This window comes from Pseudomonas sp. Pseusp15, from assembly GCF_059492165.1.
Map to the genome: position 1 here is coordinate 5046563 of NZ_CP168523.1, position 114464 is coordinate 5161026.

105 protein-coding genes and 1 tRNA gene (1 of these 106 cut by a window edge) are annotated in these 114464 nt (G+C 59.9%); 46 read left to right on the forward strand and 60 right to left on the reverse strand.

The window, feature by feature from the left end:
* Window positions 1-45: 45 nt before the first annotated feature.
* From ACEN8R_RS22780 to ACEN8R_RS22795, 4 genes are all read right to left on the reverse strand, one after another.
* Window positions 46-258, reverse strand: a complete 213-nt coding sequence (locus ACEN8R_RS22780; RefSeq protein WP_018929289.1) for a hypothetical protein — start codon at window positions 256-258, stop codon at window positions 46-48.
* Between the two features lie 246 nt (window positions 259-504).
* A complete protein-coding gene (gene aguA, locus ACEN8R_RS22785) occupies window positions 505-1611 on the reverse strand; it encodes an agmatine deiminase (protein ID WP_064615866.1) in 1107 nt (368 codons plus the stop codon).
* A gap of 4 nt (window positions 1612-1615) precedes the next feature.
* Entirely contained in the window at window positions 1616-2494 is an 879-nt protein-coding gene (gene aguB, locus ACEN8R_RS22790) for an N-carbamoylputrescine amidase (protein ID WP_019581765.1), read from the reverse strand.
* Window positions 2495-2702: 208 nt separating this feature from the next.
* Window positions 2703-5615, reverse strand: a complete 2913-nt coding sequence (locus tag ACEN8R_RS22795) for an aminotransferase (protein ID WP_018929292.1) — start codon at window positions 5613-5615, stop codon at window positions 2703-2705.
* 180 nt (window positions 5616-5795) lie between these two features.
* Between ACEN8R_RS22795 and rfbC the strand changes: the two genes are divergently transcribed.
* The 4 genes from rfbC to ACEN8R_RS22815 all read left to right on the forward strand — a co-directional run bounded on the left by rfbC (window position 5796) and on the right by ACEN8R_RS22815 (window position 10199).
* Entirely contained in the window at window positions 5796-6341 is a 546-nt protein-coding gene (gene rfbC, locus ACEN8R_RS22800) for a dTDP-4-dehydrorhamnose 3,5-epimerase (RefSeq protein ID WP_018929293.1), read from the forward strand.
* 162 nt (window positions 6342-6503) lie between these two features.
* Entirely contained in the window at window positions 6504-8312 is a 1809-nt protein-coding gene (locus tag ACEN8R_RS22805; protein WP_018929294.1) for a sensor histidine kinase, read from the forward strand.
* Window positions 8309-9703 (forward strand): sigma-54-dependent transcriptional regulator, encoded by a 1395-nt coding sequence (locus tag ACEN8R_RS22810; protein ID WP_064615860.1) that lies wholly within the window; start codon window positions 8309-8311, stop codon window positions 9701-9703. The genes ACEN8R_RS22805 and ACEN8R_RS22810 overlap by 4 nt, the downstream gene beginning before the upstream one ends.
* A gap of 40 nt (window positions 9704-9743) precedes the next feature.
* Entirely contained in the window at window positions 9744-10199 is a 456-nt protein-coding gene (locus tag ACEN8R_RS22815) for a thioesterase domain-containing protein (RefSeq protein ID WP_018929296.1), read from the forward strand.
* Window positions 10200-10308: 109 nt separating this feature from the next.
* On the opposite strand, the gene cysQ is transcribed toward ACEN8R_RS22815, so the two are convergent.
* Both cysQ and nudE read right to left on the reverse strand, forming a co-directional pair.
* On the reverse strand, window positions 10309-11142 hold the full coding sequence (cysQ, locus tag ACEN8R_RS22820) for a 3'(2'),5'-bisphosphate nucleotidase CysQ (RefSeq protein ID WP_477759507.1): 834 nt from the start codon (window positions 11140-11142) through the stop codon (window positions 10309-10311).
* The gene (gene nudE / locus ACEN8R_RS22825) at window positions 11139-11705 is read right to left on the reverse strand and encodes an ADP compounds hydrolase NudE (protein WP_018929298.1); all 567 of its coding nucleotides are present in this window, start codon (window positions 11703-11705) and stop codon (window positions 11139-11141) included. The genes cysQ and nudE overlap by 4 nt, the downstream gene beginning before the upstream one ends.
* Window positions 11706-11795: 90 nt before the next feature.
* Here nudE and yrfG point away from each other — a divergent pair, with 90 nt between their 5' ends.
* Window positions 11796-12458 (forward strand): GMP/IMP nucleotidase, encoded by a 663-nt coding sequence (yrfG, locus tag ACEN8R_RS22830; RefSeq protein WP_495624372.1) that lies wholly within the window; start codon window positions 11796-11798, stop codon window positions 12456-12458.
* Between the two features lie 167 nt (window positions 12459-12625).
* Here the strand turns inward: yrfG and lysM are convergent, their stop codons facing one another.
* Entirely contained in the window at window positions 12626-13066 is a 441-nt protein-coding gene (lysM, locus tag ACEN8R_RS22835; protein WP_018929300.1) for a peptidoglycan-binding protein LysM, read from the reverse strand.
* A gap of 137 nt (window positions 13067-13203) precedes the next feature.
* On the opposite strand from lysM, the gene ACEN8R_RS22840 reads away from it, so the two are divergent.
* From ACEN8R_RS22840 to ACEN8R_RS22855, 4 genes are all read left to right on the forward strand, one after another.
* Complete coding sequence (locus tag ACEN8R_RS22840; protein WP_018929301.1) at window positions 13204-14091, forward strand: LysR family transcriptional regulator; 888 nt, start codon at window positions 13204-13206, stop codon at window positions 14089-14091.
* 94 nt (window positions 14092-14185) lie between these two features.
* Window positions 14186-15025, forward strand: a complete 840-nt coding sequence (fdhD, locus tag ACEN8R_RS22845; RefSeq protein ID WP_018929302.1) for a formate dehydrogenase accessory sulfurtransferase FdhD — start codon at window positions 14186-14188, stop codon at window positions 15023-15025.
* Window positions 15022-17370 carry an FdhF/YdeP family oxidoreductase gene (locus ACEN8R_RS22850; protein WP_018929303.1) on the forward strand — a complete coding sequence of 783 codons (2349 nt, stop codon included), beginning with the start codon at window positions 15022-15024 and terminating at the stop codon, window positions 17368-17370. The genes fdhD and ACEN8R_RS22850 overlap by 4 nt, the downstream gene beginning before the upstream one ends.
* 249 nt (window positions 17371-17619) lie before the next feature.
* Window positions 17620-18114 carry a glycine zipper domain-containing protein gene (locus ACEN8R_RS22855; protein ID WP_018929304.1) on the forward strand — a complete coding sequence of 165 codons (495 nt, stop codon included), beginning with the start codon at window positions 17620-17622 and terminating at the stop codon, window positions 18112-18114.
* A 68-nt stretch (window positions 18115-18182) separates the two neighbouring features.
* Here the strand turns inward: ACEN8R_RS22855 and ACEN8R_RS22860 are convergent, their stop codons facing one another.
* The 4 genes from ACEN8R_RS22860 to ACEN8R_RS22875 all read right to left on the reverse strand — a co-directional run bounded on the left by ACEN8R_RS22860 (window position 18183) and on the right by ACEN8R_RS22875 (window position 22896).
* Complete coding sequence (locus ACEN8R_RS22860) at window positions 18183-18614, reverse strand: acyl-CoA thioesterase (RefSeq protein WP_018929305.1); 432 nt, start codon at window positions 18612-18614, stop codon at window positions 18183-18185.
* A gap of 74 nt (window positions 18615-18688) precedes the next feature.
* Window positions 18689-19915 (reverse strand): 3-hydroxyacyl-CoA dehydrogenase, encoded by a 1227-nt coding sequence (locus ACEN8R_RS22865; RefSeq protein WP_018929306.1) that lies wholly within the window; start codon window positions 19913-19915, stop codon window positions 18689-18691.
* Between the two features lie 128 nt (window positions 19916-20043).
* Window positions 20044-21972: a RecQ family ATP-dependent DNA helicase gene (locus ACEN8R_RS22870; RefSeq protein WP_018929307.1), complete on the reverse strand. Its 1929-nt coding sequence runs from the start codon at window positions 21970-21972 to the stop codon at window positions 20044-20046.
* A 420-nt stretch (window positions 21973-22392) separates the two neighbouring features.
* On the reverse strand, window positions 22393-22896 hold the full coding sequence (locus tag ACEN8R_RS22875; protein ID WP_018929309.1) for a hypothetical protein: 504 nt from the start codon (window positions 22894-22896) through the stop codon (window positions 22393-22395).
* Window positions 22897-23206: 310 nt separating this feature from the next.
* Here ACEN8R_RS22875 and ACEN8R_RS22880 point away from each other — a divergent pair, with 310 nt between their 5' ends.
* From ACEN8R_RS22880 to ACEN8R_RS22895, 4 genes are all read left to right on the forward strand, one after another.
* Window positions 23207-23500: a hypothetical protein gene (locus tag ACEN8R_RS22880; protein WP_018929310.1), complete on the forward strand. Its 294-nt coding sequence runs from the start codon at window positions 23207-23209 to the stop codon at window positions 23498-23500.
* Between the two features lie 66 nt (window positions 23501-23566).
* A complete protein-coding gene (locus ACEN8R_RS22885) occupies window positions 23567-23710 on the forward strand; it encodes an antitoxin PaaA2 family protein (RefSeq protein WP_167331197.1) in 144 nt (47 codons plus the stop codon).
* Between the two features lie 334 nt (window positions 23711-24044).
* Entirely contained in the window at window positions 24045-24344 is a 300-nt protein-coding gene (locus ACEN8R_RS22890) for a hypothetical protein (protein ID WP_018929312.1), read from the forward strand.
* Between the two features lie 160 nt (window positions 24345-24504).
* Entirely contained in the window at window positions 24505-24867 is a 363-nt protein-coding gene (locus ACEN8R_RS22895) for a DUF1493 family protein (protein ID WP_018929313.1), read from the forward strand.
* 138 nt (window positions 24868-25005) lie between these two features.
* On the opposite strand, the gene ACEN8R_RS22900 is transcribed toward ACEN8R_RS22895, so the two are convergent.
* The 3 genes from ACEN8R_RS22900 to ACEN8R_RS22910 all read right to left on the reverse strand — a co-directional run bounded on the left by ACEN8R_RS22900 (window position 25006) and on the right by ACEN8R_RS22910 (window position 28278).
* Entirely contained in the window at window positions 25006-26547 is a 1542-nt protein-coding gene (locus ACEN8R_RS22900) for a phosphoenolpyruvate carboxykinase (RefSeq protein WP_018929314.1), read from the reverse strand.
* Window positions 26548-26726: 179 nt separating this feature from the next.
* A complete protein-coding gene (gene hslO, locus ACEN8R_RS22905; RefSeq protein WP_018929315.1) occupies window positions 26727-27629 on the reverse strand; it encodes an Hsp33 family molecular chaperone HslO in 903 nt (300 codons plus the stop codon).
* 241 nt (window positions 27630-27870) lie between these two features.
* The gene (locus ACEN8R_RS22910; protein WP_018929316.1) at window positions 27871-28278 is read right to left on the reverse strand and encodes an RNA-binding S4 domain-containing protein; all 408 of its coding nucleotides are present in this window, start codon (window positions 28276-28278) and stop codon (window positions 27871-27873) included.
* Window positions 28279-28492: 214 nt separating this feature from the next.
* On the opposite strand from ACEN8R_RS22910, the gene rimB reads away from it, so the two are divergent.
* A complete protein-coding gene (rimB, locus tag ACEN8R_RS22915; protein ID WP_018929317.1) occupies window positions 28493-28972 on the forward strand; it encodes a retropepsin-like aspartic endopeptidase RimB in 480 nt (159 codons plus the stop codon).
* Window positions 28969-29874, forward strand: coding sequence for a 30S ribosomal protein S6--L-glutamate ligase (rimK, locus tag ACEN8R_RS22920; protein WP_018929318.1), 906 nt, complete (start codon window positions 28969-28971; stop codon window positions 29872-29874). Before rimB ends, rimK begins: the two co-directional genes overlap by 4 nt.
* A gap of 181 nt (window positions 29875-30055) precedes the next feature.
* On the opposite strand, the gene ACEN8R_RS22925 is transcribed toward rimK, so the two are convergent.
* Together ACEN8R_RS22925 and ompR are read right to left on the reverse strand one after the other, a co-directional pair.
* Entirely contained in the window at window positions 30056-31369 is a 1314-nt protein-coding gene (locus ACEN8R_RS22925) for an ATP-binding protein (RefSeq protein WP_007939543.1), read from the reverse strand.
* A gap of 115 nt (window positions 31370-31484) precedes the next feature.
* Entirely contained in the window at window positions 31485-32225 is a 741-nt protein-coding gene (gene ompR / locus ACEN8R_RS22930; RefSeq protein WP_007939544.1) for an osmolarity response regulator transcription factor OmpR, read from the reverse strand.
* 362 nt (window positions 32226-32587) lie between these two features.
* On the opposite strand from ompR, the gene ACEN8R_RS22935 reads away from it, so the two are divergent.
* The 7 genes from ACEN8R_RS22935 to tauD all read left to right on the forward strand — a co-directional run bounded on the left by ACEN8R_RS22935 (window position 32588) and on the right by tauD (window position 40904).
* Entirely contained in the window at window positions 32588-34912 is a 2325-nt protein-coding gene (locus tag ACEN8R_RS22935) for a Tex family protein (RefSeq protein ID WP_018929319.1), read from the forward strand.
* Window positions 34912-35295, forward strand: coding sequence for a PaaI family thioesterase (locus tag ACEN8R_RS22940; RefSeq protein ID WP_018929320.1), 384 nt, complete (start codon window positions 34912-34914; stop codon window positions 35293-35295). The genes ACEN8R_RS22935 and ACEN8R_RS22940 overlap by 1 nt, the downstream gene beginning before the upstream one ends.
* A gap of 214 nt (window positions 35296-35509) precedes the next feature.
* Window positions 35510-37093 (forward strand): glutamate--cysteine ligase, encoded by a 1584-nt coding sequence (gene gshA / locus ACEN8R_RS22945; protein ID WP_018929321.1) that lies wholly within the window; start codon window positions 35510-35512, stop codon window positions 37091-37093.
* 295 nt (window positions 37094-37388) lie between these two features.
* Window positions 37389-38366: a taurine ABC transporter substrate-binding protein gene (tauA, locus tag ACEN8R_RS22950; RefSeq protein ID WP_018929322.1), complete on the forward strand. Its 978-nt coding sequence runs from the start codon at window positions 37389-37391 to the stop codon at window positions 38364-38366.
* 16 nt (window positions 38367-38382) lie between these two features.
* A complete protein-coding gene (gene tauB / locus ACEN8R_RS22955) occupies window positions 38383-39177 on the forward strand; it encodes a taurine ABC transporter ATP-binding subunit (RefSeq protein WP_018929323.1) in 795 nt (264 codons plus the stop codon).
* The gene (gene tauC, locus ACEN8R_RS22960) at window positions 39174-40022 is read left to right on the forward strand and encodes a taurine ABC transporter permease TauC (RefSeq protein WP_018929324.1); all 849 of its coding nucleotides are present in this window, start codon (window positions 39174-39176) and stop codon (window positions 40020-40022) included. The genes tauB and tauC overlap by 4 nt, the downstream gene beginning before the upstream one ends.
* Window positions 40023-40061: 39 nt before the next feature.
* Window positions 40062-40904, forward strand: a complete 843-nt coding sequence (gene tauD, locus ACEN8R_RS22965; protein ID WP_018929325.1) for a taurine dioxygenase — start codon at window positions 40062-40064, stop codon at window positions 40902-40904.
* 53 nt (window positions 40905-40957) lie between these two features.
* Here tauD and mgrA read toward each other — a convergent pair whose 3' ends face one another.
* From mgrA to ACEN8R_RS22985, 4 genes are all read right to left on the reverse strand, one after another.
* Window positions 40958-41995 carry an L-glyceraldehyde 3-phosphate reductase gene (gene mgrA, locus ACEN8R_RS22970; RefSeq protein ID WP_018929326.1) on the reverse strand — a complete coding sequence of 346 codons (1038 nt, stop codon included), beginning with the start codon at window positions 41993-41995 and terminating at the stop codon, window positions 40958-40960.
* Between the two features lie 166 nt (window positions 41996-42161).
* On the reverse strand, window positions 42162-42626 hold the full coding sequence (locus tag ACEN8R_RS22975) for a type II toxin-antitoxin system HicB family antitoxin (RefSeq protein ID WP_008005174.1): 465 nt from the start codon (window positions 42624-42626) through the stop codon (window positions 42162-42164).
* A complete protein-coding gene (locus tag ACEN8R_RS22980) occupies window positions 42623-42805 on the reverse strand; it encodes a type II toxin-antitoxin system HicA family toxin (protein ID WP_018929327.1) in 183 nt (60 codons plus the stop codon). The genes ACEN8R_RS22975 and ACEN8R_RS22980 overlap by 4 nt, the downstream gene beginning before the upstream one ends.
* Window positions 42806-42933: 128 nt before the next feature.
* The gene (locus tag ACEN8R_RS22985; protein ID WP_018929328.1) at window positions 42934-43824 is read right to left on the reverse strand and encodes a LysR family transcriptional regulator; all 891 of its coding nucleotides are present in this window, start codon (window positions 43822-43824) and stop codon (window positions 42934-42936) included.
* Window positions 43825-43949: 125 nt separating this feature from the next.
* On the opposite strand from ACEN8R_RS22985, the gene ACEN8R_RS22990 reads away from it, so the two are divergent.
* Window positions 43950-44690 (forward strand): SDR family oxidoreductase, encoded by a 741-nt coding sequence (locus tag ACEN8R_RS22990; protein WP_495624373.1) that lies wholly within the window; start codon window positions 43950-43952, stop codon window positions 44688-44690.
* A 56-nt stretch (window positions 44691-44746) separates the two neighbouring features.
* Window positions 44747-45007, forward strand: coding sequence for a hypothetical protein (locus ACEN8R_RS22995; RefSeq protein ID WP_018929330.1), 261 nt, complete (start codon window positions 44747-44749; stop codon window positions 45005-45007).
* A gap of 14 nt (window positions 45008-45021) precedes the next feature.
* Here the strand turns inward: ACEN8R_RS22995 and betT are convergent, their stop codons facing one another.
* Window positions 45022-46977, reverse strand: coding sequence for a choline transporter BetT (betT, locus tag ACEN8R_RS23000; RefSeq protein WP_018929331.1), 1956 nt, complete (start codon window positions 46975-46977; stop codon window positions 45022-45024).
* A 427-nt stretch (window positions 46978-47404) separates the two neighbouring features.
* Window positions 47405-48331, reverse strand: a complete 927-nt coding sequence (epsC, locus tag ACEN8R_RS23005) for a serine O-acetyltransferase EpsC (protein ID WP_018929332.1) — start codon at window positions 48329-48331, stop codon at window positions 47405-47407.
* 190 nt (window positions 48332-48521) lie between these two features.
* On the opposite strand from epsC, the gene ACEN8R_RS23010 reads away from it, so the two are divergent.
* The 12 genes from ACEN8R_RS23010 to ACEN8R_RS23065 all read left to right on the forward strand — a co-directional run bounded on the left by ACEN8R_RS23010 (window position 48522) and on the right by ACEN8R_RS23065 (window position 60977).
* A complete protein-coding gene (locus ACEN8R_RS23010; protein ID WP_018929333.1) occupies window positions 48522-49514 on the forward strand; it encodes a D-cysteine desulfhydrase in 993 nt (330 codons plus the stop codon).
* Window positions 49515-49853: 339 nt separating this feature from the next.
* Complete coding sequence (gene tcyJ, locus ACEN8R_RS23015; protein WP_019581730.1) at window positions 49854-50648, forward strand: cystine ABC transporter substrate-binding protein; 795 nt, start codon at window positions 49854-49856, stop codon at window positions 50646-50648.
* Window positions 50648-51313 carry a cystine ABC transporter permease gene (gene tcyL, locus ACEN8R_RS23020; RefSeq protein WP_007939566.1) on the forward strand — a complete coding sequence of 222 codons (666 nt, stop codon included), beginning with the start codon at window positions 50648-50650 and terminating at the stop codon, window positions 51311-51313. Before tcyJ ends, tcyL begins: the two co-directional genes overlap by 1 nt.
* A gap of 4 nt (window positions 51314-51317) precedes the next feature.
* Entirely contained in the window at window positions 51318-52067 is a 750-nt protein-coding gene (gene tcyN, locus ACEN8R_RS23025) for an L-cystine ABC transporter ATP-binding protein TcyN (protein ID WP_007939567.1), read from the forward strand.
* Window positions 52068-52572: 505 nt separating this feature from the next.
* Window positions 52573-53337: a hypothetical protein gene (locus tag ACEN8R_RS23030; protein WP_018929336.1), complete on the forward strand. Its 765-nt coding sequence runs from the start codon at window positions 52573-52575 to the stop codon at window positions 53335-53337.
* Window positions 53338-53730: 393 nt separating this feature from the next.
* Window positions 53731-54972, forward strand: a complete 1242-nt coding sequence (locus tag ACEN8R_RS23035; protein WP_018929337.1) for an SfnB family sulfur acquisition oxidoreductase — start codon at window positions 53731-53733, stop codon at window positions 54970-54972.
* Window positions 54973-54995: 23 nt separating this feature from the next.
* On the forward strand, window positions 54996-56189 hold the full coding sequence (locus ACEN8R_RS23040; RefSeq protein ID WP_018929338.1) for an SfnB family sulfur acquisition oxidoreductase: 1194 nt from the start codon (window positions 54996-54998) through the stop codon (window positions 56187-56189).
* Window positions 56189-57541, forward strand: coding sequence for an LLM class flavin-dependent oxidoreductase (locus tag ACEN8R_RS23045; protein ID WP_018929339.1), 1353 nt, complete (start codon window positions 56189-56191; stop codon window positions 57539-57541). The genes ACEN8R_RS23040 and ACEN8R_RS23045 overlap by 1 nt, the downstream gene beginning before the upstream one ends.
* Before the next feature lie 174 nt (window positions 57542-57715).
* Window positions 57716-58525 (forward strand): MetQ/NlpA family ABC transporter substrate-binding protein, encoded by an 810-nt coding sequence (locus ACEN8R_RS23050; protein WP_258612946.1) that lies wholly within the window; start codon window positions 57716-57718, stop codon window positions 58523-58525.
* A 2-nt stretch (window positions 58526-58527) separates the two neighbouring features.
* Window positions 58528-59649: a methionine ABC transporter ATP-binding protein gene (locus ACEN8R_RS23055; RefSeq protein ID WP_495624374.1), complete on the forward strand. Its 1122-nt coding sequence runs from the start codon at window positions 58528-58530 to the stop codon at window positions 59647-59649.
* On the forward strand, window positions 59639-60283 hold the full coding sequence (locus tag ACEN8R_RS23060; RefSeq protein ID WP_018929342.1) for a methionine ABC transporter permease: 645 nt from the start codon (window positions 59639-59641) through the stop codon (window positions 60281-60283). The genes ACEN8R_RS23055 and ACEN8R_RS23060 overlap by 11 nt, the downstream gene beginning before the upstream one ends.
* 64 nt (window positions 60284-60347) lie before the next feature.
* Window positions 60348-60977, forward strand: a complete 630-nt coding sequence (locus ACEN8R_RS23065; RefSeq protein WP_018929343.1) for a class I SAM-dependent methyltransferase — start codon at window positions 60348-60350, stop codon at window positions 60975-60977.
* Window positions 60978-60980: 3 nt separating this feature from the next.
* Here ACEN8R_RS23065 and ACEN8R_RS23070 read toward each other — a convergent pair whose 3' ends face one another.
* Genes ACEN8R_RS23070 through ACEN8R_RS23080 form a run of 3 tightly spaced genes read right to left on the reverse strand, consistent with a single transcriptional unit; the run spans window position 60981 to window position 66198 of the window.
* On the reverse strand, window positions 60981-64034 hold the full coding sequence (locus ACEN8R_RS23070; RefSeq protein WP_495624375.1) for an efflux RND transporter permease subunit: 3054 nt from the start codon (window positions 64032-64034) through the stop codon (window positions 60981-60983).
* The gene (locus tag ACEN8R_RS23075) at window positions 64031-65098 is read right to left on the reverse strand and encodes an efflux RND transporter periplasmic adaptor subunit (RefSeq protein ID WP_064615807.1); all 1068 of its coding nucleotides are present in this window, start codon (window positions 65096-65098) and stop codon (window positions 64031-64033) included. Before ACEN8R_RS23075 ends, ACEN8R_RS23070 begins: the two co-directional genes overlap by 4 nt.
* Window positions 65095-66198, reverse strand: a complete 1104-nt coding sequence (locus ACEN8R_RS23080; protein ID WP_026286661.1) for an efflux RND transporter periplasmic adaptor subunit — start codon at window positions 66196-66198, stop codon at window positions 65095-65097. Before ACEN8R_RS23080 ends, ACEN8R_RS23075 begins: the two co-directional genes overlap by 4 nt.
* Before the next feature lie 302 nt (window positions 66199-66500).
* On the opposite strand from ACEN8R_RS23080, the gene ACEN8R_RS23085 reads away from it, so the two are divergent.
* Entirely contained in the window at window positions 66501-67661 is a 1161-nt protein-coding gene (locus tag ACEN8R_RS23085) for an AAA family ATPase (RefSeq protein WP_018929347.1), read from the forward strand.
* Window positions 67662-67740: 79 nt separating this feature from the next.
* Here the strand turns inward: ACEN8R_RS23085 and ACEN8R_RS23090 are convergent, their stop codons facing one another.
* From ACEN8R_RS23090 to ACEN8R_RS23125, 8 genes are all read right to left on the reverse strand, one after another.
* The gene (locus ACEN8R_RS23090; RefSeq protein ID WP_086944175.1) at window positions 67741-68622 is read right to left on the reverse strand and encodes a transporter substrate-binding domain-containing protein; all 882 of its coding nucleotides are present in this window, start codon (window positions 68620-68622) and stop codon (window positions 67741-67743) included.
* Window positions 68619-69401, reverse strand: a complete 783-nt coding sequence (locus ACEN8R_RS23095) for an amino acid ABC transporter ATP-binding protein (RefSeq protein WP_018929349.1) — start codon at window positions 69399-69401, stop codon at window positions 68619-68621. Before ACEN8R_RS23095 ends, ACEN8R_RS23090 begins: the two co-directional genes overlap by 4 nt.
* Window positions 69398-70057 (reverse strand): amino acid ABC transporter permease, encoded by a 660-nt coding sequence (locus ACEN8R_RS23100; RefSeq protein WP_018929350.1) that lies wholly within the window; start codon window positions 70055-70057, stop codon window positions 69398-69400. The genes ACEN8R_RS23095 and ACEN8R_RS23100 overlap by 4 nt, the downstream gene beginning before the upstream one ends.
* Window positions 70038-70703 carry an amino acid ABC transporter permease gene (locus ACEN8R_RS23105; protein WP_018929351.1) on the reverse strand — a complete coding sequence of 222 codons (666 nt, stop codon included), beginning with the start codon at window positions 70701-70703 and terminating at the stop codon, window positions 70038-70040. Before ACEN8R_RS23105 ends, ACEN8R_RS23100 begins: the two co-directional genes overlap by 20 nt.
* 643 nt (window positions 70704-71346) lie before the next feature.
* The gene (locus ACEN8R_RS23110) at window positions 71347-72129 is read right to left on the reverse strand and encodes a MetQ/NlpA family ABC transporter substrate-binding protein (RefSeq protein WP_007941045.1); all 783 of its coding nucleotides are present in this window, start codon (window positions 72127-72129) and stop codon (window positions 71347-71349) included.
* A 261-nt stretch (window positions 72130-72390) separates the two neighbouring features.
* A complete protein-coding gene (locus tag ACEN8R_RS23115) occupies window positions 72391-73323 on the reverse strand; it encodes a sigma 54-interacting transcriptional regulator (RefSeq protein WP_086944178.1) in 933 nt (310 codons plus the stop codon).
* Between the two features lie 55 nt (window positions 73324-73378).
* Entirely contained in the window at window positions 73379-73960 is a 582-nt protein-coding gene (locus ACEN8R_RS23120; RefSeq protein WP_018929354.1) for an alpha/beta hydrolase, read from the reverse strand.
* A gap of 378 nt (window positions 73961-74338) precedes the next feature.
* A complete protein-coding gene (locus ACEN8R_RS23125; RefSeq protein WP_018929355.1) occupies window positions 74339-75412 on the reverse strand; it encodes a fatty acid desaturase in 1074 nt (357 codons plus the stop codon).
* Between the two features lie 100 nt (window positions 75413-75512).
* On the opposite strand from ACEN8R_RS23125, the gene ACEN8R_RS23130 reads away from it, so the two are divergent.
* Window positions 75513-76517, forward strand: a complete 1005-nt coding sequence (locus ACEN8R_RS23130) for an AraC family transcriptional regulator (protein ID WP_018929356.1) — start codon at window positions 75513-75515, stop codon at window positions 76515-76517.
* 71 nt (window positions 76518-76588) lie between these two features.
* Here the strand turns inward: ACEN8R_RS23130 and ACEN8R_RS23135 are convergent, their stop codons facing one another.
* The 3 genes from ACEN8R_RS23135 to ACEN8R_RS23145 all read right to left on the reverse strand — a co-directional run bounded on the left by ACEN8R_RS23135 (window position 76589) and on the right by ACEN8R_RS23145 (window position 78225).
* Window positions 76589-76954 (reverse strand): response regulator, encoded by a 366-nt coding sequence (locus ACEN8R_RS23135; protein WP_018929357.1) that lies wholly within the window; start codon window positions 76952-76954, stop codon window positions 76589-76591.
* Window positions 76955-77138: 184 nt separating this feature from the next.
* On the reverse strand, window positions 77139-77468 hold the full coding sequence (locus tag ACEN8R_RS23140) for a hypothetical protein (protein WP_018929358.1): 330 nt from the start codon (window positions 77466-77468) through the stop codon (window positions 77139-77141).
* A 70-nt stretch (window positions 77469-77538) separates the two neighbouring features.
* Entirely contained in the window at window positions 77539-78225 is a 687-nt protein-coding gene (locus ACEN8R_RS23145; protein ID WP_018929359.1) for a Crp/Fnr family transcriptional regulator, read from the reverse strand.
* Window positions 78226-78309: 84 nt separating this feature from the next.
* Between ACEN8R_RS23145 and ACEN8R_RS23150 the strand changes: the two genes are divergently transcribed.
* Complete coding sequence (locus ACEN8R_RS23150) at window positions 78310-78828, forward strand: Mpo1 family 2-hydroxy fatty acid dioxygenase (protein WP_258612940.1); 519 nt, start codon at window positions 78310-78312, stop codon at window positions 78826-78828.
* Between the two features lie 116 nt (window positions 78829-78944).
* Here ACEN8R_RS23150 and ACEN8R_RS23155 read toward each other — a convergent pair whose 3' ends face one another.
* From ACEN8R_RS23155 to dibA, 6 genes are all read right to left on the reverse strand, one after another.
* Window positions 78945-79934, reverse strand: a complete 990-nt coding sequence (locus ACEN8R_RS23155) for a sulfate/molybdate ABC transporter ATP-binding protein (RefSeq protein ID WP_018929361.1) — start codon at window positions 79932-79934, stop codon at window positions 78945-78947.
* Window positions 79935-79937: 3 nt separating this feature from the next.
* A complete protein-coding gene (gene cysW, locus ACEN8R_RS23160; RefSeq protein ID WP_007941037.1) occupies window positions 79938-80807 on the reverse strand; it encodes a sulfate ABC transporter permease subunit CysW in 870 nt (289 codons plus the stop codon).
* A gap of 13 nt (window positions 80808-80820) precedes the next feature.
* Entirely contained in the window at window positions 80821-81639 is an 819-nt protein-coding gene (gene cysT, locus ACEN8R_RS23165) for a sulfate ABC transporter permease subunit CysT (protein ID WP_018929362.1), read from the reverse strand.
* A 71-nt stretch (window positions 81640-81710) separates the two neighbouring features.
* Window positions 81711-82724 (reverse strand): sulfate ABC transporter substrate-binding protein, encoded by a 1014-nt coding sequence (locus ACEN8R_RS23170; protein ID WP_018929363.1) that lies wholly within the window; start codon window positions 82722-82724, stop codon window positions 81711-81713.
* 131 nt (window positions 82725-82855) lie between these two features.
* Window positions 82856-83038, reverse strand: a complete 183-nt coding sequence (oscA, locus tag ACEN8R_RS23175) for a sulfur starvation response protein OscA (RefSeq protein WP_018929364.1) — start codon at window positions 83036-83038, stop codon at window positions 82856-82858.
* 311 nt (window positions 83039-83349) lie between these two features.
* Window positions 83350-85269 carry a phosphodiesterase DibA gene (gene dibA / locus ACEN8R_RS23180; RefSeq protein ID WP_018929365.1) on the reverse strand — a complete coding sequence of 640 codons (1920 nt, stop codon included), beginning with the start codon at window positions 85267-85269 and terminating at the stop codon, window positions 83350-83352.
* Between the two features lie 148 nt (window positions 85270-85417).
* Between dibA and desA the strand changes: the two genes are divergently transcribed.
* Window positions 85418-86602 (forward strand): delta-9 fatty acid desaturase DesA, encoded by a 1185-nt coding sequence (gene desA, locus ACEN8R_RS23185; protein WP_018929366.1) that lies wholly within the window; start codon window positions 85418-85420, stop codon window positions 86600-86602.
* Window positions 86603-86851: 249 nt separating this feature from the next.
* The gene (locus tag ACEN8R_RS23190; protein ID WP_495624376.1) at window positions 86852-87841 is read left to right on the forward strand and encodes a GGDEF domain-containing protein; all 990 of its coding nucleotides are present in this window, start codon (window positions 86852-86854) and stop codon (window positions 87839-87841) included.
* A gap of 48 nt (window positions 87842-87889) precedes the next feature.
* Here the strand turns inward: ACEN8R_RS23190 and ACEN8R_RS23195 are convergent, their stop codons facing one another.
* From ACEN8R_RS23195 to gabD, 3 genes are all read right to left on the reverse strand, one after another.
* Complete coding sequence (locus ACEN8R_RS23195) at window positions 87890-89104, reverse strand: response regulator (protein ID WP_018929368.1); 1215 nt, start codon at window positions 89102-89104, stop codon at window positions 87890-87892.
* Window positions 89105-89240: 136 nt separating this feature from the next.
* Window positions 89241-90518, reverse strand: coding sequence for a 4-aminobutyrate--2-oxoglutarate transaminase (gene gabT / locus ACEN8R_RS23200; protein ID WP_018929369.1), 1278 nt, complete (start codon window positions 90516-90518; stop codon window positions 89241-89243).
* A gap of 197 nt (window positions 90519-90715) precedes the next feature.
* The gene (gene gabD, locus ACEN8R_RS23205) at window positions 90716-92158 is read right to left on the reverse strand and encodes an NADP-dependent succinate-semialdehyde dehydrogenase (RefSeq protein WP_018929370.1); all 1443 of its coding nucleotides are present in this window, start codon (window positions 92156-92158) and stop codon (window positions 90716-90718) included.
* A gap of 349 nt (window positions 92159-92507) precedes the next feature.
* Here gabD and ACEN8R_RS23210 point away from each other — a divergent pair.
* A tRNA-Arg gene (locus ACEN8R_RS23210) sits at window positions 92508-92584 on the forward strand.
* A 79-nt stretch (window positions 92585-92663) separates the two neighbouring features.
* On the opposite strand, the gene ACEN8R_RS23215 is transcribed toward ACEN8R_RS23210, so the two are convergent.
* The 5 genes from ACEN8R_RS23215 to ACEN8R_RS23235 form a co-directional block, all read right to left on the reverse strand.
* Window positions 92664-92933, reverse strand: a complete 270-nt coding sequence (locus tag ACEN8R_RS23215; RefSeq protein WP_018929371.1) for a hypothetical protein — start codon at window positions 92931-92933, stop codon at window positions 92664-92666.
* A gap of 20 nt (window positions 92934-92953) precedes the next feature.
* The gene (locus tag ACEN8R_RS23220; RefSeq protein ID WP_018929372.1) at window positions 92954-93574 is read right to left on the reverse strand and encodes a hypothetical protein; all 621 of its coding nucleotides are present in this window, start codon (window positions 93572-93574) and stop codon (window positions 92954-92956) included.
* On the reverse strand, window positions 93571-94152 hold the full coding sequence (locus ACEN8R_RS23225; protein ID WP_018929373.1) for an RNA polymerase sigma factor: 582 nt from the start codon (window positions 94150-94152) through the stop codon (window positions 93571-93573). Before ACEN8R_RS23225 ends, ACEN8R_RS23220 begins: the two co-directional genes overlap by 4 nt.
* An 8-nt stretch (window positions 94153-94160) precedes the next feature.
* Window positions 94161-95894: a vWA domain-containing protein gene (locus tag ACEN8R_RS23230; RefSeq protein ID WP_495624377.1), complete on the reverse strand. Its 1734-nt coding sequence runs from the start codon at window positions 95892-95894 to the stop codon at window positions 94161-94163.
* An 87-nt stretch (window positions 95895-95981) separates the two neighbouring features.
* Window positions 95982-96542 carry a YbhB/YbcL family Raf kinase inhibitor-like protein gene (locus ACEN8R_RS23235; protein WP_495624378.1) on the reverse strand — a complete coding sequence of 187 codons (561 nt, stop codon included), beginning with the start codon at window positions 96540-96542 and terminating at the stop codon, window positions 95982-95984.
* Between the two features lie 140 nt (window positions 96543-96682).
* Between ACEN8R_RS23235 and ACEN8R_RS23240 the strand changes: the two genes are divergently transcribed.
* Complete coding sequence (locus tag ACEN8R_RS23240) at window positions 96683-98212, forward strand: FAD-dependent oxidoreductase (RefSeq protein ID WP_086944188.1); 1530 nt, start codon at window positions 96683-96685, stop codon at window positions 98210-98212.
* A 155-nt stretch (window positions 98213-98367) separates the two neighbouring features.
* Here ACEN8R_RS23240 and pgaD read toward each other — a convergent pair whose 3' ends face one another.
* The 5 genes from pgaD to ACEN8R_RS23265 all read right to left on the reverse strand — a co-directional run bounded on the left by pgaD (window position 98368) and on the right by ACEN8R_RS23265 (window position 106501).
* A complete protein-coding gene (gene pgaD, locus ACEN8R_RS23245) occupies window positions 98368-98895 on the reverse strand; it encodes a poly-beta-1,6-N-acetyl-D-glucosamine biosynthesis protein PgaD (RefSeq protein ID WP_495624379.1) in 528 nt (175 codons plus the stop codon).
* On the reverse strand, window positions 98892-100247 hold the full coding sequence (pgaC, locus tag ACEN8R_RS23250; protein ID WP_018929378.1) for a poly-beta-1,6-N-acetyl-D-glucosamine synthase: 1356 nt from the start codon (window positions 100245-100247) through the stop codon (window positions 98892-98894). Before pgaC ends, pgaD begins: the two co-directional genes overlap by 4 nt.
* Before the next feature lies 1 nt (window position 100248).
* On the reverse strand, window positions 100249-102246 hold the full coding sequence (gene pgaB / locus ACEN8R_RS23255; protein ID WP_111453998.1) for a poly-beta-1,6-N-acetyl-D-glucosamine N-deacetylase PgaB: 1998 nt from the start codon (window positions 102244-102246) through the stop codon (window positions 100249-100251).
* A gap of 12 nt (window positions 102247-102258) precedes the next feature.
* Entirely contained in the window at window positions 102259-104739 is a 2481-nt protein-coding gene (gene pgaA, locus ACEN8R_RS23260; protein ID WP_495624380.1) for a poly-beta-1,6 N-acetyl-D-glucosamine export porin PgaA, read from the reverse strand.
* 250 nt (window positions 104740-104989) lie between these two features.
* Window positions 104990-106501 carry a YdgA family protein gene (locus ACEN8R_RS23265; protein ID WP_086944190.1) on the reverse strand — a complete coding sequence of 504 codons (1512 nt, stop codon included), beginning with the start codon at window positions 106499-106501 and terminating at the stop codon, window positions 104990-104992.
* 332 nt (window positions 106502-106833) lie between these two features.
* Here ACEN8R_RS23265 and ACEN8R_RS23270 point away from each other — a divergent pair, with 332 nt between their 5' ends.
* The 3 genes from ACEN8R_RS23270 to ACEN8R_RS23280 are packed head-to-tail and all read left to right on the forward strand — an operon-like array spanning window position 106834 to window position 109427.
* Window positions 106834-107853, forward strand: a complete 1020-nt coding sequence (locus ACEN8R_RS23270; RefSeq protein WP_495624381.1) for an AAA family ATPase — start codon at window positions 106834-106836, stop codon at window positions 107851-107853.
* Between the two features lie 3 nt (window positions 107854-107856).
* Entirely contained in the window at window positions 107857-108894 is a 1038-nt protein-coding gene (locus ACEN8R_RS23275) for a hypothetical protein (protein WP_495624382.1), read from the forward strand.
* Window positions 108891-109427 (forward strand): GNAT family N-acetyltransferase, encoded by a 537-nt coding sequence (locus ACEN8R_RS23280; RefSeq protein ID WP_495624383.1) that lies wholly within the window; start codon window positions 108891-108893, stop codon window positions 109425-109427. Before ACEN8R_RS23275 ends, ACEN8R_RS23280 begins: the two co-directional genes overlap by 4 nt.
* Before the next feature lie 34 nt (window positions 109428-109461).
* Here ACEN8R_RS23280 and ACEN8R_RS23285 read toward each other — a convergent pair whose 3' ends face one another.
* From ACEN8R_RS23285 to ACEN8R_RS23305, 5 genes are all read right to left on the reverse strand, one after another.
* Window positions 109462-110097, reverse strand: coding sequence for a hypothetical protein (locus ACEN8R_RS23285; protein ID WP_007941005.1), 636 nt, complete (start codon window positions 110095-110097; stop codon window positions 109462-109464).
* A gap of 81 nt (window positions 110098-110178) precedes the next feature.
* Complete coding sequence (locus tag ACEN8R_RS23290; RefSeq protein WP_064615764.1) at window positions 110179-111627, reverse strand: efflux transporter outer membrane subunit; 1449 nt, start codon at window positions 111625-111627, stop codon at window positions 110179-110181.
* On the reverse strand, window positions 111624-112511 hold the full coding sequence (locus ACEN8R_RS23295) for an efflux RND transporter periplasmic adaptor subunit (protein ID WP_064615762.1): 888 nt from the start codon (window positions 112509-112511) through the stop codon (window positions 111624-111626). The genes ACEN8R_RS23290 and ACEN8R_RS23295 overlap by 4 nt, the downstream gene beginning before the upstream one ends.
* Window positions 112508-112717, reverse strand: coding sequence for a DUF1656 domain-containing protein (locus ACEN8R_RS23300; protein ID WP_018929385.1), 210 nt, complete (start codon window positions 112715-112717; stop codon window positions 112508-112510). Before ACEN8R_RS23300 ends, ACEN8R_RS23295 begins: the two co-directional genes overlap by 4 nt.
* Window positions 112714-114464 carry the 3' portion of an FUSC family protein gene (locus ACEN8R_RS23305; RefSeq protein WP_026286663.1) on the reverse strand. Its footprint extends 322 nt past the window's final position, so only the last 1751 of its 2073 coding nucleotides appear in the window; its start codon lies beyond the right edge, outside the window; the stop codon is at window positions 112714-112716. Before ACEN8R_RS23305 ends, ACEN8R_RS23300 begins: the two co-directional genes overlap by 4 nt.

A 114464-nucleotide genomic window follows, 5' to 3' on the forward strand; every position in this document is an offset into this window, starting at 1 on the left:
CGCCGCCTTCCCGGCAGCGCTTTTATCCATCCGTTGTTTTTCTTCTTATCCTTCCATCACATCCCACAATGCTTCCAGTTCCGCCTCGCTGAATAAACCAGCGGGATAGCGCTCGATCATCATCCGGCGCGGATCAGGTTCTCTGATCTGACGCGTTCCATTGGACTTCAACCACTGTGCCAGGACTTGAAGCGATTCGCTGTTAACTGCCAGGGGATGCAGTGCCCGCTCGCCCACTACGTTCATTTCGGCGTTCATCTCAGCGCTCTCTCCTGGTTTGTGAGCGGCTAACTTATCCAAGGTTTATGACAGAACATCGAAGTTCTCTCCCTCCCCGTGTTGCGCCATCGAAGATACAAGAGCTATGCCAATGTTTTCGAAGTGTCGATAAGTAGATACAAAAAAGCCCGAAGTCCTGATGGGCTGCGGGCTTTCTGCGAGATAAGGAGGCCAAAATCGTTGCTCAATCGATTTTTCAATCAACTCAAGCTGTTACGTCCTCACTCACTCCTTGTGTGGAGCGGGCTGTTGTTGGGTAAGGCAATGGATGTTACCGCCCCCAAGTAACAGTTCGCGACCAGGCACCATGACCACTTCGTGTTGCGGAAACACGCTCTGCAAAATCTCTTTGGCCGGCCCGTCCAGTGGGTCATCGAAGCTTGGCGCGATGATGCCACCGTTGACGATCAGGAAGTTCACATAAGAGCCGGCCAGGCGCACGGTCGGATTGCGCTCCTGAGTGCCGTCCACCGGGTCCACACCGGCGCACTCTTCTTCGGTCGCATACAGCGGCCCCGGAATCGGCATTTTGTGCACCGTGAACGAGCGCCCCTTGGCATCGGTGCTGTTTTGCAGCACGTTCATGGCCGCCTGGCAGCGCGGGTAGTTCGGGTCCTGCGGGTCGTCGGTCCAGGCCAGCAGCACTTCACCCGGACGCACATAGCAGCAGAAGTTATCCACATGGCCGTCGGTTTCGTCGTTGAACAAGCCGTCCGGCAGCCAGATGATCTTATCCACAGCCAGGTTTGCGCTGAGCACCGCTTCGATTTGCTCACGGCTCATGTGCGGATTGCGATTGCGGTTGAGCAGGCACTCTTCGGTGGTGATCAGGGTGCCTTCGCCATCGACATGAATCGAGCCGCCTTCGAGCACAAAACCCTCGGTGCGGTAGCGCGGGCTGCGCTCGATTTCGAGGATCTTGCCCGCCACCTGCGAGTCACGGTTCCACGGCGAATACAAACCGCCGTCGAAACCGCCCCAGGCATTAAAGTCCCAATCCACGCCACGGACTTCGCCGCTGTCATTGATGACGAACGTCGGGCCGGTATCCCGGACCCAGGCGTCATCGCTGGACATCTCCACCACACGAATATTCGGCACGTCGAGACGGGCGCGGGCATTTTCGTACTGGCCAGCGGAGACCGCCACGGTCACCGGTTCGAAACGCGCGATGGCCTTGGCCACTGCAACGTGCGCGGCTTGCGCCGGTTTGCCACCCAGGCGCCAGTTGTCCGGGCGCTCGGGCCAGACCATCCAGGTCTGGGTTTGGGGTGCCCACTCGGCAGGCATGTAAAAGCCGTCGGCGCGAGGGGTGCTGTTCAACGTGGTCATGGCTTCAGGACTCCAGGGAACCGTCGAGGGTTTTAATCGCGCCGTACAGGTTCGGACGACGGTCGCGGAACGAACCCCAGGCGCTGCGAATGTGCTCCAGCTCATCGAGGTCGAAGCTGTGAACCAGAATGCCTTCTTCGGTTTTGTTCAGCTCTTGGACCTTCTCGCCAAACTGGTTGGCGATGAACGACGAGCCGTAGAAGGTAATGTCGTAGCCGTCCTGCTCTTCATTGCCGATGCGGTTGCTGGCGATCAGCGGCATCAGGTTGGCACCGGCATGGCCCTGTTGCACGCGCTGCCAGTGGTCGCGGGACGAAATGGTCTTGTCGTGAGGCTCGCTGCCGATGGCAGTCGGGTAGAACAGGATTTCCGCGCCTTGCAGCGCCATGCTGCGGGCGCACTCAGGGAACCACTGATCCCAGCAGATGCCTACGCCGATTTTCGCGTAACGGGTGTTCCACACTTTGAAACCGGTATCGCCCGGGTTGAAGTAGTACTTTTCGTGGTAGCCAGGGCCATCCGGGATGTGGCTTTTACGATAAATCCCGAGGTTGCTGCCGTCGGCATCGATGATCGCGATGCTGTTGAAACGCGCGCGACCGGCCAATTCGTAGAAGCTGATCGGCAGCACCACTTGCAGTTCCTTGGCGACTTTCTGGAAGTGCTTGATGGCAACGTTGTCTTCTACCGTCGTGGCCAGTTGCAGGTAGTCCGGGTTCGGCTTCTGGCAGAAGTACGGAGCCTCGAACAGTTCCTGGATCAGGATGATTTGCGCACCTTTGGCCGCTGCCTCACGGACCAGCTTCTCAGCGGTCTCGATGTTGGCTTCAAGGTCCCAGGAACAAGCCATCTGGGTGGCGGCGACGGTAACGATACGACTCATGAATCATCTCCTGGGCAAGTGCTTGAGGGTCAGTGTGGCATCGACCGATGACAGAACGGGAATCACCGGGCGTGGTTCGTCCACACCGTGGGCAGTGGCGACTTTATAGCCGATAAAAATCGGCTTTAAAAGCAATAAATATCCACCACCTCTAAATAAACTCAAAAATTCCCGATAACAATCGACATTTGCAACCTCTACGAGCTGCCTACAAACCTTCGCCCAGCACCTTCGACAGCATGTCCACAAAGAAGTCCACACTCTGCCGCGACGTGACCATCGGCGGTTTGATCTTGAGGATGTTCAGGTAATCACCCGTCGGCTGCATGAAAATCCCCAACTCACGAAGGCGATCGCACAACGCCGTGGTTTCTTCGGTCGCCGGTTCAAGGGTTTCGCGATTGCGGACCAACTCCACGCCCAGATAAAAGCCGGAACCGTGCACCGCTCCCACCAACGGATGCCGGTCGATCAGGGCTTCAAGACGTTCCTTGAAGTACCCGCCCACGACCTGGGCGTTTTCCCAGAGTTTTTCTTCTTCCATCACATCCAGCACCGCCATGCCGATCCGGCAACTGACCGGGCTGCCGCCAGCGGACGAGAAGAAATAACCCTCGGCCTCCAGCGCTTCGGCAATCTCCCGACGGGTAATGACGGCACCCAACGGCTGGCCGTTACCCATGCCTTTGGCCATGGTGATGATGTCGGGCACCACGCCCTGCTCTTCGAAACCCCAGAAAAATTTACCCATGCGGCCGTAACCGACCTGCACCTCATCGGCGATGCACACCCCACCCTGAGCACGGACCAGCGCATAGACCTGCTTCAAATAGCCCGGCGGTAGCGAGATGCCGCCGGCATTGCCATACACCGGCTCGCAGATGAAACCGGCGAGTTGGCGTTTCTGCCCGGCGATTTTCGCCAGGTTGTGTTCGACGCTGCGCACGTAGTCCGGCGCGCTGTCCGGGCCACGGAATTCGCCGCGATAGGTGTTCGGTGCGGTCACCGGGTGCACCCAATCGGGACGGCTGCTCAAGGCCTTGGGGTTGTCGGCAATCGAGGTCGAGACCGCATCCGCCGCCACCGACCAGCCGTGATACGCCTCCAGCACACTGAGCATGTCGCGGCCGCCGCTGTAGGCCCAGGCCAGGCGAATCGCCAGGTCATTGGCCTCGGTGCCGCTGTTGACCAGGAACACGCGATCCATGTTGTCCGGTGCCAACTTCAACAAGCGCTCGGAAAACTCGGCAATCGCTGCGTAGTGAAAACGCGAGTTGGTGTTGAGCAACGACCATTGACGGCCGGCGACGGCGGCCATGCGCGGATGACCATGACCCAATACCGCGACATTGTTGAGCATGTCGAGGTAGGAGCGGCCCTGCATGTCGATCAGGTGATTGCGCCAGCCCCGCTCGATGCGCGGCGGGTCGACGTAATAATGCTTCTGGGATCGGGCAAAACTGGCGTCGCGGCGGGCCAGCAAGGTTTGCGGGTCGAGTTCTTCTTCTGCATCGCAGGCCAGCCCCAGCAACGCCGCCGGTGACGGGCACAACGCTTGCCAGGCGGCAGCGCGCGAAGGTGTGCAAAACAACGGTGCGTCGAGCTGAGCACTGCGGCACAACTGTACGATCAACGCTCCGCTGACAGAGCCCAGCACCTGGCCTTTGACCAATGCTGCGCCCGCGTGCAACGACGGTGTCACACCCCACAGCCGTAAACTCAGTTGTGGACCATCCAGTTGCAGCACACCCACTGCCGGCTGGTGAACCGTTCCGGCAAACGGCGATTCGACCGCCGTGCCATGGGGCACTCGCAACTCGACATGCAGAGGGCAAGTGGCCGGTTCAGTGGCGCTGTCCGGTTGGGTGCGAGACAGACGATATTGCCCATAACGACTGGCCGCCAGACCATGAGCCGCAGCAGCTTCGTTCAACAGACGCTGGTCGATCCCCTCTTGCTCCCAGTTACCCGCTTCGAAATGCGGGCTGAGCACGCCCAGATCGATCAACGCAAACTCACGCCCCACCAGACTCGGCAACAAGGGCGCAAAGCTTTCGCTGCCGATGCTCGGCAGGCCTTGACCAACCGCAGCAAGAATCGCCGCCTCCATCAACGCCAGCGGCACCGATGTGGCCACGCGGAAAATTTCCCACTCATGGGTCAGGTTGTCGCGACTGTACTCATTGCCCGGATCAATGGTGACCTGCTGTTCGCCACTCAGCACCAACACCGCCGAACGCGCAACGATCAGCGGCCAGAGCGCCAGCAGTTCTTCATGTTGCAGCGGATTGATCGCGTGATAGGCCCGAACCGCCGGCAAGATGTAGAACGGATCGCCATCGGCATGGTGCAGCAGCGCGGCACAGGTCACCGACAGATCGGTGATCCGCCAGGTTCGGACCAGGTCGCCGAAATCGATGACCCCCTGCAACTGCCATTGGCGCTGCGCATCTCGCTGCCAGACCACGTTGTCGTCGGTGATGTCCATGTGAATCGCCTGCACCGGCAACTTGTCCACCAAGGGCTGCAAATGGCGCTCGGCCTGCTCGGCTGCTTCAGCAATCAGCTTGCGTTGCTGATCATCCTTGATCACCGGCAGCAAATGCGCGATCAACGCGTTGGCGTGGCGGGCGTCCCATTGGAGGGTGCGCTCAAGGCCAGGATGGTCGAAACCGGCCAGCGCCACGTCCATCTCGCCGCAGAGCCGCCCGAAACCGGCGACCACGGCCTGGTTCAGATGGTCGAGGTGCGTCAGGGACTGGCCGTCGATGTAATCGAGCAGACGTACATGCACCGCTTGACCGCCGACCTCCAGGGAGAGCAGGTCTGTACCATTTTTGGCCGGGATCACTCGTGGCACCTGCACGCCGGGATGTTCGGCCAAGTGCTTGAGCCCTGCGTGCTGGGCTTGCAGTTCCAGCACCGAGTAATCGCCACGGCAGATTTTCAGGACGAAACGCCCCTGCTCGCTGTCGACGCGGTAGTTGAGATCCTGCTGGCTTCCAAGAGCCTGCAACCGTCCGCTCAGCCCGTAATGTTCTTCCAGCAACTCAAGCGCTTGCGCCGCGGACACTTGCGGGCTGGGCAGACTGGCGCGGTGAATCAACGTGGCGAGCGGCATACAACGACCCCTGAAATTTTATTAGGCGCTTATATCGCCACTGCCGAGTGCGATACGCAACCCCCCTTCCCTGATTGGCCCGAATCAATGCGTGAGCAACTCTCTTCACCGTCCCACTCGCGGCTGCCGGCACTTTGCGTAAGAATGTCGCCCATGAACGCCTATTGCTGGAGAAACACCATGAACGTAGTCATCACCGACCTGCCCGGTGTTCTGATCATCGAGCCCAAGGTATTTGGTGATGAGCGCGGCTTCTTCTATGAAAGCTTCAACGCCAAGGCTTTCGAAGAAGCAACCGGCCTGAACACCCGATTCGTGCAGGACAACCATTCCCGCTCGCAAAAAGGCGTACTGCGCGGCTTGCACTACCAGCTGGAAAACACTCAGGGCAAACTGGTCCGCGTCACCGCCGGTGAAGTGCTGGACGTGGCCGTGGACATTCGCCGCAGCTCGCCGCATTTCGGCAAATGGGTCGCGGTGCGCCTGTCCGCCGACAACCATCGCCAGCTCTGGGTACCAGAAGGTTTTGCCCATGGTTTCGTGGTGCTGAGCGATTTCGCTGAATTCCTCTACAAAACCACCGACTACTACACCCCGTCGGCTGAACGCAGCATTCGCTGGGACGACCCGGACTTGGGCATCGACTGGCAGCTGGACGAGGCACCGCAGCTGTCCGCCAAGGATCAGGCCGCCGCGTTCTTCAAGGACGCTGAAGTCTTCTCCTGAATTGCCGTCTGAATTTTCAGCGCCAGCATGCACTTGATCCAGGGTGCGCAGACTGCGCCCGCAAGCCTAGGGTCTGTTGAGGTTTGGTAGCGAACCGCGTTGCTACCAAACGTCAACAGACCCTAGGCATAATGCGTCTGTCCCCACAGGCGCTTGATGCTCATGACACCGACCCTCCCCCGCAGACCCCGCTGGCGCAGCCTGGCACTGCTTGCGTTGTGCCTGGCACCCTTGCTGTGGCCGCTGGAGCATCTGGCCGAGCGTTATTACCGCAGCGAGCTGGCCGGGCAGAACCGTCAGACCCTCGACCTCTACGTCGCCAACCTGTTGGGTACCCTGCACCGCTATGAAGTGCTGCCGCAGATTCTCGGCGACCTGCCCGCCCTGCGTGCGACGTTGGGCGCCCCCGACGAGGGCGTGATTCAAGGCAATGCCAATCGTCTGTTGAAACACATCAGTGCCCAGACCGGCGCCGAAGTCATGTACCTGATGGACACCACCGGCAAGACACTGGCGGCCTCCAACTGGGACAAACACGACAGCTTCGTCGGCCGCAATTTCTCTTTCCGTCCATATTTCAGCGAAGCCATGGCCGGGCGCCTGGGGCGCTTCTTTGGCCTGGGCACCACCTCGGCCAAGCGCGGTTACTTCTTCGCTGCGGCGGTACACGATCGTGAAAAAATCATCGGCGTGTTGGTGGTCAAGGTTGACCTCGATCACACCGAAAGCCTCTGGGGCAAAACCCCGGAACAACTGCTGGTCACCGACCACAACGGTGTGGTCATCCTCACATCGCGGCCAGAATGGCGTTTCCGCTCGACCCGTCCATTGAGTGATGAGGAGAACAAGGCCGTCGCCGCGATTCAACCCTATCCGACCCGCGATCCAAAGCCGTTGAGTCTCGACCCCAATGCCTGGCTGACCCAAACCCGGCAGATCGAAGAAACCGGCTGGAGTGTCAGTATCCTTGCTCCACGCACCCTGATCGACCGCCCCGTGCGCACAGTCGTGGCCATCGGCGGCGCAACGCTGCTGGTATTGATGCTGCTGCTTGGCCTGATGATGCAACGCCGACGCCATTACCTGGAGCGGATCGCCTTCGAAGCCAAGACCCGCCAGGAACTCGAAGGCCGGGTCGCCGAACGGACCAGCGACCTTGAGGGCCTCAACCGTCGACTGAAACAGGAAGTGCTGGAGCGCGAACACGCCCAGCAAGAACTGGTACGCGCTCAGGATGATCTGGTACAGGCCGGCAAGCTCTCGGCGCTGGGAACAATGTCGGCGAGTATCAGCCATGAACTCAACCAACCGCTGGCGGCCATCCGCAGCTACGCGGAAAACGCTGAAGTGCTGCTCGATCATCAGCGCACCGAGGATGCTCGCGGCAACCTCAAGCTGATCAGCGAGCTGACCGGGCGCATGGCGTCGATCATCGCCCACCTGCGCGCCTTCGCCCGACGTGATCGCCATGCCCCGGAAAGCGTGGCCCTGCAACCGGCGCTGGACGACGCACTGGCGTTACTGGCCAAGCGTCGGCGCAGCATGGAAGTCGAGCTGATCCGCGACCTGCCGGCCGCCACCCTGTGGGTCGAGGCTGGAGAAACCCGTCTGCGCCAGGTACTCGGCAATCTGCTGGCCAATGCGCTCGATGCCCTGACGGAAAAAGGCCCGCCGCGTAAACTCTGGTTGAGTGCCCAATCCACCGCCGACGGCGTCACTCTGTACATTCGCGACAACGGCCCCGGGTTCTGCCTGGAAGCGCTGGGTCGTGCCGGCGAGCCCTTCTACACCACCAAGACCCGCACTCAGGGACTTGGGCTGGGGCTGGCGATCTGCGACACCCTGATGCGCGCCTTCGGTGGTGAACTGTCGTTCTCCAACCATAAGGAAGGCGGCGCCCTGATTACCCTGAAGCTGCGCGCAGGCGCGCCGGGTGTGAGCCTGCAACCGTCCGAGGACCGAAGTGCATGACCATCGACAACCGCATCCAGGTCGTGTTGATCGACGACGATCCCCACCTGCGCCAGGCCCTGAGCCAGACCCTGGACCTGGCCGGCCTGAAGATCCTGCCGCTTGCTGAAGCCAAGGGCCTGGCCGGGCAACTGGAACGCGACTGGCCAGGCGTGGTGGTCAGTGACATCCGCATGCCGGGCATGGACGGCCTCGAACTGCTGACCGAACTCCACGCCCAGGATCCGGAGCTGCCCGTGCTGCTGATCACCGGCCACGGCGATGTCCCCCTGGCGGTGCAAGCCATGCGCGCCGGGGCTTATGACTTTCTGGAAAAACCGTTCGCCAGCGACGCCCTGCTCGACAGCGTACGTCGCGCCCTGGCCCTGCGCCGTCTGGTACTGGACAACCGCAGCCTGCGGCTGGCCCTGAGCGATCGCAACGAACTGAGCGCCCGACTGGTCGGGCAATCGGCGCCGATGCTGCGCCTGCGCGAGCAGATCGGGGCACTGGCGGCGACCAAGGCTGACGTGCTGATTCTCGGTGAAACCGGTGCAGGCAAAGAAGTGGTGGCCCGCGCGCTGCACGACTTGTCGAGTCGGCGTAACGGCCCGTTCGTGGCAATCAACGCCGGGGCCCTGGCCGAGTCGGTGGTGGAAAGCGAGCTGTTCGGTCACGAACCCGGCGCGTTTACCGGCGCGCAAAAGCGCCGCATCGGCAAGTTCGAATTCGCCAACGGCGGCACGTTGTTCCTCGATGAAATCGAAAGCATGAGCCTGGACGTGCAGGTGAAATTGCTGCGCTTGCTGCAAGAGCGGGTCGTCGAACGCCTGGGCGGCAATCAGTTGATCCCGCTGGACATCCGCATCATCGCCGCGACCAAGGAAGACCTGCGGCAATCCGCCGATCAGGGGCGCTTCCGTGCCGACTTGTATTACCGCCTGAACGTTGCGCCGTTGCGCATTCCGCCGCTGCGCGAACGGGGCGAAGATGCGCTGGTGCTGTTCCAGCATTTCGCTGACGAAGCCAGCGCCCGCCACGGCTTGCCGCCCCACGAACTGCAACCGGGGCAACGGGCGCTGCTGCTGCGTCACAGCTGGCCAGGTAACGTGCGGGAACTGCAGAACGCCGCCGAGCGCTTTGCCCTGGGCCTGGAGCTGGCACTGGACAGCAGCGCACCGGATGGCGGTGTCGGCACCACGGTTGAAGTGGTCAGCGGCGGCTTGAGCGAGCAAGTCGAGAACTTCGAGAAGAGCCTGATTGCCGCCGAACTGGCGCGCTCGCACAGCTCCGTGCGCAGCCTCGCCGAAGCGCTCGGCATTCCGCGCAAAACCCTGCACGACAAGCTGCGCAAGCATGGCCTGAACTTCGCCGATGGCGGCACCAGCAGCCATACCGACGACCTCGATTGAGCTACCGTAAAATCATCCCTATCAAACAAAAGGCCCGCGAATGAACCGCGACAGTCGTCACCTGGAATCGATCCTCTATCGCGACATCCCCCTCACGCGGGACATGGGCCTCAAAGTGCTCGACTGGCATGACCAACAACTGCGCCTGCATCTGCCGCTGGAGCCCAACGTCAATCACAAGAGCACCATGTTCGGTGGCAGCCTGTATTGCGGCGCGGTGCTGGCCGGCTGGGGCTGGCTGCATTTGCGTTTACGTGAAGAAGGTATCGAAGACGGGCACATCGTGATTCAGGAAGGGCAGATCAACTACCCGCTGCCGGTCACCATGGACGCGACGGCGATCTGTCAGGCACCGAACCCGGCAGTGTGGAGGAAGTTCCTGGCGATGTATCGACGCTATGGGCGGGCGCGGTTGACGCTGCATTCGCGGATCGTGAATGCCGGGAGTGATGAGGATGCGGTGAGGTTTACCGGGCAATACGTCCTTCACCGGTAAAGCAAACGATCTTAAAAGATCGCAGCCTCGTTGCACTCGACAGCTCCTACAGAGAAGCGCGCCCCCTGTAGGAGCTGTCGAGTGAAACGAGGCTGCGATCTCTTGATCTTTACGCCCGAGCGAGCGCCAATAGTTTCTCCCGCCAAGCCGCTTTAGCCGGCAGCGCCAGGAAGAACTCATTCAGCAACGATTCCCGCGCCGGATAACAGAACGGCGCACCGCTCAAATCCAGCACCTCACCGCCGGCGCCTTCCAGCACACCTTGAGCCGCGGCCGTGTCCCACTGCGAAGTCGGCGCCAATCGCGGATAACAATCCGCCGCCCCTTCCGCCAGCAGGCAAAACTTCAGTGAGCTGCCGATATTCGCCAGTTGCAGCTCGCCCAGACTGTCACTCAACCCCGCCAGTAAGCGCTCCTGCTCAGGGCTTGAATGCCGACGACTGGCGACCACCGTGAAGGCTTCACCCGCCGCCGGCACCTCGCGAACCTGGATCGGCATTGGCTCGGCGCCTTTATCGCCACGCCAGGCTCCCAACCTGTCACCGCCAACATAAAAACGCCCGCTGGTCGGCATCGACACCACGCCAAACACCACACGCCCTTGCTCGATCAGCGCAATGTTCACAGTGAACTCTTCGCTGCCGGAGATGAACTCCTTAGTGCCGTCCAGAGGGTCGACCAACCACCAACGCTGCCAGCCGGCACGCACACTCTGGGGGATACCGGCGTCCTCTTCGGACAGCACCGGAATAGTCGGGTCCAGCGCCGTCAACCCGGCCAGAATCACATGGTGAGCGGCCATGTCGGCAGCTGTGACCGGGGAATCATCGGACTTTGCCGTCACGGCAACGTTGACGCGCCAGAACGGCAGGATCGCCTCGCCAGCCTTCAATGCCAGTTCTACCACCGGTGCCATCAACGGATGGGGAAAATTCAACTTCATGGCAGGAACACCCCACGCTGAGTCAACAGATCACGGGCCAGATACAGCGCCGCCAAGGCACGGCCCTCGGTGAATCGCGGGTTCTGCGCCAACGCCGACAATTCCCGCAGGTTGATCTTGTCCATCCCCATCGGCTCGGGCTCGTCACCCTCCAGGCGTTCTTCGTACAAATCGGTGGCCAGCACCACTTGGATCTTCTGGCTCATGTAGCCGGGTGACAACGACAACTCGGTCAGGTGCTCCAGTTGCCGCGCGCCATACCCGGCCTCTTCCTTGAGCTCCCGCTCGGCCGCCGCCAACACGTCTTCGCCCGGCTCGATCAAGCCTTTGGGCAGGGACAATTCGTAGGCATCGGTGCCACCGCAGTATTCCTCCACCAACACGGCGTGGTCCGCGTCGAGCATCGCCACGATCATCACCGCACCATAACCAGCGCCTTTACCGACCAATCGCTCGTAAGTGCGTTCCACGCCATTGGAAAAGCGCAATTTCAGCTCTTCGACACAGAATAATCGGCTGGTGGCGACGATCTCGCGGGCGAGTATGGTGGGTTTCTGGCGCATGAGAAGCTCCTTGGCGTGAACGCGTTACTATACCCGGCCTATCCTGATTGTTTATCTCGGATATCTTTTTTACCGCTGGAGAAGTTTTTTATGCCCCTGCTGCCCTGGCGCGACATCGATACCGTTCTGCTGGATATGGACGGCACGCTGCTGGACCTGCACTACGACAACCATTTCTGGCTGGAACACCTGCCAAAGCGTTATGCCGAGTTGCACGGGGTGAGCCTGGCCATGGCGGAGCTGGAATTGCAGCCACTGTTCGAGCGCCATGCCGGTCAGTTGCAGTGGTATTGCCTGGACTTCTGGAGCGCCGAACTGAAGTTGTCGGTGCGCGAACTGAAACTGGAAACCGCGCACCTGATCGCCTTGCGTCCGGATGCGGACACTTTTCTGGCCGCGATCAAACAGACCGGCAAGCGCGTGGTACTGATCACCAACGCCCACCGCGACTCGTTGTCATTGAAACTGGAAAGAATTGAACTGGCGCCGTATTTCGAGCGTTTGATCAGCTCTCACGATTACGGTTTCGCCAAAGAAGACCCGCAGTTCTGGGATGCCTTGCAGGCCGATATCGGCTTCGACCCGGCACGCTGCCTGTTCATCGACGACACCCTGCCGATCCTGCGCAGCGCACGCAATTTCGGGGTGGCGCACCTGCTGGCCGTGAGCGAGCCGGACAGCCGCAAAGGGCCGAAGGACACCGCAGAGTTTGCGGCGGTGGGGGATTATCGGGAGCTCATCGCAGGGCTTTAGAGTCTGACGCGGTCGTTGTGGCGAGGGAGCTTGCTCCCGCTGGAGTGCGAAGCGCTCCCAATCTGGCTGAGTTCCTTCAGAAAGGTGCATTGGCCAGATTGCGACTGCTGCGCAGCCGAGCGGGACGGTGCGGCGATCCGACAAGCTCCCTCGCCACAGGTTCTGTGTTATTCAGGAATCCGCAACACCTGCCCCGGATAGATCTTGTCCGGGTGCGAAAGCATTGGTTTGTTGGCTTCAAAGATTTTGTTGTACTTGTTCGCGTCGCCGTATGCCGCCTTGGAAATCGCGCTGAGGGTGTCGCCCTTTTTAACGGTGACGAACTGCGCTGCCTTGGCAACCGGCCCCGTTACGGTGATCTGGTCATCGACACTACCGACACCGGCAATATTGCCCACGGCCAACAGAATTTTCTCCTTCTCTTCCTGGCTTGCCACTTCACCGGTGACGGTGACTTTGTCGCCATCGATGGTCGCCTGAACATTCGGGTTACCCAAGCCGACCTTGCTGATGTGTGCCTTCAGCTGCTCGCTGGCGTTGGCATTGCCGGGTGTCAGCAGATCAATAAGTTTTTCACCTGCTTCTTTCACAAAGCTAAAAATACTCATGGTGCACGCTCCTTGGGATTTGGGTTCCAGACGCCCAAGACTAGACCAGTCGTTTGAAGACCGACTCCCAGCCGACCAATGACCCAACCCCGCGCAGGCGGTAGAATCGCAAACCTTGCCGGCGCCCTGGAGCGAAGATGGACATCAAGCAGCTGAAATTCCTCATCGCTCTCGACGAAACCCGACACTTCGGCCAGGCCGCCGCGCGCTGTCACATCACTCAGCCGACCTTGTCCATGCGCCTGCGCAGCCTTGAGGAAGAACTCGAGCTGCCGCTGGTCAATCGCGGCCAACGCTTCGAAGGTTTCACGGCGCCGGGTGAGCGCGTGCTGGCATGGGCGCGTACGGTGCTGGCGGCCTACGACGGTTTGCAGGCCGAAGCGGCGGCCTGTCGCGGCAACCTCGTGGGTACGTTGCGTCTGGGGGTGGTGCCGCTGTCGAGTTTCGACCCGGTGCCGCTGATGCAACGCCTGCACGCCGCACACCCGAACCTGCGGTTCGAACTCTCGGCCCTGAGTTCCGAACAGATCCTTGAACAACTGGCGAATAACCGTCTCGACCTCGGCGTATCGTACCTGGAGCATCTGGACGGCGAGCGCTTCGACTCCCTGGCGTTCAGCGAAACCCGCATGGGCCTGCTCTACGATCAACGCTTCTTCAGTTTCGGCGAGGCGCCGCTGAGCTGGGAGTCGCTGATCGAACTGCCCATGGGCATGCTCACCAGCGGCATGCACTTTCGCCAGTCCATCGACCATAACTTCCACAGCCGTGGCCTGACCCCACAACCGTTGCTGCAAACCGATGCAGTCCACCAATTGTTACAAGCGGTACACGGTGGCCTGTGCTGCGCGGTGATGCCGCTGAACAGCGGCCTCGAAAACCTCACCGATCACTTGCGCCTGCAACCCATCGAAAGCGCCCAGACCCTCGCCCGGCTGGGGCTGATCATGCGTCGCAGCGCTCCGCGCTCGGCCTTGGCAGAAGCCTGTTTTGCGATCTATCAGAAATCACTGACAGACTCTTGATCGACGCCATCTATCGGTAGATCAGTAATAGCGATTAGACGCGACATGTTGACGCGCCTAGGCTTAAAGCTGACCAAACCGTCGGTGATGCCTAATGAACGCCAAGCGCCCCGGCTGCGCGGCGCCCGCTCTCGAAACGCCCGCGCCCGCCGCAAGCCAGACATACAGTTACTGCAACCTCGAATACTCCGAATCATCCAGCACCGCGCTGGCTGAGGAAGTCGCGTTGGCGATCGCCTACAACGGCATCAGCCAGGCCGTCATGTTGGTGACGCCGACGGACCTTGAAGACTTCATCGTCGGCTTCAGCCTCGGCAGCGGCATCATCGACGACGCTTCAGACATCTATGACCTGCAACTCAGCGGCTCGGGTTCGGCGCAATACGCGCAAGTGACCATCGCCAACCGCGCCTTCTGGAACCTCAAGCAGCAGCGCCGGCAACTGGCCGGCACCAGCGGTTGCGGGCTCTGTGGCGTTGAAGCGGTGGAGCAAGCGCTGCCCGATCTCAAGGTGCTGCCCGGCGCCCCGCTGCCCCCGGCCGAATGGCTGGACGGCCTGCGCCATCGCATCGGCGAATTCCAGCCTTTGGGCCAGCATTGCGGCGCGGTGCATGCGGCGGTGTTCATGAACGGCAAAGGCGAATTGCTGCTGGGCCGTGAAGACATCGGTCGGCACAACGCCCTCGATAAGCTGATCGGTGGGTTGATCCGCCAGAAGATTCCGACCACCGATGGTCTGGCGATTGTCACCAGCCGTTGCAGCCTCGAATTGATCCAGAAAGTTTTACGCGCCGGCATCCAGACCCTGGTCAGCCTGTCGTCGCCCACGGGCCTGGCCGTGCAATGGGCCCGTCGACACAACCTCAATCTCATCCACCTGCCGCAAAAAAGTGCGCCGCGGGTCTACAGCCCCGCGACGGAGAAACAAGCGTGAGCCAACACCAACAAGCCGACCAGAAACCCGTTCCACGTTACAAGCCTTATAAAGGACCGGCCGGTGGCTGGGGCGCGCTGGCCAGCGTTGCCCGTGCCTGGTTGACCAGCGACAACGCGTTGAAAAATCTGCGCATGATGCTCAAGACCAACAAGAACGGCGGGTTCGACTGCCCCGGTTGCGCCTGGGGCGATTCTAAGGAAGCCGGCATGGTGGCGTTCTGCGAGAACGGCGCCAAAGCAGTGAACTGGGAAGCGACCAAACGGCGTGTCGATGGCGCGTTTTTCGCCAAGCACAGCGTTAGCTCGTTGCTGGAACAAAGTGATTATTGGCTCGAGTACCAGGGCCGTCTGACCGAGCCGCTGAGCTATGACGCCGAAACCGATCGTTACAAACCGATCAGTTGGGAAGCCGCCTTCGCCCTGATCGGCAAACACCTGCAAGGGCTGTCGAGCCCGAATCAGGCCGAGTTTTACACCTCGGGCCGTGCCAGCAACGAAGCGGCGTTCCTCTATCAATTGTTCGTGCGCGCCTATGGCACCAACAATTTCCCCGACTGCTCGAACATGTGCCACGAAGCCAGCGGTGTGGCATTGGCCCAAAGCGTCGGAGTCGGCAAAGGCACCGTGACCTTCGACGATTTCGAACATGCAGATGCAATTTTTGTCTGGGGCCAAAACCCTGGCACCAACCACCCGCGGATGCTCGAGCCACTGCGCGAAGCGGTGAAACGCGGTGCGCAGGTGGTGTGCATCAACCCACTGAAAGAGCGCGGCCTGGAACGCTTCCAGCACCCGCAACACCCGATCGAAATGCTCACCAATGGCGACAAACCGACCAACACCGCGTACTTCCGTCCGGCATTGGGCGGCGACATGGCGATCATGCGCGGCATGGCCAAGTTCCTGCTGCAATGGGAGCGCGATGCGCAGAAGGCGGGTGAGCCTGCGGTGTTCGACCACGACTTCCTCAATGAACACAGCGTCAATGTTCTGGAATACCTCGGCATCGTCGACGACACCCCGTGGGAGCAGATCGTCGAGCAATCCGGCCTGCCCCTGGTGGAAATCGAGCAAGCGGCGCGCATGTACGCCAAAGGCAAGAACGTGATCATGTGCTGGGCGATGGGCATCACCCAGCATCGCCATTCGGTGGCGACTATCCAGGAAATCGCCAACCTGATGCTGCTGCGCGGCAACATCGGCCGGCCGGGGGCCGGTCTGTGTCCGGTGCGCGGCCACAGTAACGTGCAGGGCGACCGGACAATGGGCATCAACGAACGCCCGCCTGCGGCGTTCCTCGACTCTCTGGAGCGGCGCTTCCAGTTCAAGGTCCCGCGCGAAAACGGCCACAACGTGGTCGAGGCGATTCACGCCATGGCCGAAGGCCGTTCGAAAGTTTTCATCGGCCTGGGCGGCAACTTCGCCCAAGCCACCCCGGACAGCCCACGGACCTTCCAGGCCCTGAGCAACTGCGACCTGACCGTGCAGATCAGCACCAAGCTCAACCGCAGCCATTTGATCCACGGTAAAGACGCGCTGATCCTGCCGTGCCTGGGCCGCACCGATATCGATATCCAGACCGAAGGCGCCCAAGCGGTGACCGTGGAAGACTCCTTCAGCATGGTCCACGCCTCCAACGGTCAGTTGCAACCGTTGTCGAACCTGATGCGCTCGGAGCCTGCAATCATCGCTGGTATCGCCGCCGCGACCCTGGGCAGCAAACCGGTGGACTGGAACTGGCTGGTGGCTGATTACAGCCGCATCCGCGACCTGATCGCCGACACCATCCCGGGCTTTCGGGACTTCAACGAGAAAGTCCAGAACCCTGGCGGTTTCTACCTGGGCAGCAGTGCCGGCGCACGTCGCTGGAATACCCCATCGGGTCGGGCCAATTTCCGTCCGAACATCCTGCCCAAACACCTGGTGCACGAACGCACCCGCGCCACCGGCGTACTGCCGGACCTGATCATGCAGTCGATGCGCTCCCACGATCAGTACAACACCACCATTTATGGTCTTGATGATCGTTATCGCGGGGTGAAAGGTCAGCGGGATGTGTTGTTCGTCAATGAAGCCGACATCATTCGCCTGGGCTTCAAACCGGGGCAAAAGGCTGACATCGTATCGATCTGGGATGATGGCCGTGAGCGGCGGGTCAAGGGTTTTACCCTGCTGGCGTTTGATATTCCTGCCGGGCAAGCGGCTGCGTACTATCCGGAAGTGAACCCGCTGGTGCCGTTGGAAAGCACTGGCGATGGCAGCCATACGCCGACGTCGAAGTTTGTGGCGATCCGGCTGGAGGCGGCGAGTGAAACCGGGTTGATCATGGCCAAGTCAGCTTGACGCAGCGATGGCGGTAGCCCACTCAACAAATTTTTCCGATCCGTACTTTCCAATCGCCCACAAAAAAGGCCGTTTTCATATGAAAACGGCCTTTGAGAAGTAGCTAAAGACCGGCGAAAAACACTTAAGTTCCGCCCAAAAAACAGCAACTTATAGAAATGTGCTCAAGTCGTGTTATTCGTCGGATTTCTATTGTCACAACCATGACACAGCCTCAGGATCGCGCCGTCATCCCCTTGAGGTTCCTCTATGAAGTTCTCCTCGATTCTCTTGTTGTCCCTTGGCCTGGTCAGTGGCTTCGCGTCTGCTGGCGGCACCACCGAAGCAGGTGTGGGCGGCGCATTGGGCGGGGTTCTTGGCTCGGTCGTCGGTCAATCACTAGGCGGCAGTACAGGTTCAACCATTGGCGCGGCCCTGGGCGGCGCGGGTGGTAGCGCAGTTGGCGCAGACAGACGCAGCCGTGGCGAAGCCGCCATTGGCGGTGCGTTGGGCGCAGCTGGCGGTAACGTGGTCGGCCGCAGCATGGGCGGCACCACCGGTAGCCTGATCGGCTCCGCAGCAGGCGGCGGCCTCGGTGGCGCGCTGGGTAACCATATGGGCAACAGCAGCAATGACGACGATGATCGTCGTTCCTATCGTCGTGGTTATGACGATGATGATCGTCGCTACTACCGTGGTCACCCGGGTCGCGGCCATGCGTATGGGCATCGCAAGCATCACCATCGCTATCACGATGACGACTGAGGCTTGAATCGCCTCGTCGACCGTTAGATCCAAAAATCGCAGCCCTCGGGCTGCGATTTTTTTTGCCCTCAGATCGCCAGTCGCTCCAACGCCCCGCGCAACCCGGCAGGAATCGCCACCGGCTGATTCGACAGCCGATCGACGAATACATGCACGAAGCGCCCTGCCGCGCAGGCCTCATCTTCTCCAGCCTTGAACACCGCCAGCTCGTACTGCACCGAACTGCTGCCCAACTTGCCGACCCGCAGGCCAATCTCGATCCGATCCGGGAAGGCGATAGACGCGAAGTAATCGCAGGCCGAACTCACCACAAAACCCACCACCTCACCGTCATGGATATCCAGGCCGCCGACTTCGATCAGGTAGGTGTTCACCGCCGTATCGAAAAAACTGTAGTAGGTGACGTTATTGACATGACCGTAGGCGTCATTGTCATGCCAGCGGGTGGTGATGGGCTGGAAATGGGGGTAGTCGGTGCGATGGGGCATCGGGTTGGACATCAGCGTCGGTTCCTGGAGTTGGATGGCCAGTTTAAGGTGAAACTGCGAAGGCGCTGTCACAGGCACTACCTAAATCACATGTCGGTAAACCCTCTGCCCTGCGCCGCCAACTCCCCAATCAACCGTGCCGGGGCCCAGTGATCCCCCTGTTTGGTCTCAAGCTGCAACAACCGCAGATGAATATCGTCCAGCCCTTGCTGATCCGCCCAGGCCATCGGCCCGCCCTTGTCCGCCGGGAAACCATAACCGTTGAGGTACACCAGATCGATGTCGTGCGCCGACGCCGCAATGCCTTCCTGAAGGATCTTCGCCCCTTCATTGACCAGTGCCAGCAAGCTGCGCTCAAGAATCTCCTCTGGCCCTATCTCACGCCGCTGGAACCCCAACCCTTCGCTGATTTCCAGCACCAGCGCATCGACTTCCACATCATGCTCAGCCTGACGACTGCCCGGCTCGTAATGGTAATACCCGTCGCCGCTCTTCTGACCGAAACGCCCGAGCTCGCACAAACGATTGTCCACCTGAACCTCCGGCGCATCCTGGCCCTTGCCAGCCAGCTCCCGCGCGCGCCACTCCAGGTCAATGCCGACCACGTCATACATGCGGAACGGCCCCATGGCGAAACCAAAACCTTGCAGCGCCGCATCCACCTGATAAGGCAACGCCCCCTCCAGCAGCATCTTGCGCGCTTCGAGCACGTACGGATGCAGCATGCGGTTGCCGATGAAACCGTGACAGTTGCCCGAGACCACGCTGACCTTGCCCATGCGCTGGCCCAGTGCCAGGGCTGCATCAAGCACCGCCGGAGCGGTCTGGGCGCCGCGTACGATCTCTAGCAATTTCATGATGTGCGCCGGGCTGAAGAAGTGCAGGCCCAGGACCTGCTGCGGGCGGCGAGTGGCGGCGGCGATGGCGTCGATATCCAGCGCCGAGGTATTGCTGGCCAGAATCGCTTCAGGTTTGAGCAGGCCGTCGAGTTCGCGGAAGATTTTCTGCTTCAGCTCGAGGTTTTCGTAGACCGCTTCGATCACCAGATCAACATCGCGGATCGCTGCGTAATCGGCAGCCGCCGTTACCCGTGCAATGCGCGCATCCGCCTCGGTCTGATCGATCCGCCCCTGACGCACGCTGTGGGCGTAAGTGTCAGCCACGCTGGTCAGCGCCTGCTCAAGCATCTGCGGATTGTTATCGACCCACTGCACCGGCACCCCGGCGTTGGCCAGGCACATAACAATGCCACGGCCCATGGTGCCCGCGCCAATCACGGCGGCGCGCTGAATATCGAACGATGTCTGGCTCATGGTTGTTGTTCTCTTATTGGCGATCCAAAGACAGTCCTCACCATAGTCAGCCGATGCGTGTTTTTGAAGTTTATTCCCGTGATGGGTGACATTCAGCTGATGGATGCGCCCCAGACAATCCCTACAGATTAGAGGTTCGCCTCAGCCCACGTCCGGACCTCGCCATACGGATACTCCTCCAGCGCCGCAAACCCCGGAATCGACCGCGCCTTGAGCTTGGTAAACAACGGCACGCTGATCCCGCACAGAAACCGCGTCACGCGCTCCGCCGATGGAGCACTTCCCGTGTGCTGCTGGTGCCTGTGGATAAAATCACCGCACAGCGCCTCGAAATTTTTATCCACAAGCGCCGGCAATTCCGGTGGTTCGGGTAACCGCGCTACGTGGCCGTGACACACCGAACAATGCCCGCATCGCCGTGGCGCGTTTTCATCGCCGAAGTACTCGGCCAGGCGATATCCCAGGCAGTGGTCGGTGGCGAACAGATCCAGCATGGCGTGAATCCGCGAAATCTCGGTGCGTTCGTGCTGGGTGAAGTAGGTGTGCAATTCGGCGCTCAAGGCCTGGGAATCGAAGTCGGCTTGCAGCAGGCTATAGACCTCCGTCATCTGCTTGCTTTCAAGCTCCACCCAGCCCTTTTCCTGGAAGTAATCCAGCGCCTTGACCACTCGACTGCGCTCGGCGGAATGCTGCTGATACAGTGCGTCGAAATTCACCGTGGCCCAGGTCCGTGCGCGACTGGAAGTCTGGATGATCGCCGAGACGAAGTCCCTGCGCTCACCCTCGAAACGGGCCAGCAACGCTTCCGGCTCCTGCAAATACTTGAAGCGGTATTCGGCGTAATAGGCATAGCGTGGAGCGATCAGCCCGCGCAACTCCAGCTGTACCAGCAAGGTCTTGAGCGGCAACTGGCGGATGTTGCTCTGATCGGCCAAAGGCCCCAGCAGAAACTCCCACTGCCCCTCGGGCGCTGCGGCTTGCAACTCGTCGAGCACACAACGAATGCCGTCCCGCTCCGGTGTGTCGCCGTAGACGAAATTCTCCAGCACGTTGAGGCTGTCGCGGTTGGCCAGCACCAGGCAATCGGACGGCTGCCCGTCACGCCCGGCGCGGCCGATTTCCTGGCTGTAGTTTTCGATGGATTTGGGCAGGTCGAAATGCACCACGTTGCGGATATCGCTTTTGTCGATGCCCATGCCGAAGGCAATGGTGGCGACGATGCAATTGGACTGCCCGCCCATGAACCGGCGCTGAATCGCTTCCCGCTGCTCGTGGGGTAAACCGGCGTGATAGGCCTCTGCCTGTATACCGTTGCGCCCCAGGTGTTCGGCGATGTGCTCAGCGGTTTTTTGCAGAGTGACGTAGACAATGCTGGGCTGGCCGGGACGCTGGCTCATCCACTCGACCAGGCGGCGGCGCTTGTCCTGGCCACGCACCGGTTCCACCAACAGATTGAGATTGGGCCGGTAGAAACCGGTGGTCACCACATCCTCAGGCGCAATGGCGAACCTGGCCTCCATGTCGGCGATCACCTTGGGTGTCGCGGTGGCCGTCAGCAACAGCGCTTGAGGGATGTTGAACTGGCGCTGATAGTCCGGCAGCTTGAGGTAGTCGGGGCGGAAGTTGTGACCCCACTCGGAGATGCAGTGGGCCTCGTCCACCACCAACAGCGAGATCGGCACCTGCTGTAGAAAATGGCGAAAGCGCTCGTTCTTCAGGCGCTCCACGGAAATCATCAGAATCTTCAATTCGCCGGACTTGGCCCGGGCCATCACATCGCTGGCGTCATCGCGACTCTGGGCCGAATCGATACTGCCTGCCGCAATGCCGTGGCGCTGCAAGAACGCCAACTGATCCTGCATCAACGCCAGCAGAGGCGAGACCACCAGCGTCAGGTGCGGCAGCAGGATGGCCGGTAACTGATAGCACAGGGATTTGCCCGATCCGGTAGGGAAAATCGCCGCCGCCGAGCGCCCGGCCAACACCGCGCTGACCGCCGCCTCCTGGCCGGGCCGAAACTGTGGATAACCGAAAACCTGTTCCAGGGTGTTGTGCATAAGCTGTCACTCCGTTGACCGCTGCGAAGCCCAAAGCCTAGCCGGCGAACGCAGCGAGTCGAGAAAAGGTCGGGGGCAAAAACGATACGGGATGATACAGCGTCGGCCCATCGATTCCTTCGCCACAGATTGAAACAAACGAGGCACTTTGCCCCCTGACATCAGCCCCCTGTCAGCCGGTAAGGTGCGCCCCGAGAAAAACCATTATCCGCGAAGTTTTCATCAAGGCAGGACGCCTGCACGCGGATCCTCACAAAGGAACAATCATGCCTGACACTCTGTTTTTTCCAGTCGCCCTTTTCTTTGCATCCCTGCTGCTGAACGGGTGCATGAAGCTCCCTGACGACCCCCTCTACGCTGCGCCCACAACGCTGGACAGTGCCTCACAGACTTAGTCGTCGATCGACTGACCTCGGGTAGCTACGGCACCAATACCGCCACCCGCAACTGCTCATCCAGCGCCTGTTCATGAAATACCCGGCTCTTGCTCGCCCACGCCGCATAAGCCGGGCTTATTTCCCCCGTAAACGCCGCCGCCAGCTGACGCAAATCGGCGACCCTGCGCACACGAGGACAGAAGAGTTGGTCCTCGCAGTTCTGACTGGCACTGCGATAGGTTATCAGCAACCGATCCCACAACCCGTCACGCACTTGCCTGACCGACTTGAGCTTCACAGCCCGCACGCCCAGTCGCTGTTTCAGCCCCTGCTCATCCAGCGCTTCGCTGGCTAGCAATGCCTTGCCCACCATTAACACCTCGGCGCGAGATGCGGTGTCGATGTCCGCTTGGGTGGTCAGCGCACCCGGCCAACCGGTTCGCTCCATGTTGGCCAGCACGAGCGAATGACCGACGTCAGCAGCACCCGCTATCCGAGAAACAGCGGCCCACAATAATAAAATCGAGGCCACACGTAGCCACTGCATACCTAATTCCCTTTAAGAGTTGACTCAGACGCTTCGAAACGTCCTACACATTCTGGCGCGCACCCTCCAGAGGCTGGATGCGTTAAGCCTGACAATCCCGTAGGAATATCGACCACCAAGGGAAAAGCTTAAAAAATAGTCGAGGGATGCGTAGGCAAAGGGCGATAACACCGGTAAACCCCCTACAAAACCTGTCCACTTGCACCACCTTGCGACGCCTCGCTGTGGCCCTCTATAGTTTTCGACGCGGCTGAAAACACTGTGTCGGCCCGCCGGCGAGACTGCCCGACTTCCCACAGGACTGACTTCGATGAACACGCGCCACTCGTTAACAGACCGCTATCGCCCGCTCAAAACCAGCTACAGCAATACCCCCGTGTTGGTCATCGACACCGAGGCCGATCCCCACGAAATCCTCGATGCCGCCCGACAACGCATCCGCGCCGCTGGCGACCTGCTCGAAACACTCTATTGCCTGTGCTTCAAACAGGCCGACGCGAAAGACATACCCAATATCGTCAACGCGTTGTACCTGCTGACCCAGGATGGCAACGAACTACTCGAAATCGCCCGGCAACGCCTGCCGAAAACCACAGCGGTTTGAGACCCTGACCACGATCCCCTGTAGGAGCGAGGCTTGCCCGCGAAGAACGATAACGCGGTGTGTCTGATGAAAAACACAGACAAAGCGGCCTGCGACGCATGGTTCAGAGCACAAGTACAAGCCAGCCTCAACGACCCTCGCCCCAGCATTCCAGATGGAGAAGCCAAACGCCTGATGGCAATCAAACGAGACAAACTGCAAAAGAGATAAGTCCGTAGGCAACGCCCTATCAACGCTTCGTCCCGGTCCTACAACCGAAGACACCTTGTCGCCTATCGCTGCCCGGTGGCTCAAACCTATAGTCGTGACTGTCGCTGCCAAATCAGCGGCTCGGGCTTGGTCACCCGAATGGCTCATATCTACGCGTCCGTTGTATGCTGCCGGCACTTCAAGTGCCTGCACGCTATATGGTGGCTGTGTTTGGGACGCCCTCGGGCGTGCCGGGATGTGAGCCTCATCGGTTGACCAACCCGAACACAGTCCGCCTCCCATCGCTTGGTCACGGTGGCGGCGGTTCTTCCTGATGCATTTGAGGCTAAAACCAATGAAGACATGGAATCCGCTCACCAACGATCGTTACCTTCCACTCCAATCCAATCTCACCGACACCCCGCCCCTGATCATCGACACAGAGGCCAACCCGCAAGACATCCTCGAAGCCGCCCTCCAGCGCATCCGAGCCTCCAGTGATCTCCTCAAAACCCTGCACTGCGTTTGCTTCAAACACGCTGATGTCGAAGACATCCCCCACATCACTCACGCGCTCTTCTTGCTGACCCAGGATGGCTGCGACCTACTGAAAGTCGCCCAACAACGCATGTTGGGCTGGAAAGCGCCAGCCTGACCACGCGCTAACAGGCAAGCCGCGCCCCTGTGGGAGCTGGCTTGCCTGGGTAGTAACCGGAGACATCCTTTACGTTTTAACCGCTGCCATCGGGCTTGCGCCCTTCCCCACGAATCCGACGCCCAATAAGATCCTCCAAAGCCCAACCGGATGCCCCGTAATGATCCTCGCCCCCAACTTCCCCGACGACCACGCCATGCACCTGCTCATGCAGTTGCTGCACGAAGAACTCGGCCTGCCCGAACGCAAAACCATCAGCCTCACCACCTCGATCAACTTCGACCTGGGCTGTGACGGCGCAGATGCGCGGCATCTGATGGAAGCGCTGGAAGAACAGTTCGCCATCGACTTCGTCGACTACGACGCGTATCGGTACTTTCAGCCTGAAGGGTTTGATGTGTTTCTCAAGCGCCGAGCGAAGGGTCGTGGCGACAAAGTGCCGCTGACCATTGGCATGCTCTATAAAGCAGTCAAGAAACAACGGTGGGATACGCAGGAAGTGGAAGGGGTCGAGGGGATCTGATCAACAGAAGTGGAATTATTCTGGCTGTTTAGCGTGTTTACTGCGGGAATATTGCCAGTTTTGCCTCAAGGGAACTGAATCAGCGCTCACAAAAAAGCCGCCCCAAAGGGCGGCTTTCTCATTGCATCAGACCAACTCTTACAACTTCGGCCCAGCAGCCTTGATCGCGTCGCTCACGTCGAACTTCTTGAAGTTCTCGACAAACAACCCGGCCAGTGCTTTAGCAGCTTCATCGTAAGCAGCCTTGTCAGCCCAGGTGTTACGTGGGTTCAGCAGGCCAGTCTCAACGCCCGGCACAGCCAATGGCACGTCAAGGTTGATGGTGTCCAGGTGCTCAGTCTCGGCACCGATCAACGCGCCGCTCTGGATCGCTGCGATCACGCCGCGGGTGGTCGGGATGTTGAAGCGTTTGCCGACGCCGTAGCCGCCGCCGGTCCAGCCGGTGTTGACCAGGTAAACCTTGGAGCCGAAGCCGCGGATGCGCTTGATCAGCAGTTCTGCGTATTCGCCAGCCGGACGCGGGAAGAACGGTGCGCCGAAGCAGGTGGAGAAGGTCGACTTGATGCCGCTGCCGGAACCCATTTCGGTCGAGCCTACCAGAGCGGTGTAGCCGGACAGGAAGTGGTAGGCCGCTTGTTCTTCATTGAGGATCGACACTGGCGGCAGCACGCCGGTCAGGTCGCAGGTCAGGAAGATCACCGCGTTTGGCTCGCCACCGAGGTTCTTCTCGGAACGCTTGGCTACGTGCTCCAGCGGGTAGGCGGCGCGGCTGTTCTGGGTCAGGCTGACATCGGTGTAGTCGGCGTGCTTGGCGTCGTCGATAACAACGTTTTCCAGGACTGCGCCGTGTTTGATGGCTTTCCAGATGACCGGCTCGTTCTTCTCGGACAGGTCGATGCACTTGGCATAGCAACCGCCTTCGATGTTGAACACCACGCCTTCGCCCCAGCCGTGTTCGTCGTCACCGATCAGGTAACGGCTTTCGTCGGCGGACAAGGTGGTCTTGCCGGTGCCGGACAGACCGAAGAACAGGGTCACGTCGCCCGCTTCGCCGATGTTGGCGGCGCAGTGCATCGGCAGTACGTCGGCGGCCGGCAGCAGGAAGTTCTGCACCGAGAACATGGCTTTCTTCATTTCACCGGCGTAGCGCATGCCGGCGAGCAGCACTTTTTTCTGCGCGAAGTTGATGATCACGCAGCCGTCGGAGTTGGTGCCGTCACGCTCTGGCACGCACTCGAAGTTGGCAACGTTCAGAACTTGCCACTCTTCACGACCGGCCGGGTTGTACTGGGCCGGGTTGATGAACAGGCAACGACCGAACAGGTTCTGCCAGGCAGTCTGGGTAGTCATTTTCACGGCCAGGTAGTGCTCTTCAGCCGAACCTACGTGCACGTGGGAAACGAAATGCTCTTGCGCGTTGTTGAACGCCTCGACGCGAGCCCACAGGGCATCGAACTTGTCGGCCGGGAACTTGCGGTTGATCGGGCCCCAGGCAATGGCGTCCTGAGTAGTCGGCTCTTCAACGATGAAACGATCGACTGGCGAACGGCCGGTACGGTGACCGGTGCGAACAACCAGCGCGCCGGTATCGGCAAGCTCGCCTTCACCGCGATTCAGGGCTTGTTTAACCAGATCATCAACACTCAGATCGGTGTACACGGCGTTATTGGCTTGCGTCATGAGGTTCCCCGTCGGCCAGTGGCCGAGTGCTCCAAACGTTTTGTAGTAGAAAGTCGTGCACTACTACCGCGAAAAAAGTGGGCCGGATTATGCCAGAAAAGCCCAAAAAGTGTAGGGCCCTCCCGTCAGAACGGCGTTATTCCGGCGCAAAGCAGTGAATTTACCTGCGCTGAAGCGTTTTAGTGACGGGTATCTGACGGCGTATCAACCCCTGCTCCGGCGAATAATTGGGTGATATCGGCCGCGTCGAACAGGTAGCGCTCGTTGCAAAACTGGCAATCGACCTCGATGCTGCCGCCATGCTCGACGACCAGCTGCTGCGCATCTTCCAGTCCCAGACTGACCAGCGCATTGCCCGAGCGTTCCCGGGAGCAACTGCAATGGAAGCGCAGTTTCTGCACATCGAACAGACGCACTTGTTCTTCGTGGTACAGGCGATGGAGCACGGTTTCGTTGTCCAGGCTCAGCAATTCGTCGGCGGTCAGGGTGCTGGCCAGGGCGGTGATGTGCTGCCAACTGGCGGCGCGATCTTCTTCATCTTTCAGACGGTCGGCAGGCAATTGCTGCAACAGCAGGCCACGGGCACGACGGCCGTCGGCGTACAGCTTGAAGCGGGTGCCAACCTGCTGCGACATGACGAAATAGTTGGTGAAGCAATCGGACAGGGTTTCACCGTCGAGATCGACGATACCCTGATAGCGCTGGCCTTGAGTCGGGTCGACAGTCAGCGCCAACACGCCATTGGGCATCAGGTCGGCGAGCGTCGCATCGGGCGCGATCTGCTCGGCGTCGTAGCGGGCCAGGCCGCGAATTTCGCGCTCGCTGGAGCACTCGATCATCAGCATCGGCACCGGGCCTTCGGAACGGGCCTGAAGAATCAGCAAGCCATCGAACTTCAAGGTGCCTACCAGCAACGCTGCAGCCGCCATCAGCTCGCCCAGCAATTGCGCGACCGGCTCCGGATAGGTGTGTTTGGCGAGGACTTCGGCATAGCTACGCTCCAATGCCACCAGTTCGCCGCGGGTGTCGCTGTCATCGAAGATGAAGCGTTGGGTGTAGTCGGTATCCGGTAGATCGGTCATAGGTCTGGGTATCTGAAGTGGTGACAAAAAAGGTTACAAAAAATGAAACACGCCGTAGCAGCACTTTTGGGGGTGAGCTTAGCCATAGCGGCATTTTATGAACAATTCGGGGTTGTTCCAAGCAAGGTCAAACCTCGGTTTTCGACGAGCGGTGCTTTCACCTGCGAAATGCGCCGTTGGCGAATATCCCCCATATGGCTGCACAGGCAGGCGATTACAAGTCTGCGCCCGACGGCCGTCACTACTCGTCGTTGCTGCTGCCGCGAAACTTGAACAAATCCCGGCGCTGTTTCTTGCTCGGTTTACCGTCGGTGCTCACGCCCAACGCCCCGGCCTTGCGCATGGCCGCCGCCGCTTCGCGCTTGGCAATGCTGGCTTCGGTTTCGGCATACAGAGCCTGGGCTTCCGGCGCGCCACGACGCACGATCGACAACGCCTGGACCACCACCGTGCGTTCCTCGAAGCCGGTGCGAATCTGAAACTCGTCGCCGATCCTCGGCTCCTTGCCTGGCTTGCAGCGCTCGCCCCGGCAATGCACCTTGCCGCTTTCAATCGCGGCCTTGGCCAAGGCACGTGTTTTATAAAAACGCGCAGCCCACAACCATTTATCGAGACGGACCTTGTCGTCCTCTTCGCTTTTTTGTGCCATTGGATGTCCTCATTCTGAAATATCGATGAACTGTACTACCGTTTCTGTCGTGCCATGAATCACAACGCCGTGGATTAGAATGCAGGCATTCCCCCCCTGTTTGAGGGATGAAAATCCGGGCCGTAGATATCTGTCGCCTTTTACCCATTATTCTGCGTGAATACCGCGAATTCGGCCGCACACGGCCTGAGCGGTTTTTGCCGGTTGAGCACTTTTGAAGACATTTGACCATTTGACCGTTGTCGGTCTGCGCGAGTGGGTGGCGCTCCCGGATTTGGGAGTCGCGGGCCTTCGGGCAAAAATCGACACCGGCGCCAGTACCTCCAGCCTGCATGCCACCGACATCGAGCCGTTCGAGCGCGATGGCGAACAGTGGGTGCGCTTCACCGCGCACCTGGGCACGGTGGTGCAATTGCGGCACCGGCGCTGCGAAGCACCGCTGGTAACGATGAAAACCATTAAAAGCTCCAACGGCCACGCGCAGATGCGCTATGTGGTCAGTACCACCCTGGCCCTCGGTGATCGGGTCTGGCGGGTCGAGTTCACCCTCGCCTGCCGCAAGTCCATGCGTTATCGCCTGTTACTCGGTTCCAAAGCCCTGATCGACGGCCAGTTGGTGGTCAATCCGGGCATCAAATATGTACAAGACAAGCCGGTGTTCCCGGTATCTACCCTCTCCACAGGTGTTGCATGAAGATCGCTGTGCTGTCGCGGAATCCGCGTCTGTATTCCACCCGTCGTCTGGTCGAAGCCGGTGTAGAGCGTGGCCATGAAATGGTGGTGATCGACACCCTGCGCGCCTACATGAACATTGCCAGCCACAAGCCGCAAATCCACTACCGTGGCAAACCGCTGGAGGGTTTCGATGCGGTGATCCCGCGGATCGGCGCATCGGTCACGTTTTATGGATGCGCGGTGCTGCGCCAGTTCGAAATGATGGGGGTGTTTCCGCTCAACGAGTCGGTGGCCATCGCCCGTTCCCGAGACAAACTGCGTTCCCTGCAATTGCTGTCGCGCCGGGGGATCGGTTTGCCGGTCACCGGTTTTGCGCACTCCCCGGATGACATTCCCGACTTGATCGAGATGGTCAACGGCGCACCGCTGGTGATCAAAGTGCTGGAAGGCACCCAGGGCATCGGCGTGGTGCTGTGTGAAACGGCGACGGCGGCGGAGTCGGTGATCGAGGCCTTCATGGGCTTGAAGCAGAACATCATGGTTCAGGAGTACATCAAGGAAGCCGGCGGCGCGGACATTCGCTGTTTCGTGGTCGGTGACAAGGTGATCGCGGCGATGAAGCGCCAGGCCAAGCCGGGGGAGTTTCGCTCCAACCTGCATCGCGGCGGTAGCGCGAGCCTGATCAAGATCACCCCGGAAGAGCGCATGACCGCGTTGCGTGCAGCGAAGGTCATGGGTTTGGCAGTGGCGGGTGTGGATATCCTGCGTTCCAATCACGGCCCGTTGGTGATGGAAGTGAACTCGTCGCCGGGTCTGGAAGGGATTGAAACCACCACCGGGAAGAACGTGGCGGGGATCATCATCGAGCATCTGGAGAAGAATGGCGGGCCAAATATGACGCGGACCAAAGGTAAAGGGTGAAGCTTACTCAGGCCCTGCGGCGAGGGAGCTTGCTCCCGCTGAACCGGGCTGGTGGTCCAGGCCGAAGGACTCCCGAAACCGGCAACCGTGTTTTTTCATTGAAATACGGTTGCCTGATTTCACGGTCGCTGCGCAACCGAGCGGGAGCAAGCTCCCTCGCCACAGAGGTTGTGTACGACGCTTAAACCGCATCCCGCGGCAACATCAACCCAAGCGGCAACCGAACCCGCGCTTCCAGCCCACCACCGGAGCGGTTGCGCAGCTCGACATTCCCGCCATGCATCGAGGCGATCCGTTTCACGATCGCCAGCCCCAACCCCGTCCCCTTTCCGCCCCGGGCCCGATCGCCACGGGTGAACGGGTTGAAAATCGCTTCCAGCTCCGACGGATCAATCCCCGCGCCACGGTCCATGACACTCAGCACCACATACGGCGCGCTGGTATCCCCGGACACATAAGCCGCCACTTCCACTCCACTGCCAGCGTGATGCAGCGCATTGCCGATCAGGTTGTTCAGCAGCCGCTTCATCGACACCCGACGCAACGGGAACGGCTGGATCGGCTCCAGGCGCAAGTGCACTTTTTCTTCGTTCTGGTTGTACGGTGCGGCGACTTCGCGAACCAGATCGCTCAGGTCCACTTCTTCCACCAACTCGTCACGACCGTCGCGAATGAAGGCCAGGAACTGGTCAAGAATCGCGTCCATGTCTTCGATGTCGCGGATCATGTCGTCCGTCAGGTCGCTGTGATCGCCCATCAGTTCCAGGGACAGCCGCAAACGGGTCAGCGGCGTGCGCAGGTCGTGAGACACCCCGGCCAGCATCAGCTCGCGCTCACGCCCCGCCTGTTCGACGTCTTCGGCCATCTGATTGAAGGCGCGATAGACCTCGGTCATTTCACTCGGCGTGTCGCTGATCGGCAGACGCACGCTGCGGCCCTGACCGAGTTGCCGCGCGGCATAGACCAGACGTTTCAACGGTTGATTGAGCTGGCTGACGAAAATCCACGCCGAAGCGGTCGACAACAAGCCGATGGCGAGGAACCAGCCGAGCACGTTCCAGATTTTCTGGCCGCGCAACGGATGCGGATACAGCGGCACTTTCAGCCAGCCATCGCCCAGGCTGGGCGCCCGGACCCACAGCGCCGGTGGCGAGTGCATGCGTAATCGTACTTCGGTGTCGGCACCCAGTTCGGCCTGCATCTGTCGCTGGTAGATCTCGCTGTACGGCCAGTGCTGCTCGCCTTCGGGCACACCGGCCCCTACCACCCGGATCAGGGTCGCGGCATCGGCAATCTTCGCGCGGTTCTCTTCATCGGCGGCCCAATAGGCGCGCAGCGTCAGGGCGACGCCGTGGCTGTATTGGCGATCCACCAGCACGTCTTCGTTCATCAACAGATAAACCAGGGTCAGCGCCTTGGAGAACAGGACGACGATCAGCACCAGCCACAGGGTGCGGGAGAAGAAGCTCTGGGGGAACCAAACAGGGGTTTTCATGGGTAACCGCTACACACTTGCAGGAGCGAGCGATGCTCGCATATTGCGGATCGCGAGTCTGCGGGAAAGGTCATCCGACCCGTTGCCCGCAGGACCCGCTCCTACAAATCACCGATCACTTCGTGGCGGCGCCATCCGGAACGAACACGTAGCCCACGCCCCAGACGGTCTGGATGTAGCGCGGTTTGGACGGATCGGGCTCGATCATCCGGCGCAGACGGGATATCTGCACGTCGATGGAACGCTCCAGGGCATCCCACTCGCGGCCACGGGCCAGGTTCATCAGCTTGTCGCGGGTCAGCGGTTGACGGGCGTTCATGACCAGCGCCTTGAGCACCGCGAACTCACCGGTGGTGAGCATGTGCACTTTGTCGCCACGCTTGAGTTCGCGGGTGGCCAGGGACAGCTCGTAGTCACCGAAGGTCACGCTTTCGTCTTCGCTGCCCGGCGCACCCGGCACCGGTGCTGCCTGGCGCCGCAGCACCGCTTTGACCCGGGCCATCAGCTCGTCCGGGTTGAACGGCTTGGCCAGGTAATCGTCGGCGCCCAGCTCCAGGCCCTTGATGCGGCTCAGCTCGTCGCCCTTGGCGGTGAGCATGATGATTGGAATCTGATTGTTCGCCGTGCGCAGGCGGCGGCAGGCGGTCAGGCCGTCTTCGCCGGGCAGCATCAGGTCGAGGACGACCAGGTTGAACACTTCACGCGCCAGCAGGCGGTCCATTTGCTCGGTGTTCGGGACGGCGCGGGCACGGTAGCCCTTGCTGACGAAAAAGCGTTCCAGCAGGCTGCTCAGCCCTGGATCGTCGTCAACGATAAGAATTTTTTCGCCTTCAGCAGTTTGTGCAGTGCTGCTCATTGGATGCTCCTTTGATCTCGGCGCGCATTATGGCGTAGCTGCCGTTATACGCACCGTGTGCATTGTTAGCAGATTTTTCCTTCACCGCCAGAAAACCAGTCTTTTCGCCTACAGCCTGCAATGCCCCCGAATGACACAACGCTGGTTATAATGCGCGGCCTTTTGTGTCAGGCAACGTCTGATCGTTATTGCCGGCAACCACTTTTTATTTTCATGGCGCTGGCAGTAATTGTTCGATTTCACGGGTCAACGGCAATGCCTGTTGATCCAGGTAGCGGCGCTCGCCAGGCCGCTCAACCAGACTCGCGAAGGCCCTATTTCCGCGCCTGCGAGCCTGCTTTCACAATTTGTCAGGTGGTTTTATGGACAGCATCAACAGCCGCATCGCCGAGGAACTCGGCGTCCGCCCACAACAGGTCGAAGCGGCCGTCGCGCTACTCGATGAAGGCTCCACGGTGCCCTTCATCGCCCGCTACCGGAAAGAAGTGACCGGCAGCCTCGATGACACGCAACTGCGTCATCTGGAAGAGCGTCTGCGCTACCTGCGAGAACTCGACGAACGGCGTATCAGCATCCTCGCCAGCATCGAGGAGCAAGGCAAGCTGACCCCTGCACTTGAGCGCGACATCAAGCTCGCCGACACCAAGACCCGCCTCGAAGACTTGTACCTGCCGTACAAGCAGAAGCGCCGCACCAAGGGCCAGATCGCCCTGGAAGCCGGCCTCGGCGAACTGGCCGACGGCCTGTTCAACGATCCAACCCTGAACCCGGAAACCGAAGCGGCGCGCTTCATCGACGCCGAAAAAGGCGTGGCCGATGTGAAGGCCGCCCTCGAAGGCGCCAAGTACATCCTCATGGAGCGCTTCGCCGAAGACGCCGGTCTTCTGGACAAGCTGCGCAATTACCTCAAGCAGGAAGCCACCCTCAGTGCCCGCGTGATCGCCGGCAAGGAAGAGGAAGGCGCCAAGTTCCGCGACTACTTCGAACACGACGAACCGCTGAAAAGCATGCCGTCCCACCGCGCACTGGCGATTTTCCGTGGCCGCAACGAAGGCATTCTCAGCTCCGCGCTGAAAGTCGGTGACGAACTGCCGGGCACCATGCACCCGTGCGAAGGCATGATCGGCCAGCAATTCGGCATCCAGAACCAGAACCGCGCCGCCGACAAATGGCTGGGCGAAGTGGTGCGCTGGACCTGGAAGGTCAAGCTCTACACCCACCTGGAAACCGACCTGCTGGGCGAGCTGCGCGATGGCGCGGAAACCGAAGCGATCAACGTGTTCGCCCACAACCTGCACGACCTGCTGCTGGCCGCGCCGGCCGGCCCGCGTGCCACCCTGGGCCTCGATCCGGGCCTGCGCACCGGCTGCAAGGTCGCCGTGGTCGACGCCACCGGCAAGCTGCTGGACCACGCCACGGTTTACCCGCACGTGCCGCACAACAAGTGGGACCAGACCCTCGCCGTGCTCGCCGCCCTGTGCGCCAAGCATTCGGTGGACCTGATCGCCATCGGCAACGGCACCGCCAGCCGCGAAACCGACAAACTGGCGGCTGAACTGATCAAAAAATACCCAGCCATGAAGATGACCAAAGTCATGGTCTCCGAGGCCGGCGCATCGGTGTACTCGGCTTCGGAACTGGCTTCCAAGGAATTCCCGGACCTGGACGTGTCGATCCGTGGCGCGGTGTCCATCGCTCGTCGCTTGCAGGACCCGCTGGCCGAGCTGGTGAAAATCGATCCGAAATCCATCGGCGTTGGCCAATACCAGCACGACGTGTCGCAGCTGAAACTGGCGCGCGGCCTGGACGCAGTGGTCGAAGATTGCGTGAACGCCGTGGGCGTGGACGTGAATACTGCATCCGTGGCGCTGCTGGCGCGCATCTCCGGCCTCAACGCGACCCTGGCGCAGAACATCGTTGCCCACCGCGACGAGCACGGTGCGTTCAAAACCCGTGCGGCATTGAAGAAAGTCGCCCGACTGGGTGAAAAAACCTTCGAACAGGCCGCCGGCTTCCTGCGCGTAATGAATGGCGACAACCCGCTGGATTCGTCGGCGGTTCACCCGGAAGCCTATCCGCTGGTGCAGCGCATTGCCGCTGAAACCGACCGCGACATTCGCTCGCTGATCGGCGACGCCGCGTTCCTCAAGCGCCTGGACCCGAAGAAGTACACCGACGAAACGTTCGGCCTGCCGACGGTCACCGACATTCTGCAAGAGCTGGAAAAACCTGGCCGCGACCCGCGTCCCGAGTTCAAGACCGCCGAGTTCCAGGACGGCGTCGAAGACCTCAAGGACCTGCAACTGGGCATGATCCTCGAAGGCGTGGTCACCAACGTGACCAACTTCGGTGCCTTCGTCGACATCGGCGTGCATCAGGACGGTCTGGTGCACATTTCCGCGCTGTCGGAGAAGTTCATCAAGGATCCACGCGAAGCGGTGAAGGCCGGTGATGTGGTCAAGGTGAAGGTCATGGAAGTCGATATCCCGCGCAAACGCGTCGGCCTGTCGATGCGCATGAGCGACACCCCGGGCGAGAAGATCGACGGTGCCCGTGGTGCACGTCCGGGCTCGGCTCCGCGCCAATCCCAGAACACCGCGCCGCGCAAGGAAACCCCGGCAGCGGCTCCGACCAACAACGCCATGGCGTCGCTGTTCGCCAACGCCAAGCAGTTGAAGAAACGCTGATGGAGATCCCGGCCGGCTTGACCGAAAGCGCGTTTTTCAAGCTGCTGGGGTGTCGCTTGCACAGCCTGGACACCGGGGTGGCGCAAGTCGCCCTGGCGCTGGAGCCACAGTTGCGCAATCGCGGCGGCAAGCTGCACGGCGGGGCTTTGTTCAGTCTGGTGGACATTGCCATGGGGCTGGCCTGCTCCAGCACCCACGGCTTTGACCAGCAAAGCGCGACCATCGAGTGCAAGATCAACTACATCCGCGCCGTCGCCGACGGTGAAGTGATGTGCACGGCCAGGGTGATCCACCCGGGCCGTCGCACGCTTGTCGTCGAGGCCGATGTGATGCAAGGCGACAAACTGGTCGCAAAAGCACAAGGCACGTTCGCTGTCCTGTAGCCCCCAATCATCAATTTGAGTTAATTTCGGCGCTGTGACTACAGCGTCGGAGTTTCCTTCGCTCGTGTCTGCCAGATTCAAGGATTGAAGTTGGCCTTTCAATACGGGCCTGTATGGCTCAAGAACCAGGCGAAAACGCCAGTTTCAACTTCACCCTTGTAGACCGTCTTGCCCACCCCCATATTGGGGCGACTGACGCGTGAAGGAATCCAACTTGAGCGAACTTCTCAACCGCCGCCTGGCTCTGCTCGGCGAGCGCGCTAACCTCTCTCTGCTCGAACAGTGCCTTCACGGCATCGAACGTGAATGCCTGCGCGTGACAGGCGAAGGGCGCCTGGCGCAAACGCCGCACCCCGAAGCATTGGGTTCCGCGCTGACCAACGAACAAATCACCACTGACTACTCCGAGTCGCTGCTGGAGTTCATCACGCCGGCCCTGCCAGACCCGGCGGATACGCTGGCGAGCCTGGACAAGATTCACCGGTTTGCCTACAGCAAACTCGGCGACGAGTACCTGTGGAGTCCATCGATGCCGTGCCCGTTGCCGGCCGAGGAAGACATCCCGATCGCCTATTACGGCACCTCCAACATCGGTCAGCTCAAGTACGTCTATCGCAAGGGCCTGGCCCTGCGTTACGGCAAGACGATGCAGTGCATCGCCGGGATCCACTACAACTTTTCCCTGCCGGAAAAGCTCTGGCCGCTGCTTAAAGAGGCCGAAGGCTTTGTCGGCACCGACCGCGATTATCAGTCGTCAGCCTACATCGCGCTGATCCGCAACTTCCGTCGCTACAGCTGGCTGCTGATGTACCTTTTCGGCGCGTCCCCTGCGCTGGACGCCGGTTTCCTGCGCGGTCGCTCGCATCAACTGGAACAACTGGATCCGGACACCTTGTACCTGCCGTACGCCACCAGCCTGCGCATGAGCGATCTGGGTTACCAGAGCAACGCCCAAGCCGGCCTGACGCCGTGCTACAACGATCTGACCAGCTACACCGACAGCCTGCGCAAAGCGGTAGCTACGCCGTATCCAGCGTACGTCGAGGTGGGTACGCACAAGGACGGTGAGTGGGTTCAGCTCAACACCAACATCCTGCAGATCGAAAACGAGTACTACTCCAACATCCGCCCCAAGCGTGTGACCTACACCGGCGAACGGCCGATTCAGGCGCTGGTGGCCCGTGGCATCCAGTACGTCGAAGTCCGCTGCCTGGACATCAACCCGTTCCTGCCGATGGGCATCGACCTCACCGAATCACGGTTCCTCGACGCATTCCTGCTGTACTGCGCGCTGAACGACAGCCCGCTGTTGACCAGTACCAGCTGCGGTAACGCAACGTCAAACTTCCTCAGCGTGGTCAAGGAAGGTCGTCGTCCGGGCCTGCAACTGCAACGCGACGGGCAAGCGGTGGACATGAAGGAATGGGCCGGCGAATTGCTGGAGAAGATTGCACCATTGGCGGCGCTGCTGGATCAGAGCCATGGCGGCGATGCCCACAGCAAGGCGCTGGACGCCCAAATGACCAAGGTCCAGGACTCGTCCCTGACGCCATCGGCCCAGGTGCTGGCAGCGATGGCCGAGCACAAGGAAAGCTTCGCCCAGTTCTCCTTGCGCCAAAGCCAGGTGCATGCGGAGTTTTTCCGCAGCGAGCCGCTTTCAGGCGAAGAACAGGCCAGGTTTGAAGAGTTGGCGCGTTCGTCGTTGGCTCAACAGGCTGAACTTGAACAGAATGAAGTCGGCGATTTCGATGTGTTTGTCGGAGCGTATCAGGCGAGCATTCTGGCGATCAGCAATTAGACGTAAACCTCTGTGGCGAGGGAGCTTGCTCCCGCTCGGCTGCGCAGCAGCCGTAAAATCTGCGACGGTGTTTAATCTGGCACAACACCTTCGCTTTTTTTGAGAGTCCTTCGGCCTGGAGCGCCAGCCCGGTCCAGCGGGAGCAAGCTCCCTCGCCACAAGAGCAATACACGACTATTCTCCCTTAGAATTTTCCGCTCATATGCTAATTCTAAAAAGTTATTTATTTTAAGTTTCTTATATCATTTAGTCTCTTTTTCACGCCGACTCCCGGTCGTCTGAAAAGGAGCTTCCCATGAAACTGATTTCCCCCCTTCGCCTCCTGGTGGCCGCGTCGTTGGCTGCGGCGAGTTTCCTGGCTCAGGCGGCAGACGTGACCGTCGCCTACCAGACCACCGTTGACCCGGCCAAAGTCGCCCAAGCCGACGGCGCCTACGAAAAAGCCACCAAAGCCAGTATCGACTGGCGCAAATTCGATAGCGGCGCCGACATCATCGCCGCCATCGCTTCCGGCGATGTGCAGATCGGCTATCTCGGCTCCAGCCCCCTGACGGCGGCAATCACCCGCAAAGTCCCGGTGGAAACCTTCCTCATCGCCACCCAGATCGGCGCCGCCGAAGCCTTGGTCGCGCGCGACGGGTCCGGGATCAAGACCCCGCAAGACCTGATCGGCAAGAAAGTCGCCGTACCGTTCGTCTCCACCGGCCACTACAGCCTGCTTGCAGCGCTAAAACACTGGAACATCGACCCGTCGAAAGTCACCGTGCTCAACCTCGCGCCGCCAGCGATCATCGCGGCATGGAAGCGCGGTGACATCGACGCCACCTACGTGTGGGACCCGGCGCTCGGTGTGGCCAAGGAAAACGGCAAAGTGCTGATCACTTCCGGCGAACTGGCCAAGTTCGGCGCGCCGACCTTCGATGCCTGGATCGTGCGCAAGGACTTCGCCGAGAAGCATCCGGAGATCGTCACCGCATTCGCCAAAGTGACCCTCGATGCCTACGCCGACTACCGCAAGGATCCGCAAGCCTGGCTGGCCAACCAAAGCAACGTCGACAAACTGGTGAAACTCTCCGGTGCCAAGGCCAGCGATATTCCGCTGCTGCTGCAAGGCAACGTGTATCCGCTGGCGGCTGATCAGGTGATCACCCTCGGCGCGCCGACCACCAAGGCCATTACCGACACCGCGGCGTTCCTCAAGGAACAGGGCAAGGTCGAGGCTGTGCTGCCGGACTACGCGCCGTACGTCAGCGCCAAGTACATCACCAACTGATCGGGAGTTAACCGCGATGGCTTTGCTACAGCTGGAGCGCATCAGCGCACAGTACCCCGGTGCAGCGGAACCTGTGCTGGCGGATATTTCCCTGAGCCTTGGGCCCCGGCAGTTGCTGGTCGCCCTCGGCCCTTCCGGCAGTGGCAAGACTTCGCTGTTGAACCTGATTGCCGGTTTCGTCGAGCCCAGCGCCGGGCGCATCACCCTTGACGGCGTGCCGGTCAAAGGCCCGAGCGCCGAGCGCGGCGTGGTGTTTCAGGACGACGCCCTGCTGCCTTGGCAGGACGTGCTGGCCAACGTCGGCTTCGGCCTGGAACTGGCCGGCGCCGCGCGGGAAAAACGTGAACAGCGCGCCCGGGAAATGCTCGCGCTGGTAGACCTTTCCGGTTTCGAAAACCGCCGCATCTGGCAACTCTCGGGCGGGCAGAAACAACGTGTCGGCCTGGCCCGCGCCCTCGCCGCCGACCCTCGGGTGTTGCTGATGGACGAACCCTTCGGCGCCCTGGATGCCTTCACCCGCGAACAGATGCAGGAGCTGCTGCTGCAAGTCTGGCAACGCACCGCCAAACCGGTGTTCCTGATTACCCACGATATTGAAGAAGCGGTGTTCCTCGCCACCGACCTGATTCTGCTGGCGCCGAATCCCGGGCAAATCGTCGAGCGCCTGAGCCTGGATTTTGGCCAACGTTACGCCGCAGGTGAATCGGCGCGCTCGATCAAGTCCGACCCGCGTTTTATCGAAACCCGCGAACACGTGCTCGCCAAAGTGTTCTCCCAACGCAGTGCCGTCCAGCGGCAGGAGCACGCATGAGCAGCTATGGAATTCCCGCCGCAACGGTAAAACCCGGTTCAAAGGTGAAGGGCTCGGCGGTGATCGCGCTACGCCGCCGTATCAGCACCCGCTGGATCAGCGTGCTGACACTGATCGCGCTGTTGGCGATCTGGTGGGCCGTCACCGCCACCGGTTTGATCGAACCACTGTTCCTGCCGCCCCCCTCCGCCGTGCTGCAAAAAGGCTGGTTGCTGGTGACCAGCGGTTACATGGATTCGACCTTGTGGCAGCACTTGGGCGCGAGCCTCAGCCGCATCGGTTTGGGCCTGGGCTTCGCAGTGCTGACCGCGGTGCCGATCGGCATTGCCATCGGCCACAACCGCATTGCTCGCGGCATTCTCGATCCGCTGATCGAGTTTTACCGCCCGATTCCGCCCCTGGCGTATTTGCCGCTGATCGTGATCTGGTGCGGCATCGGTGAGCTGTCGAAAGTGTTGCTGATCTACCTGGCGATCTTCGCCCCGATAGCCATCGCCACCGCCACCGGCGTGCGCACCGTCGACCCGGCGAAATTGCGCGCCGCGCAGTCGTTGGGTGCGACTCGGGCGCAGTTGATTCGCCATGTGATTCTGCCCAGTGCCTTGCCGGACATTTTGACCGGCGTGCGCATTGGCTTGGGCGTGGGTTGGTCGACGCTGGTGGCTGCCGAGTTGATCGCTGCCACCAGCGGTTTGGGCTTCATGGTGCAGTCGGCGGCGCAGTTCCTGGTCACCGATGTGGTGGTGCTGGGGATTCTGGTGATCGCGCTGATCGCCTTCGCCATGGAGATGGGCCTGCGCGCCCTGCAGCGCAAACTGGTGCCGTGGCATGGCCAGGCTCACTGAATATTCATGTGTCGACACCCCGGATTGAAGAGAACCACCATGAGCCACCTGACTATCGTCCCTTTAAGCTGCGCCCTCGGCGCGCAAATCAGCGGCGTCGACATCAGTCAGCCGCTGAACGCGGAACAACGCGCCGCCATCGGGCAGGCGCTGCTCAAGTATCAGGTGCTGTTCTTCCGTAACCAGCCGATCGAACCACAGCAACAGGCGCGATTCGCCGCTTATTTCGGCGACCTGCATATTCATCCGATCTACCCGAACGTGCCGGAACAACCGGAAGTGCTGATCCTCGACACCGCCGTCACCGACGTGCGGGACAACGCGATCTGGCACACCGATGTGACGTTCCTGCCGACCCCGGCGATGGGCGCGGTGCTCAGCGCCAAGTTGCTGCCGGAGTTTGGCGGCGACACCCTGTGGGCCAGCGGCATTGCGGCGTATGAAGCGTTGTCCGCGCCGATGAAAACCTTGCTCGAGGGGCTGACCGCCACTCACGATTTCACCCGCTCGTTTCCACTGGAGCGCTATGGCAACACGCCGGAGGCGCTGGCCCAGTGGGAAGAAGCCCGGCGCAAGAACCCGCCACTGTCACACCCGGTGATTCGTACACACCCGGTGAGCGGGCGCCGGTCGTTATTCGTCAATGAGGGCTTCACATCGAAGATCAATGAGTTGTCGGAAACCGAGAGCGAAGCAGTTCTGAAGTTCTTGTTCGCCCACACCACACAGCCGGACTTCACCATTCGCTGGCGCTGGCAAAAAAACGACATCGCGTTTTGGGATAACCGCGTGACCCAGCATTACGCGGTGGATGATTACCGCCCGGCACGGCGGGTGATGCAGCGGGCGACGGTGTTGGGGGATGTGCCGTTTTTTCGTTGAGCCGCCAGTTCCCGATCGTTCCCACGCTCTGCATGGGAACGAACAGTACTCAGTTACTCAGCCATCGAAGGCTTCTCCCACAGATTGATCCCGCCCTCCTGGGCAAATCGATCAATCTCCGCCAGTTCTTCCACGCTAAAACTCAGGTTCTTCAGCGCCCCGACGTTCTCGATGATCTGCTCCGGCCGGCTCGCGCCGATCAGCGCCGAGGTCACCCGTGGATCGCGCAGGGTCCAGGCCAACGCCAGTTGCGCCAGGCTCTGACCACGACGCTTGGCGATCTCATTGAGCGCCCGCACTTGGGCGATGTTGGCTTCGGACAGGTGAGAGGACTGCAATGAATCACCGCCCGGGCGATTGACCCGCGCATCCTTCGGAATGCCGTTGAGGTATTTGTCGGTCAACAGGCCCTGCGCCAACGGCGTGAAGGCGATCACGCCGGTACCGAGTTCGTCGGTGACATCCAGCAGGTCCTTTTCCACCCAGCGATTGAGCAGGTTGTAGGCCGGCTGGTGGATCAGCAGCGGAACTTTCCACTCCTTGAGCAACGCGGCCATTTCCCGGGTTTTCACCCCGGAGTAAGACGAGATGCCAATGTACAAGGCCTTGCCCTGTTGCACGGCGGTGGCCAGTGCGCTGGCAGTTTCTTCCAGCGGGGTGTCCGGGTCAAAACGGTGGGAATAGAAGATGTCCACGTAATCGAGGCCCAGGCGTTGCAGGCTCTGGTCGAGGCTGGCCAGCACATATTTGCGCGACCCGCCGCCCTGGCCGTAAGGGCCGGGCCACATGTCCCAACCGGCCTTGCTGGAGATGATCAGCTCATCGCGGTACTGCTTGAAGTCTTCGCGCAGCAAACGACCGAAGTTGATCTCGGCGCTGCCGTACGGCGGGCCATAGTTGTTGGCCAGGTCGAAGTGGTTGATGCCCAGATCGAACGCCGTGCGCAGCAGCGAGCGCTGGGTGTCGATCGGCGTGCTGTCGCCGAAGTTGTGCCACAGGCCCAGCGACAGTGCCGGCAGCACCAGCCCGCTGCGGCCTACGCGGCGGTAAGGGATAGAGTCGTAGCGGTTCTCGGCAGCGGTGTAGGTCATCGAATCCTCTCTTGTGGGTCTTGAATGGGGTATCGACTGCTTTGCAAGCTGCCCAGCATACGCCCAGACAAACGCCAGGAAACCCCGGATTCGACTAATTGCTGAAACGTTTCATAGATTATGAAAAACTGAGTTCCCCCATAGAGTCGATATCCACGCCCAACACTTACGCCGACAACTCACGTAGCGCGGCAGCCGCCAAAAAGCCAGACCTTGAGCTATATCGCTGATCTCGTCTGACCGTCTGATCGATACGCTCAAGCAACTGCTCAGGAAGCGTGGCATTGAAGCGCACCGACTTGCCGAAATAGGGTGTGATATCGAATTCGACCACACCCCACACACCGCCAGCGTAATCAGGGTTATCAAGATGAGCGTCAATTTCACGCACCTGCGGAAGTGGATCACCATCGGCGACCAGACCTTCGTAGTGCAAAGCCAACGCTTCTTTCACGTTTTCAAATGCCTGCGCCACTGTAGCGCCTGCGGAGAAGCATCCCGGCACGTCCGGGATAATCACTCCGTATTCTGAGTCGGCATCCTTGTGCAGAACGACCGGGAATTTCATTTCGATGAGTCCTTCCTGTGATGTGGCCCCTTCGAGGCTTTCGTTTCCGATGTCGGGTCTCATTTCAGACCCGCCTGTTTCAATATGCTGTTGATCGTGCCTTTTGGAAGATCCGAATCAGGGTGTTTTATCGTCACCCTGCCTGACTTACACGGGTGCTTGTACTGATGATGGCTACCTTTCACGGCCACCAGATACCAACCATCCTCCTCGATCATCCTGATCATTTCCCGACTTCGCATCACCTTCGTCCTTGTGGGCAGCATCTGCTGAGCACATTACGCGATGATCACACCTTCAATACACACGATACACACTCTGATAAATATTAGCCGAACACAAGCAGGCCAGATTGCTCGCAGACCATCGGTTACCGGGCACCCGCAAACACCTCCCCCAACCAATCCACAAACACCCGAACCCGTGGCGACATGTGTCGGTTATGCGGATACAACACCGAAACCGGCATCGATGGCGGCGGTGTGTCGGTGAGGATTTCCTGCACCAACCCTTGGCCAATCTGCGTTTCCATTCGGTAATGCGGGCACTGAATCAGCCCCAATCCGGCAATTGCCGAGGCCGCATAAATCTCCGCGCCGAACACCGACAACGCGCCATCGATGGCCACTTCTTTCAGCTCGCCATCCACCATGAACTCGAATGGAAACAGCTTGGCCGTGGTGCGCGAAACGTAGTTCACCGCGCGGTGGTTTTTCAGGTCTTCGAGGTTTTTCGGTTCGCCGTACTTACGCAAGTATGCCGGGCTGGCGCAGGTGATCTGGCGCAGGTTGGCGACACGTTTACCGATTAGCGCCGAGTCGCCCAAGGTGCCGGCGCGCAACACGCAATCAACGCCTTCGGCGATCAGGTCGACGAAACGGTCGGCTTCGCTGATGGACAGTTCGATGTCCGGGTAGCGCGCCATGAATTGCGGCAACGCCGGGATTACAAAGTGCTTGGCCAACGTGCCATGCAGATCCACCCGTAATCGGCCTTTCGGCGCAACGCCGCGAAATGCCAGTTCGGCTTCTTCCAGTTCTGCCAACAACTGCACGCAACGCAAGTAGTACGCCTCGCCATCCAGCGTAGGACGGACCTTGCGCGTGCTGCGCTCCAGTAAACGGGTGCCGAGCCAGGCTTCGAACTGATTCAGCGTATGGGTCAGGGTGGCACGCGGCAGGTTCAGGTCATCGGCCGCGAGCGTGAAGCTGCTGCGCTCGTAGATCCGCACGAAAACCTTCATCGCCTTGACTTGATCCATACGGCGCTCCTGACGATCGATTGTTGGCGATTATTGAACAGTAAAGGCAACTCTCGTGCATCTATCACCCTGAGTAAACATGTGAATCTGGCTCCACAACTCAGCCACTCCAAGGAATCAACGCCATGACTACTCAAACTTCGAAAGTTGCCATCGTGACCGGCGCCTCCCGCGGCATTGGTGCCGTGATCGCCCAGCAACTGGCCGCCCAAGGTTTCGCCGTCGCCATCAACTACGCTAACAGCGCCACCGAGGCGTCGGCACTGGTGGTAAAACTGCGTCAGGCCGGTCACCGGGCCATAGCGATCAAGGCTGATGTGGCCAACGCCGACGATGTACGCCGGCTGTTCGACGAAGCCGAAACCCAACTGGGCAAGGTCGACGTGCTGGTCAATAACGCCGGCATCCTCAAAGTGCTGCCGCTGGCGCAACACAGCGACGAACTGTTCGACCAGAACTTCAACATCCACGCTCGCGGCACTTTCAACACTCTGCGTGAAGCGGCAACGCGCCTGAACAGTGGTGGCCGGATCATCAACTTCTCCAGCAGCACCGTCGGCATGAACCTGCCGGGCTATGCGGTGTACATCGCCAGCAAGGCGGCAGTGGAATCCCTGACCCAAGTGTTCGCCAAGGAAATGCGCGGTCGCAACATCACCATCAACGCCGTGGCCCCGGGCCCGGTCGCCACCGACCTGTTCCTGCACGGCAAGAGCGAAGAACAGATCCAGACCTTCGCCAAGATGCCACCGCTGGAACGCCTGGCTCAGCCAGAAGACATCTCCCGCGTCGTGTCCTTCCTGGTCGGCCCGGATTCGGCCTGGGTCAACGGGCAAATCCTGCGCGTTAACGGCGGGTTGGTTTAACTATGCTCGATGTATTGGGCCGTAAGGCAGCACACATCTGAAGGACGGAACGCATCATGCACACCACGATCATCATCTTCTTCGGCCTGATCCTGCTGGCACTGATGCTGTTCATCGGCGAGAAAATCGGTTTCTCTCGTCAGACCCTGGCCTACAGCTTTGTCGTGCTGTGGCTGGCGTTGACCTTGATCAACGGCGCAGTCGGAATGGTCAACGCTGGCCAACCGTTGAGCGCGGAACTGGTGGTGGGCAGCGCGGTGTTCGGCGTACCGGTGGCGGCACTGGTGCTGTTCATGGTGTTGAGCAGCGAGACCTGAGCGCCACCGGTCGATCAACGCACCAAATGCAAAAACTGCATGTGCCGTTCGTACTGGTCGAGGATGTCGTTGATCACCTGATCCTTGGTGTAACCCACCAGATCGTAGTCCTGACTGCCCTCGCGCAAATGCACTTCGGCACGGTGGTAGCGACGGTTGTTGAGTTGCTTGGAACCCATGCCGCCACGGGCGAAGGACGGTGTGAAGTAGCCGCGCATTTGCACCTGATAGATGAACGGATGCAGTTCGCCGTGACCGATTTCCAGGCTAACGTTGTCGTTGGCCGGATCGGGCTGAGTGACCACATGCAACCCCTTCTCGACAAACACGGCGGTCACTTCCTCAATGGCCGGGCGCACCGTTGTATCAAGGAAGCGATAGACCTCATCCCGAGACGGAAAATGCACCGCCTGACTCAAGCGCTGACGCCATCCACCGCGTCGCGAACCGGCCACCGGCGCGAGGGAATGCAATTGCGCGATCTGCTTCTGCGACTCCAGATAAAACGCCTTGTGCAGGCCCCACATCATCAGCAGCAAAATCATCGAGAACGGTAACGAGGTCAGCACCACCGCCGACTTCAAGGCATCAATGCTGCCGGAGAACAGCAGTGCGCTGGTCACCAGTGCCGTCATCGCGCCCCAGAACACTCGCAGCCATTTCGGCCCGTCCTCATCGGGATTGCCACCCTTGGCGGACAAGGTCGACAACACCACGGTGCCGGAGTCGGCGGAGGTGACGAAGAACACGAAGCTGATGAACACCGTGACCGCGATCACGGTTTTGCTCCACGGGTAGGTCTCCAGCAACAGGTAAAGCGTCATCGACGGGTTGTCGATGGCCGACATGCCGAGCGCGCTCATGCCGTGATTGAGAACTTGATCGATGGCGCTGTTGCCGAAGATCGACATCCACGCCAGGGTGAAACCGAGCGGGATCAACAGCACGCCGAAGACGAATTCGCGGATGGTCCGGCCACGGGAAATCCGCGCAATGAACAGGCCCACGAACGGCGACCATGCAATCCACCAGGCCCAGTAGAACACCGTCCAGCCGCCCAGCCAGTCGCTGGGTTTGTCATAGGCGTAGAGGTCGAAACTCTTCATCGGCAAGGCGCCGAGGTAATCGCCAAGGTTCTGGATCAGGGTATTGAGCAAGTGCTGGGTAGGACCGGCGAACAACACGAACAGCAGCAGCGCACAGGCCAGCAGCATGTTGATGTCGGACATCACCCGCACGCCTTTATCGACGCCAGACACCGCGACGATGATCGCCGCGCCCATCATCAGCGTGATCAGGCCGACCTGAATCCACTGGGTGTGGGCGATGCCGAACAGGTAGTCCAGGCCGGAGTTGAGGTGCAATACGCCAAAGCCCATGTCGGCACCGAGGCCGAACACAGTGGCGATGATGCCGAAGCCGTCCACCGCGTAACCGATGGGCCCGTTGATGCGCTTGCCGATCAGCGGGTACAGCGCCGAACGCAGGGCCAGCGGCAGGTTATGCCGATAGGCGAAATAGGCCAGCGCCATGCCGACGAAGGCGAACACGCCCCAGCCGTGCAGGCCCCAGTGCAGAAACAGAATCTGCATCGCCTGACGCGCCGCCTCCGCCGTACCGGCCTCGCCTTGCGGTGGTTGCACCAAATGCGTAAGTGGTTCGGACACGCAAAAGAAAAACAGCGTGATGCTGATCCCGGCGGCGAACAGCATGCCGGCCCAGGACAAGTAACTGAATTCGGGCTCGTCGTGGTCGGCACCGAGCTTGATCTTGCCGTAGCCGGACAAGGCGGTGACCACCACGAAGACCAGATACAGCGTCATCGCGAGCATGTAGTACCAGCCGACCGTATTGGCCGCCCAGTTTTGCGCTTGCAACAGCCAGGCACCGGCCTGTTCGGGGATCGCCATGACCACGACGGCGAACAACAAAATGAAGGTCGCCGCGAAATAAAACACCGGCGGATTCATGCGGACCTGGCCGCTTGCGGGAATGGACGATGCACTCACGAAAGGTGCACCTCGAGGGGGGAAAACGTGGCTGTAAAAATCGGACTCAGCAAAGGCAAGCCTCCTGTTGTGAGCGGGCGGCGAACCACCGGTTTAACTTGAATGAACGTTCAAGTTAAACATGAATAGGGTGCTAAGGACTAATCGCAGGGCTCGGCGGTAGCTTTTCTGCGCGAGTGCAAGGAAGGGTATGACGCGGGGTTTACGGGATTTGTTCTGTGGAAAATTAGCTGGATGCCATTATCTCGGTTTGGCTTGAAACCATTCGCGGGCAAGCCTCGCTCCTACAGATTTTGTGTCGGTCGCCAAGTCCCCGATCGACACTGATTCTGTAGGAGCGAGGCTTGCCCGCGAAGACTGCATGTCAGTCAGCAAATATCAGGGAGCCTTACTTCTGCGTCCCGTCATCATGCTGCAGATTCGCCTGGGTCAGGTTGCACCCCGCTGGCACGCTGCGGGTCAGCCAGACGTTGCCACCAATTGTCGAGCCCTTGCCGATGGTGATCCGTCCCAGAATCGTCGCGCCGGCATAGATCACCACGTCGTCCTCGACGATCGGATGCCGCGGATGGCCCTTCTGCAACTGGCCGTCTTCGTCCGCCGGGAAGCGCTTGGCGCCCAACGTCACGGCCTGATAAATCCGCACCCGCTCACCAATGATCGCGGTTTCGCCGATCACCACACCCGTACCGTGGTCGATGAAGAAACTGCGACCGATCTGCGCGCCAGGATGGATGTCGATACCGGTGGCCGAGTGGGCGATTTCCGCGCTGATCCGCGCCAGCAACGGCAACCCGGCGCGGTACAAATGGTGGGCCAGGCGATGGTGAATCACCGCCAGGATTCCCGGGTAGCACAGCAACACTTCATCGACACTGCGAGCCGCCGGATCGCCGTGATAGGCCGCCAGCACGTCGGTGTCCAACAGGCTGCGCAATTCCGGCAGAGCGAGGGCGAAGTCCTGAATGATCCGGATGGCCTTGGCTTCGACTTCAGAATCGACCCCGGCACTGTGGCGAGCGACGTAACGCAATTCGAGCCGCGCCTGAGCCAGCAATGCATTCAACGCCACGTCGAGTGTGTGGCCGACGTAGAAGTCCTCACTCTCCTCGCGCAAATCCACCGGCCCCAGACGCATCGGAAACAACGCACCGCACAAGGCTTCGAGAATGTCCGCCATGGCCGCTCGGGACGGCAACTCGCGACCGCCCTGCTCGGTGCTGGCGCGGCCGTTTTGTGCGCGCCACTGGTCGCGCGCCGTACGCAGTTGGCTGACGATGGTCTGCAATTGCCAATGGCTGGAACGCTCGCTCACGGTAAAAACTCCTCACGGGCGGCCGGACTGTCTGGCCGCGCTGACGGCGATTACTTTACGGCAACGACTTGCAGCCGAATTAAGAACCAATAGTGCTGGGAGCAATACTTTTGGCTATAAGCGATTGGCAGTTGCCCCGCTAAATACCCGTGCCTATAGTCCTGACATCTTCCTCCGCCAGTACGGACCCATGATCAAACAACAGCTTGCCCGTTTTAACCGCCTCGACCTGCTCGGTCACCCTACCCCGTTGGAAAAACTCGAACGCCTGTCGACCTGGCTGGGCCGCGATGTGTACGTCAAACGCGATGACCTGACGCCATTGGCACTGGGCGGCAACAAGCTGCGCAAACTCGAATACCTCGCCGCCGATGCCCTGGCCCAGGGCGCCGATACGCTGATCACCGCTGGCGCGATCCAGTCCAACCACGTACGCCAAACCGCCGCCATTGCGGCCAAGCTTGGCCTGGGCTGCGTGGCGCTGCTGGAGAACCCGCTCGGCACTGACGATAGCAACTACCTCGGCAATGGCAATCGGCTGTTGCTGGACCTGTTCGATGCCAAGGTCGAACTGGTGGAAAACCTCGACAACGCTGACGAGCAATTGCAAGCGCTGGCCGCACGTCTGCGCAGCAACGGCAAGAAACCCTATCTGGTGCCGATTGGTGGCTCCAATGCGGTGGGCGCTTTGGGTTATGTCCGTGCGGGTCTGGAACTGGCCGAGCAGATCAAGGACACCGGGCTGCAATTCGCCGCCGTAGTCCTGGCTTCCGGCAGTGCCGGCACCCATAGCGGCCTGGCGCTGGCATTGAGCGAAGTACTGCCGGATTTGCCAGTCATCGGCGTGACCGTTTCCCGTAGCGATGAAGCTCAACGACCGAAAGTCCAGGGCCTCGCCGAACGCACTGCCGAGCTGTTAGGCGTGGGCCTGCCGGCGAGTTTCAAAGTCGAACTGTGGGACGAATATTTCGGCCCGCGTTATGGCGAGCCGAATGCCGGGACGCTGGCGGCGGTGAAGCTGTTGGCGAGCCAGGAAGGATTGTTGCTGGACCCGGTGTATACCGGCAAGGCCATGGCTGGTTTGCTCGACGGCATCGGGCGCCAGCGCTTCGATGCGGGCCCGATCATCTTCCTGCACACCGGTGGAGCGCCGGCGTTGTTTGCCTACAAAGACTTTTTATAGCCGATAGTCCTGTGGCGAGGGGGCTTGCCCCCGTTGGGTCGCGCAGCGGCCCCTTGTGTCCGGCAGTCATATCGAGTCAGCAGACATTACGACTGCTTCGCAGCCGAACGGGGGCAAGCCCCCTCGCCACAGGAATGCACTCCTCAAATATTCATTTAAAGAATAACAAACTTAATATTTATTATTTTCCAATCTAAAAATCCCATCATATAGTCGCGCCGCAGGCGAATTTGCAGCGAGACGCATAAGCTGCTTTAGGGCAGGATATCGCAGTCGTTCAAATCCCGAATTTGCCAACTTTCCTTAAGCGTCTTCCATAAGAAAACACAGGGGCTTGTCATGAATTTTTCCGCACTACGTAGAAATCTGCTGGTGGGCTCGTTGGGCCTGGCGCTGAGCGCCGGTCTGCTCGGGCAAGCGGTTGCCGGAGAGCAACTGCAAAAGATCAAGGACGCGGGCGTGATCAACGTCGGCCTGGAAGGCACTTATCCACCGTTCAGCTTCGTCGACGAGGCCGGCAAACTGAGCGGCTTCGAAGTCGAGTTCTCCGAAGCCTTGGCCAAAGAGCTGGGCGTGAAGGTCAAACTGCAGCCGACCAAATGGGAAGGCATCCTCGCGGCCCTGGAATCCAAGCGTCTGGACGCGGTGATCAACCAGGTGACCATCACCGAAGAGCGCAAGAAGAAGTACGACTTCTCCGAGCCGTACACCGTTTCCGGGATTCAGGCGCTGACCCTGACCAAAAACAAAGACACCATCAAGACCGCCGCCGATCTGGCCGGCAAGAAAGTCGGCGTAGGCCTGGGCACCAACTACGAGCAGTGGGTGAAAGAGAATGTGCCTAAGGCTGACGTCCGCACCTACGAAGATGACCCGAGCAAGTTCCAGGATCTGCGCGTCGGCCGCATCGACGCCATTCTGATCGACCGCCTGGCCGCGCTGGAATACGCCAGGAAGGCCAAGGACACTGCCGCTGCCGGCGAAGCGTTCTCCCGCCAGGAAGCCGGTATTGCCCTGCGCAAAGGCGAGCCTGAACTGCTGGCCGCGGTGAACAAAGCCATCGACAAGCTGCGTGCCGACGGTACGCTGAAAAAGCTTTCGGAAAAATACTTCAGCGCTGACGTCACTCAATAATGGGAGAAGCTTTCCAACTCGCGCTGGACTCCGCGCCCTTCCTGCTCAAGGGCGCGTATTACACGGTCATCCTGAGCCTGGGCGGAATGTTCTTCGGCCTGCTGATGGGCTTCGGCCTGGCGTTGATGCGCCTGTCGCGCTTCAAACTGGTGAGCTGGATTTCCCGCATCTACGTGTCGTTCTTTCGCGGCACGCCGTTGCTGGTGCAACTGTTCGTGATCTATTACGGCTTGCCGCAATTGGGTATCGAACTTGATCCGCTGCCGGCAGCCCTGATCGGCTTCTCGCTGAACATGGCGGCCTACGCCTGCGAAATCCTGCGTGCCGCGATCAGCTCTATCGAGCGCGGCCAATGGGAAGCTGCGGCCAGTATCGGCATGACCCGCGCGCAAACCCTGCGCCGGGCCATTCTGCCGCAAGCGATGCGCACGGCCCTGCCACCGTTGGGCAACAGCTTCATCTCGCTGGTCAAGGACACCGCGCTGGCGGCCACCATTCAGGTGCCGGAGCTGTTCCGCCAGGCGCAGCTGATCACCGCCCGTACCTTCGAAATTTTCACCATGTATCTTGCCGCCGCGCTGATCTACTGGGTTCTGGCCACGGTGCTTTCGCACCTGCAGAACAAGTTGGAAGAGCGGGTCAATCGGCACGACCAGGAGTCCTGACCCAATGATTGTCGTGGAAAAACTGACAAAGCAGTTCAAGGGTCAGGTGGTGCTCAACGGCATCGATCTGCAGGTGAAGGAAGGCGAGGTGGTGGCAATCATCGGCCCCAGCGGCTCGGGCAAGACCACGTTCCTGCGTTGCCTGAATTTTCTGGAAGAACCCACCAGCGGCCGGATCAAGGTCGGTGACATCGAGATCGATGGCAGCCGCCCCCTGAACCAGCAGCAGAGCCTGGTACGACGCCTTCGCCAGCACGTGGGTTTTGTGTTCCAGAACTTCAATCTGTTCCCCCATCGCACAGCCTTGGAAAACGTTATCGAAGGCCCGATCGTGGTGAAAAAGATTCCACGAGCCGACGCCGTTGCCTTGGGTAAAAAGCTGTTGGCCAAGGTCGGCCTGGCGGGCAAGGAAGACGCTTACCCGCGACGCCTCTCCGGCGGTCAGCAACAGCGTGTGGCGATTGCCCGGGCGCTGGCGATGGAACCGGAAGTGATCCTGTTCGATGAACCGACCTCGGCGCTGGACCCGGAATTGGTGGGCGAAGTGTTGGCGACCATCCGCGGCCTGGCCGAGGAGAAACGCACCATGGTGATCGTCACCCACGAGATGGGTTTTGCTCGGGACGTGGCCAACCGTGTGGTGTTTTTCGACAAGGGTGTGATTGTCGAACAGGGCGAAGCCAAGGCACTCTTTGCCAACCCGAAAGAAGAACGGACGAAGCAGTTTCTCAGCAAGTTCCTTAACAACGCCTAGTTCAATTTCTACTAAAAACTGTCAACTTCCATGGATGGAAGTGGCACTTTCCTCGACTGATAAAATCTTCTATTCGCTTTCAACGACCGCCTTGATCAACTCCAATCATAGATAACTTTCCACCCTTCCATGCGGTACATATATATGTCCTGCAACAGATTCATCTCGCTTAGAATCCATAAAAACCCTCGCCACCCACAGTCCATGGGTTGCCACCTCCAAGGCATGCAGCCCATCAAAAATTGGACTAAATTCGACAGAGCATTAGGGTTTATTAACTGCACTACGTAGGAGATTTCTGAATAACCCAAGAACCAACCTTTAACCAATAAACACTATTGACACCTATTCGAACCCACTCTTATCTAGTCTCCAACAAGCGACTTCCATCAAACTCGATCACTCTTCAAATACACAAAAAGTGAATCGTTTTGTTGCCTGGTAATTCACGCCTTTCGATCTTTCAGAAACGGACTTCGCGGTAAGGCGTCAAGGAGAGAACCCCATGACAAGCACTTCGAACAAACCCGAACTTGCAGCCCCGACCCTGGCGCAAACTCACAAGGCCGGCATCAGCATCACCTCGGCCGCTCATCTTATGATCGACGTACCGCCTTATCCCGGCATGGACGAAGGCGACCTGATCGAGCTGTTCTGGAACAACTGCTACGTGGCCTCCAGCGTATTGGGAGCGGATCATGGCAACAAAGCGGTGAGCCTGCGGGTGCCGGAAAGCTTCATTGCCAACGGTTCTGCTCGCGTCCATTACAAGGTCATGCAGATCGGGCAAGGGCCAGCAGTATCACCAGCGGCGCGTGTCCAGATCAAACTCGATTGCCCCGGCGGCCTACCCTCGCCCCTTTGCGATGAGGAAAACCAGAGCCTGGCGCCGGTGTTCATTCCCGAGACCATTCGCCGTCAGGGGGTCAATCCGAACCAGGTCAAGCGCGGTGTGCCATTGACCATCGAACCCTACCTGAACATGGCCGCCGACGACGAAATCACCCTGCGCTGGGGCGATGTGCGCATGGACCTGCCCAAACTCAAGGCCGACGATGTGGGTCAGCCGATTCACGTCTGGGTGCCACCGGCAATCATTCTCGAAGCCGGCGAAGACCTTCGACTGGAAGTGACCTACTGCATCCTCGACCGGGTGGGTAACAACTCGCGCTGGGCACCGGCACGCACACTGAAAATCGGCTGTGCCAATCCTTACCTGAAAGTGCCGCCCAAAGAAGTGCTCAAAGCTGCTGAGCCTCGAAAGAAGTGAAGCGCCTGTAGTGCACGATATGAGGGCTTTTTGTGGCGAGGGAGCTTGCTCCCGCTGGGGTGCGAAGCGCCCCCAAAACTGGCTCACGTGTTTGTGTAATTGAATCGTGATGGCCGATTTTGCGACTGCTTCGCAGCCGAGCGGGAGCAAGCTCCCTCGCCACAGGGCTCGACCGTCCTGGCGATGCCACCCTTCTATGCATATTCCTAAAAGTTAGTTCATTAATTATTTATACGCGTTTAGGGTATATACACCGGACCACCGGACATTCGTGTTTTTCGTTCGCCGCAACACCTGCGGCGTTTTCATGAGATGTGAGGTAGGTATGGTCCGGAACACAATCACCCCAGTGCAAATCGCCAGGGCATTGCGTGCAGCCAAGGAGCGGCACTGATGTCCAATCTGGCAGATGCAATCATCCAGAGTGATCTGGACATCGCCCCATTGTTGTTGCCCGCGCAGGTCTTGCGCAACGACGCACAAGCCATCAAGGCTGCCCAAGAGCTGGCGCAAGTCGCCCGCCTGCACGCCGCCAAACGTGACCAGCAGCGCAAGTTGCCCTGGTCGGAAATCGAACAGTTCACCCGCAGCGGCCTGGGCAGCATTGCCATCCCGCGTGAGTACGGCGGCCCACAGGTTTCATTCGTCACCGTTGCCGAAGTCTTCGCAATCATTTCCGCAGCCGACCCGGCCCTGGGGCAGATCCCGCAGAACCAGTTCGGGATTCTCAACCTGATACTGGGCAGTGCCACCGAGTCGCAGAAAAAACAGCTGTTCAAAAGCGTGCTCGAAGGCTGGCGGATCGGTAACGCGGGGCCGGAGCGCGGTACCAAAAATACCCTGGAGCTCAAGGCGCGAATCACCGCAGACGGCGATGGCTTCGTCATCAACGGGCAGAAGTTCTACTCCACCGGCGCCTTGTTCGCCCATTGGGTGGCCGTCAAGGCGCTGAACGACGACGGCAAGCAAGTGTTGGCCTTCGTTCGTCGTGGCACGCCGGGTTTGCGCATCGTTGACGACTGGTCGGGATTCGGCCAGCGCACCACCGCCAGCGGCACCATTTTGCTCAACAACGTGCGGGTCGACGCCGAGTTGGTGGTGGATAACTGGAGGATCAACGACAGCCCGAACACTCAGGGCGCCGTATCGCAGCTGATTCAAGCAGCCATCGACGCCGGCATCGCCCGGGGCGCTATCGATGACGCCATCGAATTCGTGAAAACCCGTGCCCGGCCCTGGATCGACGCCAAGGTCGAACGGGCCAGCGACGACCTCTACGTGATCGCCGATATCGGCAAGCTGAAAATCGAACTGCACGCCGCCGAAGCGCTGCTGCGCAAGGCCGGGCAAGTGCTCGATCAGGTCAACGCCGCGCCGCTTACCGCCGAGTCCGCGGCACGCGCCTCGATTGCCGTTGCCGAGGCCAAAGTGCTGACCACCGAGATCTCGCTGCTGGCCAGCGAAAAACTCTTCGAGCTGGCCGGCAGCCGCGCCACCCTCGCCGAGTTCAACCTCGACCGCCACTGGCGCAATGCCCGGGTGCACACGCTGCACGACCCGGTGCGCTGGAAATATCACGCGGTTGGCGCTTATCACTTGAACGGCACGTTGCCGGCTCGCCACTCCTGGATTTAACGACCAGATCGCTGGAGAAACACATGTCTCTTTCTCGAAACGTCGCGGTCATTACCAGCGATGAGCAAGCCCTGATCGTCGCCGGTGACCTGGCCGACGACTTCAAACGCGACAGCGCCCTGCGCGACCGCGAACGTCGTTTGCCGCACCCGGAACTGGAAGTGTTTTCCCGTTCGGGTCTTTGGGGCATCAGCGTGCCAAAGGAATACGGCGGCGCCGGGGTTTCCAACGTCACCCTGGCCAAAGTGATCGCTTTGATCGCCCAGGCTGACGGCTCCCTGGGGCAGATCCCGCAGAACCATTTCTACGCCCTCGAAGTGCTCCGTGTGAACGGCAGCCATGAGCAGAAAAAACGCCTGTACGCCGAAGTGCTGGCAGGCCAGCGTTTCGGCAACGCACTGGCGGAACTGGGCACCAAAACCGCCCATGACCGCGTCACCCGCCTGACCCGCGACGGTGACGGCTATCGCATCAACGGCCGCAAGTTCTACGCCACCGGCGCCATTTACGCCCAGCGCATCCCCACCTCAGTAGTGGATGAAAACGGCGTGCAACAGCTGGCCTTCGTCCCGCACAACAGCAAAGGCCTGACGGTCATCGACGACTGGAGCGGCTTCGGCCAGCGCACCACCGGCAGCGGTTCGGTGGTGTTCGAGGATGTCTACGTTGCCGCCGAGGACATGATTCCATTTCAAAGCGCATTCGAACGCCCGACCACTGTCGGCCCATTGGCGCAGATTCTCCACGCCGCGATCGACACCGGCATTGCCCGCGCAGCCTATGAAGATGCATTGCATTTCGTGCGGACCAAAACCCGGCCGTGGATCGACGCCACGCATGAAACAGCCACCGAAGACCCACTGACCATCAAGAGCTTCGGCCACTTGAGCATTCGCCTGCACGCCACCGAAGCCTTGCTGGAGCGCTCCGGCGAATTCCTTGACCAGGCCCAGGCCGACACCAATGCCGAGACCGTCGCCGCCGCGTCGATTGCGGTTGCCGAAGCCCGGGCCATCAGCACCGAGATCTCCCTCGCCGCCGGCAGCACGTTGTTCGAACTGGCTGGTAGCCAGGCGACCCTGATTGAGCACGGCCTCGATCGCCACTGGCGCAACGCCCGGGTGCACACCCTGCACGACCCGGTGCGCTGGAAATACCACGCGGTGGGCAATTACTACCTCAACGATGAAAACCCGCCGTTGCGGGGGACCATTTGATGAGCAAAAAGAAGATCCTGCTCAACGCGTTCAACATGAACTGCATCGGGCACATCAACCATGGTCTGTGGACCCATCCACGGGACACGTCCACCCAGTACAAGACGATCGAATACTGGACCGAACTGGCGCAACTGCTGGAGCGCGGACTGTTCGACGGTCTGTTCATCGCCGACATCGTCGGTGTGTACGACGTCTACCAGAACTCGATCGACGTGCCGCTCAAAGAGTCGATCCAGTTGCCGGTCAACGATCCGCTGCTCCTGGTCTCGGCCATGGCCGCGGTCACCAAGAACCTCGGCTTCGGCCTGACCGCCAACCTGACCTACGAGCCGCCGTATCTGTTCGCCCGACGCCTGTCGACCCTCGATCATCTGAGTCGTGGACGGGTCGGCTGGAACATCGTCACCGGCTATCTGGACAGCGCCGCCAAGGCCATGGGCCTCAGCGAGCAGGTGGAACACGACCGACGCTACGACCAGGCCGACGAATACCTGCAAGTGCTCTACAAACTCTGGGAAGGCAGCTGGGAAAACGGCGCGGTGCTCAACGACCGCGAGCAACGGATCTACGCCCAGCCAGACAAAGTGCACAAGGTCGAGCACAAGGGCGAGTTCTATCAGGTCGAGGGTTATCACCTCTGCGAGCCGTCGCCGCAACGCACGCCGGTGCTGTTCCAGGCCGGCAGCTCCGATCGCGGTTTGCTGTTCGCCGGTCGGCATGCCGAGTGCGTGTTCATCAGCGGCCAGAACAAACCGGCGACCCGGGCTCAAGTGGACAAGGTTCGCGCCAGCGCCGTCGAGGCCGGGCGCAATCCTTGGGACATCAAGGTGTTCATGGGCTTGAACGTGATCGTCGGCGCCACCGAAGCGCTGGCCTGGGCCAAGCATGCCGAATACCTGAGCTACGCCAGCGCCGAGGCCGGCGTCGCGCACTTTTCGGCGTCCACCGGGATCGATTTTTCCGAGTACGAACTCGACGAACCGATCCAGTACGTGAAGAGCAACGCCATCCAGTCTGCCACCAAGAACCTGCAAAACAACGACTGGACCCGCCGCAAACTGCTGGAACAACACGCCCTCGGTGGCCGCTACATCACCGTGGTCGGCTCACCTGAGCAAGTGGCCGATGAGCTGGAATCATGGATCGCCGAAACCGGCCTCGACGGCTTCAACCTGACACGGATCGTCACCCCGGAAAGCTATGTGGATTTCATTGAGCTGGTGATTCCGGAGTTGCAGCGCCGAGGGTCATACAAGACCGCTTACGACGACGGCAGCCTGCGGGAAAAACTGTTTCAGCGTGACGCGCATTTGCCTGAGCAACACACGGGCTCCCACTACCGACACTAAAAACTGTGGCGAGGGAGCTTGCTCCCGCTCGACTGCGCAGCAGTCGCAAAACCTGCTGGCGAGTTTCAACTGACTGACCTCATTGAATGGCTTTGGGGCCGCTTCGCAGCCCAGCGGGAGCAAGCTCCCTCGCCACAAAAGCATGCACATTAAACAATTGACTGGAAAATCATCATGACCAAAAAACTCTTATCCCACCCAGTCAAAGCACTGGCCCTGGCCCTCGGCCTCTTCAGCTCCATCACCTTCGCCGCCGACGCGCCGCTGAAAGTCGGCACCACCGCCGCCTTCGCCATTCCGCTGGAAGCCGCCGTAGAGGAAGCCAGCAAACAAGGCCTGAAAGTCGAACTGGTGGAATTCAGCGACTGGATCGCTCCCAACGTCAGCCTCGCCTCGGGCGACATCGATGTGAACTATTTCCAGCACATCCCGTTCCTGGAAAACGCCAAGGCCGCGGCCGGCTTTGATCTGGTGCCGTTCGCCCCGGGCATCATCAACAACGTCGGCCTCTATTCGAAGAAATACAAAAGCTTCGCCCAGTTGCCAGAAGGCGCCAGCGTGGCCATCGCCAACGACCCGATCAACAGCGGTCGCGGCCTGCAACTGCTAGCCAAGGCAGGCTTGATCACCCTCAAACCGGGCGTCGGCTACAAGGCCACCGAAGAAGACATCATCGCCAACCCGAAGAAAATCAAAATCCTTCAGGTTGAAGCCGTGCAACTGGTACGCGCCTATGACGACGCCGATCTGGTCCAGGGTTATCCGGCCTACATTCGCCTGTCGAAAACCTTCGATGCCAGCTCCGCGCTGCTGTTCGACGGTCTCGATCACAAGGAATACGTAATCCAGTTCGTGATCCAGCCGAAAAGCAAAACCGACCCACGGCTGATCAAATTCGTCGACATCTATCAGCACTCGCCAGCGGTTCGCGCAGCGCTGGATAAGACCCATGGCAAGCTCTATCAAGCTGGCTGGGAAAGCTGAGCATGACGGCCGCCATCCAACGGCGACTGGAGACTCCAGAGCCACACAGTGCTGAACGCACCGAGCTCCACCCCGAGCTGAACCGCGCCCACGTGCGCTTCATCGGCCTGGGTAAAACCTACAATGGCCAGCAAGGTCCGGTGGCGGCCCTGCACGGTATCGACCTGGCAATCCAACGCGGCGAAGTGTTCGGCATCATCGGGCGCAGCGGTGCCGGCAAGTCGTCTCTGATCCGTACCATCAACCGCCTCGAACAACCGAGCAGCGGGCGAGTGCTGATCGATCAGGTGGACATCGGCGAGTTCGATGAAGACCGTCTGGTGGCGCTGCGCCGACGCATCGGCATGATCTTCCAGCACTTCAATCTGATGTCGGCCAAGACGGTTTGGCAGAACGTCGAGTTGCCGCTGAAAGTCGCCGGTGTTCCCAAGGAAAAACGCGAGCAGAAGGTCCGTGAATTGCTCGAACTGGTCGGCCTGCAAGGCAAGCACAAGGCTTATCCGGCGCAGCTTTCCGGCGGGCAGAAACAACGTGTCGGCATCGCCCGTGCGTTGGTGCATGCCCCGGAGATTCTGCTGTGCGACGAGGCCACTTCGGCCCTCGATCCGGAGACCACCCAATCGATCCTCGGCCTGTTGCGCGAGATCAATCAGCGCCTGGGCCTGACCATCGTGCTGATCACCCACGAGATGGCGGTGATCCGCGATATCTGCGATCGGGTCGTGGTGCTGGAGCACGGGCGAATCGTCGAGCAAGGGCCGGTCTGGGAAGTCTTCGGCAACCCGCAGCATGAAGTGAGCAAGACCTTGCTCGCACCGCTGCAACACGGCCTTCCGGACGAACTGCAAAGCCGCTTGCAGGCACAGCCGCAGTCTTCGGACGCTGCCGTGGTCCTGCGCTTGCAATTCACTGGCAATACCCGCGACGAGCCAGACCTGGCGGCGCTGTTCAGCGCCCTCGGTGGCCGCGTGCGTTTGCTGCAAGGGGGCGTGGAACGGATTCAGGGCCATGCGCTGGGGCAATTACTGCTGGCGGTGACCGGTTCGTCCCTCGGTGCCGAGGAATTGCGTCAGCGCGCCAGTCATTGGGCGCAACAGGTGGAGGTGCTGGGTTATGTGGTTTGATCGATTGCTGCAAGGTTTCATCGATACCTTCCTGATGGTCGGCGTGTCGTCACTGATCGCGCTGTTGGTGGGCATTCCGCTGGCGGTGATTCTGGTCACCAGCACCAAGGGCGGGATCTACGAAGCACCGGCGCTGAACCGCGCACTGGGCGCGTTCGTGAACCTGTTCCGCTCGATTCCGTTTCTGATTTTGATGGTGGCGCTGATTCCGTTCACCCGGTTGATCGTCGGCACCACTTATGGCGTTTGGGCAGCGGTGGTGCCGCTGACTATTGCCGCTACGCCGTTCTTCGCACGCATCGCCGAAGTCAGCCTGCGGGAAGTCGACCACGGGTTGATCGAAGCGGCGCAGGCAATGGGTTGCCGACGCTGGCATATCGTCTGGCATGTGCTGCTGCCCGAGGCGCTGCCGGGGATTGTCGGCGGCTTCACCATTACGCTGGTGACCATGATCAACTCGTCGGCCATGGCCGGGGCGATTGGCGCTGGTGGGTTGGGCGACATTGCTTATCGATATGGGTATCAGCGCTTTGACAGCCAGATCATGTTGACGGTGATTGTGTTGCTGGTGGTGTTGGTGGCGGTGATTCAGTTGGGTGGGGATCGGTTGGCGCGGGGGTTGAACAAGCGCTGAATCAAGATCAAAAGTGCGAAAGCGCTTATAGTCAGTGCTTCTTTCTTTTTCTGTGCAGCCGACCATGAAACAGACTCCCGCCGACCTGGAGCAGATCACCTCTACCACCCTGGGCCATTACAATGCGGTGGCCGAGGACTTCCGTGAAGGCACTCGCGATCACGATGTCAGCCAGAACATCGATGCCCTGTTGCGGCACATCCAGGGTGAGGCGCCCTTCAGCATTCTCGACTTTGGCTGTGGCCCCGGCCGCGACCTGAAAACCTTCACCCGCCTGGGCCACATCGCCATCGGGCTCGACGGTTCGGAAAAGCTTGCGCAGATGGCTCGGGACGACAGCGGGTGTGAGGTCTGGCAGCAGGACTTCCTGAAGCTCGATCTGCCAGCCGAGCGGTTTGACGGGATTTTTGCCAATGCGGTGCTGTTTCATGTCCCGAGTCAGGAGTTGCCCAGGGTGTTGAAGCAACTGCGCGCGGCATTGAAGCCGGGCGGTGTGTTGTTCAGTTCCAATCCCCGTGGCGAGAATCAGGAAGGCTGGAACGGACCGCGTTATGGGGCGTATTACGACCTGGCGGCGTGGCAACAAATGCTGACCGAGGCGGGGTTTGTGGAGCTTGAGCATTACTACCGGCCGGCAGGGCTGCCGCGGGAGCAGCAGCCTTGGTTGGCCAGCGTTTGGCGTCGAGCCGACTGATCGTTACGGCGCTTGTTTCTTCGGCTCGCGTACCTTGTACCAGGCCACATACAGCGCCGGCAAAAACAGCAGCGTCAGCAAGGTGGCGATGATGATCCCGCCAATCATCGCGTAGGCCATCGGCCCCCAGAACACTTCCCGGGCAATCGGGATCATCCCCATGCTCGCCGCCGCTGCCGTCAACAAAATCGGCCGACGCCGATGTTCCGTGGCCTGCACCACCGCGTCCCACGGCGTATAACCGCTCTTCTCGAAAGAATCGATTTGGGTCACCAGAATCACCGAGTTGCGGATGATGATGCCGATCAGCGCCAGAATCCCGAGGATCGCCACGAAGCCCATGGGCGTGCCCGTCGGGATCAGCGCCAGCACCACGCCGATCAAGCCGAGCGGCGCGACGCTGGCCACCAGGAACAGCTTCTGCACGCTGTGCAACTGGATCATCAGGAAGGTCGCCATCAAAAACAGCATCAACGGCACCACCTTGGCAATCGGCCCCTGGGCCTTGCCGCTTTCCTCCACCGTGCCGCCAGTGGCGACTTTGTAGCCCACCGGCAAACCGGCGGCGAACTTGTCGATGTCCGGTTGCAACTGCTTCACCAGGTCGGTCGGCTGAATCTCGTCGCGCACCGCAGCCTTGATGGTGATGGTCGGTTTGCGGTCACGACGCCATACCAGCGGTTGCTCCAGTTCGTAGCGCACCGTGGCGAACGCCAGCAGCGGTATCGAAGTGCCGCCGGGGGTGACGATCTGCAAGTTCTGCAAGGTTTCCGGGCTGCCGCGCTCGGCATCTTCAGCGCGGCCGACCACGTCGATCAGGTAGATGTCGTCATCGACCTGCGTCACCGGCGAGCCGACGACGATGCTGTTCATCAGGTTCGCCACGTCTTCCGACGACAGCCCCAGTTGCCGCGCCTTGTCTTGCGCGATGTCGATGCGTAGCACTTTTCCCGGCTCGTTCCAGTCGTAAATGATCTCGCCGATGTGCGGGTTTTTATCCAGTTCAGTGGCCAGGGCGATCGCGTGTTTGCGCACTTGATCGATGTCTTTACCGCTGACCCTGTATTGAATCGGACGCCCCACCGGCGGGCCCATTTCCAGGGCCTGGACGTAACTGCCGATGCCGACGAAGTCTTCACGCAAGCGCTTTTGCAAACGAGCAGTCAGCGCCGTGCGTGACTCAAGGCCTTTGCTGACGATCACCAGTTGCGCGTAGTACGGGTTCTGCAACTGCTGGTCGAGAGGCAGGTAGAAACGGATCGCACCCTCGCCGATGTAGGTGCTCCAGCGCACGATGTCCGGGTCGCCCTTGAGCGTCGCTTCGAGCTTGTCCACGGCTTTGCGGGTTTCGGCGATCGAGGCGTTTTGCGGCAGGTTCAGGTCGACGAGGATTTCCGGGCGGTCCGAGGACGGGAAGAACTGGTTCTGCACGAACTGCATGGAAAACACCGAGAGCACGAACAGCGCCACGGTGATACCGATGGCCCACCAGCGATTGCGCATGGCCCACAGCAGGCCGCCATTGAACGCCCGACCGATGCGCCCTGGCTCTGCGTCGTGAGGTTTCACATTGCTGCTCAGAATATGCACACCGAGTACCGGGGCGAACAGCACGGCGACGATCCATGACACCAGCATGGCCACCGCGATCACCGCGAACAGCGTGAAGGTGTACTCACCGGCGGAGCTCGCGTTCAAACCGATCGGCACGAAACCGGCGACGGTAACCAGCGTGCCGGTGAGCATCGGGAACGCCGTCGAGGTGTAGGCGAAGGTCGCCGCCTGTTCTTTGGTTTCGCCCATTTCCAGGCGCGTGACCATCATCTCCACCGTGATCATCGCGTCGTCCACCAGCAGGCCGAGGGCGATGATCAGCGCTCCGAGGGAAATCCGCTGCATGGTGATGCCACTGTATTCCATGAAGAGGAAGACCATCGCCAGCACCAACGGAATCGAACACGCCACCACCAGCCCGGCGCGCACGCCAAGGCTGACGAAGCTGACGATCAGCACGATCACCACGGCTTCGAACAACGCACTGGTGAAACCGCCGACAGCTTCTTCCACCACTTCGGCCTGATCGGAAACGTTGTGCACGCCAACGCCCACCGGCAGGTCGGCCGTCAGCTCGTTCATGCGCAGATGCAGCGCCTTGCCAAATGCCTGGATGTTGCCGCCCTTCTTCATGGCGATTGCCAGGCCGATGGCCGGCTGGCCGTTGAAACGAAACTCCGGGGTGGCAGGATCGACATAGCCACGGCTGATGTCGGCGATGTCGGCCAGGCGGTAGAAGCGGTCGTTGAGCTTCAGATTGACGTTGGCCAGGTCTTTCTCAGAGGCAAACTGCCCCGAGGTCCGCACCGAAATCCGCTCCGGGCCGGCCTCGATCACTCCCGCCGGGGTCACGGCATTCTGTGATTGCAGGCTCTGCACCACCTGGCGCTGATCGATGCCGAGGGCGGCGAGTTTGCGGGTGGAGAAGTTCAGGTACAGCACTTCATCCTGCTCGCCGATCATTTCGACCTTGCCCAACCCTGGCACTTCACGGATTGCGGCACGCACCTGTTCCACGTAATCGCGTAGCTGGCGCATCGACAGGCCGTCAGAGGTAAAGGCATACACCGAACCGAACACGTCACCGAACTCATCGTTGAAGCCCGGCCCTTGCAGGCCTTGCGGGAAGTCGCCGCGGATGTCGTTGATCTTCTTGCGCACCTGGTACCAGATTTGCGGAATGTCCTTGGCGCTGGTGGTGTCGAGCAGGTTAACGAAGACTGTTGATTCGCCGGGGCGGGTGTAGCTTTTCACGTAATCGAGCGAGTCGAGTTCTTCGAGTTTTTTCTCGATCCGGTCAGTGACTTGCTTGAGCGTTTCTTCCTGGGTCGCGCCGGGCCAACGGGTCTGGATCACCATGGTTTTGATGGTGAACGACGGGTCTTCTTCGCGTCCCAGGTTCAGGTAGGAGAACACGCCCATCAACAGCGCGACGAACATCAAATACCAGACAAACGACTGATGCTTGAGGGCCCACTCGGATAAGTTGAAACTCCCTTTCATTGCGGGCTGCCCTCATCAATTCTCACTTTCTGCCCCGGTTTGAGGCTATTCACACCGGCACTGACCACCCGCTCGCCGGATTTCACACCGTTGGCCACGACCACTGTGTCGTCGGTCCGGCTGACCAGGCTGACCTCCCTTGGGGCAACGGTTTGCGTCTGTGGATCGACGACCCAGATCCGTGTTTTCCCATCGACCTCCTGCAATGCGCTCGCCGGCAGTTCGAGGCGTGGTTTGATTTCAGAGCTGAGGGTCACGCTGATCGCCGTGCCGAGATGAAAACCCGGCGGCGTATCGGTCAGGCTCAGGCGGGCACGACGGGTACGGGTCGCGCTTTGGGCCTGGGGTTCGATTTCGCGCACGATGGCGGTGCTGGTGATGCTCGGGTCCAGTTGCGAGGCGACCTGGAACACCACGTCGGCCGGCAAATCATCGACCAGGGTGTCGGGCAAGTCGATCACCGCTTCCTTGATGTCCGGCTGCGCCAGGGTCACCACTTGCTGGCCGGCGGTCACCACTTGCCCGGCTTCGGCATTCCACGCGGTGACAATGGCTTTGTGATCGGTGCGCAGCTCGACGTAGTTGAGTTGGTCCTGCGCCTGGTTGACGGCGGCCCTGGCTTGATCGAGGGACGCCTGGGTGGTTTTCAGTTCGGTCTGGGCGATGTCCAGTTGTGCCTGGGCACCGACCCCGCGATTGAACAACTCCTGCTGACGCCGGGCGTTGGCCTGGGCATTGATGAGCTGCGCCTGAACACGCGCCAGATCACCCTGGGCCGAGCGCAACTGGTTCTGCTGATCGGTGGGGTCGAGGGTGGCGAGCAAGGCGCCTTTCTGGACTTCGGCGCCGACATCGACATTGCGGCTGGCGATACGCCCCGGCACCCGGAAACCGACATTGCTTTCGTAACGGGCCTGAATGCTGCCGGCGAACCGGCCGAGATCCTCTTGATGGAGCGCTTTCACTTCCACAGACAACACCGGCCGCACCGGTTCTGGCGGCGCTTCTTCCTTGGAACAGGCGACCAGCAGTACAGCGGCGGACAACAGCAACAGGTGCTTCATGGTTGGGCTCCTGTGGTTGGGGTCTGATCGGTATTTTCGACGACCTCCACCCGTACGCCCGGGTGCAGCAACTGGCCGCCCGCAGTGACGACTTTTTCGCCACCGGTGAGGCCGGCGCTGACAATGACTTTGCCGGTCAGGTAACGGCCAACGGTGACCGTGTGCAACTGCGCCTTGCCCTCGGCGTCCACCAGCCACACGGCCGGGTCGCTGAGGTTTTTGGTCAGGGCCGCCCAGGGCAGTTCCACTGCGGTTTTACCCACTGGCTTGGCCGTGGCGCTCACCACCGAGCCGAGCTGCATGCCTTCAGGGAGACCATCGAGGCTGACTTTGACTTGCACCGTGCCGGTCTGCGCGGACACCGCTGGCGTGACCTCCCGAACGGTGCCCGTGGTCTTGATTTTCGGATTGTCGAGCAGGCTGACCACAATCGATCGGTCTGACGGCGGTTCGGTCAGTAGCGATTCGTAAACATTGAACACCGCGTCACGCTCGCCATCCCGGGCCAGGCTGAAAATCGGCACCGTGGCCTGCACCACCTGGCCAACTTCGGCCTGGCGCGCGGTAATCACGCCTGGCGCATCGGCAATCAACGCGGTGTAGCTCAGTTGATCGCGGGCGTTGGCCAATTGCGCTTGAGCCGCGCTCAATGCGCTCTGGCTGCTGCGCAAGGCCGCTTGGGCGGAGTCGTATTCGCTCTGGCTGGTGTAGCCCTTGGGCAGGAGTTTTTGCTGGCGAACGAAGGCGGCGGCAGTCTGTTTGACCCGCGCCTGCTCGGCAACCACCTGGGCCTGGGCCGAATCGACATTGGTTTGCAGGTCTTTGGGGTCAAGCCTGGCCAGCACTTGTTTGGCCGACACCCGGTCACCGACATCGACCATGCGCTGGATGATCTTGCCGCCCACGCGGAACGACAACTCGGTCTGGACTCGGGCCTGAACATCACCGGTGAGTGTCACCGCGGCGGCGTAATCGGTTGGCTTGACCTCTTGCACGAAGACTCGCGGACGGTCCTTCTCGACGGGCTTTTTTTCACCACAGGCGGTCAGCAAGGCGAAGAGGCTCAGGCCAACCATTAATTTCAATCCAGGACCCGCCATGCAGACTCCTTTGCGTTGTACGTACGTGCCAGTGACGATACGACTGTGAGCTTAGAACAGGGTTCAACAGGTGCACGGGTTTGCTACGTACCTTATGGCCTGGGGACTATCCTGTGGCGAGGGAGCTTGCTCCCGCTCGGCTGCGCAACAGACGCAAACCTGCTATCTCGTTTTGCCTGACACACCTCGTTTAACTTTTTTGAGCCGCTTCGTAGCCCAGCAAGAGCAAGCTCCCTCGTCACAGACGATCACAGTCGCCGACGATAAGACAAACTGGCGGACCCTGCAGCAGGAAGCTCCCCATGCTCAAAACCCTCGCGGTGGCCAACTACCGCTCGATCAATAAATTGGTGATTCCGCTCGAACGGCTGAACCTGATCACTGGCCCCAACGGCAGCGGTAAATCCAATCTCTACCGCGCCTTGCGTCTGCTGGCGGAAACTGCTCAGGGTGGAGTGGTCAATGGCTTGGCACGCGAGGGTGGGCTGGATTCGACCTTCTGGGCCGGGCCGGAAACCATCACCCAGCGCATGCGCACTGGTGAAATCCCGGTCCAGGCAACCATGCGACACGGCGTCAAGCGCCTGCGCCTGGGGTTTGCCGGCGAAGACTTCAGCTACTCGATCGCGCTGGGCCTTGCGGAACCGAGTCTTTCCGCGTTTTCTCTGGACCCGGAAATCAAAAGGGAATGCATCTGGTCCGGGCCGTTCTATCGCCCGGCCAGCCTGCTGGTGGATCGCGACGGCCCGATGATTCGCACACGGGCCGGACGCGGCTGGGAGGTGCTGGCCCAGCGCACGCCGAATTTCGACAGCCTGTTCGATCAGGTTGGTAGCTTGCGTACCTCGCCGGAAGTCTTGCAGCTGCGTGAATTCATCCGCCGTTGGCGCTTCTACGATCACTTTCGCAGCGATGCCGAAGCTCCGGCGCGACAACCACAACTGGGCACTCGCACGCCGGTGTTGCACCACGACGGTCGCGACCTCGCGGCGGCATTACAGACCATCCGCGAAATCGGCGATCCCGAAGCCTTGCAGGCGGCGATCAGCGATGCGTTCCCCGGCGCGACGCTGAACATCGCATTGCTGCAAGGTGGCCGATTTGCAATCGAGTTTTATCAGGAAGGGTTGTTGCGGCCACTGTCCGCCGCCGAATTGTCGGACGGGACGTTGCGCTATCTGTTGCTGGTCGCGGCATTGCTGACACCCCGGCCGCCGACGCTGATGGTACTGAATGAGCCGGAAACCAGTCTGCATCCGGACTTGTTGCCGGCGTTGGCGCGGTTGATTATTCGAGCGTCCGAACAGTGCCAGGTGTGGGTGGTGTCCCATGCGCGGCGCTTGATCTCGGCATTGCAGCAAGACCCGGAATGCAATTGCATTGTGCTGGAGAAAGATTTCGGCCAGACCGGGATGGTCGGGCAGCGGATGCTGGATGAGCCGGTGTGGTATTGGCCCGACTGAGACACACTGATCGTTCCCTCGCTCTGTGGCGAGGGAACAAGCTCCCTCACCACAGGTGGGAACGATCAGCTGAAGCAAATCACCCCTGCCACTTCCCACCCTCGACAATCACGCTCTCAGGCCTGGTGTCATCGCTCAGCTCTTTACGCACGTACTGGTCGTACAGCTTGAGCAAAAATTTATCCTCACCCAGCTTCGCCAACTCCGCATTCACCCAATCACGCAGTTCGATGTTGCCCTTCTTTACCGCCGGGGCGATCGGTGCTTCGGCGCCCAACTTCTGCTCCAGTACACGGTAGCCCGGGTTTTGTTTGGCCCAGCTGAACAGCACCAGATTGTCCTGCGCATAAGCGTCGCCGCGACCATTGGCCAGGGCTTGCAGGGACTCGGAGTTTTTCTCGAACTTCAGCAGTTTCCAGTCCGGGTGATTTTTGGTCAGCCAGACATCGGCTGTGGTGCCCGTGGTCACGATAGTCGTGCGGGTCGCCAAGTCATCAAGGTTCTTCACTGAACTGGCCTGCGGCACCAGCGCCTGCACCGCCACCTTGAGGTTCGGGTTGGTGAAGTCCACCGCTTCCTTGCGCTCCGGGGTGACGGTCATGTTGGCCAGGATCAGGTCGACCTTGTCGCTTTGCAGGAATGGAATCCGGCTCGCCGGCTCCACCGCCACGAACTCGACTTTGTTTTCATCGCCCAACAGATCCTTGGCGAATTGGCGGCCAATGTCGGTATCGAACCCCACGTAGCGCCCGGCTTCATCGACAAAACCGAACGGCGGTTTGTCGGTGAACACGCCGACAATCAGCTTGTCCCGGGCTTTGATCTTTTCCAGGTAACCGGCCGGTGCGCTGCTGACGCTGGCGACTTTCGGCTTGGCCGGCTCTTCGGTTTTGTTGCAACCGGCCAGCAGCGCCAGGCCGAACAGCGGGAGTAGCAGCAGAGAAGACTTGGCAGTTTTCATGGCAGTTCCAATTCCTTTATTTGAGTCGTTTTGGGTAGTGCGGCGACGAAGGAGAACTTCTCCAGGAACTGCTGCGCTCGTGCGGTTTGCGGGTTCGTAAAGAAAATCTCGGGGGGTTGTTGCTCAAGGATGCGCCCGGCGTCCATGAACACGATGAGGTCGGCCACGGCGCGGGCGAAGGCCATTTCGTGGGTGACGATCAGCAGCGTCATACCTTCGCGGGTCAGCCCCTGAATCACTTCGAGTACCTCCTTGACCATCTCCGGGTCGAGGGCGGCGGTGACTTCGTCAAAGAGCATGACTTGGGGGTTCATGCACAGCGAACGGACGATGGCGATGCGTTGCTGCTGACCACCGGAAAGCTGACGCGGGAACGCGTCGCGCTTGTCCAACAGGCCTACGCGCGCCAGCAAGGCTTCGGCCTGGGCACGGGCTTCGCGGCGGTCGCGCTTCTGCACTTTCACCGGGCCAAGCAGCACGTTATCGAGCACGCTCATGTGCGGAAACAGGTGATAACTCTGGAATACCATGCCGATCTGCTGACGCACTTCGCGCCAGTCGGTGCCCTTGTCCAGCAACTCACGCCCGGCAAAATTCAAGCTGCCGCTGTGAGCGACTTCCAGGCCGTTGAGGCAGCGCAGCAAGGTGCTTTTGCCACAACCGCTGGGGCCGAGGATGACGATCACTTCGCCCGTTCTCACCTTCAGGTCGATGCCGTTGAGCACCTGCTGCTCGCCGAAAAACTTGTTGAAACCCTTGAACTCGATCAATGCGCTCATGCTTGCGTCCAGCGCCGCTCCAGCACGCGGGAAGCGGCTGACAGCGGGTAGCAGATGAAAAAGAAAAACAGAAACAGCGCGCCGTAGATCAGTACCGATTCGTAGGTGCGCTCGATGATCTGCTGGCCGACCTTGATCACGTCCACCACGCCGATCAGCACCGCCAGAGAGCTGGTCTTGATGATCCGCGTGTAGACGTTGATGGTCGGCGGCGTCATGCGTTTCAGCGCCTGGGGCAGCAGCACGTAGCCATAGAGTTGCGGGCCGTTCAAGCCAATCGACAATCCCGCTTCTCGCTGGCCGCGCGGTAACGAATGCAAGGCGCCGCGCACCACTTCCCCGACTTCGCTGGCGCCCCACAGCGACAGCACCAGCACCGCGCACCAGAAGCTCGGAATGCTCAGGCCGAAAAAAATCGGCAGGCCGAAGAACAACAAATACAACCAGACCAGCACCGGGATCGCCCGGAACAATTCCAGATAAACCCGCAGCATTGCGTTGAGCCATGTCGAATTCAGCGTGCGCAACACGCCGTAGAGCACCCCGCCGACGGTGCTGAAGGCGATGCTCAGGAAAGAAATCGACAAGGTTTGTGCAGCGCCCTTGCCCAATTGCGGCAACGACACCATGAGCAACTCAAGACCCGAACTGGCCATGCTGGAGCCTCCTTTCCAGACGGCTGAGCAGCAGCGACAACGGCAAAAACAACAGCACGCAGATCAACGTCAGCACGGCGAGCATTTCGTAGGTTTTGTAATAGAGCGCGATGTAGCTCTTGGTGGTGTAGAGAATCTCCGGCACCGCCACCGCCGAGACCACCGTGGTTTCCTTGAGCAGGAATATGAAATTGGCGAACAGCGACGGCAGGCTGAGGATGCCGGCCTGCGGCAAGATCACGTAGCGCAGCAATTGCCCGTGGGACAAGCCTATTGAACGACCGGACTCAAGTTGCGCCTGGGGCACCGCATCCACGCCGGCACGCAAGACTTCGGTGAGGTAGGCTCCGCCGAGAAAGGTCATGGTGATGATCGCTGCGGCGAAGCCCGAGACTTTGATGCCCAGGGCCGGCAAGGCGAAGTAGACGAAGAACAACTGGATCAGCAATGGCGTGTTACGCGCCAACTCCACATACAGCCCGACCAGGCGCTGCAGGTAAGGCGTGCGAAACACCAGAATCGTCGCGTTGACCAGCGCCACCAGCAATGAAGTGCCGATGGCGATGAAGCCGACCTGCAGCGTCACACCAACGGCTTTGAGAAACGCCGGCAAGGTGCTGAGGATAAATGCGTAATCGAAGGTCATTGAACATCCTGTACACCGCTCGGTAAGCGACGATGGCGCAGTCCATGGGCAGTGGATAACCACCCGGCAGGCATCGACTTTAAAGGTATAAAAAGAGGAATTTAAATACCGTTAAAGCATATTGATATCACGCAAAAAACTATCCTGCGGATTTGCGACGGCAGCGGGAGACGGCTATTTTCCTTTGCGCTGTAGGAGGGATCTTTTTTTCAAAATGCCCCTCCAAGGACGTGCAGCTTTTGGCCAGACTCCCCCGGCCGAACCATCACAAGGAAGAGAACATGGCTGACGTAAAAGTGCCGCCGCGGCTGGACCCGCAGGACATCGTGAAATTGCTGGTGGCGCTGCGCAGGGCGTTGAAGGCCAGAGAGGCCTAGACCGAGAGCAGGTTCCCTGTGGCTGGGGACTTGCTGTGGCGAGGGGGCTTGCCCCCGTTGGGCTGCGAAGCGGCCCTAAAACCTGTATTCCGATTCCCTCTGACACACCTCATGGACTGATCGGCGACTGCTGCGCAGCCGAACGGGGCGAAGCGGCGTTCCGACAAGCCCCCTCACCACAGGTGAAACACACCTCAATAAAAAACGCCGACGCTGTAGTAGCCGTCGGCGTTTGAAACCTTGAAGGGGTTCGAGACGGCGATCAATCAGAACGCCGGCAGTACCGCGCCGCTGTATTTCTTGTCGATGAACGCCTTCACTTCAGGACTGGTCAGGGCCTTGGCCAGCTTCTGGATGGCAACGCTGTCCTTGTTGTCTGGACGTGCCACCAGGAAGTTCACGTAAGGCGAATCGGCACCTTCGATCACCAGCGCGTCTTTAGCCGGGTTCAGGCCCGCATCCAGCGCGTAGTTGGTGTTGATCATGTCCAGATCGACCTGGTCCAGAACGCGCGGCAGCATGGCCGATTCCAGTTCCTTGAACTTGAAATTGTGCGGGTTCTTGGCGATGTCTTTCGGGGTGGCCAAAGCGTTTTTCGGGTCTTTCAACTCGATCAGGCCAGCCTTCTGCAGCAGGATCAGGGCACGGCCGCTGTTGCTGCCTTCGTTCGGGATGGCGATGGTTGCGCCGTCCTTCAGCTCAGCCAGGGTTTTGACTTTCTTCGAGTAGCCGCCGAACGGTTCGACGTGCACGCCGATCACAGTCACCAGGTTCGTGCCTTTGCCTTCGTTGAAGCTTTTCAGGTACGGCAGGGTCTGGAAGTAGTTGGCGTCCAGACGCTTCTGATCGACCTGCACGTTCGGCTGAACGTAGTCGGTGAAGACTTTGATTTCCAGGTCCACGCCTTCTTTGGCGAGGGTAGGCTTGATCAGTTCAAGAATCTCGGCATGTGGAATCGGCGTCGCCGCAACCACCAGTTTCTCGCCAGCCTGGGCCAGACCCGCGGTCAGGGCAGCCGCCAATGCGGTGAACAACAGAACCTTTTTCATGCAGTGTCCTTATCGAAAATCACGGTCGTCATCGACGACGGCTAAATGTTTAGGTGCCAGTGAAGTGCTATCGCTGGCGTGACGCGGACGATACCGGGATTTTTTATTCCCGAACAATATCTTTTATTCACTTTCATATTCCATTTTGTTCATACAGCCCCCCTTCCATAAATCCATGCACGACCCTGCAGGAGCGCGACTTGCCCACTAAGCCGTCCTCCAGACAGACCGAGTTGTCTGATTCGCGAGCAAGCTTCGCTCCTACAGAAGCCCCGTCGCTTTGAGCAGGTCTTTCAAGGCCTCTTTTTCGGCGGCGGAGCCGCTGCCGAGGATTTTTTTCAGTTGCTGCTCGATCTGTAGCAACGATGCAGGCGCCTCGGGCAGATTCAAATGCTCCGGCAAAATCTCATCGCCAGTACTCACCAGCAGCGCAAAGTGAATGACGTTCTCCAGCTCCCGGGTGTTGCCCGGCCAACTGTGTTGCTCCAGCAGATGCTGCGCGGCTTCGCTGATCAGTGGCACCGGCAGGTCGAGGCGCTGGCTGTAGATGCCGAGGAAGTATTCGGCCAGCGATAAAATATCGCCCACCCGCTCACGCAAGGCCGGCAGTTCGAGCTGGCCCTCGCTGAGGTAGTGATAAAGCCGCTCATGGAATTTTCCGGCCGCCACTGCCTGGGCCAGATCGATGCTGGTGGCCGCCACCAGACGCACGTCCACCGGGCTCGGCTGGTGCGCACCGACGCGGGTGACTTCGTGGTTTTCCAGGGCTGCGAGCAACTTGATCTGGATCGGCAGCGGCAGGTCGCCGATCTCGTCCAGGTACAAGGTGCCGCCGTTGGCCGAGCCGAACCAGCCGGCACGACTGCTGGCCGAACCGCTGTAACTGCCGGCGGCATAGCCGAACAGTTCAGCATCGGCGTAAGTCGGGCTGATCGCGCCGCAATTGACGGACACGAACAACCCGCCACGATCACTGGCGCGATGGATGTGCCGCGCCAGCAGTTCTTTACCGCTGCCGGTTTCACCGCGAATCAACACCGAGATCGAACGTGGCGCCAATTGTTCCAGCTCCTGGCGCAATTGCCGGGAACGCGGATCGACAAACACCAGCGCCTTGGCGCGGATGCTCAGCGGGCTTTTCTCCGCATCGGGAAAGGTCAGCAATGGCTGACCGAAGATTTCATGCAAACTCATGGCAGACTCCCGCCCAAAACCGCCGGGAGGCGGGGGCGTTTAACAAGAAAAAGGTTTACGCACGTCGCAGGGCGTGGTGTTCCATACGGTTTTGCAGGCGATAGAGATAGGCAAAACCCTGCTCCCAGCGCCGGTGACCGGACTTCACGTTGATGTGCCCGGCCCCCGATAAAATCCCCGCCTCGGCGCCCCATTGACGCGCCAGTTCAAGCGCACGTGGCGCGCTCACGGCGGCGTCGTTGTCAGAGCTGACGACCTGGCTCGGGAACGGCAATAAATGGGTCGGGATCGGCGCAAAGTTGCGCAGCGCCGGCGCGCAGGCCGGGCGCTCGACGTCCGCCGGCGCGACCAGCAAGGCGCCGCGCACCTGACGCAAGAATTGCAGCGGCGCGGTGGCTGCCCAATGGGCAACGGTGATGCAACCCAGGCTATGGGCGATCAGGATCACAGGCGTGCTGTCGGCGGCAATCGCCTCGGCCAACGCCGCGACCCAGTCTTCACGACGAGGCGTCAGCCAATCGGCCTGCTCCACCCGCGCGCTGTTTGGCAGACTGTTCTGCCAGTGGGTTTGCCAATGATCTTCTGGCGATCCTTGCCAGCCCGGCACAATCAGGTAGCGAATTGATTCGTTGCGCATGGGGGAGCTCTCCTGCTGTGTGTCTGTTCCTGATCGAGTATAGGGAGGAGAGTTATATTCGTTAAGGAATAAGAAGCTATTTATTAAGACCAATATCGAATATGTGTTTGCCCGAAATAAAAAAGGGGCCGCACCCTGCCAAGGAGACGGCCCCGGAAACACAAAATCTGTTTGCGCTGATCAACAATCCTGAAGCCGATGATTGGCGAAATCGGTTATCCAATAAAGGAATATTTAATTACTTTATTAGACCTAAATCACATATACGAATCATCTTCGGCAATCGCCGCCCCCTCGCTGCTTGCGTCACAACTTAGCGTCCCTTTGGGTCAAATTGATGACGAGCGTTTTTCGCCTTTGAGTTTCCGGGTGCCTTGCTCAAACCTGAGCGGCATGCACCTGACGGGGTTCTGTGGTCGCCTTGTGCGCAAATCGGTTCGCCCGTGCAAACGTCCCGAAATCATTGAACCGAACCCCCATCTCACGCATCACCTCATGCGCCACCGGCACCGTCATCTGGCGGATGTAAAACGGCTCCTTCACCACAAAATGATGGATCCCGTGGCTGCTGCCGAAGTTGAAGCAGAACGCCTGCAACGGCCACAGCCACCAAGGGTTCAAGACCTGAGTCTGCTGAATCACATTCCCCGGCTCGACGTCACCGTAGTAGTGCATGTTCGAGCTTACAAAGTGCAGGCAGAACGTGCGCAACACGTTCGGACCGATGATCACCACGACAGCGATGTCGATCACTTGCATCACCGCCAATGTCGTCGCCGACCATTCGATGGGCGCCCCCGATAGATGCGCGATGCCGTTGACGGCGTGAAAACCGAGGAACACATACCACGCCCCCCAATGCATCAGCGCCAGCGGTGCGTAAACTTTCAGGGAGCGCTTGAGGATGCTGAACTTGTGCGCCCAGGTCTTGGCCCGCAGCATGCGGATAAGCGCCGACATCACGTTGTCGCCAACCATCAACAGCCGCGCAAAACCCCAGCGCTCACCGTTGGTGATCGCCCGCTCTTCCATGTCGGCTTCAGTGCCGGACACCTTGTGGTGGTTGAGGTGCAAATGGCGGCGGATCCACGGATTGATGGTGCTCGGCCGCGCCAGCCACACCAGGCCCATCATCAGGTTATGCGGCACCCGCTGTTTGCGAAAATACATGCTGTGGATCAGGTCATGCTCAAGTTCATGGGTCAACGAGGCGAAGAACGCGTTGACCAACAGGCATGCCCACCAGGCCATGTATCCGTTGATATAGAGCACTGCCGAACCGATCATCCCGGCCAGGGCGAAGGCCAGGATGCCCGCACCCAAGGCGTCCTGATGGTTGAGAATCGGGTAGCGCCGACGCAACTCGACGCCCTTGGCCAATACCACCTGGCGAATATGCGCTGATCGTTGTGCTGCATTCAGTCGCTGGGGACTTGCAGAAGTACCGTCCATGCTTCCATCCTCTGGTTATTGATGTTCGCATCCTGCCCTGTGATGCTTCACACAGCGGTAGCCGTGAACGCCAACCTGTTGACCGGACGCGCCAATCGACATGACTGAACCGACCTCCCTCGCCAGCTGGACCCGCGCCCTGCGCAAGCAGCTCGATGCGCTGGGCCTCGACAGCACCGCCCTGTGCCGACAGGCGGGGCTCGATCCGCAGTTGATGGACGACCCGAACGCCCGTTACCCGTTGTCCGGCACCACACGCCTGTGGGAAATCGCGGTGCAGGTCAGTGGCGACCCGGCGATTGGCTTGCGGGTGTCGCGGTTTGTCAGCCCGACCACGTTCCATGCGCTCGGGTATGCGTTGGTGGCCAGCGGCAGCTTGCGGGAAGTGTTCGAACGCATCGTGCGTTATCACCAGGTGGTCAGCGATGCGCTGGACCTGGAGTTGACCCGCGCCGAGGATCGCTACCGCTTCCGCCTGAAAATCCCCCAAGGCAACCCCGCGCCAGCCTTCGAAGCCATCGACGCATTCGCGGCGATTTACGTGCGCACCTGCCGTAACCGGCTGGGCCGCGACTACGCGCCGCTGGCGGTTTATCTGCGCCGTCCGGAACCTGCCGACCCGCATCAATGGCACAAAGTGTTCCGTTCGCCGGTGTATTTCGCCGCCGAGGAAGACCGACTGGAATTCGCCCTGGTGGATTTCGACAGCCACCTGGACGACGCCAACCCGGAACTGGCCGAACACAACGAGACCGTGCTCAAACGCACCCTGGCGCAACTCAAGCCCCTGACCTGGGAGCGCAAGGTTCGCGACGCCATTGAAGAGCAACTGCCTGAGGGCGAACCGTCGGCCGATCGCATCGCCGAAGCACTGCACTTGAGCTTGCGCAGCCTGCAACGACACCTGGCGGACGAAGGTTGTCGGTTCGATGCGCTGCTCAACGAAAGTCGGGAAAACCTGGCGCTGCTGCACCTGCGCGACCCGCAATGCTCGTTGAGCGAGGTCAGTTATCTATTGGGATTCGCCGACACCAGCAGCTTCAGCCGCGCGTTCAAGCGCTGGACGGGAATGACGCCGGGGCAGTTTCGGGATGGGTTGCGGTAATAGATCCGCAAGGCGTGTTGAGATTTCCGGCCCCCATCGCAATTTCTCAAGCACCACTGAAACCGCTACTGCTACCGCCCTCGATCTCGCCGCAACAGCTTGCGCACCCGCTTCACCAGCTCGCTGACGGTAAACGGCTTGAGCAGGTAATCATCCTCATGCAGCTCCAACCCGCGCAGCCGGTCCTCGATGCCGTCCGTGGTGGTGAGCAATAGCACCGGCGTATCGCCGAGCTTGCGGATCTGCTGCAGCAACTGCCAGCCGTTGAGGCCGGGTAACATGACGTCGAGGATGATCAGTTGGTACTCGCCGGACTCGATAAAGCGTCGGCCGTCCATGCCATTGAGCGCTACATCCACCGCATAACTCGCTTCGCTCAGACCTTTGGCCAGGAGCTTGGCGGTCTCGGGTTCGTCTTCCACTAACAGCACACGCATGGCACACCTCGATTGTTCAGCTTTACAGGCTAAGCCCCTTCGAGTGAGTTGCCCATGACAAACTTGGTTTTCCGGCTGAGGGGTTGTCGAGTGTGGTTTTGGTGATAAAGCCAAGGCTTTCGACAATCAGACTGAAGCCGCGCACACCGCGCGCGGCAGAATGATAGGTTTGACAATGCACTAATCAACGAGTGACGGTGAAATCGAATATATCCGTCCACTCAGATGTCTGACGGTTATCTTTTTGCAGTGCAAACGCAGAATAGCGGCGTACATCAAGGCTCACCGATATCGACCACTTACCGTTTTTAACAATAGCAGAGGCGATAGCTTGGCCATCGGTGGGTATGGAGTAAACCAGGACTAACCAGCCCTCTTCACCAGTGCCCGAGAATTCCACAGGGTTTTCGTTGTCGCTATCAGGTACCGGTAAGTTCACCACAGGTGCAGCGACGGCCTTCGGTGTCGGCGTATCGACACCCTCGACACCTTTGTATTGGTTCTTATCGTTCATGGATCCAACTCCTTTGGATGTCTTCTTCGACAATCTTCTTTTACACCTCGTGAGCCTCGGCCATCTACTGTCATATCTGATAGGTAGCCCGTAATTTCTCCAAGTCCAGAATTTCAATCTCACCATAACTCAGACCGAGTATTCCCTGCCCCTGCAAGTCCTTGAGGATCTGGTTGGTGGTCTGGCGCGACAGCGACAGCATCGACGCCAATTGCTCTTGCGGCAGTTGCAGAACGCGGCGCGGCAGGTCGATTTCACCATAGCCCTCGGCGATCATCAGCAAGCGATGGGCCAGGCGCGCCGGGGCTGGCATCAGGCTCAGCTGTTCGAGGTTGATGAAGGTCAGGCGCAGTTTGTGGCTCATCAGCAATGCCAGTTGCCGCCAGTACACCGGGTGTTCGTCGAGCAATGCCAGCAGCGCCGTTTGCGGGATGTGCAACAGAATGCACTGGCCCACGGCGTAGGCATCATGGGTTCGCGGCTGGCCATCGAACAGGCAGATTTCGCCGAACCAGTGCGGCGGTTCCACCAGGCTTAGCAGCGCTTCCTTGCCCTGCTCATTCACCGCGCCAATGCGCACCGAACCTTCAAGCACCGCATACAACCCGCACGGGGGATCACCGCGTTTGAACAGCAGTTGCCCCGGCGATAGGCGCCGAATCCTGGCGATTGCCAGCAGACTATCCTGTAAGGAAACAGGCAAGTGACTGAACCATTGCCCCGTCATCAGGCGCGAACGCCAAACCTGCATGTCCATGAAAACTCCTGGAGATTGTCGCCTGGCTGACAGAGCGAGAGATGAACCCGGGGCATCATCAATCACCCTACAGGAGGAATAACAATGAAAAGCCTCGTTGACCATCTCAGTCAATACGCCGCCTACCACCGTGATCCGCGCAATATCGCCAGCCACTTCGTGGGCATTCCCCTGATCGTCGTGGCGGTCGCGGTGTTGCTGTCGCGTCCGCAATGGGCCGGGGGCTGGCTGTCACCGGCAGTGCTGGTGTCACTGGTGTCGGCATGGTTTTACCTGCGCCTGGAACTGCGGCTGGGGGTGCTGATGACGGTATTGCTGGGCCTATCGGTCTGGCTGGGGCATGTGCTTGCGCAGCAAAGCACATTTGCCTGGCTTGGCGCCGGCATCGGGATGTTTGTGGTGGGCTGGGCGATTCAGTTTGTCGGCCATCATTACGAGGGGCGTAAACCGGCGTTTGTCGATGATGTGACGGGGTTGATTGTCGGGCCGTTGTTTGTGGCGGCTGAGTTGGCGTTTTTGCTCGGGATGCGGCATGAGCTCAAAGAGCAGATCGAGGCGCGAGTGGGTGGTGTGCGAATCAATCCGAAAAATGCGGCGGCTTAGGCCGCTTTAAAAGATCGCAGCCTGCGCCAGCTCCTACAGTGGATTTGGGTTGGCCACAGATGTGTGTTCGACCCAAATCCACTGTAGGAGCTGGCGCAGCCTGCGATCTTTTGATCTTAAATGTTGGCGACTTTCTGCCAGACCTTGGGTTTGAAGAACAACGTCTCACCCTTCGTCAATCCAACCAGGCTGTCGTGATCCTTCACCACTTCAGCTTCAATCAACTCGCTCTGGCCTTCGACCTTCAGCGTCACCCGCGTGGTGGCGCCCAACGGACGAATATCCCGCACTTCAGCGGCGTGGTGGTCTTCCAGTTCATGCCGCGACAGCGACACTTCGTGTGGACGGAACAGTACGTGCCGGTCTTCGCCCAAATGCAGACGGTTCGAATCGCCGAGGAAGTGATAGACGAAATCGCTGGCCGGATTTTCGTAGACGTCGCCCGGTGAACCGATCTGCTCGATCACCCCCTTGTTCATCACCACGATCCGGTCGGCAACTTCCATCGCTTCTTCCTGGTCGTGGGTCACGAATACCGAGGTCAGGTTGATGTCCTCGTGCAGCCGCGCGAGCCAGCGACGCAGTTCTTTACGGACCTTGGCATCGAGTGCACCAAAAGGCTCGTCGAGCAGCAGCACTTTCGGCTCCACCGCCAGGGCGCGGGCCAACGCGATGCGCTGACGCTGGCCGCCGGAGAGTTGTTCCGGGTAGCGATCGGCCAACCAGTCCAGTTGCACCATGTTCAGCAGTTCGTGGACTTTCACCGCAATCTGGCTTTCGTTCGGACGCTGGTTTTTCGGCTTCATACGCAGGCCGAACGCAACGTTGTCGAACACCGTCATGTGACGGAACAAGGCGTAGTGCTGGAACACGAAACCGACGTTGCGATCACGCACGTCGTGGCCGGAAACGTCTTCGCCGTGGAACACGATGTTGCCCTGATCCGGGGTTTCCAGGCCGGCGATGATTCGCAGCAATGTGGTCTTGCCGCAGCCGGACGGCCCCAGCAGCGCCACAAGTTCGCCGCTTTGAATGTCCAGGCTGATGTTGTCCAGCGCCTTGAACGCGTGGAAGTTCTTGCTGACGTTACGCACTTCGATCGACATGACTTATTCCTCCGCGGCGCTGGCGCGCAGGCGGTTAATACGGTTTTCGCTCCACTGCTTGAGCAGCAGGATGAAGAGCGCCAGGATCAGCAACAGGCTCGCCACGGCGAACGCGGCCACGTGGTTGTATTCGTTGTAGAGAATCTCGACGTGCAGCGGCAAGGTGTTGGTCACCCCGCGAATGTGCCCGGACACCACCGACACCGCCCCGAACTCACCCATGGCCCGCGCGGTACACAGCACCACGCCATAGATCAGGCCCCATTTGATGTTCGGCACGGTGACGTGCCAGAACATCTGCCAGCCATTGGCGCCAAGCAAACGCGCGGCCTCTTCCTCCTGGGTACCTTGTTCCTGCATCAGCGGGATCAGCTCACGGGCCACGAACGGCACGGTGACGAAAATCGTCGCCAGCACGATGCCCGGCAAGGCGAAGACGATCTGGATGTCGTGATCCTGCAACCATGGGCCGAACAAGCCCTGGGCGCCGAACATCAGCACGTAGACCAGACCTGCGATCACCGGCGACACCGAGAACGGCAAGTCGATCAGGGTCACCAGCATGCTCTTGCCGCGGAACGAATATTTGCTCACGCACCATGCGGCGCTGACCCCGAACACCAGGTTCAGCGGCACCGAAATCAACACCGCAATCACCGTGAGTTTCAGGGCCGACAACGCGTCCGGCTCAAAGATCGCGGTGAAGAACGCCCCCAGGCCCAGCTTCAGGCCCTGGGACACCACGATGAACAGCGGCAACAACAGAAACAGCGCAAAGATCAGCCAGCCGAGGCCAATGAGGATTCGCCGCGAAGCAGCACTGCCACGGCGGGCGGCGTTCGAGGAGGCCGCTGCAATAGACGATTGGGACATTTTTCGCGCCTCCTTATGGGGTTTCGATGCGCCGCTGCAACAAGTTGATCAGCAGCAACAGGACAAAGGAAACCACCAGCATCAGTACACCAATGGAGGTAGCGCCGGTGTAATCGTACTGGTCGAGTTTGACCATGATCAGCAGCGGCAGAATTTCGGTTTTCATTGGCATGTTGCCAGCGATGAAAATCACCGAACCGTACTCGCCGACCCCACGGGCAAAGGCCAAGGCGAAACCGGTCAGCCAGGCCGGGAGCAGCGCCGGCATCAGAATATGGCGGAAAACCTGCAACGGATTTGCCCCCAGGCACGCCGCCGCCTCCTCCACTTCACGGGGGATATCGGCCAGTACAGGCTGTACCGTACGTACTACGAATGGAAGTGTTACAAAAGTCAGCGCCAGGGTGATGCCGAGGGGGGTATACGCGATCTTGAAACCCAGGTCCGCCGCGAACTGACCCACCAGGCCGGTGGGGGTGTACAGCGCGGTCAACGCGATACCGGCCACGGCAGTGGGCAATGCGAAGGGCAGATCGATCATCGCATCGATGACTTTGCGCCCCGGGAAGGTGTAGCGCACCAGCACCCAGGCCAGCAGCGTGCCGATCACGCCGTTGATGATCGCGGCGTACAACGCGGTGCCGAAGCTCAGCTTCAACGCGGCCAGCACCCGAGGTGCCGAGATGATTGCCCAGAACTGGTCCCAGGTCAGTTGAGCGGCATGCACGAACATCGCCGCCAGTGGAATGAGCACAATCAGGCTGAGGTACACCAAGGTGTAGCCCAGCGTCAGCCCGAAGCCGGGTATGACGGGGGAGATACGACGCGACATAAAAGTCCTTGGTTGAAAACGCACTAAGCCCCGACGGCAAGATCGGGGCCCGTTGGCAGATCTATTTCAGGCTACTGCGCCTGGTAAATCTGGTCGAACACGCCACCGTCATTGAAGAATTTCGGCTGAGCGGTTTTCCAGCCGCCGAAGTCCTTGTCGATGGTCACCAGTTCCAGGGTCGGGAACTGTTTGGCGTACTTGGCAGCTACGTCCTTGTCACGTGGACGATAGAAGTTTTTCGCCGCAATTTCCTGGCCGGCCGGGCTGTACAGGTGCTTGAGGTACGCTTCGGCGATTTCGGTGTTGCCCTTTTTCTCGGCGTTCTTGTCGACCACGGCCACCGGTGGCTCGGCAAGGATCGACAGCGAAGGCACGACGATGTCGAACTTGTCGGCGCCGCCGTCTTCTTTCAAGGCCAGGAAAGCTTCGTTTTCCCAGGCCAGCAACACGTCGCCCTGACCGTTGTTGACGAAAGTGATGGTCGAACCGCGAGCACCGGTATCCAGCACAGGCACGTGCTTGAACAGGGTCTGCACATACTCTTTGGCCTTGGCTTCGTTACCGCCATTGGCTTTCAGGCCATAGGCCCAGGCCGCGAGGAAGTTCCAGCGTGCACCGCCGGAGGTTTTCGGGTTCGGGGTGATGACTTCCACACCGTTCTTGGTCAGGTCGCCCCAGTCCTTGATGCCTTTCGGGTTGCCCTTGCGCACCAGGAACACGATGGTCGAGGTGTAAGGCGTGCTCGCTTCCGGCAGACGCTTCTGCCAGTCAGCCGGCAGGCTCTTGCCGAGCTTGGCGATTTCGTCGATGTCACCGGCCAGGGCCAGGGTCACCACATCGGCCCGCAGACCGTCGATCACCGCCCGGCCCTGCTTGCCTGAGCCACCGTGGGACTGCTGGATCTTCACGTTGTCGCCAGCGTGGTCTTTCTTCCAGAAGTTGATGAACTCGGCGTTGTAGTCCTGATACAGCTCGCGGGTCGGGTCATACGACACGTTGAGCAGTTCGTAATCCTTGGCAACCGCGGAACCAGCAAAAAGGGCACTGGCCAGGGCGGCCAACGCAAAATGGCGAATCGACGACATGGTGAAAGCTCCTGGAATTCTTGGTGTGGTGGCTTTTTCTTATGGTCTGGAACGGGTTGCCTGACTCAAGGATCGAAGCCTTCGACGCTCCCGCAGGAGCCGCCGAAGGCTGCGATCTTTTGATCTTTGCTTCAGCTCGACTTGTTGCCCGGATGCTGCAAACGGAATTTCTCTTTGCGTTCGATCTGTACCACCTGGGCGTTGTGCACGGTGATTTCCACCGCGCCAAAGCGCAGATCGCGCAACGCGCTCTGGATCTCGCGCAAAATGGTGGCTTCGTCCTGCCCGTCAACACTGCGTAGGGATGCGCTCATGGTGCTGCTCCTTTAATGAGATATGCCTGGCAGTGGCGGGCACTGCGTACGGCGTGAGAGCAATAGTAGATAGGCGCAGATATTCTTAAAAAGACTATTTAAGAATGTTTATATAACCAGAATGCATTATTTGATGGGACAAGGGATTGCGGGGGATCTACTATTTTCAGGGCCACACAAAACCCTGTGGCGAGGGGGCTTGTCGGAACGCCGCACCGCCCCGTTCGGCTGCGTAGCAGACGCAAAGATTTGGGGCCGCTACGCGCCCCAACGGGGGCAAGCCCCCTCGCCACAAGAAGCAGCTCAGGCACTCATCCAATCAGCGGCGCCCGAACCCAATCCAAGGAAGCCGCCGGCACTGGCCGCCCAAACCAGTAGCCCTGCCCCAGATCGCAATCGTGCTCGAGCAGGAAAGCCGCCTGCTCGACCTGCTCGATCCCCTCGGCATGCACCTGCATTCCCATGCTTTGCGCCAACGCAACGATCACCCGAGCGATTGCCGCGTCGTCCTCATCACCCGGCAAGCCTGCGACGAATCCCTGATCGATCTTGAGTTTTTGCACCGGTAAACGCTTGAGTCGCAGCAACGACGAATAACCCGTGCCGAAGTCATCGATGGCCAGCCGCACGCCTAACTCACGCAAGCGATGCATCTGCTCCAGCGCCACTTCCGGATCCTCCATCACCGCGCTTTCGGTGACTTCCAGCTCCAGATATGCCGGATCCAGGCCGGTGTCGTGCAGCACCTGAGCCACCTGCTGGTACAACTCACGGCGAGCGAACAGGCGCGAAGAAACGTTCACCGCAACAAACGACAACACCACGCCTGCGGCGTGCCACTGGCACATTTGCTGACAGGCCTGGCGCATGACCCAGGCATCGATCTCGGCAATCAACCCGGTGCGTTCGGCAATGGGGATGAACTCAGCCGGTGACACCAGCCCGCGTTGCGGATGCTCCCAGCGCACCAGGGCTTCGACGCCGATCAGACGGCTGGTCTTGAGGTCGTGCACGGGTTGGTAATAAACCCGCAACTCTTGCTGCTCCAGTGCTCGGCGCAACTCGAACGCAATCTCCACGCGTTGCTGGGCATGTGCGGTCAACTCTTCGGTATAGAGGGCATAACCGTCTCGGCCCGCGCTCTTGGCCTTGAACAGTGCCGAGTCGGCGTTGCGCAACAATTGCTCGGCACTCAAGGCATCACTGGGGAACAGGCTGATGCCGACACTGGCGTTGATGAACAACGAATGCCCGTCGATCTGGAACGGCTCCTTGAGCCCATCGACGACCTGCTGAGCCAACGCTGCGGCGTGCCCCGGTTGCGGGCAATTTTCAGCCAATAGAGCAAATTCGTCGCCACTGAGCCGCGCCAGGGTGATGCCCGGGCCGAACAAGGTGTTCAGACGCTCAGCCACGCCCTTGAGCAATTGATCACCAACACTGTGACCGAGGCTGTCGTTGATCAATTTGAAGTGATCGAGGTCGATCATCAGCAACGCACAACCGCGCTTATGGGCCTGCGCCGAGGCCACAGCCTGCCCGGCACGGTCGGTAAACAGCAGGCGATTGGGCAGATCGGTCAGCGGATCGTGGTGGGCCAGGCGCGTCAGTTCATGCTCGGAGTTCTTGATCGCACTGATGTCGGAAAACACCGCAACGTACTGGCTGAGCCGCCCCTGATCGTCATGAACGAGGCGGATCGTCTGCCATTGCGGGTAAATCTCGCCGCTTTTGCGACGATTCCAGATTTCCCCGCTCCACTCGCCGAGGCTGTCGAGTGTCGCGAACATCGACTGGTAGAAACCCGGCGGGTGATGGCCCGACTTGAACATGCTCGGTCGTTGACCCAGCACTTCCTCACACTGGTAGCCGGTGATTTCCATGAACGCCCGGTTCACATGGACGATCAGCCCTTTGTTATTGGTGACCAGCACCCCTTCGCGGGTGCAATCGAACACCGCGGCCGCCTGTCGCAAACGCTCCCGGTCGGCATTACGTTCACGCAATTTGGCGCCGACGCCCAGGCAGCGAAACAAACGTGCCCGCGCGATGAAAATCAGCCCGGCACTGAAGGCCACCCAGGCATAACCGTTGATCAGTTGCCAGCGCAGCAGGTCGGTGGAGTTATCGAAGAAACTGTTCAATAAATAACCACTGAACTGAAGCCAGACTACGGAAAGCACCAGATAAAGTAGCGCTGCACGCAAGGCATCGCGATATGTGGCTGACATTCGAGCGTCCATGTCCCTACAAAAAAGACTGGAATTATAGATTAAAGAAACATCCGGCCACTCTTATCTGAAAGGGCGACTGGTTTTATCTGTGGGCTAAGTGATAATGCGACGGCTGTTTTTTTCTTTATCGAGGGTCCTATAGGCTATGTGGTACGAAGGTTTTCTTGGCTTATCGCCCTGGTCACTGGTGGCAGTCACCCTGCTGATGACCCACGTCACGATCGTCGGCGTCACGGTCTATCTGCATCGCTATTCAGCCCATCGCTCGCTTGAGCTCAATGCCGGCCTGAAACATTTCTTCCGCTTCTGGCTGTGGCTGACCACGGCGCAGAACACCCGCGAGTGGACCGCTATCCACCGCAAGCATCACGCCAAATGCGAAACCGTCGATGACCCGCACAGCCCGGTCATCAAGGGCTTGTCCACCGTTCTGCGCAAAGGTGCCGAGCTGTACCGCGCCGAAGCGGAAAACCCCGAGACCCTGCGCATCTACGGCAAGAACTGCCCCGAAGACTGGATCGAACGCAACCTCTACAGCCGTTTCCCACTGCTGGGCGTGGCGATCATGGGCGTCATCGACCTGCTGCTGTTCGGCACCATTGGCATCACCATCTGGGCCATCCAGATGATGTGGATCCCGGTCTGGGCCGCCGGCGTGGTCAATGGCCTGGGCCATGCCATCGGCTACCGCAACTTCGAATGCCGCGATGCGGCGACCAATCTGGTGCCCTGGGGCATCCTGATCGGCGGCGAAGAACTGCATAACAACCATCACACCTACCCTAACTCGGCCAAACTGTCGGTGAAGAAGTGGGAATTCGACCTCGGCTGGGCCTGGATCCAGGTCTTCAGCTTCCTGCGCCTGGCCAAGGTCCAGCGGGTTGCGCCGATCGCCCACCGTGTCGAAGGCAAAGGCAACCTGGACATGGACACCGCCATGGCGATCCTCAACAACCGCTTCCAGATCATGGCCCAGTACCGCAAGCTGGTGATCGCGCCTCTGGTCAAGCAAGAGCTGGAAAAGGTCGATCACTCGGTCCGCCACCAGTTCCACCGGGCCAAACGCCTGCTCTCGCGGGAAACCAGCCTGCTGGACGACAAGCACCACCTGCGCATCCAGACCATGCTCGAGCACAGCCAGGCGCTGAAGGTAATTTACGAGAAACGCCTGGCCCTGCAGCAGATCTGGGTCAAGACCAGCTCAAATGGTCACGACATGCTGGCCGCCATCAAGGATTGGGTACACGAGGCCGAGGCCAGCGGGATTCAATCCCTGCGCGACTTCGCCGACCAACTGAAAACCTACTCCCTGCGCCCCGCCACTGCCTGACCCTGAATCAGGGGCGCACCTGTGGCGAGGGAGCTTGCTCCCGCTCGGCTGCGCAGCAGCCGCAATACCTGACGACGCGTTTTAACTGAAAAAACGCGTCGCCAATACCGCCCGGCGGGAGCAAGCTCCCTCGCCACGAAAGGCGGGAACTTCGCCCCAAATCTCCTATCTCAAAGACACTTCGCCACCCCGGCGGGCTTTGTGTTGGCCGCTGTCGAAATAGCGGCACGCCCTTTGAGACTTGTGCCGATGGTCAATAAAAACCTACAAGACACATCCCTTCCGCAGTGGCCCGAGGCCGCGCAAACGCTGATGGCGCTGATGCATGCGCAGGGCGAAGTGGCGCGCCTGAGCGAACGCGAACAGCTGTTCAGCTCGCTGCTGGTCAGCGTCAACGCCGTGCTTTGGGCATTCAACTGGGAAACCCGTCAGGTCCTCTACGTCAGCCCGGCCTATGACCGGATCTTCGGCCGCCCCGCTGGCCTGTTGCTGTCCGACTACAACCACTGGCGCGACAGTGTTTATCCCGACGATCTGGACTACGCCGAGCGCAGCCTGGGGCAAGTGCTGGTCAACGGCGCCGTTGAAGACCGCGAGTACCGCATCATCGCCGCCGACGGCCAGGTGCGCTGGCTCAGCGACAAGTGCTTCATCAACCGCCAGGCCGAACCGGGCCAGCCAGTGATCATCGTCGGCATTGCCGAAGACATCACCGAAAAGAAGCAGATGGAAACCGAGCTCCACCGCCTGGCCACCACCGACGTGCTGACCCAAAGCAGCAACCGCCGACACTTCTTCGAATGTGCCAATCACGAATTCGAGCAGGCACGCCAGCAAGGCAAGCCGCTGGCCTTCCTGCTACTGGACATCGATGACTTTAAAGTGATCAACGACACCTACGGCCATCCGGAAGGCGACAAGGTGCTGCAACGCATCGCTGAGAGCGGTCGCGCGGCCCTGCGGCGTGGTGATCTGTTCGGGCGGATCGGCGGTGAGGAATTCGCCGCGGTGTTCCCCGGATGTGCACCGGACATGGCCATGCAAGTGGCCGAGCGCCTGCAACGGGAGATTCAACGGTTGAGTTTCAGCCATGACGACCAGACGTTCGGCATCACCGTCAGCCAGGGCCTGACCAGCCTCACGCCCGAGGATGAAAACCTCGACAGCCTGTTCGCCCGCGCCGATGCGGCGATGTACCAGGCCAAGCGCCAGGGCAAGAACCGGATAATCTCTGGCTGAGCCCATGTAGATCGTTCCCACGCTCTGCGTGGGAACGATCTACAAAGCCTATTTTTTGCGCAAGCGCATCAGCTCCGGCAATCCGATCTTGAGCAACCGCGCCGTGCGGCTCTTGGCCAATGCCTCGATCCCCTCATGCTCGGTCAGGCGCGCCAGTTGCGCGGCCATGTTCATCACCAGCGCTTCGCGGGAGTAAACCCCGCCACCGAGCTGATAAACCGCCGCAATCAGCTCACGCAGCTCCAGCGGCAGGCGCCAGCGGGTACGCAGCGCCGAACCGTAGGCCGCGCCGAATTCGGCCAGGGCATCGCCGACTTCCTCCCATTCATCCAGCTCACCACCGGCCTGCTTCCACTCCTGCAAACAGCGCAGCAACGCCAGGTCGCCGAGGCGGTGCAGCATGCCCGCGCAATAACAGCGCTCCTGATCCAGATCCAGCAAGCGCGCCAGCGTTCGCGCGTATTCCGCGGTGTGCAGGGACAATTCCCAATAGCGCTCGGCATAGTCCGCCAGTTGCGGATCACTGAGCCGGGCACTGCGTTTGAGGGCGAGGCCCAGAATCAGGTTCATGCTTTGCCCGGTCCCCAAGCGATGCAACGCCTGGGACAGGGTTTGCACGGCGGCGCCATGATGCTGGGCCGCGCTGTTGGCGGCGGCGATCAGCACGGCGGTGACTTGCGGATCCGTGCGGATCTCGTCTTCAAGCCGCACCAGATCGAGGCCATCGGGATTGAGGCTACGTTTGATCGCCACCTGCACATCGGTCATCAGCGGCGCGCCGTCGGCCAGTTCGCGCCGCCGCTCCAGATACACCGACAAGGTCATGCCCGGCGCCAGAGACGGCACTTCGCAGGACACCTCTTCACCCGCGTTCAACAGCAAATCCTGCAAACGCTGGGTCAGGTTTTCCATGTCCAGGGGTTTGGTCAGGTACGCCGTGGGCGCCAGGGGCAAGGCTTCACGCACGCTGGCGCTGTCGTTGCGGCTGCTCATCAGAATGAACGGCAACGGCGGATTACGTTTGCGCTGACGAACACTGCGCAACACATTCAGGCCATCGACGCCGGGCAACTCCCAGTCGACGATCACCAGGTCATAAGGGTTCTCTGCCAACAGCTGCAGGGTTTCCTGGCCATCGGCACACAGGTCCAGCCGTGCGTCGCAGCGCACATTCAACAACACCTGCTTGAGCAGGTCGCGGGACCAAGGGTCCGCCTCGGCAATCAACACTCGCGGTACAGCGGGTAACACCACAGCAGTCATCTGCACACTCCAACGGCAATGCTTGCACCTTAGTCAATGCTGGCCATTCGATACAGCCCAATTGCTCCTGATGTGTTTCAAGAGGCATAAAAAAACCCGCCGAAGCGGGTTTTTTGTCGATCAGTTCACAAACGGATCAGAGCTCGGCGAAGCACTCTTCGATGATCGCCAGGCCTTTGTCCAGTTGCTCGTCCGGCGCAGTCAGCGGTACCAGCACGCGCAGAACGTTGCCGTAGGTGCCGCACGACAGCAGGATCAGGCCCTTGTCGCGAGCCTTGGCCACAACGGCGGCTACAGCAGCCGGGTTCGGCTTGTGGCTGTCGCCGTTTTCAAACAGCTCGACAGCGATCATCGCACCCAGGGCACGCACGTCGCCGATCACCGGGTATTTGGCCTGAATGGCTTTCAGACCAGTCACCAGACGCTCGCCAACCGCTTTGCAACGGTCCAGCAGATGCTCTTCTTCGAACACTTCCATCACGGCCAGGGCCGCGGCGCAAGCGATCGGGCTACCGGCGTAAGTGCCGCCCAAGCCGCCTGGAGCGATGGCGTCCATGTATTCGGCCTTGCCGCACACACCGGCCAGCGGGAAGCCGCCAGCGATGGATTTGGCGAAGGTGGTCAGGTCGGCGGCGACGCCCATCTGCTCCATGGCGAAGAAGGTGCCGGTACGGCCAGCGCCCGTCTGCACTTCGTCAGCGATCAACAGAATGCCGTGCTGGTCGCACAAAGCGCGCAGACGCTTCATGAACTCTTTAGGCGCGACGTAGAAACCGCCTTCACCCTGCACCGGCTCGATGATGATCGCGGCGATGTCACGCGGCTCGGCGTCGTTCTTGAAGATGCGCTCGATGCTGGCGATCGAATCGTCGATGCTCACACCGTGCAGTTCGTTCGGGTACAGCGCGCGGAAGATGCCGCCTGGCATCAGGCCCATGCCGGCCGAGTAAGGCACGACTTTACCGGTCAGGCCCAGGGTCATCATGGTGCGACCGTGGTAAGCGCCGGTGAACGCGATCACACCGGCACGGCCAGTGGCGGCGCGGGCGATCTTGATGGAGTTTTCCACAGCTTCGGAGCCGGTGGTCACCAGCAAGGTTTTCTTGGCGAAATCACCCGGCACCTTGGCGTTGATTTTTTCGCACACTTCCACGTACGGCTCGTAGGCCAGCACCTGGAAGCAGGTGTGGGTCAGCTTATTCAGCTGCGCAGTCACGGCGGCGATGACTTTCGGGTGCAAGTGACCGGTGTTCAGCACGGCGATACCGCCGGCGAAGTCGATGAACTCACGACCTTCAACGTCGGTCACGGTGGCGTTCTTCGCGTGGTCGGCGAAGATCGGGTGAATCTGGCCAACACCACGGGGTACGGCAGCGGTACGGCGGGCCATCAACTCAGCGTTAGTCTTGCTCATACATTCCTCATTCGCCGCTCATCGGTCGGCGTGGTTCAAGGATTAAGCGGCGGGGAAGCAACTACGGCAGCATGCGATGATCGACTGCCACAGCGTTCCCGGCCACAGAGAAAATTCCGTTTGAAGCGCGCAAAGGGACAGCGCTCTCGTGCCCTTTGCGTTTGAAGCAATGCCTTGCCGGGCCTATCCCTTCGGGCTTAGATGCCCAGGCAGAGGTATTTGATTTCCAGGTAATCTTCGATGCCGTACTTGGAGCCCTCACGGCCCAGGCCCGACGCCTTGATGCCGCCGAACGGCGCGACTTCGTTGGAGATCAACCCGGTGTTGACGCCGACCATGCCGTATTCCAGGGCTTCAGCCACACGGAACACACGGCCCAGGTCACGCGCATAGAAGTACGAGGCCAGACCGAATTCGGTGTCGTTGGACATCGCAATCACGTCGGCTTCGTCTTTGAAGCGGAACAGCGGCGCCAACGGACCGAAGGTTTCTTCCTTGGCCACGGCCGCGTTGTTCGGCACGTTGGTCAGGATGGTCGGCTCGAAGAAGTTGCCTTGCATGCTCTTGCCACCCGCCAGCACGGTGGCGCCTTTGCCGACGGCGTCAGCAATGTGCTCTTGAACCTTGGCCACGGCTTTTTCGTCGATCAGCGGGCCAGTGGTGGTGCCGTCTTCCAGACCGTTGCCGATCTTGAGTTTGGCCACGGCGACTTTCAGCTTCTCGGCGAACGCGTCGTAGACCGAATCCTGAATGTACAGGCGGTTGGCGCAGACGCAGGTCTGGCCGTTGTTGCGGTACTTGGAAATGATCGCGCCTTCGACAGCCTTATCCAGATCCGCGTCGTCGAACACGATGAACGGCGCGTTGCCGCCCAGTTCCAGCGAGACTTTCTTGATGTCCTTGGCGCACTCGGTCATCAGCTGACGACCGATTTCGGTCGAGCCGGTGAACGACAGTTTGCGCACGATCGGGTTGCCGGTCAGCTCGCTGCCGATGTCGCCGGCGCTGCCGGTCACCACACTGAACACGCCGTTCGGAATACCGGCACGCTGGGCCAGTTCAGCCAGGGCGAATGCAGAGAACGGAGTTTGCGATGCAGGCTTGAGCACCATGGTGCAACCGGCGGCCAGGGCCGGGCCTGCTTTACGGGTGATCATTGCAGCCGGGAAGTTCCACGGAGTAATCGCAGCGGTCACGCCGATCGGCTGCTTGATCACGATCAGGCGCTTGTCTGGCTGGTGGCCCGGAATCACGTCACCGTAGACGCGCTTGGCTTCTTCGGCGAACCACTCGATAAAGGAAGCGGCGTAAACGATCTCGCCCTTGGCTTCAGCCAATGGCTTGCCCTGCTCCAGAGTCATCAGGCGAGCCAGGTCGTCCTGGTTCTCGATGATCAGCTCGAACCAGCGACGTAGCTTGTTCGCGCGCTCCTTGGCGGTCAGTGAACGCCAGGCCGGCAGCGCTTTATCAGCAGCTTCAATCGCACGGCGGGTTTCGGCAGCGCCCATTTTCGGCACAGTACCCAGAATTTCGCCCGTTGCCGGGTTGTTGACCTTGATCGTCTGACCGTTGTCCGCATCGACCCAAGCGCCATCGATAAAGGCTTGCTGGCGGAACAACTGGGTGTCTTTAAGCTGCATGTCGGCTTTCCTTAACAGCACCGCGGCCAGCGCGGAGCGAATTATGATTGTAGAAAGGCGCCTTATAGGCTGCCGTCAGGGAAATCATTCACCGGGCTGAAGCACATAAATAGCGCACTGATCGAACTCGTGCGGTTCAGCACCCAGACAAGAGCGTTTGAAATCTCAAACGAATCCTAGGATCAAAGGGGGTAAAGGACAATAGGCTGTTCGAAAAAAAGAACGAAAACGCCGCATTTGCCTATTTTTTCTGATCAACGTAGCAAACGCCGGTTACGCTTTGGAAAAACGCAGACGATTCAGCAGCATGGACGCCCGCAACGCATATGAGTATCATGGCGCCCGCATTGCACCAGTAGCTCAGCTGGATAGAGTACTGCCCTCCGAAGGCAGGGGTCGTGGGTTCGAATCCCGCCTGGTGCACCATATGTAGAAACGAGAAAGCCTCAGGTCTTAGGGTCTGGGGCTTTTTTGTGGGCACAAAAAAACCGCCAAAGCGGTTTTTTCATTCTGTCGTCCAATCAAACTCGTCGTACTCATCATCGTCGTCTTCGTCCTCGATCAACTCATCATCAAGAACGTCTTCCTCAAGATCCTCTTCTGCCTGCTTCGCCAGAAGAAACTCCTTACGACTCTCAGTCACTGCTCGCCTCAGTTCCTCACCCTTCACCGGGCAGTTGAGCATTTGGGCGATGCGGTCGATTTTTTGGGCCACGGCATCCTCCAACGCATCGGCTATGGGCTGATAGTGCGCGCTTTCGGGTGTCGATGCCAAATCGGCGACCGCTGCTCAGCTCATTTTTTCTGCATTTCCTTGAGTTTGGCCGCCAGGTTTTCCTTGGGAAAGCGCTTGTGTAATGTCGTCATCAGCGCTTCGGCGGCTTGGGTCTGACCGGCGTCTTGCAGGCGCATCACTTCACGTAATTGATCATCCAGTGACTTGGCCGGCGCGGCGGCGCGTTTGCTGAGTTTGGCTTCGTCGGCCATTTCGCTGTTGATCGACTCTCGTTGCATCGGTGCAGAAAACTCCGCCATTGGCGCAGCCGGTGCGGGAGCGGACATGGCGCCGGTCGGTTCATCCAGGGAGCGGGCAGCGGCTTCCGGTTTAGCAGCCGGGGCGGAGGCTTTGGGCGCAGGCGCGAAGTCGTAATTCGGCAATTGCTCGGGCGTGCGTTGCACCAGCGCCAGCATCAGCGCGACGCCGACGAGGCTGGCGAATGCCACTTGCCAGCGGGGTTGTTGGCAGGCGTGGAGCCAGCGTTGCCACAGGCTGGGCTTCGGCGCGGGGGCTTCGCGGTGGGCGGTGGCGAGGATGAAGGCGTCGAGATGGGCCGGTGGTTCGCCGCTGCTGTGGTCGCGGAAATGCTTGAGCACTTCATCGTCGGGCGATGGCGGTGTTTGTTTGGCGTCAGTCATGTCAGTACCTCCTCGGCCAGCAGCCGACGCAGTTTTTGCTGGGCGTAGCGCAAGCGGCTTTTAACGGTTTCCAGCGGTGTTTCGGTGAGGGTGGCGATCTGCGGCAGGTCGAGGTCGCCGTGGGCGCGCAGCAGGAACACTTCGCGCTGGTCGGCGGGCAGGGTTTGCAGGGCGGTTTCGAGGCGTTGACCGTCGCGGCTCAGGCTCAGCAGTTGTTCAGGGTCGGTTGCGTCGTCGATCAGGGCGTGGGCCTGTTCGTCATAGCTGTCGTGCAAGGGGTTGTGGACACCATGTTTGCGCCAGTGATCGATCAGGCGGTTGCGGGCGATCTGGTAGAGCCAGGTACGAAAGTTCGCCCGGCCTTGTGGCTGACTGGTGCTGCGGATCAGGCTCAGCCAGGTTTCCTGGTACACCTCTTCAGCCAGTTCGGGTTTGCCGCTGAGGCCGAGAAGGAATCGATACAGGCCCTGGCGGTGGCGGGCGTACAAAACTTCGAACGCCGGCCCGTCGCCAGAGCGGTAGCGCGCCAGCAGCGATTCATCGCTGCTGGCGGTTGAGCTGATTGCAGGATCGGACATGTCAGCTTTCACTCTATCCGGTTGTCGTTGGGCGGTTGATTCGAGGCGGTGGAGGCTCGCAGGCTCTGCGCCAATTCCACCAATTGCACGAACTCACCGCGCAGGCCAAACGGGTCATCACCCCGTGCGCCACGGGCCAGGGCTTCGGTGTCTTTCAGGCTGAAATCACCGGTGTAGCGCCCGTCCTTGAGCTGCTGGGAAAAGGCAGCGACGGCGGCGGCAAAGCGCAGGTCATCGCTGGCGGCCGAGAGTTTACCGGCCTCCCCCTTCAGGATTGGCCGCTCGATCAAGCGACTGTTCCCACCTTCCGGTAACTGATAACGCACCCGCAGCATCGCCAATTCTCCGGTTTTTGCGGAAACTTCTGCCCCGGAATTGCCGTAGCGCAGCGGTTCCAGCCAGCCCTTCTCGCCCTTGGGCACAATTTCGTACAGCGCCGTCACCGTGTGCCCTGCGCCGATTTCTCCGGCGTCGACTTTGTCGTTGCTGAAATCCTCACGCTTCAAGGCGCGGTTCTCATAACCCAACAGCCGATATTCGCTGACCTGAGCCGGGTTGAACTCCACCTGCAGCTTCACGTTTTTCGCCACCACCGCCAGGGTTGAGCCGAGTTGATCCACCAGCACCTTGCGCGCTTCGCGCAGGTTGTCGATGTAGGCGTAGTTACCGTCGCCGGCGTCGGCCAGTTGTTCCATCAGGTGTTCATTGTAGTTATCCACACCAAAACCCAGGGTGGTCAGGGACACGCCGGTCTTGCGTTTATCCACAGCCATTTGCTTGAGGCTGTCGAAGTCGCTGATGCCGACGTTGAAGTCACCGTCAGTGGCCAGCAGGATGCGGTTGATGCCTTTGGGGATAAACGCCTGTTGCGCCATTTGGTAAGCCAGTTCGATACCCGATGCGCCGGCGGTCGAGCCGCCCGCCGTCAATTGATCGATGGCGGTACGAATTTTCGCTTTTTCCCGTCCGGAAGTCGGCTCCAGCACCACACGGGATTCTCCGGCGTAGACCACCAGTGAAACCCGGTCCTGCTCGCGCAATTGATCGACCAGCAATTTCAGGGTGCTTTTGACCAGAGGCAAGCCTTCGCGACGGTCCATGGAACCAGACACATCCACCAGAAACACCAGGTTCGCCGGGGCCAGTTCCGCCACTGCGTGATCAGACGCCTTGATGCCGATGCGCAGTAACCGGGTATGCGGGTTCCACGGTGACGGCGCCAGCTCGGTGGTCACACCGAACGGTGAGCCGTCAGTGGGCAAGGCGTAATCGTAGGGGAAGTAATTGACCATTTCCTCCAGCCGCACCGCTCCTTCCGGCGGTAAACGCCCCTGATTGAGCAAGCGCCGGACATTGGCGTACGCGCCGGTATCGACATCGGCGCTGAAGGTCGAGACCGGCGCTTCGGCCACGCTGTGAATCGGGTTATCCGCCAGCGCCTGATATTGCTCGCGCTGTTCATCCCGGTAGCCCTGTGGATAAGTTTCACCCGCGGGCACTGGCGCGAAAGCGACCAACGGACCAGGTCGTGCGCTGCCCTTGGCCATCGCGGTGTCCGCCATGGCCGCTTCGCGCACCAATGCTTCGGTTTTCGGCGCATTTTGAGCTGGGGGCGCAACCGCTGCCGGGTTGCCCGTCTCAGAGGGTGGTGTGGATGAACCGCCGCAACCGGCAACGGCCAGCAGCAACCCGGCGGCGAAACCCTGGGCGGCCGGGCGGAGGACATGCAGAGGAAGGGACATGGGGGCTGACCTCAGGAGGAAATTGACTCATTCATCCTCTGAGACGGACAGCCCGCCGGGTTCGGGTTAAGCCGACGTGAAAAATCTTCAGCGGTGATAACGCCGCACCACGCTGCTGTTTTTCAGCACATGGCCTTTGATCTGTTCCAGCAACTGCGCGCGGGTCAGGCCGGCAGGCAAGGCTTCTGGCGCCAGGTCCAGGGCGTAGATCTGGATGATGTAGTGATGGGTGCTGTCACCGATGGGCGGGCACGGGCCGATGTAGGTGGTGGTGCCTTTGATGTTGGTGCCACCCACGCCTTCGAGGGTGGATTTAGTGCCGACACCGGCCGGGATCTGCCGCGTCGTGGCCTTGATGCCGTAACGAATCCAGTGATCGACGCCCAGGCCCTTCTGGCCGTCCGGGTCGTGCATGACGATGGCATAGCTGAGGGTGCCCTGGGGGCCGGCGTTCCAGCTCAGGGCCGGGGACTGATTCTTGCCGCCGCAACCGCTGGCATCGCTGGCCTCCGCCGACGTGAACAGCCGATTGTCTGAAACGCCGGGGATGCTGAGGGTGAAACGCTCCTGGGCCTGCGCCGGCAACTGCACGCAAAGGGCGACTGCAACGGCCGCCAGCCAAGGGTTCAAAGAGGTCAATCGGGTCATACCGGTGCACCTTGTGCGGGGTGGGGCCGTCGTCGGCACGCAAACTATAGCCGGACCGTTCGCGCGGTGGCAGTGGGAATTGGCTGAACCTGGGAATAAGCGCCAAACTCCTAAGTGAAACACCTGCCTGGAGATCGATCATGGCACTGCACCGCGTCGCCCGTTTCGCCGATGTGCCCCTCGACCGTGGCCTTGAAGTCCGGATCGACAAGATGAAAATCGTCTTGCTGCGGGTCGGCGATCAATTGCGCGCCTATCAGGGCAGATGCCCCCACGCCGGGGCTCCCTTGGCCAAAGGTGCGCTGTGTGAGGGCCGACTGATCTGCCCGTGGCACAAGGCGGCTTATCGGCTCGAAGACGGCGCGCTGTGCGAGCCACCGTCCCTGGACAGTCTGCGGCGCTATCCGCTGGAGTTGCGCGACGATGAGGTCTGGGTCGACGACCAGCCGATGCCCGGCCCCAGCACCCCGCCGGAGGATGATAAGCGGACCTTTGCGATCATCGGCGCCGGTGCAGCGGGGACGGCCTGCGCGGCGGCGCTGCGGGAGAAAGGCTTCGGCGGTCGGGTGCTACTGATCGACCGTGAGCCCGAAGCCGGATACGACCGTACGGCATTGAGCAAATTCGTGATTGCCGGGGAAATGCCACCGGACGAAGTTCCGCCGCTGCGCGATGAGGACTTTTATCGTGAACAGCGCATTGAACGGATAAACAGCGATGTGATGGGCCTGGATGCACCGAACCGGACCCTGCGCCTGGCCGATGGTCAATCGTTGAGCTATGACGCCGCGGTGATTGCGACCGGTGGCATACCAAAATCCCTGTCGCTGCCAGGCGCCGATCTGCCGCAGGTGTTCGTGTTGCGCTCGAAGGCGCAGGCGCAGCAGATTCTGACCACCGCAAAACCGGGTCAAAGGGCAGTGATTGTCGGCGGCAGCTTCATTGGTCTGGAATCCGCTTCATCCCTGCGTCAGTACGGCTTGGATGTCACCGTCCTGACGCGCCATGCCATCCCTTTCGAGGCGCAATTCGGCGAGGCCGTCGGCAAGGCGATTCGTGCCCTGCACGAGGCCAATGGTGTGGTGTTTCATACCGATGGCGAAGCGGCGAAGATCGAAGGCACAGGCAAAGTCGAAGCGGTGCTGCTGGACAACGGCCAGCGCTTGCCGGCGGATCTGGTGCTGGTCGGCATTGGCGTCACCCCGGCGACCACCCCGTTTACCGATCTGCCGAAGGAAAAAGATCAGTCATTGAAGGTCGACGGCGGCATGCGCGTGACCGACGGGCTCTGGGCCGTCGGCGATATCGCGACCTTCCCGCTCAATGGCCAGCCCCAACGGATCGAACACTGGCGCCTGGCCCAGCAACAGGCGCGGATTGCAGCGGCGAATATGCTCGGCGGCGACGAACGCTACCTCGACGTGCCGTATTTCTGGACCTGGCACTTCGGCAAAAACTACGACTACCTCGGACACGCCGAGGCCTGGGACGAGGTTGAATTCAAAGGCGACCCAGAGCATCCACCGTTTATTGGCCTGTTCGCCAAAAACGGCGTGGTAGCGGCGGCCGTTGCCTGCGATCAGGAACGGGCCATGGCGATGCTCGCCGAACGGATGAAACAACCGCTGTCGATGGACGAGGCGTGGCGCCTGGTTCGGGACCTGAGCTGACGGCGACTTAGTGGCGAGGGAGCTTGCTCCCGTTCGTCTGCGAAGCAGACGCAAAATCGGTGACCGCGCTCTATCAACGACAGCGCGGTTAATGGCATCGGGAGACCTTCGGCCTCCAGCGGGAGCAAGCTCCCTCGCCACAGATGAACATATACCTAGAGATGGCTTATCGGCTCGCGGTTGTCATCATCTTCGGCCGGCAGGCGGATCACCAGTGGATGTTCCAATGGCGCCAAAGGCGGCGGCAGTTTAGACGGGTCGACCGGGGTAAAGTGCGTAACGACGTGACTGACATCGCCTTCCTGATCGTTGTGAATGGTCATCGAGCCCGGTGCGCGCAGTTTCTCCAGCCGGTCGCCGGTGAGCTTGAAGCTTTTGCTCAGCCCCTGATCGTCCACCACCGGCGCCGGCAAACGGCGCTGGGCGAAGCTCTTGCTTTTGCGCTGTTGATAACGCGCCCAGCCAATCAGGATCACCGCGTTGAACAGCGCCACCCACAGGTAGATCTGCAATGTGCCGAGGGCGTCGAAAAACGACCCATCGATGCGCGGCCCGTCATGGGTATCGATCAACGGCCACAGACCCCGCGCCAGCAAATACAGCAGCCCGATCCAGGCCAGCACGGTGAAGAAAACATCGAGAACGACCAAAAAGGGCCGCTGCCGGGTTCTGATGATTTTCATTTGATGACCTCCTCTTCATCGTCATCCAGCGGCTTGATGCCCCGGTCCGGACTGACCCACCGCGCGCGCTTCTGATGTTGGCCAAACAGCACTTTGGGGAAGCTGACCAGGGTGGTGAGCAGGCTGATGAACCAGAACACCAGCGGGTACCAGACCACCCAGAACATGGTCCTGCCGAGCCCTTTTTCGTAACGGCGATCGATCATGATGCTGACCGCGAATTGCACCAGGCAAACCACCGCCAATAGCAGCCCGGTAAAGGCCGGCGGCATCAGGTGATGGACGGCAATGGCGGGCGGCATTTCGACGAAGTTGCCGACACCCCAGAAAATCACCGACAACAGGAAGGTGAAGGCCCAACCGGTGGACAGGCAGTATTCGAACAGCAGCGGCCACAGGTAACGATGGCGGTATTGCCAGATGCCCCGGATGTTCTTGAACAACACCTCGGCGCCGCCCTGGGCCCAGCGCAGGCGCTGCTTCCACAGGCCGCCGAGGGTTTCCGGCATGAGGATCCAGCACAACGCGCGGGGCTCGTAGAAAATGCTCCAGTGATCCAGTTGCAGCTTCCAACTGATGTCGATGTCTTCGGTGATCATGTCCGGGCTCCAGTAGCCGACCCGGTTCAGGGCCGTACGACGGAAGGCGACGATCACCCCAGAGACGGTAAAGATCCGCCCGAACACCCGCTGGGTACGCTTGATCAGGCCGATGATCGAGGAGAACTCGCCGACCTGTACCCGGCCGATCAGGGTCGAACGGGTGCGGATTCGCGGGTTGCCGGTCACGGCGCCCAGTCGCGCGTTGTCGAGCATCGGCGCCACCAGATAGGCCGCGGTGTTCGGCGCCAGCAGCGCGTCACCGTCGATGCACACCAGGTACTCGCTGCGCGCCGCGATGGCGCCCATGCGCAGGGCAACCGCCTTGCCCTGGTTCTCCGCCAGGTGCAGCACCCGCAAACGCGGATCCTGCGCCGCCAGTGCGTCGAGCACCGCGGCGGTGTTGTCCTTGGAGCCGTCGTTGATCGCGATCACTTCGATGTTCGGATAATGCTGGGCCAGCGCCGCGTGGATGGTATCGGCGGCGTTGTCGCCTTCGTTGTAGCAAGGGATCAGGATCGAGATCAGCGGTTCGCCGGCCAATGGTGGCGGCAAGGTGTCGTCCTGCCACGGCCAGTGCCGCTCCCAGTGCAGCCAGAAATACAGGCCGCCGGCGATCCACAGCCCCGACATGAACAGTGGGTAGAAGAACACGAAGTCCATCAGGAATTGCCCGGTGACCAGAAAGATCAGCCCGAGGGGAACCCCCAGGACGATCGCCAGAACCAATAGGGCCAGAAGTCTGTCCAGCATGTTATGGATTCCACTTGTTGGAGAGCGCCGGCCGCACGGCTTTCAGGTCCGGCTGGTTCTCGAGGAAGTTGTCTGGGTAGTAGCCGAAACTGGTGGCGCCCTGACGCTTGAGGCGACCCATCCAGTCAGCCAGTTGCCCGCCGTCGATGTCGGCGTGTTTATTTTTCGTCCAGTCGCGGGCCTGCAATTCGAACACCGTGCGGTCGAGGGCGCCGGGGCGCGATTTGACCGTCGCCACCAGTGCTTCAAGCCAGGGGCCGGATTGCTGATGGCTCTGTTTTTCCATCAGTGGCATGGCCATCGGTGCCGTCCAGTCGTAGGCGCCCAGGAAGTCGTCGAGATTCTGCGCAAACCAGGCTTCGCTCTCGGGGTTGAGCATCGGCTCGGCGAAAATATTGCGCGCCGTTTTCACTTGCGGGCCGCGAATGGCGCGAACCTTGGCGGTCAGCTCATGGGTGAAATCGATCAGGTAGCGGCTCTTGAACCGCGTCCAGCGTTGCAGAGTGGCCGGATCCTCGCGCAGGGCGGCAATCGAACCGGGCAGACCGTTGGCGGCATAGATTTTCAGGGCTTCGGGGCCGGCGTCTTCGAAGTCCGACAGCACCGCGTCATCGTGATAGAGGATGCCGTCGACCGAGGTCAGGCGGGCCACGTCTTCGTAGATTTCACCGATGATGCGCCGCACGTTCGGGTCGAACGGTGACAAGCGCTTGTACTGGTCCGGATCGATCGACGTGGTGCCGGTTTTCGGGTCCCAGCGAGTGACTCGCGGCAGCTTCGAATCCAGGGCAAAACTCAGCACCGGCATCCACGCGAAAACTTTGACGTGAGCCCGGGTGCGCAGCTGCCAGGCCACACGGTCAAAGATATCGGCACGCATCGGCAGGTGGCGGTTGGGGAAGTACAGCGAATGCACCAGGCCATCGCCCGCAGGGTCGGCGAAGGCTTGCAGGAACACCGTGTTGGCGCCCATGTCGGCCATGCGCTGGATCAGTTTGCCGAGGTTGATTTCCTGTTGGGCCGGGTCCGGGTCGTAGACGTTGTCCAGGTCCACATGCACCACGCGCATCGGCGATTCGGCCTGCACCGCGACGACGCTGTTGGCGAAGTGTTCGCCATCCGGGTCCGAGGCCACCAGAAAGCGCGGGCTGCTCATCAGGTTGTCGAGGGCATCGAGGCCGTCGTCCAGTGTCAGGGCCATCTTATAACCCTGGTCGTTGATCACTTGCAGCGAGGTGCCATCCGCCACGCCGTACGGCCAGACCCAGACTCGCGGTTTGTAGCCAGTGACCTTGCGGATCTTCTCCGAGATGGCCGCTACGTCGGCGCGCATCCGGGCCTGGAATTGGGCTTCGGTTTCATAGCGACCGGTGGCGGCGTCATAGCGCCGGGTCGCGGCCGCCGGCTGCAGGTTGCCTTGCGGGTTGGCCAACACGCCTTTGTGGCTGGCGTCGGTGTGGGCGGCGATTTCCACCAGGCCGGACCGGGAAATCTCGCGGATCTGCTCCCAGGTCAGGAAATCCGAACGCTTGCGCGGTGTGCCGGCGAAGTCGACAGGCTGGTTCGGCGGCGTGTCGATCCACACCCCGACCGGCGCCAGCAAGGCGTGCCAGTTATAGGCACGCAGCACCGGCAACACGCGGGTGTAGAAACTCGAATAGCCGTCGTCGAAACTCAGCAGGATCGCCCGTGGCGGCAATTCAGGGCCGCCATTGCGAGCGGCGATGATCTGGTCAACGGTGACCGGTTGGTAGTTGTTCTCCCGCAACCATGCCAGTTGCTCGATCATGCGCTCGGTGCGCACGGCCACCACCGCCTGATCGGGGTCGCGGTCTTCGACATCGTGGTAAGCGATCCCCAATACATGGTTTTTCGGCCACGGCTTTTCATTGGCCGACACCGGGCGTTCGGACGGCGGTGCGAAGGCTGGGGCTTGCTGGGCACAGGCGCTGATCAACAGCACTCCCAGCAGGAGGATGAAACGCGAAATAAAAGGCATCTTCAAACTCTTCTAGAAGCGGTAAGTAAGGTCGACGAGCAGGCGCAGATCGGTTTCCCGGTCACCGTCAAATGGCCGGTTGATCACGCTCAGCAGGCCGCCCACCTCGAACACGTCGTTCCAGCTGTAGCGCTGGCCGTAGCCCAGCAGGGCGATACCGCCGGTGCCGTGATCGCGCTGGCTGTAAGTGCCCGCACCGGCCTGGAACTGCTGGCTCCAGGAGGTTTCGTAGCGGTGGTAGAGCACGTGATTGACGTTCACCGTCGGCAGCACGCTTAAGTCGGATTTGGGGTTGAAGTACGGCACGTCGTCGGACTTGGAGTTATGGCTGCTGCCGACTTCCAGACCGAGGTCGACTTGCAGCCCCGGCGCGCGATAAATGCCCTCGCGACCAGTGAGCACAGCTTCGATACGGTTGTTGCCGTCGCTGAAGTGCGAGGGGCTGACCGCCAGTCTCCACTCACGGCTTTCATTGGCGCGCCAGCGGATAAAACCGCTGCCGCCGTTGGCCGTGATGTCGCTGTTCAACGCTCGCAACGGCGTTTGTGCCGACAGGTATTCGAGGCTGCCGCCGTACTGCCAGTGATCGTCGATGTCTCGGGCAATCGCCAGGCGCGCGCCCTGTTTATCGCCAAAGCCGTAGGAATGGTTGGAAACTTCCGCTTCCAGGGACATGTCGCGGGTCCGGCGTTCGAGCCCGACACGCTGGAAGCGATGGTGACCAGTGCCTTCCTGGAAATCGCCAGTGGCGTAGCCGGCACCGGCGAACAGGCGCCAGTCTTCATCGATGGGCGGGCTGTACAGCGTGGTTTCGATGCCGAAATCGCGGCTGCCGTTGACCGCCCCGACATCGCCGTTGCCGCCGCCATAACTCTTGCCGCCGTAGGCCTGCACTCGCAGCTCGGCCATATCATGGACCGCACGCTGACGCTGCAAACGCTGCACCTGACGGTTGTCCGGAAAACGCGCGACCACATCGTCGGTCAGCGCATCCATCTGCCGCCATTCCTGCAGGTCCATGGCAGTGTGGCCCTGAGCGACTTCCAGCCCGATATCCCGCGGGGCCATGCTCTCGGTTTCCTTGAGCTGATTCTCGGCGCGTCGTGGCCAGTCCCGGGCCAGGTACAGATCGGCCTGAGCCAGGCGCAGGCCGATGTTGCCCGGCGCCTGATCCACCAACGCCTGTAAACGCTGCTCGCCCGATGGCAGGTCGGCGCCGTAGGTGCCGGCCTGGGCGGCGAGTTGCTGCGCGTCCATCCATTCATCGTTGGGGTTGCCCACCGGCAAGCCCTTGAGCTCGACCCGTGGCTTTTGGGTCTTGGCCAGGTCCTCGGCGACCTTGCGCGCATCATCGGCCTTGTCGCTTTCGAGCAGGGAGTAATAGAGCGCGGTGCTGTCTTCCAGGCGATCGCCGACATCGGCATCCGGCGCCACCAGCACCTGGCGATACAAATCGGTGGCGATTTCCGGCTGACGCTGATCCAGATAGGACGACGCCACCCAACGCAGGGCATAGGTCGGAATCTTCACGCCTTCGGCGAGCAGTTTCTGGTATTCGGTGATCACATCGGCGGTGCGTGCACGGGCCTTGAGGGCGCCCATGCGGTCGATTCGCCAGCGGATGACGTCATCGTGGGCCGCAGGGTCCGGCGTCCAGGTCGCCAGTAACTGGTCGTAATCGGCCAGGGCCCGATCGGCGATCACATAACGTTCTTTTTCGCTGCGGGTGGCGAGTTCGGCCAGGCGCACGCGTTCGGCGGCCAGGTCGCCTTCGAGACGGCGTTGCGTGACCGGATCAATCAACCCCGGCCGCTGACGCACCAGGCGCAAGGCCGGCTCCGGCAAACGAGCGCGTTGCAGGGCAATCACGTATTCCCGAGCGACTTCGGGTTTGCTGCCGGCGCGGGTGAAGGCCTGGTCGTATTCAAACAACGCATCGTAAGTGGCACCGGCGCGAGTCAAGGCGTAGGCCAAAGCCAGACGGCGGCCAGGATCATCCGGTTTCGCCGCCACCAGAGCCCTGGCGCGGGCAACCGCCTCGTCAGGTTTACCGGCGTCGGCCTGGGTCATCGCCAGGCCCAGCTGCAGGTCGGCATTTTGCGGTTCAAGGGCCAGGGCCTTGTTGTACACCTGGGTCGCCGAGTCCCAACGCTTGAGGTTGCGATAAGCCCGCGCGGTGGCAGTCAGGGCCTGGACTGGCAACGCTCGATCACGTCCCTGGGTTTCATAGACCTGTACCACTTCGGCATCCAGACCGGCCCAACTGGCGATCTGCAAGTGATCGCTGATCTGGCCAGTGGAGGCCTGGCTTACCGGCACCTGACGCAACACCGTCAGCGCAGGCGTGTAGTTGCCGGCCCGCGCATCGCGAACCATTTGATCGTAAGGGGTATCGGCGAGCGCCAGCACCGGCCACAACAATTGGCCGCACAGCGCAACGCGAAACAAGGGGCGCAGCCCACGGTGAATAAAGGGACCAGCAATACGCGGCATTCGTCAGCATCCTTACATGGCCAGCCGGGTCGCAATGCCCCTTGCCCACTTGTGACGGAAAGCCGGATCGAAAGACCCGGCCAAGCTTTATCGAAACAGTCTTGCATGCAAGCGTAGTCAATAATTCAAGACACAATATTTCTTCAGATTCGTGACGGGCCTCCCCTCACCCCGTTTCGGAACCCCAGACAGCAAAACGCCCGGCGTCTGCGTGCTGCAGAGGCCGGGCGTTGCGCTGAAGCCTGCGGTTTTACTGGATGGTGACGTCGCCAGTGCCGCCGAGCTTACTCATCACAAAACCGACAAACTCTTCGAGGGTCATTTTCTGGCCGTTGAAGTCCACCTGATTGTTGGCGTAATGCAACTTGGTGACGACGTTGTTACCGTCCAGTTTTGCCAGTTGCGTACCGACCGCCATGCTGCTGAACATGTCGGCGGTTGCGCTCGCCTGATCGGCGATGAGCTTGGCATCGGTCTGGCCGTCGATTTGCGACTGTACGGTGAGCAAATCAATGAGCATTGGCTTGGACACCAGTACGTTGAATTCCAGCAACGCGATCAACTGCTTGACCAATTGGTCCGGCGGCAGGTCCATGGATTGCGGTTTGGTCAGGTCCAGCACCAGGTTGGCGCGGCTTTCGCCGTTGCTGGTGTTGAACGACAGGTTTTCCAGGGCCACCTGGGGACCTGCGGCCAGCAGTTTCTCCAGACCGGTCTTGACCTGTGCCTCTTCGGCCGGGGTCAGGTTCAGCGGCGGCGCCGGCAGACCGGCGGCAGTGGCTTCGGCGGCGGCCCGCTCGTACGGTTGCAGTTTGGTCTGGTAGATCTGCATCAGCGACATCGTCGACGGGATGTCGAGGTTTTTCAGGCTCATGGCCATCTGCGCAGAGCCGATAACCTTGCCGTTCAAGGACACTTCACCGACCTTGTAATCGGCACGCCCCGAAGCGTTGGTGCCTGATTCCCCGGTCTGGTTCTTCATTTCAAAGTTCTTGAAACCGAGTACCGATTGCTTGGGGCCAAAGGTGGTTTTGCTGTTTGTCAGCTCGAGGGTGTTGTCACCGACGTAATAGCCGTAGGTGCTTTTGTTCAGGTTACTGGCCAGGGTCAAGCCGTTGAGCTCGACCTGAACCGGGGTCTGGTCTTCAGCCACAGTGGTCAGCTTCAGGCTGTCCATGTAACCGTCGGCCTTGACCTTTTGCGCCTGGGCGCTGGCGGCCACGTCGAGTTTCAACCCGGAGAACGTCAGGTTGGACTTGTCATCCAGTGCCGCTTCCAGCGGCAGGAATTCGAGCGAGCCCTTGGTGGAGTTGTCGTAGCCGATGTTGACCACACCCTTGACCGGGGATTTGTCCTTGGCGGCGGCGAACCACTTTTCGGTCAGCGGGGTTTTTTCCAGCTCATAGTGACTGGTGGCCAGGACTGGCAACCACTTGAACGATACCAGGCGCGAGAACGGCAGCGGGCCGTGTTCGATGCGGTCGACGAACAGCATCTCCACCGGCGCCTCACCAAACATCTCGCCCTCGCCCTTGAGGCGGTAGTGCGCGGTGCTGCTGAACACATGACGCTCCAGCGACACCAGCTCCAGCGACGCCGTGCCGTTGGAACCTGCCAGCGCGGCTTGCAGTTCTTTGTTGGCGTCGGCGATCGAGCTGTTCAGCACCCCATCGAGTTTGCTGCCGGTGTACCAGGCGCCGCCCGCGCTGATTGCACCGATGGCCACGACAATTCCTAGAAGCACGCCTGCTGATTTATTCATGAAGTACCCGATCAATGTCCATTGTTGAAAGTCTGGTCGTCTTCCCTGAACCCATAACGGGTCGCGGTCACGACTGCGCTGAAAGTGCTAGAAGGTTAGCATTGGCGCAAACACAGAACCCTTATTTTTGCTCATCGACCCACTCAGCCAGTCCGCCGGCTATCGGACACGGCTATGATCAAATGTACGCGCCGCCCACGGCGGCTCCTCAATGTGTGAGCCAAAAATCATCCCGACGAGAATACGACTTCAACTGAAAAGGTACGTGAGGTAATATTACGAGCTACGCGTATTTTCCCGGTCCCGCCTTACCCCTTTGGACAGGTTCTCTGATGAATATTCTAAATAGTAAATATCAAAGAGCCGGAAAGGGGGCTGTTAGCTCTGCAAAAATCGACACAATGAACTCCGAAAGAGAAGCCATTTTAATCTCCCTACATCCAAAGCATTTAGAAAAAATAATGCTGGGCCAAAAAAAATTAGAGTTTCGCCGTCGCTGGACAAAATTCCAACCTCGCAAACTAGTAATTTACGCTACCGCACCCATAAAAAAAATAGTGGCGATCGCAGATATAAAAAAACTTCATAACGGCAGTATCGAAAAGCTTTGGAACTTAAGCGACTCAATTGGTGGCGGATTAAAAAAACAAGAGCTTTTTGAGTATTTCAAAGACTGCGAAACTGGCCATGCTATCGAGCTCGAGAACATCAATCAGCTACTTCCCCCAATTGATCCTAAAATCATATTCGAAACATTTTCGCCACCGCAGTCTTTCAAATTCCTTAGCAAGAGCGAGCTTGAAAAGCTCACGAATCACCCTAAAGCAAGCGCGGATTTAATTTTCATATCTGGGGCTCACGGCGTAGGAAAGTCACATTTATGTGCGAAGGCGTCATCATCTCTTGGAGTTAGAAGTTACAGCGCAAGCAAACTAATAAAGCAATTCCCGGAAAACGACAAAAAAACATCTAACATCGATGAAAACCAAACCATTCTAATTAATAGCTTAAAGAAATTAAGCGATATAAAAAGCCCATTACTCCTAGACGGCCACTTTGTACTGCTCGACATCGACAATAGAGTTACCGAAATATCAGAACAAACATTTCGGGATATAAATCCGAGCCAAATCATATTAATCACCGATACCCCTGAGGTAATTCTCGAGAGAAATCGTGCAAGAGGGGTTATGGACTTTAATCTACAAAAAATTAACGAACTGCAATCCAAAGAAATACTTCATGCAAAGCGAATAGCAAAATCATTACGCATCCCGATAACAATTCTGAAGTCCGGGGATGAGAATATTTTCATAAAAACCATCAGCAGTATTATTTTCAATCAAGGATAGATAATGCGCAGCTTCGCTTTGTGGTATATCCCTAACGAGCAACTTGGCCCAATCGATCGAACAGATGAAGGAATTGTCGACCTACATATTAATTTATGGAAGAAAACAACAAAAAAACGCGAAAACTACTGCTTCGACTTTGGACTGCGTGTAAAAAACATATCAACAACAGAGTCAATTAAACTTTACTGTCCTTTTCCGTTTGAAACAAACAGCATACGGGATCTTGGCTCCGTAATATCCAACAACAAACTTACCAATGCAATTTTTAACGAAAGCTACAAGACCACTGAAGGCGACCCCAAAAGACTTAACGTCAAAAGCGCAGACAATGAATTTATCATATATACCTTAGACACAAACTCACAGATCGCTCTGACTGCATGCAAAAGAAGTAACGAAAAACCTGGAACAATTATAGATATAAAGATCGCTGACATCCAAGTAGGCGAAATCAAAGATTACTACTTTAGAATCCGGGTTGAAGTCCCTTCGTCCGACGTACATCTTATCAATGATGAAATCGATGGAGTGAGCATATTTAGCAACCAGTTCACCAACACTGAAGTTATCGACTTCAGAATTAACGACATTCGAAGTTGCAGCGATAGTTTGCGCGAGCAATTCGAAAAAGGAACACCTCTTAAATTCAGATCAATACATTACCTCATATTAAGAAATGCAAGCGATCTAGCTATTTTTCACGGAAACGAACTCGGCAGCAGAATGCTTGAAAGTGACCTATGGAAAGGATACATAGATAACGAAGATCAGAACCTAATAGCCTATCACTTTAAGAAAAAGTCAAAAATATCGAAAGCATCCATAGGCTCATCAGAGAAGATCGATTACATCACTGATTTCTCAACCTTGGCACGCTTTCAATATAAGAAAAAAACAGCTAGAATTATAGCGATTTATTTAGTTATTTTAGTAGCACTTGGAGCAGTTGGTGGCGTATGCGGAAACTACGCAACCAAATACATTGAAAATTTTACCGCATTAGAAAACTGCTCAACGACAACAGAAGGTGAGAAATGAGCACATCCAACATCACCAAAAGTACGCCTTATAGACTTTCTCAGGTTACACCAGAGGAAATACGTGCGCATCTAATTTGTGAGATTGGTGAAAAAGCTCAGCACAAAATTTACAACCAACTAATTGACCTTAACGAAAGCTATCCCGGCTTTGATGAATGGTTTTATAAAACTGTATTTCCGGAATTGTCCGCTTGCCCCGAGCAAAGAGAGATAATTATAATAATTTCGACTCGTGACAAAAAGAAAATATTATCGGGCATTGCCATTCTCAAAAAAACAGCTGTAGAAAGAAAAATCTGCACAATTCGTATCCACGAGCAATTTCGCGGAATGGGTATCGGCACTATGCTATTCGAAGAATGCTTTAAATTCCTTGAAACTCGCTTACCTATCATCACGATATCTGACAAACGAGAAGCAGACTTTATAAAGCATATTGAAAAATTTAACTTCACTAAAACCCAATCATTAAAAGACCTCTACAAGCCTGGCTCTATTGAGTTTGTATATAACGGGGAAATGAGCATATAACACATCACACGTCCCCGTTGAGCAGCAATGAGTTTCAGGAATACTGAACCTCAATCTCATCCAATTGATGATCGAAGCTTTTCAGCCGCGCAGTCCACGTATACACCAGCACTTCAAAATCTCGGTTGATCACCGCCCCGCCGCTCACTTCCGCACGCGGGTCGCAGAAGTCCAGTTGATAGCGTTCGCGGGCCATGGCGTTGGCGACATCGGACAGTTCTCGGGCATTGTTGAGCCAGTGCCAGCCCTCGTCGGCCACTTGCTTGTCCAGCGCCTGGCATTGCTTCTTCAAGGTTTCGAGGCTTTTTTCCAGTGGCGTGCCGGTCAGTTCGCCCATGACTTCCTGAAACGTGCGCCCCGGTTGCCAGTAACTGCCCCAGAAATATCGGTCGAACACCGTTTCTACCCGACGCAACGCCACCTTGGTGTCCCAGATCAGTACCAGGGTTTTGCCTTGTTCGAGTTGTCGTTTCTTGATGCGCTGGTTCTGGAGCGAAGCCCAGGCGACCACCACGATGGCCATCACGGCGATCAGTGCCGCCGCGCTGTCGAGGAATATCAGCGCCTTGTCGATCTGGTGGGCCAGCATGACGCCATAGAAATAGGTGGCCGACAGCAAAACCAATGCCGCAATGGCGCACCAGAAGCCGGGAGCGTAAGGGTTTTTCATTATTCGATCCCCATGACCAACGCAAGCCTTGATCGACGGGTTCGCCGCGCGACCCCATCAAATCAAAGCATAGCAACGGCCTCAGGGTTTGCCGGGTTGTGAGCCTTGCGTTCGTCCGCTTTCCCAGCCGCCGCCCAAGGCGAGGAACAAATCGATCTGGCTCATGGCGACCTGGGTGTTGGCCGAGGCCAGTTGCGCCCGTGCATCGGTGTAGGTGCGGGTGGCTTGCAAGTCCGCCAGGAACGACGCGCGACCGGCCTGGAAGAAGCGGTGGGTCTGGTCTGCCGCCAATTGCGCCGACTGTTCGGCGTCCGCCAACGCATCGCGACGCTGAAGTTGCGCGGAATATTGCGCCAGGCCGGTCTGAGTCTCGCGGATGGCGTTGAGCACCACGCCATCGAAATGCGCCAGCGCGCCTTGAGTTGCGAACTCGGCCTCACGGATTCGCGCGCGGGAGCCGTTGGACGGTACGGTCCAGGTCAGCAACGGACCGAAGCCCCAGCGATTGGTCGACGGTTTGCCAAGGTTTTCCAGGGTGCCGACCGTGCCCACGGTCGCGCCGATGCTGATGTCCGGGTACAACTCGCCGGTGGCAATGCCGATGCCGGCGGTGGCCGCCGCCAACTTGCGCTCGGCCTGGCGCACGTCTGGTCGGCGTTTGAGCAGAGTGGCGCCGTCACCCACCGGCAACAATTGGGTAACTTTCGGCAGCTCGGCACAGTCGCTGGTGCCCGCCGGCAGTTGCTCGACCGGTTTGGCCAGCAGCATCGACAAGCGGAACAACCCGGCCTGACGTGCGGCTTCATAACGCGGCAATTCGGCGCGCAAGGATTTGAATTGGGTTTGCGAACGGGTGACCTGGGTTTCATCGCCGCGCCCGGCATCGCGCAAGCGCTGGGTCAGGGAGGTGCTCTGGGCTTGCAGGTCGAGGGAATGCTGCGCGATCTCCCGCTCTTCGTTGGCCGCGCAGACCTGGGTGTAAGCCCGCACCACATCGGCCACCAGGGTGATGCGCGCGGTGTCCGCTGCCGCCTGGGTCGCATCGGCATTGGCCTTGGCCGCTTCGATGCCGCGCTGCAAGGTGCCGAACAAGTCGAACTGATACGAGGTCGTGATGCCGATATCGCCGACGTTGGCCACGGGCACTTTTTCCGGTATCAAGAATGCTTCGCCGGACTCCTGCAAACGCTGGGCGCCGACCTTCACGCCGCCGCTCCAACCGCCCGCCGCCTGCGCTTCGTCGACCTGAGCGCGAGCCCGCGAAAGATTCGCCGCCGCCACCCGCAAATCGGTGTTGGAGGCCATGGCCTGCTGCACCAATTGGTCCAGACGCGGATCCTGATACAACCGCCACCAATCGGCGGGCACCGGTGCCGAGACGACATGTTTGCCGTTCACCGCCAGGTCGCCCTGAAAGTCTTCACGGTGCACGGCGGCCTCATCCGGCAAGTGATAATCCGGCCCCACTACCTGACAGGCCGACAGCAACAAGCCCAATCCGGCAACCGCCAAACCCGAGGCCCTGCTCATTTCGCCGGCCCCCCGATTTGATCGTCGATGATCGACACGGTGGCCGTACGCCCGGCAATCATGCGGAAATCTTCCGGCACCTCATCGAAAGCGATTCGCACCGGAATCCGCTGGGCCAGCCGCACCCAACTGAACGCCGGGTTGACGTTGGGCAACAGGTTGCTGCCGCTACTGCGGTCACGGTCTTCGATGCCGGCGACGATGCTTTCGACATGCCCGCGCAGGCGCGCACGGTCGCCGATCACTCGAATGTCGACGCTCTGGCCGACATGAATGCCGTCCAGTTTGGTTTCTTCGAAATAGCCGTCGATATGGAAGGAGTTACTGTCCACCACCGACAACACTGGCCGCCCGGCGCTGACGAACTCCTGGGAGCGTGGCGCCCGGTCGTTGACGTAGCCATCCACCGGGCTGCGGATCACCGAGCGGTCAAGGTTGAGCTGGGCGCTGTCCACCGTTACTTGCGCTTCCATCAACGCCACTTCGGCGCGCGCCACCCGGGACTGGCTTTCTTCCAGTTGCTCGGCCGGGACCAGATTGCCCAAGCCACGGTTACGCTTGGCCTCGCGCTGGGCCTGGGCCAAGGTTTCCTGACGATCGGCGACCGCCGCTTTGGCTTGGCGCAGGGCCAGCTTGAAGCGGTCCTGATCGATGCTGAACAGCACCTGGCCGCGTTTCACCCACTGGTTGTCGCGCACCTCCACTTGCTGGATCAGCCCCGATACATCCGGGGCAATCTGCACGATGTCGGCACGGATGTGCCCGTCCCGGGTCCAGGGCGCGAACATGTAATACATGACCATGCGCCAGACCACGACAATCGCGAAGGTCACGATCAACAACGTCAGGACCACACGGCCGAGGGTCAATAAAGGTTTTTTCATGTCATCAGGTATCGACTGAGTGAATCCACAGCGCCGAGCAGCACAGCGTAGAGAGCCACGTTGAACAATGCCCGGTGCCAGACCAGACGGTAAAAGTGCAGGCGCGTCAGCACCCCGTGCACCAACAGGAACAACACGTAGGTAATGCCCATCAGCACCAGCAGCGTGGGCAGGAACACCCCGCTGATATCCAGATCACCGATCATAAAGGCGCTCCATCGATGCCATGGGGAAGCGGTTCCTCGAGTTCGCCCGTGCCGACAAACTCGACGCCCGGCAACAGCGCCAGACGCAGGCCGCTCAAGGCGTGCAGCAAATGCAGACGGGTTTCGTGATCACCTTGGCCGCCGAGGGCGCGGCGGGTGCGATCGAGGGTCATCAGCAACGGGCCAGGCGCGGGCAGACGTTCACCGGCCTTGAGGCAGGCCTTGAAGTACTCGCCGACTTCAGCCACCACCTGGCGCAGCAGCGTTTGCGGCGCACCGGGCACTCGCGGCGAATAGGCGAGCAGGTCCAGCAGATTCAGGGCCACGCGCACTTCGCGCAGGGCGATGCCGGTGTCCTGGCCGGTCATGGCCAGTCGCGGCAAATGCTGCATCAGGCGATCAAGCATCTGCACGCCCATGTGTCGGTGTTCGGCCAGCGTGGCCGGCTCGGTCAGGCCGACGATGTCGCGCCAGCTGAAACGGGTCAGGCGCTTGGCCGCCAGTTCCGCACCGAATGGCCGGGCTATCAGGGTCCAGATGAACGCGAACAGCAAACCCATGGGCCCGGCCAGGTTGGAGTTGGTGAAACTGAGAAAATCCGCGTCGTAGGCGCCCTGAATGCTGATGAAGGACGAGGTGTTGACGATGGTCAGCAACATCCCCAGATAAAAACGCGGCTGCACTGTCAGGGTGCCGACGCAAATGAACGGTATGGCGAACGCCAGCACCAGCATCGGGAAGTCATGCAGGTTCGGCAGGATCAGAAACAGATAAAGGCCGGCGAACAGCACCGACATCGCGGTCCAGAAAAAGAACCGGTAGATCTGCGGCGCCGGGTCGTCCATCGACGCAAAGAAACTGCACGCCACCGCCGCCAGGATCACCGCGCTGCCGCCGTCGGTCCAGCCGAGCAGAATCCACAGCACCGAGGCGACGATGATCGCGGTGACCGTAGAAGCCGCCGAATAGAGCATCAAGCCACGGTCGAGAAACGGTGACAGTCGCCCCAGGCGCCAGTGCCGATACACCGCGCGCCAGTTGTCCTGACTCTCGCACTGAATGGCGTATTGCAGGCTGCGACAGTCTTGCCACAGGTCGATCCACTCGCCGAGGCGATACAGCGCGTTGGAAAACAGCAACTGCTTGCGATCGTCCAGCGCCTCGGCACTTGGCTGCAGCGCTTCGAGCCGGTTTTTCAGGGCCTGCCAGCGGTCGAGATCAGCGTCTTTGTGGTCAAGCCATTCGCTGGTTGCGATCAGCAGTGGCGCGAACTTATCCACAAGCTCCGGCGTGCGCCGCTCGAGGGCATAAAGCGCATCGTCGAGGGCGTCGATCACCGGCAACAGATGGATCATCCGCCCGCGCAGCTCCTTGGTGTTGCGCACCGTTTGCGCTCGCGCGCCCTCGTGCGGCAGCTGACCGATCATCAATTCCAGGCTGTTGAAGTTCGCCACCATCGATGAACGCAAGGCGCTGACTTCCTCCGGCTGCACATTGCGGCTAAGGAAACGCAGGCTGTAGGTCGAGGCATCGGCAAACCATTTGTTCACCGAGTCGTTGAACACCGGCGCCAGCCGCCGTGGCCAGAACATGGCGCCGACGACCGCCGCGCAGGCGATGCCGAGAAAGATCTCTTCGGTCCGCGCCTCGGCCACGTCCCACACCGCCAAAGGGTTAGCCACCACCGGCAAGGCGATCAGCGGCAAGGTGTAACCGGCGAGCATCAAGGCGTAGTTGTTGGCGGTGC

Coding starts and splice junctions, on each gene's coding strand:
- ACEN8R_RS22995 (WP_018929330.1), top strand. CDS start 44,747: ATGCACACCACGATCATCATCTTCTTCGGCCTGATCCTGCTGGCACTG.
- gabT (WP_018929369.1), bottom strand. CDS start 90,518: ATGAGCAAGACTAACGCTGAGTTGATGGCCCGCCGTACCGCTGCCGTA.
- ACEN8R_RS23080 (WP_026286661.1), bottom strand. CDS start 66,198: ATGGCGGGTCCTGGATTGAAATTAATGGTTGGCCTGAGCCTCTTCGCC.
- ACEN8R_RS22980 (WP_018929327.1), bottom strand. CDS start 42,805: ATGCGAAGTCGGGAAATGATCAGGATGATCGAGGAGGATGGTTGGTAT.
- ACEN8R_RS23130 (WP_018929356.1), top strand. CDS start 75,513: ATGACTGAACCGACCTCCCTCGCCAGCTGGACCCGCGCCCTGCGCAAG.
- ACEN8R_RS23105 (WP_018929351.1), bottom strand. CDS start 70,703: ATGACCTTCGATTACGCATTTATCCTCAGCACCTTGCCGGCGTTTCTC.
- ACEN8R_RS23275 (WP_495624382.1), top strand. CDS start 107,857: ATGCGCAGCTTCGCTTTGTGGTATATCCCTAACGAGCAACTTGGCCCA.
- ACEN8R_RS22870 (WP_018929307.1), bottom strand. CDS start 21,972: ATGCACAACACCCTGGAACAGGTTTTCGGTTATCCACAGTTTCGGCCC.
- ACEN8R_RS23295 (WP_064615762.1), bottom strand. CDS start 112,511: ATGAAAAAACCTTTATTGACCCTCGGCCGTGTGGTCCTGACGTTGTTG.
- ACEN8R_RS23280 (WP_495624383.1), top strand. CDS start 108,891: ATGAGCACATCCAACATCACCAAAAGTACGCCTTATAGACTTTCTCAG.
- ACEN8R_RS22875 (WP_018929309.1), bottom strand. CDS start 22,896: ATGCAGTGGCTACGTGTGGCCTCGATTTTATTATTGTGGGCCGCTGTT.
- ACEN8R_RS23285 (WP_007941005.1), bottom strand. CDS start 110,097: ATGAAAAACCCTTACGCTCCCGGCTTCTGGTGCGCCATTGCGGCATTG.
- dibA (WP_018929365.1), bottom strand. CDS start 85,269: ATGTCAGCCACATATCGCGATGCCTTGCGTGCAGCGCTACTTTATCTG.
- pgaC (WP_018929378.1), bottom strand. CDS start 100,247: ATGCTGGACAGACTTCTGGCCCTATTGGTTCTGGCGATCGTCCTGGGG.
- ACEN8R_RS22795 (WP_018929292.1), bottom strand. CDS start 5,615: ATGCCGCTCGCCACGTTGATTCACCGCGCCAGTCTGCCCAGCCCGCAA.
- ACEN8R_RS23100 (WP_018929350.1), bottom strand. CDS start 70,057: ATGGCCAGTTCGGGTCTTGAGTTGCTCATGGTGTCGTTGCCGCAATTG.
- ACEN8R_RS22985 (WP_018929328.1), bottom strand. CDS start 43,824: ATGGATCAAGTCAAGGCGATGAAGGTTTTCGTGCGGATCTACGAGCGC.
- ACEN8R_RS23170 (WP_018929363.1), bottom strand. CDS start 82,724: ATGTCGTCGATTCGCCATTTTGCGTTGGCCGCCCTGGCCAGTGCCCTT.
- ACEN8R_RS23195 (WP_018929368.1), bottom strand. CDS start 89,104: ATGACTGCTGTGGTGTTACCCGCTGTACCGCGAGTGTTGATTGCCGAG.
- ACEN8R_RS22900 (WP_018929314.1), bottom strand. CDS start 26,547: ATGACGCAAGCCAATAACGCCGTGTACACCGATCTGAGTGTTGATGAT.
- ACEN8R_RS22990 (WP_495624373.1), top strand. CDS start 43,950: ATGACTACTCAAACTTCGAAAGTTGCCATCGTGACCGGCGCCTCCCGC.
- tauD (WP_018929325.1), top strand. CDS start 40,062: ATGAGCCACCTGACTATCGTCCCTTTAAGCTGCGCCCTCGGCGCGCAA.
- ACEN8R_RS22860 (WP_018929305.1), bottom strand. CDS start 18,614: ATGTCCAACCCGATGCCCCATCGCACCGACTACCCCCATTTCCAGCCC.
- tcyJ (WP_019581730.1), top strand. CDS start 49,854: ATGAATTTTTCCGCACTACGTAGAAATCTGCTGGTGGGCTCGTTGGGC.
- oscA (WP_018929364.1), bottom strand. CDS start 83,038: ATGAGCGCATCCCTACGCAGTGTTGACGGGCAGGACGAAGCCACCATT.
- pgaA (WP_495624380.1), bottom strand. CDS start 104,739: ATGCCGCGTATTGCTGGTCCCTTTATTCACCGTGGGCTGCGCCCCTTG.
- cysQ (WP_477759507.1), bottom strand. CDS start 11,142: ATGAAGTTGAATTTTCCCCATCCGTTGATGGCACCGGTGGTAGAACTG.
- ACEN8R_RS22925 (WP_007939543.1), bottom strand. CDS start 31,369: ATGAAAACCCCTGTTTGGTTCCCCCAGAGCTTCTTCTCCCGCACCCTG.
- ACEN8R_RS23085 (WP_018929347.1), top strand. CDS start 66,501: ATGCTCAAAACCCTCGCGGTGGCCAACTACCGCTCGATCAATAAATTG.
- tauB (WP_018929323.1), top strand. CDS start 38,383: ATGGCTTTGCTACAGCTGGAGCGCATCAGCGCACAGTACCCCGGTGCA.
- tcyL (WP_007939566.1), top strand. CDS start 50,648: ATGGGAGAAGCTTTCCAACTCGCGCTGGACTCCGCGCCCTTCCTGCTC.
- hslO (WP_018929315.1), bottom strand. CDS start 27,629: ATGACCGATCTACCGGATACCGACTACACCCAACGCTTCATCTTCGAT.
- mgrA (WP_018929326.1), bottom strand. CDS start 41,995: ATGACCTACACCGCTGCCGAGAACCGCTACGACTCTATCCCTTACCGC.
- rfbC (WP_018929293.1), top strand. CDS start 5,796: ATGAACGTAGTCATCACCGACCTGCCCGGTGTTCTGATCATCGAGCCC.
- ACEN8R_RS22890 (WP_018929312.1), top strand. CDS start 24,045: ATGAAGACATGGAATCCGCTCACCAACGATCGTTACCTTCCACTCCAA.
- ACEN8R_RS23095 (WP_018929349.1), bottom strand. CDS start 69,401: ATGAGCGCATTGATCGAGTTCAAGGGTTTCAACAAGTTTTTCGGCGAG.
- ACEN8R_RS22940 (WP_018929320.1), top strand. CDS start 34,912: ATGGAGATCCCGGCCGGCTTGACCGAAAGCGCGTTTTTCAAGCTGCTG.
- ACEN8R_RS23050 (WP_258612946.1), top strand. CDS start 57,716: ATGACCAAAAAACTCTTATCCCACCCAGTCAAAGCACTGGCCCTGGCC.
- ACEN8R_RS23065 (WP_018929343.1), top strand. CDS start 60,348: ATGAAACAGACTCCCGCCGACCTGGAGCAGATCACCTCTACCACCCTG.
- ACEN8R_RS22840 (WP_018929301.1), top strand. CDS start 13,204: ATGGACATCAAGCAGCTGAAATTCCTCATCGCTCTCGACGAAACCCGA.
- ACEN8R_RS23150 (WP_258612940.1), top strand. CDS start 78,310: ATGAAAAGCCTCGTTGACCATCTCAGTCAATACGCCGCCTACCACCGT.
- ACEN8R_RS22810 (WP_064615860.1), top strand. CDS start 8,309: ATGACCATCGACAACCGCATCCAGGTCGTGTTGATCGACGACGATCCC.
- aguB (WP_019581765.1), bottom strand. CDS start 2,494: ATGAGTCGTATCGTTACCGTCGCCGCCACCCAGATGGCTTGTTCCTGG.
- ACEN8R_RS23220 (WP_018929372.1), bottom strand. CDS start 93,574: ATGACTGACGCCAAACAAACACCGCCATCGCCCGACGATGAAGTGCTC.
- ACEN8R_RS23140 (WP_018929358.1), bottom strand. CDS start 77,468: ATGAACGATAAGAACCAATACAAAGGTGTCGAGGGTGTCGATACGCCG.
- ACEN8R_RS22895 (WP_018929313.1), top strand. CDS start 24,505: ATGATCCTCGCCCCCAACTTCCCCGACGACCACGCCATGCACCTGCTC.
- ACEN8R_RS23120 (WP_018929354.1), bottom strand. CDS start 73,960: ATGCGCAACGAATCAATTCGCTACCTGATTGTGCCGGGCTGGCAAGGA.
- betT (WP_018929331.1), bottom strand. CDS start 46,977: ATGAATCCGCCGGTGTTTTATTTCGCGGCGACCTTCATTTTGTTGTTC.
- ACEN8R_RS23035 (WP_018929337.1), top strand. CDS start 53,731: ATGTCCAATCTGGCAGATGCAATCATCCAGAGTGATCTGGACATCGCC.
- desA (WP_018929366.1), top strand. CDS start 85,418: ATGTGGTACGAAGGTTTTCTTGGCTTATCGCCCTGGTCACTGGTGGCA.
- pgaB (WP_111453998.1), bottom strand. CDS start 102,246: ATGCCTTTTATTTCGCGTTTCATCCTCCTGCTGGGAGTGCTGTTGATC.
- ACEN8R_RS23135 (WP_018929357.1), bottom strand. CDS start 76,954: ATGCGTGTGCTGTTAGTGGAAGACGAACCCGAGACCGCCAAGCTCCTG.
- yrfG (WP_495624372.1), top strand. CDS start 11,796: ATGCCCCTGCTGCCCTGGCGCGACATCGATACCGTTCTGCTGGATATG.
- ACEN8R_RS23125 (WP_018929355.1), bottom strand. CDS start 75,412: ATGGACGGTACTTCTGCAAGTCCCCAGCGACTGAATGCAGCACAACGA.
- ACEN8R_RS23270 (WP_495624381.1), top strand. CDS start 106,834: ATGAATATTCTAAATAGTAAATATCAAAGAGCCGGAAAGGGGGCTGTT.
- tauC (WP_018929324.1), top strand. CDS start 39,174: ATGAGCAGCTATGGAATTCCCGCCGCAACGGTAAAACCCGGTTCAAAG.
- aguA (WP_064615866.1), bottom strand. CDS start 1,611: ATGACCACGTTGAACAGCACCCCTCGCGCCGACGGCTTTTACATGCCT.
- ACEN8R_RS22910 (WP_018929316.1), bottom strand. CDS start 28,278: ATGGCACAAAAAAGCGAAGAGGACGACAAGGTCCGTCTCGATAAATGG.
- ACEN8R_RS23290 (WP_064615764.1), bottom strand. CDS start 111,627: ATGAGCAGGGCCTCGGGTTTGGCGGTTGCCGGATTGGGCTTGTTGCTG.
- ACEN8R_RS23190 (WP_495624376.1), top strand. CDS start 86,852: ATGGTCAATAAAAACCTACAAGACACATCCCTTCCGCAGTGGCCCGAG.
- ACEN8R_RS23115 (WP_086944178.1), bottom strand. CDS start 73,323: ATGAGTTTGCATGAAATCTTCGGTCAGCCATTGCTGACCTTTCCCGAT.
- ACEN8R_RS22935 (WP_018929319.1), top strand. CDS start 32,588: ATGGACAGCATCAACAGCCGCATCGCCGAGGAACTCGGCGTCCGCCCA.
- lysM (WP_018929300.1), bottom strand. CDS start 13,066: ATGAGTATTTTTAGCTTTGTGAAAGAAGCAGGTGAAAAACTTATTGAT.
- ACEN8R_RS23090 (WP_086944175.1), bottom strand. CDS start 68,622: ATGAAAACTGCCAAGTCTTCTCTGCTGCTACTCCCGCTGTTCGGCCTG.
- ACEN8R_RS22865 (WP_018929306.1), bottom strand. CDS start 19,915: ATGAGCCAGACATCGTTCGATATTCAGCGCGCCGCCGTGATTGGCGCG.
- pgaD (WP_495624379.1), bottom strand. CDS start 98,895: ATGAAAATCATCAGAACCCGGCAGCGGCCCTTTTTGGTCGTTCTCGAT.
- ACEN8R_RS23155 (WP_018929361.1), bottom strand. CDS start 79,934: ATGTCGATCGAAGTGCGTAACGTCAGCAAGAACTTCCACGCGTTCAAG.
- cysT (WP_018929362.1), bottom strand. CDS start 81,639: ATGTCGCGTCGTATCTCCCCCGTCATACCCGGCTTCGGGCTGACGCTG.
- ACEN8R_RS23060 (WP_018929342.1), top strand. CDS start 59,639: ATGTGGTTTGATCGATTGCTGCAAGGTTTCATCGATACCTTCCTGATG.
- ACEN8R_RS23145 (WP_018929359.1), bottom strand. CDS start 78,225: ATGGACATGCAGGTTTGGCGTTCGCGCCTGATGACGGGGCAATGGTTC.
- ACEN8R_RS23110 (WP_007941045.1), bottom strand. CDS start 72,129: ATGAAAAAGGTTCTGTTGTTCACCGCATTGGCGGCTGCCCTGACCGCG.
- ACEN8R_RS23300 (WP_018929385.1), bottom strand. CDS start 112,717: ATGATCGGTGATCTGGATATCAGCGGGGTGTTCCTGCCCACGCTGCTG.
- fdhD (WP_018929302.1), top strand. CDS start 14,186: ATGAACGCCAAGCGCCCCGGCTGCGCGGCGCCCGCTCTCGAAACGCCC.
- nudE (WP_018929298.1), bottom strand. CDS start 11,705: ATGCGCCAGAAACCCACCATACTCGCCCGCGAGATCGTCGCCACCAGC.
- ACEN8R_RS22805 (WP_018929294.1), top strand. CDS start 6,504: ATGACACCGACCCTCCCCCGCAGACCCCGCTGGCGCAGCCTGGCACTG.
- ACEN8R_RS23265 (WP_086944190.1), bottom strand. CDS start 106,501: ATGAATAAATCAGCAGGCGTGCTTCTAGGAATTGTCGTGGCCATCGGT.
- ACEN8R_RS23040 (WP_018929338.1), top strand. CDS start 54,996: ATGTCTCTTTCTCGAAACGTCGCGGTCATTACCAGCGATGAGCAAGCC.
- ACEN8R_RS23030 (WP_018929336.1), top strand. CDS start 52,573: ATGACAAGCACTTCGAACAAACCCGAACTTGCAGCCCCGACCCTGGCG.
- ACEN8R_RS23240 (WP_086944188.1), top strand. CDS start 96,683: ATGGCACTGCACCGCGTCGCCCGTTTCGCCGATGTGCCCCTCGACCGT.
- ACEN8R_RS22855 (WP_018929304.1), top strand. CDS start 17,620: ATGAAGTTCTCCTCGATTCTCTTGTTGTCCCTTGGCCTGGTCAGTGGC.
- ACEN8R_RS23010 (WP_018929333.1), top strand. CDS start 48,522: ATGATCAAACAACAGCTTGCCCGTTTTAACCGCCTCGACCTGCTCGGT.
- ACEN8R_RS23055 (WP_495624374.1), top strand. CDS start 58,528: ATGACGGCCGCCATCCAACGGCGACTGGAGACTCCAGAGCCACACAGT.
- cysW (WP_007941037.1), bottom strand. CDS start 80,807: ATGTCCCAATCGTCTATTGCAGCGGCCTCCTCGAACGCCGCCCGCCGT.
- ACEN8R_RS22780 (WP_018929289.1), bottom strand. CDS start 258: ATGAACGCCGAAATGAACGTAGTGGGCGAGCGGGCACTGCATCCCCTG.
- ACEN8R_RS23230 (WP_495624377.1), bottom strand. CDS start 95,894: ATGTCCCTTCCTCTGCATGTCCTCCGCCCGGCCGCCCAGGGTTTCGCC.
- ACEN8R_RS22880 (WP_018929310.1), top strand. CDS start 23,207: ATGAACACGCGCCACTCGTTAACAGACCGCTATCGCCCGCTCAAAACC.
- rimK (WP_018929318.1), top strand. CDS start 28,969: ATGAAGATCGCTGTGCTGTCGCGGAATCCGCGTCTGTATTCCACCCGT.
- ACEN8R_RS22885 (WP_167331197.1), top strand. CDS start 23,567: ATGAAAAACACAGACAAAGCGGCCTGCGACGCATGGTTCAGAGCACAA.
- ACEN8R_RS22975 (WP_008005174.1), bottom strand. CDS start 42,626: ATGAGACCCGACATCGGAAACGAAAGCCTCGAAGGGGCCACATCACAG.
- tauA (WP_018929322.1), top strand. CDS start 37,389: ATGAAACTGATTTCCCCCCTTCGCCTCCTGGTGGCCGCGTCGTTGGCT.
- ACEN8R_RS23225 (WP_018929373.1), bottom strand. CDS start 94,152: ATGTCCGATCCTGCAATCAGCTCAACCGCCAGCAGCGATGAATCGCTG.
- tcyN (WP_007939567.1), top strand. CDS start 51,318: ATGATTGTCGTGGAAAAACTGACAAAGCAGTTCAAGGGTCAGGTGGTG.
- ACEN8R_RS23045 (WP_018929339.1), top strand. CDS start 56,189: ATGAGCAAAAAGAAGATCCTGCTCAACGCGTTCAACATGAACTGCATC.
- ACEN8R_RS22815 (WP_018929296.1), top strand. CDS start 9,744: ATGAACCGCGACAGTCGTCACCTGGAATCGATCCTCTATCGCGACATC.
- ACEN8R_RS23070 (WP_495624375.1), bottom strand. CDS start 64,034: ATGAAAGGGAGTTTCAACTTATCCGAGTGGGCCCTCAAGCATCAGTCG.
- ACEN8R_RS23235 (WP_495624378.1), bottom strand. CDS start 96,542: ATGACCCGATTGACCTCTTTGAACCCTTGGCTGGCGGCCGTTGCAGTC.
- ACEN8R_RS23075 (WP_064615807.1), bottom strand. CDS start 65,098: ATGAAGCACCTGTTGCTGTTGTCCGCCGCTGTACTGCTGGTCGCCTGT.
- ompR (WP_007939544.1), bottom strand. CDS start 32,225: ATGAGCAGCACTGCACAAACTGCTGAAGGCGAAAAAATTCTTATCGTT.
- gabD (WP_018929370.1), bottom strand. CDS start 92,158: ATGCAGCTTAAAGACACCCAGTTGTTCCGCCAGCAAGCCTTTATCGAT.